Source organism: Caulobacter sp. AVps16 (assembly GCF_058681455.1).
Genome location: NZ_CM178739.1, coordinates 2481245 through 2595196, shown reverse-complemented (window position 1 = coordinate 2595196; position 113952 = coordinate 2481245). Strand labels below are relative to the sequence as shown.

Here is a 113952-nt window from a genome sequence, read left to right as displayed (position 1 = left end):
ATGCGGGGGTCACGCGGCTGGATCCGGACGGCATGGCGGAGGCTGCCCGGACGGCCGGCGGACAGGCCTTTGGCCTGATCATGACCCATGACCATAGCCTGGACTATGCCCTGGCCTCGGCCGGACTGGCGGGCGGCGGCTTTGCCTATCTGGGCCTGATCGGCTCACGGACCAAGCGCGCACGGTTCCTCAACCGCTTGCGTGCGGACGGCTTTTCGGACGCCGCGCTGACCCGTCTGACCTGTCCGATCGGCCTGCCGCACCTGAAGAGCAAGGCCCCGGAGGTGATCGCGGTTTCGGTGGCCGCCGACCTGCTGATGCGCCTGGAGGCAGCCCGCGTTTCCAATGACGAGGACCTGCCCCGTGCAAGCGTTTAGGGCGTCGATCCTGCATCTGCTGGACGATCCGACGACCAGTGACGAGGCGGTCGCCTTCCATGCCGACGGCCTGCTGCTGGTCGAGGACGGCCATGTGGTGGCCTGCGGTGACCATGACGCCCTGCGCGACCTGCTCGGCGATACGCCGGTCGAGGACTTGAGCGGCAAGCTGATTACGCCTGGCTTCATCGACACCCATATCCATTTCCCGCAGGTCGACATCATCGCCGCCCATGGGGCCCAGCTGCTGGACTGGCTGGAACAGCACACCTTTCCGGCCGAGGCCGCCTTCGCAGATCCGGCCCACGCCGCCGAAACGGCCGAGTTCTTCGTGCGCGAGCTGCTGCGCAACGGCACGACCACAGCCCTGGTGTTCGGCTCGGTCCACAAGGGTTCGGTCGAGGCCCTGTTCCGCGTAGCCCTGGCGCGCGACATGCGGCTGATCGCCGGCAAGTCCCTGATGGATCGCCATGCGCCCGAGGGTCTGACCGACACGGTCGAGTCCAGCCGCGCCGACATGGAAAGCCTGATCGCCGACTGGCACGGCAAGGGGCGGCTTGGCTATGCGGTCACGCCGCGCTTCGCCATCAGCTGCAGCGAGGCCCAGCTGACCATGGCCGGCGAGGTTCTCGCCGCCCATCCGGGGGTCTGGATGCAGACCCATCTCTCCGAAAACCCGCGTGAGATCGAGGAGACGGCGGCCCTGTTTCCCGAGGCCGCAGACTATCTTGATGTCTATGACCGTTTCGGCCTGCTGGGCCCGCGTTCGGTCTTCGCCCACTGCGTCCATCTGCAGGGCGAGGCGTTCCAGAGACTGGCGGCCAGGGGCGGGGCGGTGGCCTTCTGTCCGACCTCGAACCTGTTCCTCGGCTCGGGCCTGTTTCCGCTGGAGACTGCCTGCGCCCATGGGGTCAAGGTCGGAATCGGCACCGATGTCGGGGCCGGCACCTCCTTCTCGATCCTCCACACCCTGGGCGAGGCCTACAAGGTCGGCCAGTTGCGGGGCACTGCCCTGGATCCGTTCCAGGCCCTTTATCTGGCGACCCTGGGCGGGGCGCGGGCCCTGGATCTGGGCGACCGGATCGGCAATCTGGCGCCGGGCAAGGAGGCCGACTTCCTGGTGCTGGACCTTGCGGCGACCCCGCTGCTGGCGCGGCGTCTCGCGGGCGACCGCAGCCTTGAGAACCGGTTGTTCGCCCTGACCGTGCTCGGCGATGACCGGGTGGTGGAGCGAACCTATCTGGCCGGCGTCGAGCAGCATCGACGGTAGGGGCGGGAAGGCCTATCCCCCTGACTTGCCCCCTACGGGCTGCTTCGCAGCCGTCTTCCCCCGGAGGGGGAAGATGAAGGTCGCGGATTCCATCTTCCCCCTCTGGGGGAGGACGACCTGCGAGGCAGGTCAGAAGGGGGGCTGCGGCACTGGCCGAGGTTAGGCCCGCATCGTCTCGGCATAGAGCTTCAGCAGCCCAGCCTCGTCCACCGCCACGGTGACGGCCTGGATCGGCAGGTCGTCCCAGGCTGACGGCCCGAACAGTTCGCCTTCGGCCTTCTGGCAGGTCTGGCCGAGGGCGATGCCCTCGGTGACCACGCGCACCGAGCCGCGCCGTACCGAAAACAGCGACGGATCGATCACATAGGCCGCCGCCGCCGCGTCGTGCACGCAACAGCCGACCACTCCGTCCCGCTCGCCATAGAAGGCGGCATAGGGCTTGGAGATGGCGTTCAGGAACTGGCCCGCCGGGCCGGCCGAAGCCTCAAGGGCATCCATATAGGTCGGCGACATTACCACCTGGGTCGTGACGTCCAGGCTGACCGCGGTCAGGGGCCAGGGGGCGGTGAACACCTGGTCGGCGGCCTCGGGATCGTTCCAGATATTGGCTTCGGCGACGGGTGTGACATTGCCGGGCTTGCCGGCCAGGCCGAACGCCCCGCCCATGATCACCACGGCCTTCAGCAGACCGGTGATTTCGGGCTCGGCCTGCAGGGCCAGGGCCAGGTTGGTCAGGGGACCGACAGCGACCAGGGTCACTTCGCCGGGATACTGCCGCGCGATATCGATGATGGCCTGATAGGCCGGCTTGGCCTCAGGCTGGGCCGGAACAAGACCTGTCAGCTCCACGTCGCCCAGACCGTTCTCGCCGTGCACGAAGGTGGGCGAGGGGTTGCGGGGGCGAACCAACGGCTTGTCGGTGCCCTTGTAGATCGGTGCCGTCAGGCCGAAACGCTGCTTCAGATAGAGCGCGTTGCGGGTCGTGGTCTCGATGTCGGCATTGCCGTAGATCGTGGTGATGGCCAGCAGGTCGAGGTCGGGGCTTGCCTCGATGAACAGCAGGGCCATGGCATCGTCGATGCCGGGATCAGTGTCGAAAATGATCTTGTGCGTCATGGGCAGGCTCTAGCGGTTTTCGGGCAGGGAGGCGAGGCGCTGGTCGGCCCCGGCCCGCAGGATGGAGACGTGGGCGGAGGCGATCTTCCAGCCCTCGGCGGTGCGGATCCAGGTCTGGCTTTGGCGGCCGATGGTCTCGGCCCCCTCGCGCCGGAACTCGACATGGGCGATGGCGAGGTCGGACCCGAAGGTGGTGATCTCGGTGCGGAGCCGGGTCCGCAGGGGAGAACCGCCGGCGCGCCCCTGGCGGAAAGCGGCAATGGCTTCAAAGCCATAGAGGTTTTCAGCGACCCCCAGCCGGACCGTGTGCGGCGAATTCCAGAAGGCCCCGTCGAGGGCTTCGAGGTCATTGCCCATCAGCGCGGTCTCATAGGCGTCGACCGCCGCCGTCACGGCCGCCAGGGCCACAGGGTCGTTGAGGATCACGGCAGGTCTCCCGGCGGATGGGCGGCCACGACGCCCAGGCGTTGCAGGCGCAGACCCGCAGCCAGGGCCAGATCCTCGCGCCAGGCCGGTGCGATGATCTGGACGCCGATCGGCAGCTGGCCCGGACGGTTTACCGGTGCGGCCAGCACCGGCAGGCCGGCATAGCTGATCGGCTGGGTAAAGACGCCGAGGTTCTTGCGCACCGAAACCCTCTGGCCGCCCATCTCCATCTCGGTCTGGCCGATCGGCGGAGCCGGGCACACCGAGGACGGGGCCAGCAGAATGTCAAACTGCGCGAAGGCGCGGCGGACTTCGTCGCGGAAGAGGATGCGATAGCGGCGGGCGGCGTCCGCGAGGCTGGCCGGCAGCAGGGCCCCGGCCAGGAGCCGGTCACGGACCGCCGGATCATAGTCCATCGCCGCAGAGCGGAGGTCGGCCAGGTGCAGGTGCGCAGCCTCGACCGGGGTCAGGCAGAAGGCGGCCGCCCGGGCTGCCTGGGCCCCCGGCAGGATCACGCGATCCCGGGCGTCCAGCGCCCTGGCGACGATGTCGAGTGCTTCCAGCACCTCGGGAAAGGCCCCTTGGGCAAACCAGCCGCCCAGTACCCCGACCCGCAAGGGGCCGTCGGCCAGGGCCGCGATTCTGTCCGACACCAGCTCGGCGGCGCGCGTGCAGATTGCGTCACCTTCCACGTCGGGCCCCTGCATCAGGTCATAGGCCAGGGCCAGATCCTCGACCGAGCGGGCGAAGGCTCCGGCATGGTCCAGGCTCTCGACGAACGGGAAGACGCCCTGGCGCGACAGCCGGCCATAGGTGGGCTTGAGGCCAAACACCCCGCACAGGCTGGCGGGGATGCGGACCGAGCCATTGGTGTCCGAGCCCAGGGTCAGGGGCACCAGGCCTGCCGCCACGGCCGCCGCCGAACCGCCCGATGATCCGCCGGCAATCCGGGTCAGGTCATGGGGATTGCGGGTCGGGCCGTCATGGGCGTTCTCGGTGACGAAGCCATAGGCGAACTCGTCCATGTTCAGCGCGCCGACCAGTATGGCCCCGGCAGCCTCCAGCCGCTGGACTAGGGTGGCGTCATGGGCGGGCGGGGCGGCCTGGCGGCGAATCTTAGAGCCCGCCAGGGTCGGCAGACCCTCGATGTCGAACAGGTTCTTTACCGCGAAGGGCACCCCGGCCATGGGCCCGACCGGATCGCCGGCGGCAAGGGCGGCGTCAATCCTGTCCGCCCGGGCGAGGGCCCGGGCGGCGAGCACCGCCGTAAAGGCATTGATCGCGGCCTGGCTTTGGTCAATGCCGGCCAGGGTCGCCTCGGTCACGGCGCGCGCCGTGCGGCGACCGCTGCGGACCTGGCCGGCGATCTCGACGAGGCTGGCAAAGGTCATGGCAAGAAGGTCTCGGGAGGCTCGCCGCCCGCCTCACCCAGGGCGGTGACGAAGACTGCGGCCTGCAGGCGCAGCAGGGACAGGTTCTCGCCGATGGCCTGTAGCGTCGGCTCCGGCAGGGTCAGGTCCAGCTCCGCCGCCCGGGTCAGGGCAAAGGCGGCGACCTCGTCGTCCCTGAGGTTCAGAAAGGCATTGAGCGCCACATCGATCGCCATGGAGGGGCGCTCTCCCAAGTAAGAAAATTCTTCATATACCGGCGGCGCGCGCCGACGCTAGTCTTGCCGCAAGCCCACGCCCCGGTGCGCCGGGACGCCCACGCGCAAGACAGTTCGGCCAGCCATCGCCTGCCAGACAGGCACTGCGCCCCCCATGGTCCGCAAGCCGACACCCAGGCCTTGGCACCCGATCACATTCCGGTGCGAGATGGCCGGGTGTAATAAAGGGCTTACTTGATGCACCACCGGCTTGCTTCCACCCCCGAGACCATCCGCTTCGGCATGTTCGATGCGGCCTTCGACCCGGTCCTGACCATCGGCTCGGGCGACAGTGTCACCTTTGAGTGCGTGTCCGGCGGGGTCGAGGTAATGCCGGCACCGGGCAGCGGCCTGAGCATTCCGCCGGCCCTGCAGGCCATCCACGACGCCAGGCCCGAGCGGATCGGACCCCATATCCTGACGGGCCCGGTCGCGATTTCCGGGGCCGAGCCGGGCGACACCCTGGAGGTGAGGATCGAGGCGGTGGAGCCCAATAATGACTGGGGCTATTGCGCCGTGCGGCCCCTGGCCGGCACCCTGCCGGAGGACTTCCCCGAGCGCTATGTCAGCCATATCGCGGTCGATCGCGCGGCGGGCACCTGCAAGCCCGACTGGGGACCGACCCTGCCGCTGAAGCCGTTTTTCGGCACCATGGGTGTGGCCCCGCCGGCCCGCTATGGCCGCCTGTCCAGCCGGGAGCCGCGCGAGCACGGCGGCAATATGGACAACAAGGAGCTTGGGGCCGGGGCGACCCTGTTCCTGCCGGTCTGGGTTCCGGGGGCCAATTTCTCGGTCGGCGACGGCCACGGACGTCAGGGCGATGGCGAGGTCTGCGTCAATGCGCTGGAGATGGGCCTGACCGGGACCTTCACCTTCGTCCTGCACAAGGCGGTCGATCTGGGCGTGGCGACCTGGCCGCGCGCGGAGACCCCGACCCATTACATCATCATGGGCTTCCACGAGGATCTCGACCTGGCGATGAAGCAGGCCCTGCGCGGCATGATCGACTTCATCACCGCCCGTTCGGTCCTGACCCGCATCCAGGCCTACCAGTTCTGCTCTCTGGCCGTAGACTTTCGCGTCACCCAGACGGTGAATGGCGAAAAGGGCGTGCACGGTATGCTGGAGAAGGGTGTGCTATTCTAGAACAGTTCTGTGGATAGACTTGACCAATAAATTTAACATGGCGACTGTTTACCCTTAATATACCCTCGTTGGGGGAATAGCATTACGCTGTTATTTTTGAGAAACTAAACCTTTCCGCGTGCCCGTTTGGGGCGAGTGGGGATAGGCATATGTTGCTCAACGGTAGTGAAAAGTCCGACACCCTGACGGGTGGCCCCGACTCGGACACGCTGTATGGCTATGGCGGTAACGACAAGCTGACGGGCGGCGCAGGCGACGACGTCCTGGCCGGCATGGCGGGCAATGACACCCTGCTGGGCGGCGACGGCAACGACTACCTGATGGGCGGCGCGGGCAGCGACGCCCTGGACGGCGGCAGCGGCGTCGACTGGGCGGCCTATGAGGACGCGACGTCGGGCGTGAAGGTCAGCCTGGCCATCACCACGGCCCAGAGCACTGGCGGCGGCGGAAGCGACAAGCTGACCTCGATCGAGAACCTCCACGGTTCGCAGTTCAATGACGCGCTGACAGGCAATGCCGGCACCAATACGCTGGTGGGCGGCGCGGGTGCAGACACCCTCTCGGGCGGGGCGGGCGACGACTTTTTGCAGGGCGGCACCGGCAACGACACCCTGGATGGCGGCGCGGGCGATGACATCGCCAGCTACGCGGACCTCGATTCCGGCGTGTTGGTCGAATTGCTGGGCCCCCAGGGGGCTTTCGCTGAAGGGCTCTCTGGCCTGGACAGGCTTGTGTCGATCGAGAGCGTGATCGGCACGCGTTTCGACGACACCATTTTCGGCAACTATGGCGACAACTACATCGACGGCGGGGCCGGCAACGATAGTCTCATGGGTCGTGGGGGTGCCGACTACATCGATGGCGGTGAGGGCGACGATATCGTGGGTTCGTACGCTAACTTCGGTACGGATTTCAGTGTCGGAGCCATGCTGTTGGGCGGGGCCGGCAACGACCGGATCCAGAGCGGCAGCGTCGGTGATACAATGCTCGGTGGCGAAGGTGACGACACCTTTGAGCTGTTTCCCGGCGGGGGCCATGACGCCGTTGACGGGGGCGCGGGCCGAGACGTTCTGGCCTTCATCAATGCACAGGCCGGTGTTGGTGTGACAGTGGACCTGTCCAATACCGGCGTCCAGGAAGTGACGTCCGGCTACTTCATGACCATCCAGTCTGTTGAGGGGGTGGTTGGCGACTATTTCAACGACCGCATCACCGGCGACGCTAACGCCAACAGCCTTTCTGGTGCGGTGGGCGACGACACGCTGGTCGGCGGCGGCGGGCAGGATACGCTCAACGGCGGGATGGGACTGGACCGGCTCACCGGTGGGGATGACATGGACGTCTTCGCGTTCGGGATCGGCGACTCCATGCCCACCGATGCGACCGGCGCAGGCGTCGACGTGATTACCGACTTCACGGCCGAAGATCGGTTGAACTTCCCTAATTCGCCCTTGAGCATCAGCTATTTCGAGAGCAGCGCAGGCAGCTTTGCGTCGGCGCTGGCCAATGTGAACGCCCTGCTGCTCTATCCGAGCACCGCGCACGAATACATGGCCTACCAGGTCGGCGCGGACGTCTATGTATTCAGCGGCCATAGCGACCCAAACGGCCGGGGTTTGGAGAACGTCATCATGCTGGCGAACGTCAATCTTGATGCCGTGAGCTACGACAGTTTCGTCTGACACCAGATGCGCCGGGCCGTCTCAGAGGGTCCGGCGGGCCATCTTTCTCCCGACCCTTGTCGGCGAGCCGCTGTCGCCAGCGTTTTTGGCTTATCGACCGACTGAAAATGCGCGACCCTTGGTTCTTGCCAATGGAAACGCCATGCAAAAGATCCTTGTCGCTACGCTCCTAGTGGCCTTGGCCGCCTGTTCGCCAAAGCCGGCCCCTGACAAGGCCGCGGTACCTGCCGCCGCCAAGCCCGCGCCGGTCAGTGTCCCGGCCGGGGCCTACACGCTGGACAAGAGCCATGCGAGCCTGGTGTTCAAGCTCAGCCATCTGGGGTTTTCGAACTACACGGCCAGCTTTGGCGATTTCGATGCCAAGCTGACCTTTGATCCGGCCAGGCCCGAGACCAGCACGCTGGAGGCCACGATCGATCCGCGCTCCCTGACCCTGCCGACGCCGCCGGCCGGGTTCAAGGACGAACTGCTCGGACCGCAATGGCTGAACGCCAGGCAGCATCCGGCCATCACCTTCAAATCGACCAAGGTCGAGGTGACCGGCGCTGACACAGCCAAGATAACCGGCGACTTTGCCCTGAACGGAGTCACCAGGCCGGTGGTGCTGGAGGCGAAATTCAACGGCGGCTATGCCGGCCACCCGATGGAACCGAACGCCCGCATCGGCTTCTCGGCCTCGGGCACCTTCAAGCGTTCGGACTTCGGCATCGCCTATGGAGTGCCCGCGCCCGGCACGACCATGGGTGTCGGTGATGAGGTGGCAGTTGCCATCGAAACCGAGTTCAGCGGCCCGCCGCTAGCGGCGGCGGCGAAGTAGGGCAAAAGATCCTCCCCTTTCGGGGGAGGTGGCCCAGAGGGCCGGAGGGGGCTTGCTAGGCTAAGCTCCAGAAAGCCCCCTCAGTCGCTATGCGACAGCTCCCCCAGAGGGGGAGCATCGTTCCGTTCCTAGCGCTGTCCCGCCGTCAGATAGCCCTCGAGCACGGCCAGGGCGTGGGCCAGCCTGGCCTTACGCCACTCGGCGGTACTCATGTCGGTGTCCAAGGTGGCCGACAGGGAATAGCCGTTGGCGAGGTGGAAGCGGCTCATGGCGGCGATGGTCACATAGATCTGGACGGGGTCGAGATCGGGGCGGAACAGGCCCTGTTTCTGGCCACTGTCGATCAGACGCTCGATGGTCCGGCGCAGCGGGAAGGCGGTCTCGGTGACGACCCGCGACTGGGCCGCGAACTTGCCGTGCATCAGGTTTTCATTGCGCAGCAGACCCTCGAACTTCGGGTTCTTCTCGAAGTAGTTGAAGGTGAAACGCTGCAGCGCCAGCAGGCCGTCGAGGGGCTTGTCGAAGTCGATCTTCAGCTCGGCCTCGCGGGCCCGCAGGTCGACATAGGCGGCCTCGAGAACGGCCAGGTACAGGCCCTTCTTGTCGCCGAAATAGTGGTAGAGCATGCGGATATTGCACTTGGCCGCCTTGACGATCCGCTCGATCCGGGCCCCGGCAAAGCCGGCCTGGGAGAACTCCTTGAGGGCCGCAGCGAGGATGGCCTTGCGGGTGCGCTCGGCATCGCGCTTGCGCGGGACGCGATGGCTTTCCACGAGGTCAGGCGTGTCGAGCACGGCGGCTTCGGTCACTGAATCTTGGCTCCCTGCTTGATCCAGGCGCCCAGCTGGGCACGCTCGACGTCAGTCATGCCGGTCTCGTTGCCGAGCGGCATGCTGTTTGTGGCTACCGCACGTTCGTGAATTTTCGACGCATAGGTCCGGATGTGTTCGGGGGTGTCGAACACGGCGCCGCTGGGCGGGGCGGGGAAGCCCTTGTGGGTGGGCGTTGCGGCGTGACAGGTCGTGCAGTGCTTCTGGACAATGGCCTCGGCGGTCGCGAACGGCACGGGCGACATCGCCGCGGCCTCTGCCTTTGGCTTGCCGCTGGCGATCACGCTGACGGCGAAGATCAGCATGGCTCCGTAGAACAGGTACTCGTGCCGGATCTGGCCCGAGTGTTTCAGGATGAAGAAGTAGCGGATCGACACCCCGCCCGCGCTGATCAGGGCCAGCAGCAGCCAGGCCAGGGGATGGCCCGTCACGGCGGGATAGTGGTTGCTGATCATGATGAAGATGACCGGCAGCGTCATGTGGGTGTTGTGCACCGAGCGCTGCTTGCCCATCGCCCCCAGGCGCGGATCGACCGGGCGGCCGGCCAGCATGTCGGCGACGATCCGGCGCTGGTTGGGGATGATGATCAGGAAGACATTTCCGACCATGCAGGTGCCGATGATCGCGCCCACATGGATGAAGGCCCCGCGGTCGGTGAAGATCTGGGTCAGGGCCCAGGTCGCCGCCGTAAGGGTCAGGAACCAGACCAGGCCGAACAGGCGCGGACGGTTGCCCAGGGGCGAGCGGCACAGGGCCTCATAGACCAGCAGTCCGCCGAAGATGAAGGCCAGGCCGGTGGCGATCGCGCCGCCCGGGCTGAAGGCGTGTTTGGCCGTGTCGATCAGGTAGACCGGGGCCCCGATATAGTAGAGCACGATCAGCAGGGCGAAGCCCGACAGCCAGGTGGTGTAGGCCTCCCATTTGAACCAGTGCAGGTGGTCGGGCATGTGCGGCGGGGCCGTCATGTACTTCTGCGAATGGTAGAAGCCGCCGCCGTGGACGGCCCACAGCTCGCCCTTCACCCCGTCCTTGGCCGGGACAGGGTCACGCAGATTGTTGTCCAGCCAGACGAAATAGAACGAGGCCCCGATCCAGGCGACGCCGGCGATCACATGCAGCCAGCGCAGGCAAAGGCTGGCCCAGGCAGCGAAATCATAGTCCATCAGGACCTCACCGCGTCGGTCAGGCGGAGTCTTGAGATATGGCCGATCTGGCGGATCGCCTCGGCGATTTCCTGGTCCTGATCATTGGCCAGCCGCGCCTGCATGGCGGCCAGGATCGAGGTCTTGTCGTTCAGCCGGACGGCGATGATGAACGGAAAACCGAAGCGGGTGGCATAGGCGGCGTTCAGGGTGTGGAAGCGCTCGAACTCCTCCGGGGTCAGGCGGTCCAGGCCGGCGCTGGCCTGTTCGGCGTTGCTCTCGGCGGTCAGCGCCTTGGCGATCGCGGCCTTGCCGGCCAGCTCCGGGTGAGCGCGGATCAGGGCCAGCTTGTCGGCGGTGGAGGCGGCGTCCAGCACGGCCATCATGCCGGCATGCATGCCCTCCAGGCTCTCGAAAGGCCGTTCGTCCCAGGCGCGCTCGACCACCCAGGGGGATAGCTCGAACGCAAAGCCCAGGGCGGTGGTGAAGCCGGTCCGGTTCATGCTGTTGAGCAGATTCAACGAAAGGGGAGGGGCTGAGCTCATGCTGTGAGCTCCCCAAATCCCGTCATCCCGCGCCTCGTGCGCGGGACACATGGTTCAGCTTCCACGTGAGAGCGTGATCTTCCCCGCACCTGCGACGGACAAATGGTTCCCGCGCACGAGGCGCGGGATGACGGGGGAATGTTGGAAGCGCTCATTTGGAGGCCACCTCATACGGATGCGTATTCAGCCAGTGCCGGGCGATATCGATCCGCCGCGCCACCCAGACCCTGTCGTGGGCCATCACATGCTCGAGGAAGCGCCTGAGACCCAGGATCCGTCCGGGCTTGCCGACCACGCGGCAGTGCAGTCCGATGCTCATCATCTTCGGCGCGGTCTCGCCCTCGGCGTAGAGAGCGTCGAAGGCGTCGCGCAGATAGGTGAAGAAGTGCTCGCCGGTGTTGAAGCCCTGCGCCGCTGTGAAGCGCATGTCGTTGGCTTCCAGCGTGTAGGGCACGATCAGCTGCGGACGGCCATGCTGGGCGTCGTAATAGGGCAGGTCGTCGGCATAGCTGTCGGCGTCATAGACGAAGCCGCCTTCCTGGGCGATCAGCCGGGCGGTGTTGGGGCTGGTGCGACCCTGATACCAGCCCAGCGGCCGCTCGCCGGTCAGGCGGGTCTGCACCTCGATGGCCTTCTGGATGTGTTCCAGTTCCTGGTCGGGCGTGAAGTGCTGGTAGTCGATCCAGCGATAGCCGTGGCTGGCGATCTCCCAGCCGGACTGCATCATCGCCTCGACCGCCTCGGGATGGCGTTCCATGGCCTGGGCGACGCCGAACACGGTCAGCGGTAGGGCCAGCTCGACGAAGAGGCGACGGATGCGCCAAAACCCGGCGCGCGAGCCGTATTCGTAAAGGCTCTCCATCGACATGTTGCGCATGCCCTCGATGGGCTGGGCACCGACCATTTCCGACAGGAAGAACTCGCTGACCGGGTCGCCATGCAGGATCGACCGCTCGGCGCCTTCCTCGTAGTTGAGGACGAACTGAACGGCGATGCGCGCGCCGTTGGGCCAGGCGGCGTGCGGCGGGGTGGCGCCGTAGCCGATGAGGTCGCGGGGGTAGGTCATCGTGATTTCATCTGCCCCCTACGGGGGCGGACGACCGCGCAGCGGTCAGGTGGGGGCGAGTGGTCGCCACGACTGGCCCCCTCCGCGCCTTCGGCGCTCCTCCCCCGGAGGGGGAAGATGAACCTTGCCCTATCCATCACGAATACACCTTCGCCGCCGCATCGACTCCAGCCCCCGGCGTCGCCGAGAAGCCCTCCCACCGCAGCACCGCCTCCAGGGCTGCCAGGGTGGTCAGCACCGCGTGTTTGCGGGCATTGACCCCCATCGCCCCGATCCGCCAGATCCTGCCGGTCAGCGGCCCGAACGCCGTGCCGATCTCGATTTCGAACTCGGTGCGCATGCGGGCCCGGACGCGGTCGCCGTCGACGCCGTCGGGGATCCAGATGCCGGTGACATTGGTCATCTTGTGGGCCGGGTCGCCGTAGACGCTCAGGCCCATCGCCTCGACCCCGGCGACCACGGCCGCGCCGGCTGAGGCGTGGCGGGCGAAGCGGGCGTCCAGGCCTTCCTCCAGCGCCACGCGGGCGCATTCGCGGGCGGCGTACAGCATGCTGGCCGCCTCGGTGTGGTGGTTCAGGCGCTTGTCGGACCAGTAGTCCATGATCATCGCCAGGTCGAAATAGTTGGAGGCGATCCGGCGGCCGTTGCCGCTGACCGCGCCTGCCGTGGCGATGCCGCGCTCGACGTGCTTTCGGCCGGCGATGTGCTCGGCGGCGCGGTCGCTGATCGTGATCGGGGCCGAGCCGGAGGGCCCGCCCAGGCACTTCTGCAGGCCGGCGGTGACGATGTCGGCCTGCCACTGGTCGACCGGGCAGCTCATCCCGGCCAGGGTGGCGGTGGCGTCGACATAGAGCAGGGCGTCGTGGCGGCGGCAGATCTCGCCGATGGCCTCGATCGGCTGGGCCATGGTGGTGGAGGTGTCGCCGTGCACGCAGGCGACCAGGCGCGGCTTGACCCGGGCCACGGCGTCCTCGACGGCCTGCGGGTCGATGACCTTGCCCCACTCGCCCTCGACCAGGGTGACCCTGGCGTCGCAGCGCTCGGCGATCTCGGACAGCAGCAGCCCGAAGCGCCCGGCATTGACCACCACCACGTCGTCGCCCGGCGCCAGTACCGAGACCAGGGCCGCCTCGATCCCGGCGCGCGAGGTGCCGTCGACCAGGAAGGTCCAGCGGTTCTGGGTCTGGAAGACCTGGCGGTAGAGCGCCATGGTCTCGTTCATGTAGCCGGTGAATTCCGGATCGAACTGGCCCAGCAGCTGCACCGACATGGCCCTTAGCACGCGCGGATGCACATTGATCGGGCCGGGGCCCATCAGCAGGCGGGGCGGGTGGTCGAGTTCGCCGAAGGTGGTGGTCATCTTGTCACTCAAGAATTGTCATCCCGCCCGAAGCGGAGCGTAGAGCCGGGACCGCCGGAAGCGCCGAGCTCAGGCGTCGGTCCCGGATCTTCGCGCTGCGCCCCCGGCTCAAGGCCGGGGCGGGATGATAGGAGAAATTGATCGGAAAGCTTCTCCACGAACCCCAGCATCGCCCGCGCCGCCAGGGCGCAATCGGCCTCTGTCACCGACTCGGCCGGGTTGTGGCTGATCCCACCTTCGCAGCGGATGAACAGCATGGCGGTGGGGCAGAGGTCGGCCATCACCATGGCGTCGTGACCGGCCCCGCTGGGCAGGCGGCGTGGCGGCAGACCCAGGTCAGAGACGGCCTGTTCTAGCAGGGCGGTGAGGCCCGGGTCGCAGGGGCTTTCGGAAAGCGCCTGTAGCAGGGTGACGGACGCCGTCAGACCGCGCCGGGCGGCGATGGCCTGGATCTCTGCGCTGACGGCCTCGACCGCCGCGTCGCGGGTCGCCGAGGTCTCGGCGCGGATGTCCATCGAGAATTCGACCGCGCCGGGGATGACGTTGAAGGCCCCAGGCAGAGCGGTCATGCGGCCGACCGTGCCGACCAGGTTGTCGGTCCCGGCCCGACAGATTCGCTCCAGGGCCAGGATGCACTCGGCGGCGGCGGGGCCGGGGTCCTTGCGCAGATGCATGGGCGTGGTGCCAGCATGACCGGCCATGCCGGAGATCCGCACCATCAGCCGCTTCTGGGCCGCGATGGCGGTGACGACACCCAGGGCCAGGCCCTCGGCCTCCAGAACCGGGCCCTGCTCGATATGGGCTTCCAGAAAGGCGATGACGTCCGACGGCTTGCGGGCCGCCTCGGTGATCCGGGCCGGGTCGAGTCCGAAGGCGGTGAAGGCCTGGGCCAGGGTCACCCCCTCGGCGTCGGTCATGCCCAGCACGGCGGCCGGATCCAGCGTGCCGGCCACGGCGCGGCTGCAGCTCATCGAGGCGGCGAAGCGCGAGCCCTCCTCGTCGCCGAACGCGAGCACTTCAAGGGCGAAGGGCAGGCGGCGGCCGGCACCGTGCAGGGCCTCGATCAGGTCGATACCCAGCAGGATTCCCAGCGGCCCGTCATAGCGTCCGCCGTTGCGGACGCTGTCGATGTGCGAGCCGATCAGCAGGGCCGGAGCGTCGGGACTGGCACCCTCATAGCGGCCGATCAGATTGCCGGCGGCGTCGCGGCGCACCGTCATGCCGGCTTCAGTGATCCACAGGCTGAGGGTGTCGAGGGCGGCGTCATGGGCGGGGCTCAGAAAGCGGCGCGTCAGCTGGCCGTCGACCTCACTATAGGGCGGGACGCCCAGCAGGTCGCAACGCGCCTTGGCCCTGCCGCCCATGTCGAACGCCCGCGTCACGCCGGTTTGACTCCGCTCCACAGCCCCGCTTGCCGTGGCGACCTTGGTAGCGCAGGCTGGGGTCAGCCGCGCGGCCCAGGGCAGGCGCAGGGCTGCATGGCCCGGCAATGCCTCGACAGGCACCAGACCTTGCGGCCGGTGCCTGCGAATAAGTCATAAACCACTTACTTAGCGGGGCCTAGGCCTTGACGAACTTGCCGATCGCGCGGACCGAGCCGGTGGCCACGCCGGTCGGGGCACCGCCGGGGGGTTCGTCCGTCACCGCCAGGGTCGCCGTATAGGTCCCGCCGCCGCGCAGGCCGGCGGGCAGGGCGATCTGGATCGGAGCGTCGGTCGGGATCATGCCCAGGGAGATGGCCTTCTGGCCCTCGGGGATGATCCACAGTTCCGGTGCTCGGCCCTCGGGCATGTCCATCGCCACCGGCGTCAGGATCAGCTTGTCGGTCGCATGGTCGAGGGTGGCGATCAGGGCCGGCTGGTTCGAGGCCGGATCATTGATCAGGGCGACCTCGGCCGCCGCCGGGGTAGCGGGCGCTATGGCCGGAACGGGGGCTGTGCGCGGGGTCATGACCAGGGCCGCGACGCTGGCCGCTGCCAGGGCCAGGGCTCCGACCGAGACGCCACGCCAGACACTGACATTGTTCCAGAGGGGCGGCTTGCTGCGTTCGCCGACCAGGCTGGCGATCCGCGGCCACAGGCCGGCGGACGGTTCCACCGCCTGGATATCGGCGGCGAGCGGGCTCAGGCGGGCTTCCCACCATTGCACGGCGCGCGCGAAGGCGGGCTCGGCGGCGATCTTGCGCCGGGCCTCGGCCCGTTCCTCGGCATCGAGCACGCCCAGGACATATTCGCCGGCCAGGGGGCGTTCGTCTTCAAGTTCGGTGACGGGGGTGTCGGTCATGCTTCGAGACACGCGCGAAGGCTGATCAGGCTGCGCCGGATCCAGCTTTTCATCGTGCCCAGGGGAACGCCGATCATCTGGGCCAGGGCATCATAGGTGACGCCTTCGAAGAAGGCGGTGCGGACGGCGCCGGCATGCTTGGGGTCCAACTGGTCCAGACAGCCGTTGAGGCGCAGGCGGTCCTCGTCGGTCTCGACCAGGGTCGAGGCGAGGGGGGCTGTATCGGGCAGGGCTTCGGCTTCCTCGACGCCCGCCATCACCCGGCCGCCGCGGGCCCGCAGCTTGTCGATCGAGCGGTTGCGGGCCATCGACACCAGCCAGGTGATCGGGCTGGCCTTTTCGGGATCAAAGCGGTCGGCCTTGTTCCAGACGGAAAGATACACATCCTGCAGCACGTCTTCCGCCTCCTCGCGGTCATTCAAGATACGGAGGCAGACGCCAAACAGTTTCGCCGAGGTGTGGCGGTAGACGTACTTCAGGGCATCGGAATCACGATTGGCGACGCGGGCGATGGCCCGGGAAAGCAAGGCTCTACTGGTATCGGCATCCATCGATCGGTCGTTCCTGCGGTCCTATGTCGCACGACGGTGGCATGGCACCGGAACGCGCGCAATCGTTGTCGAGGTCAGCGTGTCGCGCGCAGGGCCAGGAAGCCGACCGAGGCGGCGACGGTGGTGACAAATGTCCCCCAGCTCAGGTCGATCAGGGTGATGGTCGTGGACCAAACCTTGAGGGTCGCCTGGTTGGTCAGGTCATAGGTGGCATAGGCGCAGAAGCCGAACACGGCGGCATGGACCAGCAGCCGCTTCCAGCTGTTGTTCTCGGCAGCCGGCAGGATGGCCAGCACGAAAACGCCGGTCAGATAGATCAGATAGAAGGCCACGGCGGCCGGCAGGTTGACCGTGTCGGCCATGATCTCGCCGATCACGGGGCGATAGAGCCGCGAGGCCGACAGGGTCAGCCAGATCATGTCCAGCACCAGAAAAGCGGCGCCGGTGGCGAGGTATCCGTAAACGTAGCGCTTCATCTCAGTGCCCCTGGCTCACTGGCCGCAATCGGTAGTGGCTGACGCCCCATTCCTCGCCGCCCCGATGACCAAACAGGCCCGAGGTTGCCAGAAAGAACAAGCGCCAGCGCCGACGCCAGACGGTGGCGTGCTGTCCATAAACGCGTTCGAGCACCGGATCGATGCGCGCGCGGTTGGCGTCGAAGTTCTCCAGCCACTGCTCGGCGGTACGGGCATAGTGCGCGCCGCTCCACCGCCAGTCCTGCTCGATCGTGAACAGGTCCGGAAACTGGCCGGGCAGATCATGGCTGGGCATGACGCCGCCGGTGAAGAAGTACTGGGCGATCCAGTCGGCCGGATCGTCGACATCAAAGCGGTAGGGCGCGTTCCGGTGCGTGAAGATGTGCAGGAACAGCAGGCCGTCCGGCTTCAGCCAGCCGTTCACGCGGGTCAGCAGGGCGCGCCAGTTGGACATGTGCTCGAACATCTCCACCGACACCACGCGGTCGAAGCGCTGCTCAGTGGTGAAGTCGTTCATGTCGGCGGTGATCACCGTCAGGTTGCCAAGACCCAGGGCGGCGGCGCGGGCCTCGATGAAGGCGCGCTGCGAGGCGGAATTGGAGACGGAGGTGATCTGAGAGCGGGGGAAGCGGCGGGCCATCCAGAGGGACAGCGATCCCCAGCCGCAGCCCAATTCCAGCACCGCCTGACCGTCCTGCAGATCGGCATGGGCCTCGGTTTCCAGGAGGGCGTTGGTCTCGCCCGCGGCCAGGTCACCCTTCAGGTCCGGATAGAGCCCGCTGGAGTATTTCAGGTTCGGACCCAGCACGACCTCGAAGAACGCGGCCGGCAGCTCATAGTGCTGGGCATTGGCCGCGTCGGTGTGGGTGGCGATCGGATGCTGGTCCATGGTCGCGGCAAAGGCGGTGCCGGCGTCGGCGGGGGCCTTGGCCAGCCGGCGGCGGGCGTCGCCGACCAGGAACTGGATCGCGGCCCGGGAGATCACGTCCGGCACGGGCGTGTCCTCAAAGGCATGGATGGCGGCCTTGACCAGGCTCATGCGGGGTCCTCGCGCGGAATCAACCTGGCTGAGCTACGTGAAGCCCGCTTCGCCGGATGCGTCCGCGTCCAAATCTTCCCCGGCTCCGTAACTGAAGGACCAAACCGTCAAGTCCGTTCCAGGGATCCTCCAATTGTCCGCGTCCCCTTCGACCCCGCGCCTGAAGATCGCCGTGATCGGTTCCGGTATTTCCGGCCTGTCCTCCGCATGGCTGCTGTCCAAACGCCATGACGTGACCCTGTACGAGGCTGACAGCCGCCTGGGCGGCCACGCCAATACGGTGACGGTCGGGGATGTCGCGGTGGATACCGGCTTCATTGTCTATAACGAGCCCAACTATCCCAACCTGGTGGCGCTGTTCGACCATCTGGACGTGCCCACCGTCGCCAGCGACATGTCGTTTGGCGTGTCCCTGGATCAGGGCGCGCTGGAATACAGCAGCAACAATCTGCTGGCGCAGAAGCGCAACGCTCTGAACCCGCGCTATCTGAAGATGCTGCTGGACGTCACCCGCTTCTACAAGAACGGCGTGCGGGACCTCGCGGCGCTGGAGAAGGACGGATCCTGCCGGCTGGACGACTATCTTCGTCAGCAGGGCTTTGGCCGGGCCTTTGCAGAGGACCATCTCCTGCCGCAGGCGGCGGCCATCTGGTCGGCCTCGATGACCGACATCCGCGAGTTTCCGGCCTCGGCCCTGCTGCGCTTCTTCGATAATCACGGGCTGATGCTGCCGATCGACAAGCGGCCCATCTGGCGCACGGTCGTGGGCGGTAGCCAGGCCTATGTCGCGCGCCTGGCCGGAGCCTTTCAGGGCCAGATCCTGCTGGGGCGTCCCGTGCGCAGGATCGTGCGGGGCGACGATCATGTGGCGGTTCAGGACGAGGCCGGCGACACCCGCCGCTTCGACCAGGTGGTGATCGGGGCCCATGCCGACCAGGCCCTGGGCATGCTGGACGCGCCGACCGTGGACGAGACGGAAGTGCTGGGGGCCTTCCGCTACAGCCGCAACCGCGCTGTCCTGCACCGGGATGCCGGCCTGATGCCGCGCCGCAAGGCCGCCTGGGCCAGCTGGAACCATGTCGGACGCCGGGCGGGCCTGGGCGCGGGCGGGGTGACCTACTGGATGAACCAGCTGCAGCCCCTGGGCGTTACGGACCCGTTCTTCCTGTCGCTGAATCCCGAGCAAACCCCGCGCGAGGATGTTGTCTTGCACGACCAGATCTATGAGCACCCCCTGTTCGACGGACCGGCCATGCAGGCCCAGCGCCGGCTCTGGTCGTTGCAGGGACGTGACCGGGTCTGGTTCTGCGGGGCCTATTTCGGCTCGGGCTTCCATGAGGATGGCCTGCAGGCGGGCTTGGCCGTGGCCGAACAGCTGGGGGGCGGTGCGCGGCCCTGGACCGTCCGGGAGCCTTCAGGCCGCATCCATGTCGACCCTGCGACGGGCGAGGCCGAGCGAGAGCTGGTGGCGTGACCCAGACCTCCAGGCTTTATGTCGGTGAAGTGAAGCACGAGCGGGTGCGGCCCCGGCGTCACCGGCTGAGCTATCGGGTCTTCATGCTGCTGCTGGATCTCGATGATCTGGAGGCCCTGGACCGGCGGTTGAAGCTGTTCTCGCTGGAACGCTTCAACCTGATGTCCTTCCATGCCGACGATCATGCTGCCACGCCGGGTGTCGGCGTGAAGGCAAGCGTGCTGGCCAGCCTGGCCGAGCAGGGCATCGACCTGCCGGACGGGCGGGTGTCCCTGCTGTGCATGCCGCGGGTTCTGGGCCACGGGTTCAATCCGCTCAGCGTCTATTTCTGCCGCGACGCCCAGGGTCGGCTGGTGGCCATCGTCCATGCGGTGCGCAACACCTTTGGCCAGAGGCACGACTATGTCCTGCCGGTGCATGGCGAGCGCGGCGGCTGGGTGCGTCAGGCCAGCGACAAGATCTTCCACGTCTCGCCGTTCATGCCGATGGACCTGCGCTACGTCTTCGAGATCGCGGTGCCGGCCGAGACCACCCATGTGGGCATCGACGTGTTCGACGCCGACGGCCTGATGCTGTCGGCCAGCTTTGACGGCCGGCGGGTCGCCCTGACAGACAAGACCCTGCTGCTCGCCCTGGTCAGTCACCCGTTGCAGGTGCTGGGCATCCTGGCCGGCATTCACTGGGAGGCCCTGAAAATGCTGCTGAAGGGGTTTGGCCTGTTCCCGTCGCCCTCGCCCTCGGGGCTCGCCAGGCCCAGGGCCGGCGAGGACGCCGCCTGAACCGCCGAGGCCCGGAGGGCAGGATTAGGCCTGCCGCCAGGCGTCGAGATCGGCCAGGGCCCTCAGGCTCATCAGACGCTTCTTGGCCCGACCGCGCTCCTTGAGCGGGATCTTCACACCGTCTTCGCCGGTCTTCGGTGCCTCCATGGGCGGCAGAAGGCCATAGTTGATGTTCATCGGCTGGAAGCTGGTCTTGCCCCCCTCAACCTCGCCCGGGATATGTCCGCCGGTCACATGCTCGACCAGGGCCCCGAGGGCGGTGGTGGCCGGCGGGGCCTCCAGGGTCTGGCCCAGACGATCAGCGGCGGCGAAGCGTCCGGCCAGCAGGCCCGTGGCGGCGCTTTCGACATAGCCCTCGACCCCGGTCATCTGGCCGGCGAAGCGCAGGCGCGGAGCCCGCTTCATCCGCAGGGACCGGTCCAGCAGGCGCGGACTGTTGATGAAGGTGTTGCGGTGCAGGCCGCCCAGGCGCGCGAACTGGGCGTCCTTCAGGCCCGGGATCATCCGGAACACCTCGGCCTGGGCCCCGTGCTTCAGCTTGGTCTGGAAGCCGACCATGTTCCACAGGGTGCCCAGGGCATTGTCCTGGCGTAGCTGCACGATGGCATAGGACTTGACCAGCGGATCTCGCGGATTGGTCAGGCCGACAGGCTTCATTGGGCCATGGCGCAGGGTCTCTCGACCGCGCTCGGCCATGACCTCGATCGGCAGGCAGCCGTCGAAATAGGGCACATGCTCCCAGTCCTTGAACTCGGCCTTGGGGCCGGCGATCAGGGCATCGATGAAGGCCTCATACTCGGCCTTGTTCATGGGCAGGTTGATATAGGCGGCGGCGTCGCCGCCGGGACCTTCCTTGTCATAGCGCGACTGGCGCCAGGCGACGTCCATGTCGATCGAGTCGAGATGGATGATCGGGGCGATGGCGTCGAAGAAGGACAGCTGCCCCTCTCCGGACAGGTCGAGGATGGCGTCGGCCAGGGCCGGCGAGGTCAGGGGGCCGGTGGCGACCACGACATTGTCCCAGTCCTCCGGCGGCAGGCCGGCAATTTCCTCGCGCTGGATCGTGACCAGGGGGTGGGCTTGAAGGCGACGGGTAACCTCGGCCGAGAAGCCGTCGCGGTCGACGGCCAGGGCCCCACCGGCGGGAACCTGATGCTGGTCGGCGGCCGACAGGATCAGGGAGTCCAGCCTGCGCATCTCGGCGTGCAGCAGGCCGACAGCGTTGAACTGCCAGTCATCGGAGCGGAACGAGTTGGAGCAGACCATCTCGGCCAGGCCGTCGGTGTGGTGGGCCTCTGTGCGGACAGGGCCCGACGGCTCATCACGCCGCATTTCGTGCAGGACCACGGGCACGCCCGCGCTGGCGATCTGCCAGGCCGCTTCGGAACCGGCGAGGCCGCCGCCGATGACGTGAACCGGCTTTAGGGGGGAGGTCTGAGTGCTCATGGGCGACCTCATACCTCCGGCTGTCGCCAAGTGAAACCTGGGTGTAGGCTCTCATGAAAACCCACGTATGGCGCGTGCGGCGGACAGGGGGGAACTACAGATGGCCAAGATCTCGGTGACGGGTTCGGCATTGGCAGGGTTTGGCGTCATTGCCCGGCAGCCTGGGGCGGTTCTGATCTGGGGCGTGGTCATGCTGATCCTGTCCCTGGCCCCGATCCTGGCCCTGATCCCCCTCATGGGCCCCGAGCTCATGAAGACGATCGCCGCCCTGATGCAGACCCGGTCGGGGGAGCTCGATCCGGACTCGATCAGCCAGATGATGCAGTTGCAGTCCGGCCTGATGCTGATCCAGGTCGGCGGCTGGCTGTGGGGCACCTTCATCAAGGCCCTGATCTGCTCGGCCATCTTCCGCGCAGTGCTTGAGCCGGCTCAGTCGCGCGGTGCCTTTCTGCGACTGGGGCCCCAGGAGCTGTGGCTCGCCCTGCTGTTCCTGGTGGTGAGTGTCCTGGCCTATATCGTGGCGGTGCTTGCCTCCATCGGCGTGCTGGTGCCGGCCCTGGTCGTCGGCCTGAGCAGCGGGCCGCAGGGGCAGGGCGCGGCGGCCGGCGTGCTGACGGGCTTTGGTCTGGCCTTTGTGGCCGTCCTACTTCTGATCTGGCTGGCGCTGCGGCTTTCGCTGGCCGCGCCCATGACCTTCGCGGACCGCCAGTTCCGGCTGTTTGAATCCTGGGCCCTGACGCGCGGCTCGACCTGGCGCCTGCTGGGCGTGGCGGTGCTGAGCCTGCTGATCCTGTTGGTTCTCGAACTGATCCTCGCCGGTGTGGTGCTGAGCGCGCTCTTTATGGCGGGCGGTCCGCCGGTCTGGCTGTCGGATCCCCAGGCCGTGCAGGCCTTCCTCGCCCGGCCGCCGCTGGATCTTCTGCGCTCGACCTGGCCCTGGCTGGCCGTGATCGGCCTGGTCTGGTCGGTGATCGGGCCGGGACTGTTCGCCATCGTCTGCGCGCCCTGGGCCGCAGCCTATCGGGACCTGACCCGCCAGCCGGGGACCTGACGCGGCGCCGGCGCCACTTAGATCGCAAAATCGCATCCTGATCGCCGGCACGCGTCGCAACCTGGCGCGACGCGTCGTAAACAGACGGCTCCGCGCGACTCGGGCGGAGCGGTTCGAAAGGGCGTGCCATGACGGATGGATCGGTCGCGATCGGGGCGACCGTTCGGGCGGGGGTCGCAGGGCTCGGGCCGTCGGTCCGCGCCTGCTGGGGGGCCTTGCTGGTCGCCGTTGTGCTCAGCGTCGTGAGTCGCCAGTTGCCGCCGGGCCTTGGCCTTGTCGCCCTGCTGGGCGAGATCGCCGCCGTGGCCCTGGCCTGTGGCGCACTCTACCGCAACGCCTTTGGCCGGGCTTCGGGACTGGCCGGCCTGCGCTGGGGACAGGACGAGTGGCGCTTGCTCGGCGTTCAGGCCCTGGTCGGGGTCTTCCTGTTCGTGGTGGCGACCGTCCTCCTGCTTGTGGTCGGGGCCATAGCCCTGGGCGTGGCGCGGGCCAATGCGCCGGGTTTCGATGCCACCTCATCCCAGGCCTGGCAGGACGCCCTGGCCGGATCGGGACCGGGAACCCTGGTGGCCGGGGCGGCACCACTGGTGGGCCTTGGCCTGCTGATCTGGCTGGGCCTGCGCCTGTCCCTGGCGGCGGCGGCCTCGGTGGATCAGTCGGGCGTGCGGGTGCTGAGCGCCTTTCCCCTGACGCGCGGTGCCAGCCTGCAGGTTTTTGTCGCCGGCCTGGTGCTGGCGGCACCGATCGCCGGCCTGATGGCGGTGCTCAACCTGCTCGGACGCTGGACCGGACCGGGCCTTGACGGCGGGCTTGCCGCCTTCTGCGCGATCTTCGGCTATGTCTATCTGGCGCCGGTCTGGACCAGCGCGCTCGTCCATGTGTACCGCCAGCGCCAGCCCGCGGCCCCCCTGCAGGAAGTCTAGATGACCGCCCTTTCGCCGATCAATGCTGCCCTGGAGGGTGTGCGAACCATGCGTCGGCATCCGGTTGTGGTGCTGGCCTGGGCCGGATTCTCGCTGGTCATGCTGCCCTTGCTGGGCCTGCTGGCCAAGATCGTCCTCAGCGAGCAGGATCGCATGAACCTGGCCCTGCGGCCGTCATCGGCCGACCCGCGCGAGATCCTCGACTTCGTTTCGCGCCTCGGCGGCGTCATGGTCCTGCTGATCCTGCTGGCCCTGGTGCTCGGCGCGATCCTGTCGGCGGCGATCATGCGATCGGTGCTGCATCCCGAGGATCGGCGCTTTGCCTATCTCCGCCTGGGTCGCGAGGAGCTGCGCCTGCTGGGCGTGTCAGTGATCACCTGGGCTGCGGCCCTGATGGTGACCATCATTCCGGGCGGGGTCCTGGCCCTCGGGACGGCGCTGCTGGCGGAAACGCCGATCGGCGGCTGGTTCACCTTTCTCGGCGGACTGACGGTGATCGGCCTGTCCACCTGGGTGGCGGTACGACTGTCCCTGCTGGCCCCGCATGCCTTTCTGAGCGGCCATATCGATCCGCGCGCCGCCTGGCTGGTCACCCATGGCCAGTTCTGGCGGCTGCTGGCCACCATTGCCGTGGTCATCGTGCTCTGCGTGCTGATGTCGATCCTGGGGGCCACGGTCTCCAGCCTGGTCGGGGCCCTGATCGCCGGCGGGCTGGAAGACCCGATCGCCGGCGGCGCGGCAGCCAGCCATCCGCGCCTGATCCTGGCCCTGCTGGCCAATCTGCTGCTGGCCCCGGTGTTCCTGACCCTTCAGGCCGTCCTCGTCACCTCTGCGCCGGCCGCGGCCCTTCGCCAGCTGATGGCAGCCAAGGCCTAGGCTTCACCCATACTCCGCTCTCCCTGGCTTTCGCCGGGAAGTGCGGAAAATTTCACGCAGCAGCGCTGGGTCGCGATCCCACGCGCTCGCGCCACGCGCTCAGATGCGGTGTGCCCTCCGGCACCTCCAGGCCGATGAAGCTGGCGAAGTCGAGCGTGGTCTGGGCCACGATGTCGGCGATGGAATAGGACTCTCCGGCGATGAAGGCACGGCCGTCGGCCAGTTCGCGATCCAGCCACTTCATGGCCCGGGCCACGGTTTCGCGGTTGGACTCGCCGAAGTCCTTGTTCTGCGTCAGCAGGGCGGCCGTGAGCGGATGGGCGTGACGCCAGAACATGCCGACCGGGATCAGCAGCTGGAATTCGATTCGCCGCACCCACATGTCGATCTGGGCCTGCTCCAGGGCGGTGGTTCCAAACAGCGGCGGCTGCGGATGCAGGGCTTCGAGATAGCGGCAGATCGCGACGCTCTCGCTGATCATGGTGCCGTCATCGAGTTCGAGGGTCGGAACCTGTCCCAGGCTGTTGCGGGCCTTGTGCTCGGGTGACTTGTGGCCGCCCTGGCGCATGCCGATCCGGATCTCCGGCAGGTCGATGCCCTTCTCGGCCAGGAAGATCCGCACCCTGCGGGGATTGGGCGCGGGGTTGGCTTCGCCATAGAGCTTCACAGAGACCTCCCGGGTGAGCGACGCTGACGGCCGCCTTTCAAACAGATGTTAGAGTTGCCGCGCCATGCGGGGCAAGCCGCATTCGCTTCAGGGTCGAATTCGGTGCCCGGGCCCTGTTGAAGCGCCGCGAACCTTGTTACGCCTAGGCGCGAACCATCCCGTTCTGCCGAGGGTACCATGTCCAAGTTCTCCGCCTCCGACGCCGCCTTTGTCGGCTTCCGGCTCGTGAGGGAGCACCCGCGCGTCGTGGCGGTGTGGGCCGTGCTGATGACCGTGCTGTCCCTGATGACCAGCACCCTGACGATCCAGCTGGCCGGTCCGCAGCTGAACGAGTTCATGGCGCTCAGCGCTGACAACTCGGCCGCGCCGGAGGAGATGCTGCGGATCATGGGCGGCCTGGCCCCGCTGATGGTTTTCTCCGTGCTCTACAGCCTGGCGCTCTATGCGGTGACCCTGGCGGCGGTGAATCGCATCGTGCTGCGCCCTGATGACAGCCGCTCGGCCTTTCTGCGGTTCGGCGCGGACGAACTGCGCCAGGCCGGTACGCTGATCCTGGTCAACCTGATCTTCCTGGCGGTCTATATCCTGGGCATCCTGATCTCGGCGGTCCTGATCGGGGTCGGGGTGGCCGCCGGCGGCGGTCCCATTGCCGGACTGACGGGCCTGGTCAGCTTTGTCGGCGTGGCCCTCCTGATGATCTTTGTCGCCGTCCGGCTGTCCTTCGCCTCGACCCTGACCTTTGATACCGGCCGGATCGCCATCCGGGCGTCCTGGGCGATGACCAAGGGCCATGTCGGAGCCCTGCTCGGGGCCTATCTCCTGGCGGTCGTGATGGCCGTGATCGTCTATCTGCTGGTCATGACCATCGTCGCCGCCATCGGGGTGATCGCCTCGGGGGGCATTACCGGTCTTGGCGGTCTGTTCGAGCCGGACATGAGCTCGCTGGAGACCTTCTTTACCCCGATCGGCATCACCCGGGCCCTGTTTGCTGGCGTGATCTCGGTGCTGACCTCGCTGATCGTCTTCTCGCCGGCTCCGGAAATCTACCGGATCCTCAAGGCGGGGGGCGTGGAGCCGGTGGCGACGAACGTCTAGCCACCCCGCTCCCCCCGGCGACAGCCGGGGAGGGCAGGGCTTCTGATGATCGCTCCAGAGAAGCGATCATCAGGATCAGGCGCTCTTCTTGCTCGTCTTCAGCGCCGCCACCCGCGCCTTGCGACGCTCTTCGTGGCGGTCCAGCACGTCCTTCAGATAGCGTCCGGTCCAGGAGGCCTCGACCCTGGCCACGTCCTGGGGCGAGCCCACGGCGACGATCTCGCCGCCGCCGTCGCCGCCTTCGGGGCCGAAGTCCAGCAGCCAGTCAGCGGTCTTCACCACGTCGAGATTGTGCTCGATGACGACCACGGTATTGCCCTGGTCGACCAGCTCGTGGAGCACTTCCAGCAGCTTCTTGGTGTCCTCGAAGTGCAGGCCGGTGGTCGGCTCGTCGAGGATGTAAAGCGTGCGGCCGGTGGCGCGCTTGGAGAGCTCCTTGGACAGCTTGACCCGCTGGGCCTCGCCGCCTGACAGGGTCGTGGCCTGCTGGCCGACCTTTATGTAGGTCAGGCCCACCCGCTTCAGCGTCTCCATTTTGTCGCGGATCGGCGGCACGGCCTTGAAGAAGTCGGCGGCCTCTTCGACCGTCATGTCCAGCACGTCGGCGATGGTCTTGCCCTTGAACAGGATGTCGAGGGTCTCGCGGTTGTAGCGTTTGCCCTTGCAGATATCGCAGGTGACGTAGACGTCGGGCAGGAAGTGCATCTCGATCTTGATCAGGCCGTCGCCCTGGCAGGCCTCGCAGCGGCCGCCCTTGACGTTGAAGCTGAAGCGGCCGGGGCCATAGCCCCGCGCCTTGCTCTCCGGCAGTTGGGCGAACCAGTCGCGGATCGGCCCGAAGGCCCCGGTATAGGTGGCCGGGTTCGAACGCGGGGTGCGGCCGATCGGGCTCTGGTCGATGTCGATGACCTTGTCGAAGTTCTCCAGGCCCTCGATGCGCTCGTGCGGGGCCGGGGCGTCGCTGGCATTGTTCAGGCGCCGGGCGGCGGCCTTGTAGAGGGTCTCGATCGTGAAGGTCGACTTGCCGCCGCCGGACACGCCGGTGATGCAGGTAAAGGTGCCGACCGGGATCTCGCCGGTCACGCCCTTGAGATTGTTGCCGGTGGCGCCGACGACCCGCAGCATCTTTTTCTTGCTGATCGGCCGGCGGTCTTCCGGGACCTCGATCTCGCGCGTCCCGGTCAGGTACTGGCCGGTGACGCTGGCGGGATTGGCCATGATGTCGGCCGGCTTGCCCTGGGCCACGATCTCGCCGCCATGCACGCCTGCGGCCGGACCCATGTCGATGACATAGTCGGCGGTGAGGATGGCCTCTTCGTCATGCTCGACGACCAGCACCGAATTGCCCAGGTCGCGCAGGCCCTGCAGCGACTGCAGAAGGCGGGTATTGTCGCGCTGGTGCAGGCCGATCGACGGCTCGTCCAGCACATAGAGGACCCCCGTGAGGCCCGAGCCGATCTGGCTGGCCAGACGGATGCGCTGGCTCTCGCCGCCCGACAGCGTGCCCGAGCCGCGCGACAGGTTCAGATAGTCCAGGCCGACATCGACCAGGAACCGCAGGCGATCATTGATCTCCTTCAGGATCCGCCGGGCGATCTCCATCTGCTTGTCGCTGAACTGGGACTCCAGGCCGGCAAACCAGTCCTTGGCCGGACGGATGGCCAGCTGGGAGACCTGGGCGATATCCATGCCGGCGATCTTCACCGCCAGGGCTTCGGGCTTCAGGCGCTTGCCGTGGCAGACCTCGCAGGGCGTGTCGGACTGGTAGCGGCCCAGCTCTTCGCGGACCCAGCTGCTGTCGGTCTCGCGCCAGCGGCGTTCGAGGTTTGGCAGGACGCCCTCGAAGGGCTTGTCGACCTCGTATTTGCGGGCGTTGTCGTCATAGACGAACTTGATCTTCTGACCCTTGGAGCCGAACAGGACCACGTCGCGGGCGCTGGCGGGCAGCTTGTGCCAGGCTTCGTCCATCGAGAAGCCATAGTGGCGGGCCAGGGCCTGCAGGGTCTGGGTGTAGAGCGGCGAAGGCCCCTTGGCCCAGGGCGCGACGGCCCCCTTGTGCAGGCTCTTGTCCTTGTCGGGGATCACCATGTCGGCGTCGAAGGCCAGCTTGGCGCCCAGGCCGTCGCAGGCCGGGCAGGCCCCCGCCGGATTGTTGAACGAGAACAGCCGCGGCTCGATCTCGGCGATGGTGAAGCCGCTGACCGGGCAGGCGAAGCGTTCCGAGAACAGCAGCCGCTTGGGCTCTTTTTCGCCCTCGTCGATCGTCGCCCATTCGGCCACGGCCAGACCGTCGGCCAGACGCAGGGCCTGTTCGATGGAGTCGGCGAGGCGCTGCTCCATGTCCGGCTTGGTGACGATGCGGTCCACGACCACGTCGATGTCGTGCTTGAACTTCTTGTCGAGGGCAGGGGCGTCCTCGATCGGATAGTACTGGCCGTCGATCTTCAGCCGCTGGAAGCCGGCCTTCTGCCACTCGGCGATTTCCTTGCGGTACTCGCCCTTGCGGTCGCGGACCACCGGGGCCAGCAGATAGAGACGCGTGCCTTCGGGAAGGGCGGTGATCTTGTCGACCATCTGGCTGATGGTCTGGCTCTCGATCGGCAGGCCAGTGGCCGGCGAATAGGGCGTGCCGACCCGGGCCCAGAGCAGGCGCATATAGTCGTGGATCTCGGTGACCGTACCGACCGTCGAACGCGGATTGCGCGAGGTCGTTTTCTGCTCGATCGAAATGGCGGGTGACAGGCCCTCGATCAGGTCGACATCGGGCTTGCTCATCAGTTCCAGGAACTGGCGGGCATAGGCCGACAGGCTCTCGACATAGCGCCGCTGGCCCTCGGCATAGATGGTGTCGAAGGCGAGCGAGCTCTTGCCCGAACCCGACAGGCCGGTCAGCACCACCAGTTCGCCCCGCGGAATATCGACGCTGACATTCTTCAGATTGTGTTCGCGGGCACCGCGGACGCGGATGAAGTTCAGTTGTTCGGCCATGTGTTCCGGAACGCAGGGGCTGGCATGAGGGTGCCGCGCAGCGGCTATATGTAGGGCTCGGAGCCGGCAGTTAACACAAGAACAAGGTGGGAACAAACGCCCGGAGGTCGTCCTGTGACAGCCTGCTGCCAGAAGGTGTCAGCAGGCTGGCGCCATGAGGGGCGTGGTTTCCGGGCCTTAACCGCCTTTGAAAGCGTGATCTTCAACAGTGTACGGTTCAATGCGCTCAAACGGAGCGCGACATGAGCAAGGCTGCCAAGCCCGCCAAGGCTGACAAACAGGAAAAGGGCAAGCAGGCGATCCGCGACGCCAGCGGGAACCTTCAGACTGGCAAGCCCCGCTCAGTCTTTGTCGATTTCATGGTGTTCATCGGCGGCGTCGGGTCTCTGATCTACGTGTTCAATACCATCGCGCCTAACTAGGGTCGCCAGCGACCCGGGCGGCTTCGGCTTGCCCAAGGCCGCCGGTCGCCTTAAAGAGCCCGGCCAGATCCCCTGAAGGAGACTCCCATGATCAGAGCAACGGAAGACCGCTTCGTCCGTCCCGTTTCCCTGACCCTGGATCGTCATGTCTGCCTTCATCACGCTGGATTCCGTCGCCGCCGTCACGCCTGACGGCCGCCCTCTTTTCGAAAACCTTGATCTCGCCGTCGGTGTCGAGCGCATCGGCCTCGTCGGCCGCAATGGCGTCGGCAAGTCGACCCTGCTGGACATCATGGCAGGGGACCGCGTCCCGGCGGCCGGCACCGTAACCCGCACCGGCAGCCTGGCCCGGCTCGACCAGAGCCCGGCGCGCTCGTGCGACGATCGGCTCGTGGACCTGCTGGGCGCGGGTCCGGACTGGGACCGGCTGGCCCGGATTGAAGCCGGTCAGGCGGATGACGCCGACCTGTCGGATGCCGACTGGGACCTGCCGGGCCGCATCGCCCAGGCCCTGGCCGAAGCCGGGCTGCCGGATCTGGACCCGGAGCGTCCGGCCCTGTCCCTGTCGGGCGGCCAGGCCACGCGGGCGGCCCTGGCCCGGCTTCTGCTGGCCCGGCCAGACGTTCTGCTTCTGGATGAACCGACCAACAATCTCGATGCCGCCGCCCGCGAGGGTGTGATCAGGGTCATTGATCGCTGGAAGGGCGGGGTGGTGGTGGTCAGCCACGACCGGGCCCTGCTGCGCGGGCTCGACCGGATCGTCGAGCTGTCGTCCCTGGGCGCGCGCACCTATGGCGGTGGATACGACCTCTATGTCGAACGGCGGGACGAGGAGGCCGCTGCAGCCTCGCGCGACCTTGACCGCGCGGATCAGGAGGCTCAACGCGTGGCCCGGGACGCCCAGGCCGCCCGCGAACGCAAGGCGCGACGCGACGCCGCCGGCAAACGATCCGCCGCCAAGGGCGGCGCGCCGAAAATTGTCCTCGGGGCCATGGCCGAGCGGGCGGAGCTGTCGGGTGCGCGCGAGGGTCGCCTGGCCCAGCGCCTGGCCGCCGAGGCCGCCGAGGCGAGATCAGAGGCTGTGGCCCGGGTCGAACGCCACAGGACCCTGTCCTTCGACCTGCCATCCACCCAGCTGTCACCGGGAAAGGCGGTGCTGGCGTTCGAGGCGGTTGCCTTTGGCTGGCCGGGCGGCCCTCCACTGATATCCGGCCTGTCCTTCCAGATCGTCGGACCGGAGCGTGTGGCGATCCCGGGCAGCAATGGTACCGGCAAGACCACCCTGATCCGGCTGGCGGCCGGTGATCTGGAGCCTGCGCGCGGTACTATCCGCTGCAGCGTCCCGATGGCCGTGCTGGATCAGCGGGCCGCCGTTCTGGATGACGGTCAGACGATCCTCGAGAACTTCCGGCGACTGAATTCGCGCGCCTCGGCCAATGAGGCCCATGCCGCCCTGGCCCGGTTCCTGTTTCGCAATGCTGCGGCCCACCAGCGGGTCGGAACCCTCAGTGGCGGCGAACGCCTGCGTGCGGCCCTGGCCTGCGTCCTGTCCGCCGAGGTGCCACCGCAGCTGCTGATCCTGGACGAGCCGACCAACCACCTGGACATCGCCTCGATCGAGGCGGTTGAGGCGGCCCTGATGAGCTTTGACGGGGCCTTGCTGGTGGTCAGCCATGACGCCGATTTTCTGACCGCCATCGGGATCGAGCGCGAGATCGCCCTGGGGCGGTGATTTCTGGCACCATCTTTGTGGGTCCTGATCCTCGCCGCTGGGCCCAAAGCTGAGGCTTGCGCAAGGCCGTGCGGGCGCTTTTGTTGGGGGCAGGATCAGGCCCACGGGCCTGGAGCGGCTTTGCCTGCGGTTTTCACCTGGCGAAAGGTCCCTGGATCGATGTGCAACCTCTACGCCATGCGGCGCACCCAGACCGAGATCGTCGCCCTGACCCGGGTCCTGTTGCAGAAGGTCAATCAGGCGGAGCTGCCGGGCATCTTTCCGGACTATGCGGCCCCCATCGTGCGCCAGTCCGCCGACGGCGAGCGCGAGCTGGTCCAGGCCCGCTGGGGCATGCCCTCGCCGCAGTTTGCCCTCGAGGGCAAGAAGACCGATCCGGGCGTGACCAATATCCGCAACGCCAAGAGCCCGCACTGGCGGCGCTGGCTGGGCACGGACCATCGCTGCCTGGTGCCCTTCACCAGTTTCAGCGAGTTCAACAAGGCCGAGGGCGGCGACATCTGGTTCGCCCTGGCGGAGGATCGTCCCCTGGCGGTGTTTGCCGGGATCTGGACCGCGTGGACGAGCGTCCGCAAGCTCAAGGAAGGCGAGGTCACCGCCGATCTGTTTGGCTTCCTGACCACGGAGCCCAATGCCGAGGTCGGTGCCATTCACCCCAAGGCCATGCCGGTGATCCTGACCACCGAGGCCGAACGCGAGACCTGGCTGAACGCGCCCTGGCCCGAGGCTTCGGCGCTGCAGAAGCCTCTGCCAGACGGGGCGCTGAGGATCGTGGCGCGCGGCGGCAAGCGGGATGACGGCTGAGGGGCGGCCACGGCCATCCGGACCCAGCCTTCAACGATGATCACGGGGTGTCTCCCATGGGGGAAGGTTTGCCGGCCGCCAGGGCCGTAACTCGGACCAGAAGCCGGATGGCCGCCAGATAGTCCGCCTCGGTGCGGGTTTCATACTTCACGCCGGCGGCGGTGACGGAGAGGAAGCTGGCAAAGGCCCCCGGTCCGCCGAAGGCGTCGATCCGGGCTCCTTCTTTCGCCGCCGCTTCGGCGCGCTGGATCAGGATGGCACTGAACCCGGCATCGAGCCGGGTTGCGGCGGCCCTGGCCAGGTCGGCATCGAGGTCGAACAGTTCGGCCCCGTGCGGCGTTGTCCGCATCAGCCGGAAGAAGCGCAGATCCTTGGCCAGGATGGTCGCTTCCAGGTTTTCGGCTAAGGTGAAGTCGTCGCGCCAGGCGGCCTCGGCCCCGGCCAGGGCGTCGTCGATCACCGAAGCCGCCAGGGCTTCGAACACGGCCCGCTTGTCGGCGAAACGCAGATAGAGGGTCGCCCGCGCCACGCCGGCCTCGCGGGCGATGTCGGCCATGCTGGTGCGCTTGAAGCTGTGACGTCCGAACAGGGTCAGGGCCGCATCGAGAATACGTCTTACGTTGTTGTCAGACACTATAGACATCATTTGTCCAATATGATCGGATTGGCTCTCGACACAAGGGGTGCTGTGATGACCGACAAGGGCGTGGTGCTGGTAACCGGAGGGTCTGGCTATATCGCGGGCTTCTGCATTGGCCAGCTTCTGAATGAGGGCTGGACCGTCCGGACGACGGTTCGCAATCTCGCGCGGGAAGCCGAGGTCCGGGCGAGCATCGCCAAGCTGAGCCCGCACGGGAACCGGCTGAGCGTCTTCGCCGCCGACCTCAATGCCGACGGCGGCTGGCGCGAGGCGGCTGAAGGCTGCGTCGGCGTGCTGCATGTTGCCTCGCCCTTGCCATCGGCCAATCCCAAGGATGATGACGAACTGATCCGCCCTGCCCGCGACGGGGCCCTTCGGGTGCTGAAGGCGTCGCGCGACGCCGGTGTCAAGCGCGTGGTCATGACCTCGTCCACCGCAGCCGTCTGCTATGGCTTTGGCGGGCGGACCGAGCCCTTCACCGAGGCTGACTGGTCAGATCCCACCGACCGCAGCGACTCCTCGGCCTATGAGCGGTCGAAGATGATCGCCGAGCGGGCCGCCTGGGCCTGGCTCGAGGCCGAAGGGGGTGCGCTGGAACTGGTCACCATCTGTCCGGGTGCCGTCCTTGGGCCGGTGCTCGGCCGTGACTTCTCGGCCTCGATCGACATCGTCAAGAAGCTGCTGGACGGTTCCGTCCCCGGCCTGCCGCGCTTTGGCTGGCCGCTGGTCGATGTCCGCGACATTGCCGACCTGCATGTGCGGGCCCTGGCGGCCCCGCATGCTGCGGGCCGGCGTTATATCGGGGCAGGTGATTTCAGCTGGATGGCGGAGATCGCCGAGGTGCTGCGTCGCGATCTGCCCGGAGCCGGTGCCCGGGCCCCGAAGATGAAACTGGCCGACGGCCTTGTCCGCCTGACCGCCATTTTTGATCCGGTCATCCGCGAGCGGCTGTTCGAGCTGGGCAAGCAGAGGCCGGTCTCGGCGCAGAGGGCCAAGGACGAGCTCGGCTGGAAGCCAAGGTCGAACCGCGAGATGATCCTGGACACGGCCAAAAGCCTGATCGCCGAAGGCCTGATCAAGGCCTAGGGCGGCCCCTGCCTCAGGCCGCCGATGGAGCGGGGTCGATGCGGGCCACGAAGCAGCCGTGGCCGGCATTGTGGGCATGGACATAGGCCGCGCCGGCTGTCGCCAGCTGACGCTCTATCGCGGTTTCCAGGCCATCGCCCATGGCCACTTCGGCGCTCAGGAGCAGGCCGTCTGCGCTGAAGGCCCGCAGGGCGATCGGACGGTCGCGCATGGCCGATGGGAGGGTGTCGCGGCCGCTCCAGGTCTCTGAGGCGGACTGGCTGACATAGATGGCATAGGCCGATCTATAGGGCGTGTCGGCCGGCTGATGTTCGTAGTTCAGCAGCAGCACGGTCTCGCCGGGCTCGGCATCGCGCAGGCCGATGCGGCAGGGAAAGCCCGGCTTGGCGGTGGCGACCCGTCGCAGGATGCCCCGTGCCGCGAGGGCTTCGGTGTCGAGATCGAACAGGGGGCGGAAGTCTTCGACCGGCAGGCCGGAAATCGTGAAGGGCATGGGGCGGTTCCATGGGGGGTGAATGACTTCCCCCTGATGCCCCGCCGCCCTGCCGGATCTCCACCCGATCCTTGCGGCGATAGACCTGCTAGGCCTTCTTGTTCAGGGTGATGGCGGTGCCGCTGGAGACCGGATTGTTCATCCGCGCACCGGCACCATAGCCCGCCGCCGGGGCGCGCTGGTTGGCGATTTCCTCGGCCACGGCCTTGACCAGACCTTCAGTAACCGTGCGGGCGGCGTTCAGGGCGCGAGCCTGGCGGGCCAGGACGGCGTCGAAGGCTTCGGTGGCGCGCACCAGGCGCTGGCGAAGTCCCGCATCCGCACCGGAGATCAGGGCGATATTGGCGCGCACCCGCGCCGACTCGTGCCGGTAGAGATTGGCCAGCTTGGCCGTCTCCTCGACATACTGCGCCGCGTCCTGGGGCCGGCGGGCTTCGAAGGCCGTGGCCTCCTTGGCGATCAGGTCGGTCAGGCGTTCGGTCAGCAGGACCAGTTGGTCGACACGGTCGTTGGGATCGGTGGCGGCGAGGGCCATGACTAATCTTTCAACCCTTGAAGCTTGAGCATTTCACGCTGGACGGTGCTGGCCAGACCGATGCCGCCGGCCTTGGAGACTTCCTTGGCCATGGACTCGGTGAGCAGCGACTTGAACATTTCCTCGGCCTGTCCGCCGCCGAAGGGCTCGGAGGTTTTCACGCCGGCAAACATCGACTGCATCATCACCGACAGGAACGAGGCCTCGAAGGTCTGGGCCGTTTCCTGGATCTTGCCGCGCTTGGCCAGCTCTGCGGCCGACGGCGGCGGGGCGATGGTGTCGATCGGCGAGGCGATGGCGGTGAGGGGGCTCATCACATCACCTCGATATCAGCTTGCAGCGCGCCGGCGGCCTTCACCGCCTGCAGGATCGAGATCATGTCGCGCGGGGTGACGCCCAGGGCGTTGAGACCGCCGACCAGGCTCTTCAGCGAGGCTCCGGCGTTCAGGGTGAGCAGCTGCTTGCCCTTTTCCTCTTCGACACTGACCGTCGATTGCGGAACCACGGCGGTCTGGCCCTGGCTAAAAGGGGCGGGCTGGCTGACCGCCGGGCTTTCCTGCACCGAGATGGTCAGATTGCCCTGGGCGATGGCCACCTGGCTGATCCGCACGTCGTCGCCCATGACGATGACGCCGGCCACTTCGTCGATGATCACCTTGGCCGGGCCGTCGGGCTCGACCTCGAGGTTCTCGATCGCAGTGATGAAGCTGATCATGTCCATGTTCGCCGGAGGCCGCACGGCGACGATGGTCGGGTTCTGGGCCTGGGCGCTGTAGGGGAAGCGGCCGTTGATGACGTCGGAGATCCGGCGCGAAGTGGTGAAGTCGGGGTTGCGCAGGGTCATGCGCAACTCTTCCATGTTCACCATCTGGAAGCCGGTTTCCTTTTCGATGATGCCGCCGGCGGCGATCCGGCCGGCGGTGGGCACGCCCTTGCTGATCGAGCTGCCCGAGGCTCCGCCCGCCGAGACCGAGCCGGTCTGGACGCTGCCCTGGGCCACGGCATAGGTCTGGCCGTCCGCGCCCTGCAGGCTGGTGACCAGAAGGGTGCCGCCCAGCAGGCTCTTGGCGTCGCCCAGGGTGGAGACGCTGACGTCCATCTTCGCGCCGGGCGCGGCGAAGGCCGGCAGATTGGCTGTGACCATCACCGAGGCGACGTTCTTGGTGTTCAGATTGGCGTTGCGAACATTGACGCCCTGGCGCTCGAGCATGGCCTCGAGGCTCTGCTTGGTCATGGGCGCATTGCGCAGGCTGTCGCCCGAGCCGTTCAGGCCGACCACGATGCCATAGCCGATCAACTGGTTGTCGCGCACGCCTTCGAACGAGACGATGTCCTTGATCCGTGACTTGGCGAACGACGGCCCGGCCGCCAGGGCAAAGGCGGTGGCGGCGAGCAAGAAAACGGTGCGCAAACGTGAACGCGACATGGCTATCCTGACGTGGGGAGATGTCCCCACCCGCTCCCATGCCAAAAGCGGGCCAATCTCAAAGGCTTGAGTCGTAAGGCTTTGTGCGTTTTGCCGCAGGCCCCTCGGTGCCCTTCGGCAGATTCTGCCCGGCATTAACCATACTTCAAGCGGCCGGACCGACTATGGTGCGACGGTGGGACTTCTGACTCGTCCCGGGTGCTGTGGAGTTGCGGTCGCCATGAAGGTTTCGAGCACGGGGGGCGTGGGCGCGAGCGGCGCATCGCGGGCCAAAGCTTCGGGCAGCGGTGCCAGCTTTTCGCTGCCTTCGGTCGGGGCGGCCAGCAGCGCGGCCGGCGTGGTCCAGGCGGGCGGCGTCGCGGGGCTGGGTTCGCTCGACGCCCTTCTGGCCCTGCAGGCCATGGGCGATCCTCTGGAGCGCCGCAAGCGGGCGGTCCGACGGGCCGACGGCATTCTCGACATCCTGGGCGAGGTGAAGCTCGCCCTGCTTGATGGCGATGTGTCCGCCGCCACGCTCGACCGACTGACCCGCGCCATCCGCGAGCAGCGCGATTCGACCGATGATCCCCGGCTCGAGGGCGTCCTCAACGAGATCGAGACCCGGGCAGCTGTCGAAAAAGCCAAGCTGGAACAGGCCCGGCGTGCCTGATGCAACGGGCGACGACCACGGACGATGGCCGGGTTCATGCCACCAGCGAATTCAAGGTCTTGCCCCAGGCCGGTTCGCCTGAATCTGCAACGCCAGTCGGGGGCTTCTGGCGCGAACGAGGCGAGTTTTCCGGAACTGAACGCGCCACTCACGCGAGGTTCATTGAACACGGCTATTCTTTTGGTATAAGCACCCGGCCTGTTCAGGGCGGAGTTCATTGGGGCGTGAGGCGTTAATGCAAACGGCCACTGTTCTAGTTGGTAAAAGCAACTATCGGCCTTCCGAGGGCGAAGAGTTTATGAATGCGCGGCAGCTTGAGTACTTCAAGCAAAAGCTGCTGGACTGGAAGGACGAGATCCTCCGCGAATCCCGCGAGACGGTGGCCCATCTCCAGAAAGAAACCGAAAATCACGCCGATCTGGCCGATCGCGCGTCTTCGGAAACCGACCGGGCGCTGGAACTGCGCACCCGCGATCGTCAACGGAAGCTGATCTCCAAGATCGACCAGGCCCTGCGCCGCGTCGAGGACGGCTCCTATGGCTATTGCGAGGAAACCGGCGAACCGATCGGCCTTGCCCGGCTTGAGGCTCGCCCTACGGCGACCCTGAGCCTGGAAGCCCAGGAGCGTCACGAGCGCCGCGAACGCGTGCACCGCGACGACTGATCGGCCTCAGGGCCTCTGTGTTTCAAGACGGCCCCGGGGGAAGCCCCGGGGCCGTCTTTGGTTCTGGACGCCCCCTAACCCCACCTGCGCTCGCGGGCTGCAAACGGCACGGGCAGGCCAGGGCTTCACGACAGGCACCGCGCGCCCGGCCTTTACCTGGCGCGAGGAGTCGGGTGCACTGCCCCCGCCGTCGTGGGGACCCCTGATGATCAAACACCTGATTTGCGCTCTGGCGCTGTCCTGGACTGTGGCGGCTTCCGCCCAGGCCCAGACTGTCGATCTGGATAAGGCGACGATCGCCCAGCTGCGGGCAGCCATGGACGCGGGGCAGCTGACCAGCGAGCGGCTGGTCCGGCTCAGCCTGGCCCGGATGGACGCCTATGACGACAAGGGGCCGCAGATCAATGCGGTGATCATCCGCAATCCCCGCGCCCTGGCCGAGGCGCGAGCCCTGGATGCAGAGCTGAAGAGCAAGGGCCGGCGCTCGCCCCTGCATGGCATTCCGGTGGTGCTGAAGGACAATTTCGACACCGCAGACCTCGCCACCACGGGCGGCTCGATCTTTCTGGAGGGTTCGATTCCGCCGGATGATGCCTTTCTGGTCAAAAAGCTGCGCGAGGCGGGGGCCGTGATCCTGGCCAAGGTCAATCTGTCCGAATTCGCCTCGGGCGGAGCCTTTAGCTCGCTGGGCGGCCAGACCCGCAACCCGCATGATCTGCTGCGCTCGCCCCTGGGATCGTCCGGGGGCACGGGGGCGGCCATAGCGGCAGGCTATGCGCCGCTGGGGCTGGGTACCGATACGGGGGGCTCAGTGCGCTGGCCGGCGGCGGCCAACGGCATCGTCGGGCTGCGACCCACCCACGGGTTGCTGAGCCGTGACGGTATTATTCCCCTGTCGCTCAGTTTCGATACTGCCGGTCCACTGGCGCGCAATGTCTCGGACGTCGCGGTCGCCCTGGGCCTGCTCGCCGGCGTGGATCCGGCCGACCCGGCAACGGCGAAGAGCCAGGGCAGGGCCCAGGCGGACTACACGCCCTATCTGAAGGCCGACGCCCTGAAGGGGGTGAGGATCGGCGTGGCGCGCGACTTCATGGGCCAGGACGCTGAGTTTGACTGGGTCATGGAGGCCTCCATCGCCGTCATGAAGGCGGCCGGGGCGACTGTCGTCGATGTCCGCCTGCCCAGATGGCTGATCGAGTCCAAGGGCGAGTTCTATTCTGCGGTCCGGATGTCAGAGTTCCCGGTCCAGCTGCAGACCTATCTGGCGACCCTGAAGCCCGGCTATCCCAGGACCCTGGACGAGATGATCGAGCGGTCCTATCGCCTGCCGGCCCCCCGCCCGGATGGGGCTGGACCCAATGCGACGCGGTGGTCGCTGCTGCGGCGGGAGCAGGCCTCCGTCGCCCTGACCGACCCTGCCTATACCGCCGTCCGCGACCAGGCCCTGCCGCTGGTTGTCGCCGCCCTAGACGGCGTGTTCACGGCCAACAGGCTCGACGCCATCATCTATCCGCCTCTAGCGGAGCGTCCCGAACTGATCAGCCGCACCGGTGGGACGCGAGCGGCGACGCCCGGCGGCGGGGCCACCAGCGGCACCAATCTCGCCAGCCTGTCGGGCTTCCCCGAACTGGTTGTCCCGGCCGGTTTCACCACTGATCAACTGCCCGTCGGCCTGTCGTTCATCGGCCGCGCCTTCGACGAGGGCAAGATCCTGGGGATCGGCTATGCGTTCGAACAGGCTACCCAGGCGCGACGACAGCCGGTGCATACGCCGCCGCTTAAAGGGGAAGTTCTGTCCGTCGGTCCAAGGAAACCCTGAGCCCTGCTGGCCTCGCCCGACGCCCGCAAACCCCTTGGGTCGGGCCAGGCCAGCAAATGCCCCTGCCGAAAACGGGGCCAGGTTCTGTTCACCACAGGGTCTTTGCGGCGCGCTCGGGCCAGTCGCGGTCATAGGCCTCGCCCCCGACCTCACCGGCCGTGACCGCCGCCAGCATGGCCCCCGGTGAGGGCAGGGTGGCCGGATCGACCTGGCTTTCGGCCTTCCACAGCCCGGACCGCACGATGGCCCGGGCACACTGGAAATAGGCCTCCTGCACGGTGATCACCATGGCACTGCGCGGGGCCTGGCCGTCGACGGCGAAACTGGCCAGCAGGGCGGGGTCAGCACTGATCACCGCCCGGCCATTGACCCGGAAGGTCGTGCCCGAGCCCGGGATCAGGAACAGCAGGGCGACCCGCGGATCCCGCACCACATTGCGCAGGCTGTCGAGGCGGTTGTTGCCGCGACGGTCGGGCAGGATCAGGGTCTGTGGATCAGCGACGCGCACAAAGCCCGGCCTGTCGCCGCGCGGGCTGCAATCCAGGCCCTCGGGGCCGAGTGTCGCCAGGGCGACAAAGGGCGAGGCCTCGATCAGGGTCCGATAATGTGGGGTAATGGTCGTTGACACCTTGACCAGGGCCGCGCTGACGGGCGGGGTGTCATAGAGCGCGTCCAGCGCCTCGAGGCTGTCGATCACGCTCATGGTGCCCTCCCGCTTCCGGAGAGAAGCCTAGAGGTCCGGCGCGCCCGGCGAAAGCGTCAGGCGGTAAAGACTCGCGCGCAAGCCTCGGCGAGGTGGCGCGGCGAGATCGGCTTGCCGACCACGGGCGGCTCGCGGCCCCGCACCAGTTCGGCATTGCCGGTTACATAGACGACGGGGATATCGCCGAGCTGTTGCTGGATGGCTTCGACCGCCTCGACCCCGGTGCCGCCGACGATGCGATAATCCGCTGTGATCAGGTCCGGACGCCGGGCCACGGCCTTCTTCAGGGCGTCCTGCGGGCTTTCGGCGATGTCGAAGCTGGTAAAGCCCTGTTCAGCCAGCAGGGCTTCCATCTCGAAGGCGATCAAAATCTCGTCCTCGATGATCAGGGCATGTCGGGCTTTCATGTGCACGGTCATTTGCCGCCGCCTTCATTAACGTCCCGTCTTAACTTCAACGCCCGGCCAAGCTTGCGCGCCAGTCTCATTTTCGTGATCTGACGAATTATTGCCTCAATCAGTGGCCCTGTCCCAGATTCTGCGGGCTGCTTCCCCAGTCTGGGTAGGCGACGCGGTGGGGCGATCCGCGCTATGCAGGTGAAAAGTCCGAAGCAGGACGGCGGGAGATGGCGATTGTCCGTCGCTGCCGTCATGCTTGCGGCCCAGTTCAGCGCAGGAATCGCCCAGTCATGTCTCAAGACGCCCCCCTGATCCTGACCGAAAAGCGCGGTCACATCGCCATCCTCACCCTGAACCGTCCGGAGGCGATGAACGCCCTGGGTGCGCCCGGCGACGGCGACCAGGTGGCGGCCGCCTGCGAGGCGATCAATGATGACCAGGATATCCGCTGCGTGATTCTGACCGGCGCGGGCCGGGCCTTCTCGGCCGGCGGCGACGTCAAGGCGATGAAGGCCCGCGAGGGCGCGTTCGGCGGCAATGGCGTCAAGGTCCGCGACGGCTATCGCAAGAACATCCACCGCATCGTCCGCGCCATCTATGGCCTGGAGGTTCCCTCGATCGCCGCCGTCAATGGCGCGGCCATCGGCCTGGGCTGTGACGTGGCCTGCATGACCGACATCCGCATCGGGGCCGACACCGCCAAGTTCGGCGTCACCTTCCTGAAGCTGGGCCTGATTCCCGGAGATGGCGGAGCCTGGCTGATGCCGCGCACCATCGGCATGAGCCGCGCCGCGGAGCTGCTGTTCACCGGCGACGTCATTGACGCGGCCAAGGCGGCCGAATGGGGCCTGATCAGCAAGGCCGTGCCGGCCGACACCCTGATGGATGAAGCCATGGCCCTGGCCACGCGGATTGCGGCCCAGCCGCCGCACGCCCTGCGCATGGCCAAGAGCCTGCTCAAGCACGGCACGACCGCCAGCTACGACACCCTGATGGAGATGAGCGCGGCCGCCCAGGCCATCGCCCACCACACCGAGGACCACATGGAAGGCGTCGACGCGATCCTCGAAAAGCGCGCGCCGGTGTTCAAGGGCGCCTGAGGTCATGGGCAAGGAAGCGCGGGGCGTCTGGGGCCATCTGTCGGACGGGGACTGCGAGGGCAAGCTCCTGTGGGAGTTTCCCAAACTGATCTTCCGCGGAGCCCATCGCGGCATCTATCAGGGCCACGCCCTGCGCTACATCAAGGTCGAGGGCAATGACCTCGTCCTGAACGACGGCACCCGGTTCGAGCTGGAGCCGGGCGAAGCCGACAAGTGGCTGCACGCCATCCTCAACCCGCCGGGGCGGCTGGACAAGCTGGGCGTCAAGCCCGGCCAGACGGTCGTGGTGCTGGCGCTTGAGGATGAAGAGTTCCTGGAAGAGCTCTCCACCCGGGTCGAGCCCGTCGAGGCCGAGGAGGACATCGACCTGCTGTTCCTCGGCGTCGAGGACCTGGCCGATTTCGATCAGCTGGAAGACCTGATCGGCGGGCTGGGTCCCAAGGGCGCGATCTGGATCGTGGCCCAGAAGGGCAAGGGCGCGCCGCTGAAGGACACTGAGATCCTGGCCGCCGCGCGCGGTCAGGGTCTGGTCGACACCAAGGTCTGCAGCTTCTCCAAGACCCATTCGGCCCTGCGCTTCGTCAAGCGCAAGGCCGGTCCGCCGGCAGCGAGCAAGCCGGTCGAGGATGACGCCGGCTTCGACGACGAGATCTGAGGGCAGGGAAGGGCGATGTTTCCAGTCCGGCGCATTCGTCCTTCCCGGCTTCTCGCCCCCTATGTGAAGGCGTTCGAGGAGCGCAGCCGCAGACTGGACGCCACGGTGGTGCTGCGCCCGCTGCCGGCACGGACCGAGCAGTTCCTCGAATTCTATCTCGCCGACCGCTATCGGGTGCGTGACATCGCGTCCGGGGCGGTAGAGGCCGCGCCAGACATCGTTCTGGTCGGGCTGCAGACCTATCGCCGGGTCGATGTGCTGCTCGGCGGGGACCTCAACCTGTTCACGATCCAGTTCACGCCGACCGGCTTTTCCAGTCTGTTTGGTCAGGCTGCGGCCTCGCTCACCGACAGGGCCCATGACGGCCGGGATGTCCTGGGTCCGGAGATCGCCCTGATCGCCGGACAGCTGGAGGCGGCACCGGATCTCGCGGCCCGGGCGGCCATTGCCGAGGCTTGGCTGGGCGGCAAGGCGATCCCTCTGACACCCGACCCCATAGCCTGGGCGGCGCGCCGCATGACGGCCCTGCACGGCGGCGTCCGGGTGGCAGACCTGGCCGAGGCCGTGGACCTGGGCGAGCGCCAGTTCGAGCGGCGGTTCACCCGGGCGGTTGGGGTCTCGCCCAAGCGCTATGCCCGGGTCCTGCGGTTCCGCGAGGCCCTGCGGCTGAAGGCTGAAGGGGCCGAACCGAGCTGGGCGGCGGTGGCCCAGGCGGCGGGCTATGTCGATCAGGCCCACATGATCCACGAGTTCCAGGCCCTGGCCGGCGCCACGCCCGAGCGTCTGCTGGCGACCATGGCCCCGGCGCTGGAAACCGTTCTGCCGGGTGTCGGAAATCTACAATCGGGCCGAAACGTGACCGCCTAGTCTGCCCGCCATCGAGGATGGCTGGAGCTGGACGGATGATCGAACGACGCGCCTTGCTGACGATGGGGGGATTGGCGATGACGGGATTGGCCGGCACGGCCCAGGCGGCCGGAGACGGGGTGGCGGAGATCGAGGCCCTGGTGAAGTCGCTGCTGGCGGCCTGGAACGCCACGGACGCCGACGCCTATGCCGATCACTTCTGGCCCGACGCCAGCTGGGTCAATGTCGTGGGCATGCACTGGCGCGGCCGCGATCAGGTGGCCTTCGCCCACCGGCTGTTCCTGTCGACCATCTTCAAGGACTGCAAGCAGACCCTGGTCTCGATCGAGGCACGGGCCGTAGCGCCGGGCGTGGCCCTGGCGGTGGTGACCATGATCCAGGACGCCTACACCACGCCGGACGGCAACAGGATGCCCGAGGCCCATGACCGCCTCAGCCTGACGGCGGTGCAGCGGGAGGGGCGCTGGCTGCTGATCCATGGCCACAACACCATCATCAACCCCCAGGCGGCCAATAACGACCCGGTCCTGCGGATGCCGCGCTGACCTTGTCGGCCCGCGCCGGGCCCTGGCGGTGCGTCTGATCAGGGCCTAATCCAGGCCCCCACAGGCCGCGCAGAAGGCGTCCAGATCGGCCTCGTCGTGATAGATCGACAGGCCGATGCGCAGCACGTCGTCGCGAACGTCAACCACCACGCCCCGGGCCGCGAGGGCTGTTTTCCAGGTCTGGGCATGGGGGTGGCGCAGGGCCAGGAAGCGGGCCTGCGGCCCGTTCCCGGGCGGGTTCACGATGACGGCGTCCTTCAGAGGTCCGGCTGTGCAGGCGGCGATACGGGTCAGCAGGCTCCGCTGAAGGCCCGCCACATGTTCGGCCACGGCGGCCGTGGTCAGGCCCTCGGTCTCCAGCATCTGTCCCGCCGCCACGAAGCGGTAGAGACCCGACGGATCGAAGGTCGCGCCCAGGAATCGGCTGGCGTCGCGTGCATAGCCCACCCCGCCAGGCGGGCCTTCGAGGTCGCCGAACTCGGCGTACCAGCCGGTCAGGGCCGGGCGCGGACCAAAGCCGGGCGGGGCGTGCAGGAAGGCCGCGCCTTCCCCCGCCATGGCGTATTTGTAGCCGCCGGCGACATAGAAGATCCGGTCGGCCACGCCCGACAGGTCGGTCGGTACGGCCCGGTAGCCGTGATAGCCGTCGACCACCACCCATGGCCCCTCGGGCCGGGCCAGATCGGCCAGGTCCCAGACGCGATCGAAGACATAGCCACTCTTGAAGAACACGTGGCTGACGAAGATCAGGTCGAAATCACCCTCGCGCGCGGTCGCCAGGAAACGCTCTGCGAAGTCCCCCTCCTGGCTGTTTGGCCCATCGGCCTCCACCAGGGTCAGCGCGATCTCGCCGGCCTCGACCCAGCGCTGGGCCTGGCGGCGGAACGAGTGGAACTCGCCGTCGGTCGACAGCACCCGGACGGGCCGCCTGTCGATCGCCGACAGAAGCACGGTCAGCAGGGCGTGAGTATTGGGCGCGAAGACGACGCTGTCGGGCGAGGGCAGGGCGAGCTCGCGTGCGACCAGGCCTTGCGCGGCCGGATAGACCTCGCCCAGCGCCTTGTCCCACTTGTGGTCGGCCAGGGCAGCGGCGTCCTCCCAGGCCTCGATCTGGGCAGCCAGGGTGACGTCGGGCCACAGGTGATGGCTGTGGGCCGCCATGTGCAGCCGGCCCCCTTCCGAAGCAACGGGCGCGGTCAGGGCCCGCGAGAAAAGGTCCTTGCGCGCGCCGTTCACAGCTTGGTTCTCAGCGACCACAGCTCGGGGAAGGCGCGGCGGCGCAGGGTGCTGGCCAGATAGCCGATGCCGTCCGTGCCCCCCGTACCCGGCCGGCCGCCGATGATCCGCTCGACGGTCAGGACGTGCTTGTGGCGCCAGGTGACCAGGGCGTCGTCCAGGTCGACCAGCTTCTCGGCCAGTTGGTACAGCTCCCAATAGCGCTGGGTGTCGCGATAGACCTCCAGCCAGGCCGCCTCCACCTCGGGCGAAGGGGCGTAGGTCTCGGCAAAGTCGCGATTGAGCACCGCATCCGGCACGGCCAGGCCGGCCTTGGCCAGCTGGGCGATGGCCACATCATAGAGGCTGGGTGCATTCAGGGCCGCTTCCAGTTGCGCCAGGCCGTCAGAGCCCTCGGCGTGGAACTTGAGGAAGCTCTGGTCCTTCAGGCCCAGCAGGTATTCCAGGGTGCGGAACTGATGCGACTGGAAGCCCGAGCTTGAGCCCAGGTCGTTGCGGAAGCTCAGATAGTCGGCCGGGGTCATCGTCGCCAGAACGTCCCAGGACAGGGTCATCACCGTCTGGATCCGCGACACCCGGGCCAGGGCCTTGTAGGCGGGCTCGACATCGCCGTCCGCGATCAGCTGCTTGGCCAGGAGCACCTCGTGGATGATCTCCTTGAGCCACAGCTCTTTAACCTGGTGGATGACGATGAAAAGCATCTCGTCATGACGGTCGCTCCGCGGCTGCTGGGCTGCGAGCAGTTGGTCCAGCGCCAGGTAGTGCGCATAGGTCATGTTCTGGGTCATGACGCGATCCTAGGTCGTTCAGGGGGGCACATTTGTCCTTGTTTGCGGGCGGATTTTCCCCCGTCGCGGAATGATGTTTCGCCGCATCCACGGAAAGCGGAACAAGTGGTCTCGGCCCTCGCCAAGCACCGCCGAATGCGGCAGGAAGCGGCCATGAACCGCTTTGCCATTCTCGCCCTGGTCCTGGCCGGGCTTTCCTGGGGGCTGGGCTTTCCGCTGGGCAAGCTGGTCCTGCGCGAAACCGACGCCGCCCACATGGTGCTGCTGCGGTTCGCCGTCGCCGCCGTGGCGGCGGCCCCCTTCGCCCTGTGGACGGCCGAGGCGCGGGCCCTGTTCCGCTCGCCCGTCGTGCTGCTGGCCGGCGGGCTCTATGGCCTGGCCTTCATGGTGCAGTTCGAAGGCCTGGCCCATGTCAGCGTGACCCTGGCGGCGCTTCTGGTCGGGGCAATGCCGGCCCTGATCGCCGTCAGCGCCCGCTTTTTCGGGGAGCGGGTCAGCCGTGCCTCGTGGGCGGGGGTGGTCGCCGCGACGCTCGGCGCGTCCCTGATCGCCGGCAAGCCCGACGGTGCCGGCTCGCCGCTGGGGGTGGCGCTATCGGTCGCCTCGCTGTTCGTCTTCCTGGCCTGGCTGATCGTCATGCGCCGCGCGCCCAAGGTCCAGGCCCCCCTGGCCATACCGGCGGTGACCATGATCGTGGCCACAGCCGCCATCCTGCCGGTCGCCTGGCTGATGCACGGTCCGCCCAAGCTGGACCTCAGCCCCGTGGCCTGGTCCTGCATCATCGGCCAGGGCGTGGTGGCGACCCTGCTGGCCACGGCCGCCTGGCAATATGGCTCGGCCCGGGTCGGAGCCGCCACTGCCGGGGTCTTCATCAATATCGAGCCGCTGATGGGCGCGGTGATCGGGGTGATGCTGTTCGGCGACCACCTGACCCTGGCCCTCTTCGCCGGCGGCTTGCTGATCCTTCTCGGCAGCTTCGTCGTCGTGTTGGGCGAGGGGAAGGCGGACAAGGTTGAGGCTGTGTAGCCACACTCAAAATCCGCTCTCCCCGGCTTTCGCCGGGGAGAGCGGGGAAGGGGGAGGCGCTAAGCCGCTTCCTTCGCCTTCTTCTTCTCAAACCGCATCGCCCCGTCATCGACCCGGCCCATCTTCAGGGCCATCAGGTCGAGTGCATAGTTCTGATAGGCCTTCCAGGGCTTCTTGACGCCCTGCTTGGGGAACTTGGCCATGGCCCGCTGGACGTAGCCGGACGAGAAGTCCAGCCAGGGTTCGACGTCCATGCCGGCCTCGTCCTGGCGGGCCACGCAGGTGTCCAGACCATTGCGGGCCATGTGGTTGATCAGCTTGCAGACATACTCGCTGGTCAGGTCAGCCTTCAGGGTCCAGGAGGCGTTGGTATAGCCGAAGGCCGAGGCCAGGTTCGGCACGTCGCTGAACATCATGCCCTTGTAGCTCATTGACTGGGACAGGTCGGCGACCTTGCCGTCAACCACCAGTTCCATGCCGCTGAGCAGTTGCATCTGCAGGCCCGTGGCGGTGACCACCACATCGGCGTCGAGGGTCTTGCCGGACTTCAGTTTCAGGCCGGTCGGGGTGAAGGTCTCGATATGGTCCGTGACCACCGAGGCCTTGCCGCCCTTGAGGGCGTCGAACAGGTCGGCGTCGGGCACCAGGCACAGGCGCTGGTCCCAGGGATTGTAGCGGGGCGTGAAGTGGGTGGCGACGTCGTAGTCGGGCCCCAGATGCTCGCGCACCAGACCAATAAGCCTCTCCTTGGTCTTTTCCGGCTTGTTGCGGGCGATGTTGAAGAACAGCATCTGCATCAGCACGTTCTTCCAGCGCGTGATGCCATAGGCGGTCATGGCCGGCAGCTTGGACCGCAGCCAGTTGGCGATGCCGTCCTCGGCCGGGCGCGAGACCACATAGGTCGGCGAGCGCTGCAGCATGGTGACGTGGCTGGCGGTCCTGGCCATTTCCGGCACCAGGGTGACGGCCGTGGCACCGCTGCCGATCACCACCACCTGCTTGCCGGCATAATCGAGGTCCGAGGGCCAGTGCTGCGGATGCACGATCCGGCCGCCGAAGCTTTCGACCCCGGCAAACTCGGGCGTATAGCCGGCGGCATAGTCGTAATAGCCGGCGCACATATAGAGGAAGCTGCAGCTGACGCTGACGCTCGTGCCCTGATGCTCGGCCTCGACGGTCCAGGTGGCGGTCTCCGACGACCAGCTGGCCCGTTTGACGTGATGGCCGTAGCGGATCTTCTTGTCGATGCCGTACTCGGACGCCGTTTCACGCACATAGTTCAGGATCGAGGGGCCGTCGGCGATGGCCTTGGCCTCGCGCCAGGGCTTGAAGGAGTAGCCGAGGGTGTACATGTCGCTGTCAGAGCGGATGCCCGGATAGCGGAACAGGTCCCAGGTGCCGCCGATCGCCTCGCGGCCTTCGAGAATGGCGTAGGTCTTGCCCGGGCAGTTGGCCTGCAGGTGATAGCCCGCGCCGATACCGGACAGGCCCGCGCCCACAATCAGTACGTCGAAGTGCTCGGTCGCCATGCCGTGTCCCGTCCCTGGTGCATCGGTCCGGCTGTCCCGGACGCCTTGTTATCTGATCAGCGTTCACCAACAAACGACCGTTTTGACTCAGCGTCAACCGCGACACGCCTGCGCCCTGTCGGTTTTCATTGCGCACGGTCATCGGTCGCGCGTATTGCGGGGCATGTCCCTGCGCGATTTCGGTGTCCTGATCCTGATCTGCCTGGTCTGGGCGGGCAACAACATCATCTCGAAGATCGTGGTCGCTCACTGGGGCGTGCCGCCCCTGGCCTATGCCGCCGTGCGGTTCGGACTGGTGGCCCTGGTCACCCTGCCATGGCTGCTGCCGGCCCCGCGCCCGGTGTGGCGGCTGGTGCTGGTGGCCCTGCTGATGGGGGCAGGCAATTTCGCCCTGCTGTTCATGGGCTTCAAGACCGCCTCGCCCTCGGCGGCCTCGGTGATCATCCAGCTGGGCGTGCCGTTCACGACGATCCTGTCGGTCATCATTCTGGGCGAGCGCATCCGCTGGAAGCGCGGCCTCGGCATTGCGCTCACCCTATCGGGCGCGGTGGTGGTGATGTGGAGCCCGCACGGGCTGGAGCTGTCGGCCGGCCTGTGGCTGATCGCGGCGGCGGCCTTCACGGGCTCACTGGGCGCTGTGATGATGAAGCAGATGGAAGGCGTGCGGCCCCTGCAGTTCCAGGCCTGGGTCGGCTTCTCGTCGGTCTGGCCGCTGCTGGCCCTGAGCGGCCTGACCGAGCCTGGCGCGGCCGGTGCGGCCCTCAATGCCGGCTGGCCCTTCGTGGCGGCGGTGGTGTTCTCGGCCCTGGTGGTCTCGGTGGTGGGCCACACGGCCTATTACGGCCTGATCCAGAAGTACGAAGCCAATCTGATTGCACCCTTGACCCTGATGACACCGCTGATGACCATTGGCCTCGGCGTGCTGATCACACATGACCATTTCGACCTGCGCATGGGCATAGGCACGGCCCTGGCCCTGTTTGGCGTGCTGATCATCGCCCTGCGCAAGAACCAGGTGATGCCGTTATTGATGCTGATGAGGAACCGCATCCAATGAGCCTGCCCCTCATCGAGGCCCCGTCGCCCAATTTCGACGCCCGCAAGGCCGTGCCCGACTGTGTGATCCTGCACTATACGGGCATGGAGACCGGCGAGGCCGCGATCGAGCGCCTGCGGGATCCCGAAGCCAAGGTCTCGGCGCACTACTGTGTCGAGGAAGACGGCCGCATCTTCCGCCTGGTGGCCGAGGAGCGCCGCGCCTGGCACGCCGGGGCGGCCTTCTGGAAGGGCGTCAAGGACATCAACTCGGCCTCGATCGGCATCGAGATCGTAAATCCCGGCCACGAGTTCGGCTATCGGCCGTTCCCGGACGCCCAGATCGCCGCGGTGATCAACCTGCTGGCCGATGTGCGGTCGCGCTGGATGATCCCGGACTCGCGGATTCTCGGCCATTCCGACATCGCTCCGGCCCGCAAGATCGACCCGGGCGAGCTCTTCCCCTGGAAGCGCCTTGCCGAAAGCGGTCACGGCCTGTGGATCGAGCCGCCCCCGTCGCCCGGCGCGCCCCTGGGCGAGGGCGAGGAGGGCACCGGCGTTTTTGCGCTGCAGGCCGGCCTGACCCGCCTGGGCTATGACTGTGCCCCGACCGGCAAGTATGACGCCTGGACCACCACTGTGGTGAGCGCCTTCCAGCGCCACTGGCTGCAGACCCGCTTTGACGGCATCGCCGACGGCGAGACCCGGGCGCGGCTCGTGGGGCTTCTGAGGGCCGGGGACTGATGCATCCGGCCAGGCTGTTCAGGGTCGAGGACAGGGCACCGCTGCTCGCCTTCCTGCGCGCCCATCCCTTCGTGACCCTGGCCGCCAGCGTCGGCGGCCGCCCGATGATCGCCCAGGCCCCGGTCGTGGTGCGCGAGATCCACGACGAACTGGTCGTCGACTTCCACCTGTCACGGGCCAATGCCCTGGCCCCGCACCTCGTCCAGGGGTTCCGGGCCGTGATGCTGGCCACCGGCGAAGACGCCTATGTCAGCCCCGACTGGTACGAGAGCGCCGACCAGGTGCCGACCTGGAACTATCTCTCGGTCGAGGCCGAGGGCTCGGTGGCCGTGCTCGACGAGGCCGAACTGATCGCCCAGCTCGACACCCTGTCCGAGCAGGAAGAGGCGCGCCTCGCCCCCAAGCCCCTGTGGACCCGCCACAAGATGGCCCCGGGCAAGTTCGAGGCCATGCTGCGGGGCATCATCGGCGGGCGACTGTTCGTCGACCGGCTGGAAGGCACCTTCAAGCTGTCGCAAAACAAGTCCGAAGCCGACCGTCTCGGGGCGGCCAGGGGGTTGGGCAAGCACCCCCTGGCGAAGATCATGCGTCAGGCTGGGTCCTGAGGCGCAGCGCCCGGCCGGGGGCGGCTCAGGGCCGAGCCGGGTTCGCCTCGCAGAAGCGCACAATGGCGTCGAAGACACGCTGCGGATCTTCCAGCTCGGGCGTGTGACCCAGGTCCTCAAAGGTCACGCAGGCCGCATCCGGCCGCAGGCGCTGGATGGAATGCGCATTGCCGGCGGGGTGGGAGCGATCGGCGGCCCCCCAGATCGACAGCAGGGGCTGGTCAGGGCAGGGCAGCTCGACCTCGGGGTCCATGTAGCACTGGTAGGCGCTGGCCAGAGACCATTGGGCGCCGTGCTGGAAGGACCGCTCGGCACACCGGCAGAGCTCGCCGATCATCGCCGTCTTGCCCACGGAGAGTGCGTACCAGTCAGGCATGCGTTTCGGGGCCATGCGGCGCATGGCGACATGGCCCAGGATCGGCGTCGCCAGAATGCCCTTGGGATCCCGGGCGGCCTTCCAGACCCTGAAGGCCGCGACATCGCCGGCCTGCAGCAGGGTCAGGCGGGAGACGAGCTCGGGATGGCGCGCGGCAATGTCGACGGCGGCATGACCGGCGACGCAGGAAAAGGCCAGGATGGCGTCGGGCCCGGCCACGGCCTGCAGGAAGATCGCCAGGTCATCATGGGTTTCGCGGAACCCGAAGCGATAGTCCCCGGCCGCGGCCGAGAAGCCCATCGCCGGCAGTTCAAACGCAATCACGCGGAAGCGCTGGGCGAAGGTCGCGATCAGGGCGTCATAGACTTCCAGCGTCATCGGCGGATCGACGCTGAAGACGATCGTCGGGCCCTGGCCGGCCTCGCGATAGCGGTACTGCACCTTGGGCGACCGGAAGAACCGGATGCCGTCCGAGGCGCTGGCCGGCCAGCCTTCGCGATGTCGGCGCATGCGGTCGGCGGCACTCGCCGTATCCAGGCGCGTGGCCAGGCGATTGAGCGTCCCGGTCATGGCTGGCGCGCCGCGTTGCGGTTGGCGATGAACAGCGCGACGCAGGTCAGGACCAGATAGCCCTCGATCGCCAGATGGCGCGCCACGATCGAGGCTGCGGCCCCGGTCTGGTGGGTCAGCCAGGCATCGCCCAGGGGCAGGATGAGGGCCGCGACCGCCGTCCAGAACAGGGCGCGCAGATCCCGCCGGACCAGGAAGATCGCCACCAGCGCCGCGACGAAAGCGGTGCGCAGGGCATAGACCTGCACCCAGGCTACAGCGTCGGCGCCGCTGACCGGTACGCCGTAATAGGTGGCAAAGCCGGTCGGATCAGACAGGGCCCGGGCCACATTGACCGCCTGCAGGAGCGCCAGCGGAACGGACAGCCAGAAGCCGAAGGTCCGCAGGACGGATCGGCGGGATGAGGATGGGTTTGCGGTCATGGTGTCTCCCTATGGACGGGAAGACTAGCGGGGCGATCACCACCTGGACGCTTGAGTTTCTGCCCATATAGGTGAATGAATTTCACTCATGAAACGTGATGGTCCCAGCTTTGCCGCACTGCGGATCTTCGCCGTGGCGGCGCAGCGGCAGAGTTTCCGCGATGCCGGCCAGGAGCTGGGCCTGACGCCCTCGGCGGTCAGCCACCAGGTGCGGGCCGTGGAGGACTGGGTCGGCGCGCCCCTGTTTCTGCGCCAGGTCCGGCAGGTGCGGCTGACACCGCTCGGCGAGACCCTGAGCGAGCGACTGTCGCAGGCCTTCTTCGACATCGACACCGCGCTCGGCCAGGCCAGGCGCCAGTCCGTCGCGACGCGGCTGCGCATCGCGGCCCTGCCCCTGTTCACCAATGTCTGGCTGGTGCCCCGGCTGGCGCGGTTTGAAGCGCTGCACCCGGACCTTTCCCTGTCGATCGACACCGATGCGCGGGTGGTCGATCTCGAGAAGGGCGAAGCCGATATCGCCATCCGCAATGTTGCGGCCGTGACCACCGGCCTGTTCGGGCACAAGCTGCTGGACCTGCGGGCCACGCCGCTGTGCACGCCCGGGATGGCCGAGACGGTGCAGGTGCCCCAGGACCTCGCCCGGGCCACCCTGATCGACCTGAGCGTCGGCCGCGCCGGCTGGCCGGAATGGTTCGAGGGGGTCGGTTGCCCGGGCCTGAAGCCCGCCCGCACCCTGACCTTCGACAATGTCCCTTCCGCGATCGACGCCGCAGCCCAGGGACGCGGCGTGCTTCTGGGCCTGCTGCCCCTGGTGCTCGATGCGCCGAACGCCAGCCAGCTGGTCGCGCCCCTGAAGCATCCCCCGGTGGATGCGGGGGCCTATTTCGTTGTCTGCCGCAAGGCCGACCGCGCCAGCGCCACCGTCCAGGCCTTCATGACCTGGCTGATCCGGGAGATGAAGGCGGATGCCGTCCGCCTGCGGCGACTGGAGCGCGAGCGGCTGACGTGAACGCCCTCACCGCGGCCCCGGAAATCAGATGAAAAGTTGACCTCCGCCCCGTCCCCCGTCAAACACCCTCCCGGACCAGACGGTCGGGCGGTCGCGGTCCTCGCAAGAGGGTCGAGGAAAGTCCGGGCTCCACGGTGACAAGGCGGTGGGTAACGCCCACCGGGAGCGATCCCAGGGATAGCGCCACAGAAAGCAAACCTCCTCCCTTTCGAGGGCGGGAAGGGTGAAAGGGTGGGGTAAGAGCCCACCGCGGACCTGGCGACAGGGACGGCATGGCAAGCCCCGCCTGGAGCAAGACCGAATAGGGACCCCGCGTCGACCTCGCGTCGACTAGGCCGTCACTGGCTGAGTAGGGTTCGGGTAGGTCGCGAGAACCGTCCAGCAATGGACGGTCCAGAGGAATGATCGTCGCAGTCTCGTCCTTCGGGGCGAGGGTGGCACAGAACCCGGCTTATAGACCGTCTGGTCCGTCTCTTCCGTCCCCGGAAGAGACGGGTCGTCCACACCCTCACCGTTTCCGAGTCCTGAGGCCTTGCCGCGCCCGGACCTGACGGCCTCCAACACTTAATAGTTCTCTGTATGTTCTGTTGATGGCTTGTGATTTCCTGTCACGAGGTGGTGCGACATCTTTGTTTTCGCGGCAAAATGCCCGTCGGTGTCATTGTTTCCCAATTCATCCCATGTTAACCCAGTTGCATCGGGCAGCCTTGGGAAGGCGCGCCCGATCCGGGGTTTTAGAGGGGTTGGGCGAGGTGTTCCTCTCGACGTTCGAGAAGCAGGTGGACAGCAAGCGGCGCATCGTTGTGCCGCAGGACTTCCGCTCGGCGATCTCGGGCCCCTTTGACGGCGTGTTCTGCTTCCCCTCGATCGAGGCCGATTGCCTGGAAGGGGGCGGAAAGGCCCTGTTCGACCGCTATCTGGGCGTGATCGAGGAGCTGGAGTTCGGCGACCCGGTCCGCACCGCCCTGGAGACCAGCGTCCTGGGCGGCATGGCCAGGCTGTCATTTGATACAGCTGGTCGCATTACGCTTCCCGATCACCTGTGCGAGATGTTCGGCCTGAGTGATTGGGTGACTGTCGTCGGTATGGGTGAGCGTTTTCAGATCTGGTCGCGGGAGGCCTTCCAGGCCCATCGCGCCGCGCAGCGCGAGCTGGCCCGCGAGGGTCTGGCCGCCCTGCGGGTCCAGCAGCGCACGTCCCGCCTGGGTGGCGCATGACCGAAGCGGCACCCCACATCTCTGTCCTGCTGGACGAAGTGGTCGAGGCCCTGGCGGCCGGGCCCGGTGACACCATCATCGACGGCACCTTCGGGGCCGGCGGCTATACCCGCGCCATCCTGGCCACCGGGGCCAGTGTCGTGGGCTTCGACCGTGACCCGGCCGTGCAGCGCTTCACCGAAGGCCTGCCGACCGACCGCTTCCGCCTGATCCAGGACCGCTTCTCGCGGATGGCCGAGCATTTCGAGCCGCAGTCGGTGGACGGCGTGGTGCTGGATATCGGCGTCTCGTCCATGCAGCTGGACGAGGCCGAGCGCGGCTTTTCGTTCATGCGCGACGGTCCGCTGGACATGCGGATGAGCGATACGGGCCCGACCGCCGCCGATCTGGTCAATGGCCTGGACCAGGTGGAACTGGCCCGCATCCTCTATGTCTATGGCGAGGAGCACGCCTCGCGGCGCATCGCCAGCTTCATCGTGCGCCGGCGCGAGGAGCGCCCGTTCGAGCGCACCCTGGACCTGGCCCATGTCATCGAGCGCGCTCTCGGCGGCCGCAAGGGGGCCAAGGTCCATCCGGCCACCCGCTCGTTCCAGGGACTGCGGATCGCGGTCAATGAAGAGCTGGCCGAGCTGGAGGCGGGTCTTGCCGCTGCAGAGCGGATCCTCAAGCCCGGCGGCCGGCTGGCGGTGGTGAGCTTCCATTCCCTGGAAGACCGCATCGTCAAGAATTACCTGGCCGAACGGGCCGGGCGCACGCCCGGCGGCTCGCGCCATCTGCCCCAGGCCCCGGCCGGAGCCCCGTCCAGCTTCCAGCTGATCGCCAACAAGGCCATTGCGCCCAGCGAGGCCGAACTGGCCGTCAATCCGCGCGCCCGCTCATCCAAACTCCGCGCCGCCCGCCGCACGGACGCGCCGATCTGGGTCGCGGCCTCATGAGCGTCGCGGGCCTGTTCAATCGTCGGGTTCGCGGGTTTCGGGTGGTCGAGGTGGTCGGCATGGGTGTGCTGCTGACCCTGGTCACCGGCGTCTATCTGGCCAAGACCGTCGCGGGTCGCGAGCGCAACGAGATCGCCCGCATCGAACGGGAGATCGAGGATGAGCAGGCCCGCAAGCGTCTGCTCGAGGCCGAGGTGGCTCACCTGGAACAGCCGCGCCGCATCGAGGCCCTGGCCATCGCCATGGGCCTGCAGCACATTCCGGCCCCCCGCGAGACCACCGAAGACGCCCTGGTCGACGTGGCCCGCCATCATGCCGCGCCGGCCCCGGTCGACCTGTCGCCGGCGACCGTGGCCCCGGACGCCCTGGCGGCCGATGCGCCGGAGCCGGTTCCCGCTGATCCCCCAGTTGCGGGGCCGACGCGATGAGCCTGGCCAATCTGGGACCTTCTGGCTTTCAGCCCGGCGCCTGGCGCTGGCTGATCGAGCGCGTCTGGCGGCTGGAGCATGCCTTTGAGCGTTCGCGTGCCGCCGCCAAGCCCGAAGACGACACCCGCATCCGCATCTTCTTCGTCATGGCCTTTTTCGGCCTGTGCTTTGTCGGTCTGGGCCTGGGAGCGAGCTTCTCGGCCCTGTTCGCCCATGTCGGCCGCGGCAATGGATTCCTGGCCTCGACCGAGGGCGCGCGCGGCGACCTGGTCGATCGCGACGGCCGCCTGCTGGCCGTCGACCTGACCCACTACGCCCTCTATGTCGATCCGCGCGAGGTCTGGGACAAGGCCGAAGCCCGTCGCGCCCTGGGCAAGGCCCTGCCGGAAGTGCCGGCCAAGCGCCTGGACAAGGTGGTCTTCGGTGACCGCCGCACCTTCCTGCTCGGCGGCCTGACCCCGGAGCAGAAGGCCAACATCTTCGATCTGGGCCTGCCGGGCATCTCGTTTGAGGAACAGGGCCGGCGCATGTATCCGCTGGGGGCCACGGCGGCCCATCTGGTCGGTTTTGTCGACAGCGGCGGACGGGGTCTGGCCGGGGCCGAGCGGGCCCTCGACAAGCCGATCCGGCTGGCAGCCGGCGGTGGAGGCCCCACGGCCCTGTCCATCGACATCCGCGTCCAGGCGGCCCTGGAAGACGAGCTGCGCAAGGCCGCGATCGAGTTCCAGCCGCGCGGCGCGGTTGGTCTGGTGACCAATGTCCACACCGGAGAAATCCTCGGCCTGGCCAGCTATCCCGACTTTGATCCCAACAAGGCCGGGACCGCCACCGACGACCAGAAGCTGAACCGGGCGGCCGGGTCGGTCTATGAGATGGGCTCGACCTTCAAGGCCTTCACCGTGGCCATCGGTCTCGACACCGGCGTGGCCACCCCGACCTCGACCTTCGATGCCCGCGAGCCCTACAAGCTGGGCTATCGCACCATCCATGACTATCACGCCGCCAAGGCGATCCTGAACCTGGTCGAGGTGTTCAAGCACTCGTCCAATATCGGTACGGCCAAGCTGGCGGTGGGGGTCGGGGCCCAGCGCCTGAGCCAGTACTTCAACAATCTGGGCCTGACCAAGCCGGCCAAGGTCGAGCTGCTGGAGTCGGCCCGGCCCCTGACGCCGCGCAAGTGGAACGAGGATGCGGTGGCCTCGACCTCGTTCGGCCACGGCATGAACGTCACGCCCCTGGCCCTGGCCGAGGCCATGGGACCCCTGCTGAACGGCGGCACCCGTCCGCCCCTGACGATCCGCAAGCTGCCCCAGGGGGTCCGCCCCGAGGGGCCGCGGGTGCTCAGCGAGGAAACCTCGCAGCAGATGCTGCGGATCATGCGCGCCAATGTCATTCCGGGCGAGGGCGGCAGCGGCGGCAAGGCCGACGTGGCCGGCCTTTCGGTCGGCGGCAAGACCGGCACCGGCGAGAAATATGACCCGGCCCTCAAGGCCTATAACCACCAGCGTCAGGTCTCGTCCTTCGCGGCTGTGTTCCCGACCGAGGGCCCGCTGGAGGCTGACCGCTATTTCGTGCTGATCCTGCTGGACGAGCCCAAGGGCAATGCCCGCACCTTCGGTTTCTCGACCGGCGGCTGGGTGGCGGCCCCGGCGGCCGGCCGGGTGATCGAGCGCATCGCGCCGTTCGTGGGGATCCGCCGCAAGGCCGAGATCGTGAGCGTCGCCAATTCGACAACTGCCAACCCGGGGACGGGCCTGTGACCAAGACGCTTTCCGACCTTCTGCAGCGCGACCTGGCTGATAATCCGGTGATCACCGGCGTCACGGCCGACAGTCGCAAGGTCGGGCCCGGAACCCTGTTTGCGGCCCTGCCCGGAACCAAGGTCGACGGGGCCAGCTTCGCCCCCGGGGCCATTGCCGCCGGTGCGGCCGCCGTCCTCGGCCCTGTGGGCATGGAGACCTTCTCGGTCCCGACCGTGAAGGTCGAGGATCCGCGCCGGGCCTATGCCCTGGCCTCCGCCGCCTTCTGGGGCCGCCAGCCGCCGGTCTGCATCGCCGTGACCGGGACCAACGGTAAGACCTCGGTGGCCGGCTTCTGTCGCCAGATCTTCGCCAGGCTCGGCCACAAGGCCGCCAGCATGGGGACCCTGGGCGTGGTGGTCAGCGGCCCCGGCGTCGCGGACCAGCAACTGACCCCGCCCGGCCTGACCACCCCCGATGCGGCCGACGTCGCCGAGATGATGGCCCGTCTGGCCGCCGACGGCGTCACCCACCTGGCGGTCGAGGCCTCGTCGCACGGTGTCGATCAGCGCCGGCTGGACGGCGTCACCCTGTCGGCCGCCGGCTTTACCAACTTCACCCAGGATCACCTCGACTATCACGGCTCGATGGAGGCCTATCGCGAGGCCAAGCTGCGCCTGTTCGACACCCTGCTGCCGCGGGGCTCCACGGCCGTGCTCAACAGTGACAGCGAGGCCTTCGGGGTCTTTGCCGCCAGTGCCGTGACCTCCGGCCAGAGCGTGTTCTCGGTCGGCGATGACGGGCAGGGGCTGAAGCTGGTCTCGCGCGCCCTGGCGCCGCACGGCCAGATCCTGACGGTCGAAGCGGCGGGCCAGACCTATACCATCGACCTACCCCTGGCCGGGGGCTTCCAGGCCAGCAATGTGCTGATCGCTGCCGGCCTGTGCATCGCGACCGGCGAAGATACCGCCGCTGTCCTCAAGGCGCTGGAGAGCCTGGAAGGTGCGGCCGGGCGGCTGCAGCGGGTCGGGCGCGGAGCGCGGGGCGGCGAGGCCTATGTCGACTATGCCCACACCCCGGACGGATTGGAGACCGTCCTGGACGCCCTGCGGCCGCACACCACCGGCAAGCTGATCGTGGTGTTCGGGGCCGGCGGTGACCGCGACCGCGGCAAGCGGCCGCTGATGGGCGAGATCGCCGCGCGCCTCGCCGATGTGGCCATCGTCACCGACGACAATCCGCGTTCGGAGGACCCTGCCACGATCCGCGCCGCCATCCTCGAGGCCGCGCCCGGCGCGACCGAGATCGGCGACCGCCGCGCCGCCATCCGCGCCGCCGCCGCGCAGATGGCCGAGGGCGACGTGCTGGTGGTTGCCGGCAAGGGCCACGAGCAGGGCCAGCTGGTCGCCGGGATCAACCATCCGTTCGATGACGTCACCGAAACCCTCGCCGCTCTGGAGGCCGCCGATGTCTGAGCCTCTCTGGACCGCAGACGAGATCGCCGCGGCCACCGGCGGCCGGGTCGCCGGGGACTTCGTCGCCACCGGCGTCTCGATCGACAGTCGCAGCCTCTCGCCCGGCGACCTGTTCGTGGCCCTGACCGGTGCCCGCGACGGCCATGAGTTTGTCGTCCAGACGGCCGACAAGGGCGCGGCCGGCGCTCTGGTCTCAAGGCCGGTGCCGGTGCCGGCCGTTCTGGTCGAGGATACCTTCCGGGGCCTGGAACGCCTGGGCGAGGCGGCCCGGCTGCGCGCCCCCCAGACCCGTCGCGGGGCCGTGACCGGCTCGGTCGGCAAGACCAGCGTCACCCGCGCCATCGAGGCCGGCCTGCGCCTGGCCGGCAAGGCCCATGCCTCGGTTAAGTCGTACAACAATCATCTCGGCGTGCCCCTGACCCTGGCCCGCATGCCGCGCGACACCGAACGCGCCGTGTTCGAGGTCGGCATGAACCACGCCGACGAGATCACCCCGCTGTCGCGCTTCATTCGTCCGCACGCCGTGGCCATCACCACGGTCGGCCCGGTGCATCTGGAAAACTTCGCCGACGGCGAGGCAGGCGTCGCCCGGGCCAAGGCCGAGATCTTTGCGGGCCTTGAGCCCGAGGGCATTGCGGTCCTGAACGCCGACAATCCCTGGTTCGACCTGCTCAAGGCCGAGGCCGAAAAGGCCGGGGCGGCGATCTGGAGCTTCGGCACGGGCGAAGGTGTCACGGCGCGCCTCACCGGCTTTGAGGCCCATGCGACCGGCGCGGTCGTGTCCATGGTGCTGCGCGGCGAGGCCATCGACTTCCCGATCCTGCAGACTGGTGTCCACTGGGGCCCCAACAGCCTGTGTGTGCTGCTGATGCTGGAGGCCCTGGGCGTTTCGCGCGAGGTCGCGCTGCAGGCCCTGGCCGCCTTCGAGCCGATCGAGGGGCGCGGGGCCGAGGCCGTGGTCCGGATCGACGGGGGTTCCTTCACCCTGGTCGACGAGAGCTACAACGCCAATCCGGTCTCGATGCAGGCGGCCCTGAAGACCCTCGGAGCCCGCAAGGTCGAGGGACGGCGCATCGCCGTCCTGACCGATATGCTCGAACTGGGCGAGGGCAGTGCCGAGTTTCACGCCGGGCTTGCAGAGCCCCTGGAGGCCGCCGGGGTCGATCTCGCCTTTCTTGCAGGCGTCCACATGAAATCACTGTGGGAGGCGCTTCCGCCGACTCGGCGAGGCGGCTACGCGGAGGTTACCGAAAAGTTAACGACGACGCTGACGGCTGCGATCCGGCCGGGCGACGTGGTGGTGGTGAAGGGGTCGAATGGCTCCAGGGCCGGCGATCTTGCCAGGGCCCTGGCGGCGCTTGATCTCGGGGGACGGGGCTGATGCTGTATTTTCTCTATGAATGGCTGGCGCGCGGGCAGGAGCACGTGCCGCTGCTGAACCTGCTGAAGTACCTGACCTTCAGGACCGGCATGGCGATGCTGACCGCCTATATCGTCGCCGTGGCCATGGGCTCGCGCTTCATCCGCTGGATGAAGGCCAAGCAGGGCAAGGGCCAGCCGATCCGCACCGACGGCATTGCCCGCCACGTCACCGAAAAGGCCGGCACCCCGACCATGGGCGGGTTCATGATCCTGGCCGGCCTGTTCGTCGGGGCCATTCTGTGGGCCGATCTGAGCAATATCCATGTCTGGGTCGTGCTGCTGATCACCGGCAGCTATGGCGTTCTGGGCTTCATGGACGACTATGCTAAGGTCACCAAGCAGACCACGGCCGGCCTCTCCAGCGTCCAGAAGCTGATCGCCCAGTTCGCCGTGGCCATCATCGCCGCCGTCCTGCTGATCCTGTTCGCTCCGCGTTCGGAGATGGCCCCCGGCATGGAGACCAGCCTGGTCTTCCCGTTCTTCAAGACCCTGGTGATCAATCTCGGCTGGTTCTATGTGGCCTTCGCCGCTGTCACCATCGCCGGCTTCTCCAATGCCGTGAACCTGACCGACGGCCTCGACGGCCTGGCCATCGTGCCGGTGATGATCGCCGCCGCGACCTTCGGCCTGATCACCTACCTGGTCGGCAACTACAAGTTCGCCGACTATCTGAACCTGCACTTCGCGCCCGGCGTCGGCGAGCTGGCCGTGCTGTGCGGCGCGATCATCGGCGGGGGCATGGGCTTCCTCTGGTACAATGCCCCGCCGGCGAAGATCTTCATGGGCGACACCGGCTCCCTGGCCCTGGGCGGCGCCCTGGGCGCGATCGCCGTCTGCTCCAAGCATGAACTGGTGCTGGGCATTGTCGGCGGCCTGTTCGTGGCCGAGGCGCTCAGCGTCATCATCCAGGTCGGCTACTTCAAGAAGACCGGCAAGCGCGTCTTCCTGATGGCCCCGATCCACCACCATTTCGAAAAGCTGGGCTGGGCCGAATCCACCGTCGTGATCCGCTTCTGGATCGTGGCGATGATGCTGTCCTTCATCGGCCTCGCCACCCTGAAGCTGCGGTAGGGAGACCTGTCATGATCCCCGTCCGTGGTTTCGAGGGCAAGACCGTCGCGGTGTTCGGCCTGGGCCGCACCGGCCTGACGGCGGCGCGCGCCCTTGTCGCCGGCGGCGCCCATGTGGCGCTGTGGGACGAAAACCCCGCCAGCCAGGACGCCGCCCGGGCGGAAGGCTTCAAGGTGGTGGATCTACGCTCGGCCGACTGGAGCCATTTCGCGGCTCTGATGCTGTCGCCCGGCGTGCCCCTGACCCATCCCCAGCCGCACTGGACGGTGAAGATGGCCCGCGACGCCGGGGTCGAGATCCTCGGCGACATCGAGCTGTTCGCTCGCACGGTCAATGCCGCCCCGCCGCACAAGCGGCCCAAGATCATCGCCATCACCGGCACCAACGGCAAGTCGACGACCACGGCCCTGATCGGCCACCTGTGCGCCTCGGCCGGTCGCGACACCCGGGTCGGCGGCAATATCGGCACCGGCGTGCTGGGCCTGGACGACATGCACGGCGGCGCGGTCTATGTGCTGGAACTGTCGTCCTACCAGCTGGATCTGACCAGCAGCCTCAAGGCCGACGCCACGGTGCTGCTCAACATCTCGCCCGACCACCTGGACCGGCACGGCGGCATGGACGGCTATATCGCCGCCAAGCGCCGGATCTTCCTCAACCAGGGCAAGGGCGACACCGCCATCATCGGCGTCGATGATCCCTGGTGCCAGCAGATCTGCACCGAGATCACCGCCGCCAACCGCCGCACCATCTGGCCGATCAGCGCCGGCAAGGCCATGGGCCGGGGCGTCTATGCCCTGCAGGGCGTGCTCTATGACGCCACCGGCGACCGGGTCACCGAAATGGCTGACCTGCTGCGGGCCCGCAGCCTGCCGGGCCGCCACAACTGGCAGAACGCCTGCGCCGCCTACGCCGCCGCGACCGCGATCGGCATTCCGGCCCAGGACGCCGTCGAGGGGCTCCTGACCTTCCCGGGCCTGGCCCACCGCATGGAGACGGTCGGCACGCTGGGCCGGGTGCGCTTTGTCAATGACAGCAAGGCCACCAATGCCGACGCCGCCCGCCAGGCGATGAGCAGCTATCCCAAGTTCTACTGGATCGCCGGCGGCGTGGCCAAGGCCGGCGGCATCAGCGAACTGGCTGACCTGTTCCCGCGCGTGGCCAAGGCCTATCTGATCGGCGAGGCCTCCCTGGCCTTCGGCCAGACCCTCGAGGGCAAGGCCCCGATCCGCCACTGCGCCTCCCTGGAGATCGCCACGGCGGCCGCCTATTCCGACGCCCTGGACAGTGGCGAGGACGCCATTGTCCTGCTCTCGCCAGCCTGCGCCTCGTTCGACCAGTTCAGCGACTTCGAAGCCCGCGGCGAGGCGTTCCGCTCGGCGGTCGAGGGGCTGGGGAAGATCGGGGCCAAGGCGGGGTAGGGGGCGTCCTTGACCTGTCTTTCGAAGCTAAACCTATTCTCCCGTCATTCCCGCCCTTGTGGCGGGAACCCCTGATTCAGCTGAACCGTGAAGCGCCGGCGAAGTGCGCGCGCACTTCGCCCCTCCCGCACCTGCGGCGGATAGAGGGGTTCCCGCCACAAGGGCGGGAATGACGGTGAGTTATGGCGTTGGCGGGGCGTGACTAGACGACCCGCCTGACCCCCACGATCGCCACCGGCGGGTTGATCATCTGGCCCTTCATGCTCGGGTTCTGCGGCACGCCGTCGGTCTTGGAGGCGAGGATCTTCTTCACCACGTCCATGCCCTTGACCACCGTGCCGAAGGCCGCGAAGCCTTCGTTGTCGCCCTTGCCGCCGGGCTTGGCGTCGAGATAGGCCATCGGGCTGGCGCAGATGAAGAAGTCGGCCGTGGCGCTGCCGGGCTCGTTGCGGGCCATCGAAATGGTGCCGGTCTTGTGTTTGATCCCCGTCATCCGGGTGCTCTCGTGGGCGATGGGCGCGAAGCGGCGGGTGCGGATCGAGGGGCCGGCCTGGATCGAGCCATTGGCCGGTGCCCCCTTGGACCGCGAGGCGCGATAGAAGCTGCCGCCGTCGAACTTCTTCTTGTCGACATAGCGCAGGAAGTTGGCGCTGGTGATCGGCGCCTTCTGGTCTTCCAGCTCGACCACGATGACGCCGAGGCTGGTCTCGATGGCGACGCGGGGTTTCGGGGCCCGGGCCAGGGCGCGCAGGGGCGTGGCGAGCAGCAGGCCGGCCCCGAGCAGCAGGCCCCGGCGGGCGATCCAGGCGGTATTCATCGGTGTCCCCGGTCAGAATGCGATGGCGTCACCCTTAGCGCGCCGCCGCCGCGCCATCCACCGGCGAAAAGCCCGCAACCATTCGCCGCATATCCCCGGACAACAGGGGCGGCAGCAATGTTCCATTAACCCTGCGCGCCGACTCTCCGGCCATGGCCACCCAGACCACCCACGCTTTTGCCAGAACCGACCGCACTGCGATCGGCATCTGGTGGTGGACGACGGACCGCTGGCTGCTGGGGGCCACGGCGATCCTGGTCACCCTGGGCGTGCTGCTGTCCTTCGCCTCCAGCCCGGCGGCGGCCCAGAGGATCGGCATCGACGACCAGTTCCATTTCGCCCTGCGCATGTGCGTCTTCGCCAGCGCCTCGGCGGTGATCCTGCTGGGCACCTCGATGCTGTCGCCCAAGGGCGTGCGGCGGGTGGCCTTCTTCATCTATGTGGCGTCCATCGCCGTGATGATCGCCCTGCCGTTCATCGGTCACAACGCCAAGGGCGCGACCCGCTGGGTGCAGTTCGCCGGCTTTACCCTGCAGCCCTCGGAGTTCATGAAGCCGGCCCTGATCGTCCTGGTCTCGTGGATGTTCGCCGAGGGCCAGAAGGGCGAGGGCGTGCCGGGGGTCTCGATCGCCTTCCTGCTCTATGCCATCGCCGTCGCCCTGCTGCTGATCCAGCCCGATGTCGGCCAGACCGTGCTGATCACCGTCGCCTTCGGGGCCGCCTTCTGGATGGCCGGGGTGCCGATCTCCTGGATCATGGGCCTGGGCGGGGTGGCGGTGGCCGGCCTGTTCTCGACCTATTTCCTGTTCGACCACGTCCATGCCCGGGTGCAGAAGTTCCTCAGCCCCGATCAGGCCGACACCCACCAGATCACCCGCGCCGCCGAGGCCATCCATGCCGGCGGCCTGTTCGGTCGCGGGCCGGGCGAGGGGGTGATGAAGCGCCACGTGCCCGACCTGCACACCGACTTCATCTATTCGGTGGCGGCCGAGGAATATGGCCTGGTCTTTTCCCTGGCCCTGATCAGCCTGTTCGCCTTCGTGGTGGTTCGCGGCATGCTGAAGGCGATGAAGCTTTCCGACACCTTCGAGCAGGTGGCGGCGGCCGGTTTGTTCGTTCTGTTGGGCCAGCAGGCGATGATCAATATCGCCGTGAACTTGAACATGATCCCGACCAAGGGCATGACGCTTCCGTTCATCAGCTACGGGGGATCGTCGATGCTGGCTATGGGACTGACTCTGGGCCTGGCCCTGGCCCTGCTGCGCAAGCGCCCCGGCGCCTATGGCCCCTCCAGCGACTTCATGCAGGGCGGCGCGTTCCACTAAGATGAGCAAGCTTGCCGTTGTCGCCGCCGGAGGAACTGGCGGCCATATGTTCCCTGCCCAGGCCCTGGCCGAGGCCCTCAGCGCCCGGGGCTGGCGCGTGGTGCTGGCCACTGATGATCGCGGCGCGATCTATGCCGACAAGTTCCCGGCCGAGGAACGTCTCGCCCTTTCGGCCGCCACGGCCAAGGCCGGCGATCCGATCGGCATGCTCAAGGCCGGCTTCGTGGTCGCCCAGGGCGTGCTGCAGGCGAGAGCCGCCTTCAAGCGCCTGGACCCGGCCGTTGTCGTCGGCTTCGGCGGCTATCCCGCCCTGCCGGCCCTGCTCGGAGCCCTGAGCCAGGGCCGTCCGACCGTGATCCACGAGCAGAATGCGGTGCTGGGCCGGGTCAACCGCTTCCTGGCCCCCCGCGTCAACGAAGTGGCCTGCGCCTTCCCGATCCTGGAAAAGGCCACCCCCGCCGTCCAGGCCCGCGCCCATGTGGTCGGCAATCCCGTGCGGCCCCCCGTGCGCGCCCTCTATGAGGTGCCCTATCTCGCGCCGGAGGTGCAGCTGCGCATCCTGGTCACCGGCGGCAGCCAGGGCGCGCGCCTGCTGTCGGAACTGATCCCCGAGGCCGTCGCCAAGCTGCCCGAAGAGATGCGCGGCCGCCTGAAGGTCTTCCAGCAGGCCCGGGCCGAGAGCCTGGAACAGGCCCGCAAGGTCTATCGCAATGCCATGGTCGACTGCGAGGTCGCGCCCTTCTTCCGCGACATGGCCGGCTATCTGCGCCAGTCGCACCTGGTGATCGGCCGCTCCGGCGCCTCGACCTGCACCGAACTGGCTGTCGCCGGCCGACCCTCGATCCTGGTGCCCCTGAAGATCGCCGCCGACGACCACCAGCGCTTCAATGCCCGCCTGCTGGAAGAGGCCGGCGGCGCGGCCGTCTGCTTCGAGGACGAACTGACCGTCGACGCCATGGCCGGGGCCCTCAAGGCCCTGCTCAAGAACCCCGAGCGCCTGGCGCGGATGGCTGACGGCGCCCGCAGCGTGGCCAGGCCGAATGCGGCCGAGGACCTGGCGGATCTGGTGGAGAAGACGGCGCGGTGAAGAAGCTGCGCCGACGGTTGCTGGATCAGTTCGGGCTCGAAGACCTAAACGCGCTTTTCTATAGCTCGCGCTGGGCCCTTCGCTTTGATCTGGGGGGCGAATGGCCCGTCGAGGGCGGGCAGGTGCCGCGCATGCTTCAGGCGCTTGAGCGGGCTCGCGTCGTGACAGAAGCCGTCTTCGCGACGTCAGAGGTCGTCGATGCCCTGATCATCCAGTGGGGTGTTCGACGTCCGGGCGCTCGCAACCCCGCATTCAGGCGCTTGGCTTCGATGGGGTTCGGCCCCGTTCTTCGATACGAAGGTGCGTATCGCGATCCTGAGCACGACGACCAAGAGCCAAAGTTGCGCGACTATTACTTTCTTGGCGGACCAACTGATCCAAATGACCGCGCGGTGCTGATCTGGGATTCTTGCGGAAGCGAGATCGGCGTCGGGCCTTCCTCACCTATCATGAGCCTCGATGGGGCTGACCAGTTCAGGAGCTATCTGGTCGACTTCGAGCGGGGGATATTGGTCAATGTCTACGATGATCGGGGCATGGACGTGGTGGCGCTTGATCGGGAAACGCTTCAACCGTTTTACGCCCGGTTTGGCGAATGGCTGCTGGACTATGATCGAGCGCAAATGGCGAAGACCTTTGGCGGCGGCGCTTAGGCATTAGGGCATGTGGCAGGTCCGCGCTAAGGGCGCGGACGGTCGAGTGTCAGTTCAAGGCCATCGAGCTCCGCCCAGCGTCGCAAAGCGACCATTCCGGTCGGTGCGATCCTTACATCTCCTGGAGGCTGTAGCGTGCCGGTCTGACCAGGTTGGTCAAGGACTGGCCTGCGGCCAGCCGCTCTGCGGCGGCGCGGAGCGCCGTCCTTGAGCAACCTGGTCAGACCGGCGATCGTCTCGCCGTGAGATTTAAGGCTGGCCCCGCCCGAGGGGCGGCGGCTTCCCAACTCAGAACTCACAATCCTCCGTCATCCCGGGACTTGTTCCCGGGACCCATTTGTCCGCTGTACGGACGGTAAAGGGATGGTCGATGGCGGGGCAACTGAACCATGGGTCCCGGGGACAAGCCCCGGGATAACGGGGTTTGGGGGTTCCGTGCGGCGGGTCCATCCCCGTTCCCGCACGGGGATAACCGCCCCTCCACCCCAGCAAGTTCAACGCCCTAACCGCCCCACCCTGCGTCACGATCCAGAATCGACGCAGCCCCCTGTGAAACGGCCGCATACTTCTCCTCGCTTCATCGCAAGGGGAGGGCGTCCAACTGGCGGCCTGACGGGCGGTGGGGGCGGTTGTGCGGGTGCAAGAGGACAGGGGACGTAAACCTGTCCATCGGAGGAAGGCCAAGCCTCCGCCCGTCCGAAGGTTCGCTCCGGATCCCTCCGGAATCGGCGTGGCTTGCAGCTCCCAGGCTCAAGTCCGTCGCGAGGAGGACAGGATCCGGGTGGGGTGAAGGGTTGAACCAGACCCGCGCGCTCCGGCCAGAGGGATAACGACCGCGCGGAGCGCTTCGGCCACGGCCGAAACGGTACTCCAATCACACTCCTCCGGACCTGGCCCGGACGCTCCGCCGCCTCCCCAACTCGCCGGTGAAAGCCGGCGTGGACGCAAACCTGTGCGCCTATTGCGGGTGCCATACTCCCAGCGGAGAGGACGATGACGTCTGATGACTTTGAAGGCGCTTTAGGGAAGTTCAGGAGTGACCTGGCGGCCGAGACTCTACGGCAGGCGATCCGGGACCTCGAAACGAAGTTTGACCCTAACCAGCCGCGGGCGCCGGTCGGTACTTCCGACGGCGGGCGGTGGGTTGATGCGGGGCGGGGTGGCGACGGCGCGAAGGTCCGCAAGCTGTCCGGGACCAACCCGACACGTAAAGTGCGGCGGCTGGTGCAGGCCGCCCGTGTGCTGGCCAGCCATCCTCAAGCCGGCCCCGTGGTCCAGGCGGTGGGGCTTCCCGCCCTTGCAGGAGGCGTTGCGCTTACCCGCGCGATCGGTGATTTCGACAGCCGGACAACCGGGCGGGAGAAGACGCCGTTTCTGAAATTGCCGACGGAGAAACTAAATCTAACAGGGCCTGAGCCTCTGGCAATGTCCCGAAATCCGCGAAGGCCCGGCTCGCTCTATCCTTATCACCCTTTTCCCGACTACGGCGAACCCGAAGACTGCGAAGAGGCGGTGAAACCCGACTACATCAAATGCAAAACTTTTGCTTCAATGTACGGAAGAAACCCTGCGGAGCGGCGTGAAATTCAGGGGATATGTCTAAAAACCATAGGTCAAAGATATGCGGAATGTATAGCTGGCGGCGTGGGGGCTATACGAACCCCCTTGTATCAGGGGAGGTGGTGAAAATGGTAGGTGATACTTTGGGGCCTCGTGCCATTCCTTACGTCGATTCTGACGGAAGGAAAGGCAATGGGAGTATTACTATAACATTTGGAGAAACAAAATCTGAAGAATTCGAGGACGGGGACCGTCTGGAGTGGAAAACTGGCTGGATCGATGTCGATTTTGATGGCGAGAGCCATCGCTTCACAGCCGAGGGTGCCGACGATATTCAGCTCGTGTATTTTCTGATGGAACGAGTTGGCCTGTGGCTGACAACTGTGGCGCAGCGACGCGGGATCGCGCTGTTTGATTATAGACCTGAGCCAGTCAAAGTTCCGATGGACATCTTCGACTGCTAAGTTCTCCGAAATAGCCCCTCAAGGCTCCGCCCCCGTCTCGATCAGCGGCCTTGCCAGTCCTACCGCCTGCTCGAGGGTCCCGGCCAGCGGCACGTCGGTGAAGGGCTTCCAGCCGTCGCAGACGACCCGGGCCGCCGCTTCGTCGGCGCTGCCGGCCGGGATGGCGACGGGCGGACGCGGGTCGCCGGTGACGGGGCCTTCGCGACCGCCGGTCCGGATGCTGGCAAAGCCGGCATGGCTGATGGTGCGGGCCTCGCAGTCGATGGCCTCGTGCCGCCAGCCGCCCCAGTATTCATCGGCCCCCGCCTTGAAGCCGCCCTCGGTGACCTGCAGCAGGCGAAGTCTGGCGGTGCGGCCGGTCCACTGGATGCTGGTCATGTCGACGAAGACGGCGAAGCGGGCGACATCGGCCAGGCGCAGCTCGAGCGCGGCGGGGGTGGCGGTCTGGGCTTGGGCGGCGGATGTGATCAGCGCCGCGACGAGCGCGGCCGATAAAGCGAGGGGGCGACCTCGTCCTTCGACAGGCTCAGGATGAGGTCTAGCGACAGGCTCGGGGTGAGGTCCAAGGTCGGCTCGGTGCGTCAATCGAAAATCCTCATCCTGAGCCCGTCGAAGGACGAGGATTTCGCGCACTGACCGTTCCGTCGCCGTTTCAAATGGTCTAATCGGCTTTGCATGATCCAGCGTCGACGCCCCGTACCCTTCGAACTCGGCCCCGTGCACTTCATCGGCATAGGCGGTATTGGCATGTCCGGCATAGCCGAGATCATGCTGCGCATCGGCTACACCGTTCAGGGCAGCGACGCCAAGGCCAGTGCCAATACCGAGCGGCTGGAAAAGCTGGGGGCGCGGATCTTCATCGGCCATGACGCGGCCCATGTCGAAGGTGCCTCGGCCATCGTCTATTCGACCGCCGTCAAGGCCGACAATCCGGAGATGGTCGCCGGCCGCGACAAGCGCCTGCCGCTGGTGCGGCGCGCCGAGATGCTGGCCGAGCTGATGCGGCTGCAGTTCTCGATCGCCGTGGGCGGCACCCACGGCAAGACCACGACGACCTCGATGGTCGCGGCCCTGCTCGACGCCGGCGACCTGGACCCGACCGTGGTCAATGGCGGCATCATCAATGCCTATGGCACCAATGCCAAGGTCGGCGAGGGCGACTGGATCGTCGTCGAGGCCGACGAGAGCGACGGCTCGTTCCTGAAGCTGAAATCGACCGTGGCCATCGTCACCAATATCGACGCCGAGCACCTGGACCACTGGGGCACCTTTGACGCGGTCAAGAAGGGCTTCCAGGACTTCATCGAGAACATCCCCTTCTATGGCTTTGCGGCCGTGTGCACCGACCATCCGGAAGTCCAGGCCCTGACCGCCCGGATCGAGAACCGCCGGCTGGTCACCTATGGCACCAACCCCCAGGCCGAGGTGCGGGTCTCCAACATCCAGATGGGCCCGGACGGCTCGAGCTTCGACATCATCGTCTCGCCTCTGAACGGCGAGCCGGTGCGCTATGACGGTCTGAAGATGCCGATGGCCGGGCACCACAATGTGCTCAACGCCACCGCCGCCGTGGCCGTGGCCCGCGAGCTCAGCATCGGCCCCGACGCCATCCGCGCCGGTCTGGCCAGCTTCGGCGGGGTCAAGCGCCGCTTCACCACCACCGGCGTGGCTAATGGCATCCGTGTGGTCGACGACTATGGCCACCACCCCGTCGAGATCGCCGCCGTGCTGAAGGCTGCCCGCGCCGTGACGACCGGCAAGGTCATCGCCGTGGTCCAGCCGCACCGCTTCACCCGGCTGCGCGACCTGATGACCGAGTTCAGCTCGTGCTTCAATGACGCCGACACCGTGATCGTCGCCGATGTCTATACGGCGGGCGAAAGCCCGATCGAGGGCATCGACCGCGACGGTCTGGTCGAGGGCCTCAAGAAGTTTGGCCACCGCCGGGCCCTGCCGCTGGAAAACCCCACCGCTCTGCCGCGCCTCGTGGCCGCCGAGGCCACCAGCGGTGACCTCGTGGTTCTGCTGGGCGCCGGCGACATCACCACCTGGGCCTATGCGCTGCCCGGCCAGCTGGAAGCCTTGGCGAAGTGAGCTGGAAGGCTGTGCTTCCCGCCGTGCGCGGCAAGCTGCTGGTCGACGAGCCTCTGGCGCCGTTCACCTGGTTCCGTGTGGGCGGCCCGGCCGATGTCGTCTTCCTGCCGGCCGACGAGCAGGATCTGGCCGATTTCCTCAAGGCCCTGGACCCGGCCGTGCCGGTGCTGGCCATCGGGGTGGGCTCCAACCTGCTGGTCCGCGACGGCGGGGTCGAGGGCGTGGTCATCCGCCTGGGCAAGGGCTTCAACGGGGTCGAGCCCCTGGGTGACAACCGCATCCGGGCCGGCAGCGCCGTGCCTGACGCCATCCTGGCCCGCAAGGCGGCCGAGGCCGGTATCGCCGGTCTGGAATTCTATGCCGGCATCCCCGGCACGGTCGGCGGGGCGGTGATCATGAACGCCGGCTGTTATGGCTCCGAGACGGTCAATGTCGTCCGGTCGGTGCGGGTCATGGACCGGGCCGGTCAGGTACGCGAGCTGGCGGTCGAGGACCTGCACTATACCTACCGTCATAGCGCCCTGCAGGATGGCGAGACGGTGATCGTGCTCGACGCGGTCTATCAGGGCACTGCCGATGATCCGGCCGCGATCAAGGCCCGCATGGCCGAGATCACCGCCCGCCGCGAGACCACCCAGCCGATCCGCGACAAGACCGGCGGCTCGACCTTCAAGAACCCGCCGGGCCACTCGTCATGGAAGCTGGTCGACGAGGCCGGCTGGCGGGGCAAACCGTTCGGCGGGGCGATGTTCAGTCCGCTGCACTCCAACTTCCTGATCAATACCGGCGAGGCCACCGCCGCCGATCTGGAAGGCCTGGGCGATAAGGTCCGCGCCGACGTCCTGGCCAGGACCGGGATCCAGCTGGACTGGGAAATCAAGCGGATCGGGCGGGCTTAGGTCGCAAGATGCCCCCCCCTCTGGGGGAGCTGTCGCGGAGCGACTGAGGGGGTTCGCTGGGTCCGGGCCGCGTTGGCCCCCTCCGGCCCTGCGGGCCACCTCCCCCAGAGGGGGAGGATCATTCAACGCATTGCTGACTTCTCCCGGTCGGCCGCGATGCTATGACAGGTCAAACTCCGGAGATTCCCTGCGCATGTTCCGCACCCTGCTGACCGCCGCCGCCGTGTCCGCCCTCCTGGTCGGTGGGGCCCAGGCCCAGACCGCCCCCCGGGCAAAGTCGGGGCTCAAGGCCCTGTTCGCCGGCAAGCCTGCTGCCCCCGCCGCGCCGGCGGCCGTGCCGGTCTCGCCCGAGGCCGTTGCTGTCGGCCTGCGCGACAAGGCTTTGCGCGATCATCTGGCCTGGGACATCACCGAGGACCTGACCACCAATATCGGCCCGCGCCTGGTCGGCTCGCCGGCCATGGAAAAGGCCAAGGACTGGGGCGTCGCCCAGTTCAAGGCCCTGGGCTTTACCAACATCAAGGTCGATGAGTTCGCCAAGGTGTCCTGGACGCGCGGCGAGGAGAGCGCCTGGCTGATGGCGCCCTATGCCATGAACCTCAATCCCGTGGGCCTGGGGCGCACCGTCTCGACCCCGCCGGAGGGCGTCGAGGCCGAGGTGGCCCTGTTCAGGACCTATGCCGAGATGATCGCTGCACCGGAAGGTGCGCTGAAGGGCAAGATCGTGGTCATCACCCAGCCGATGGTCAGGGCCCAGGACGGGGCCGGCTATGGCGTGGCCGGCATCTCGCGTCGGGCCGGTCCGGTGGAGGCCGCCAAGCGTGGTGCCTTGGCCCTGCTGATCCGCTCGATCTCGACCTCGGACTCGTCGGTGCCCCATACCGGCAGCACCGCCAATGGCGACGGCGTGGTGACCATCCCCGCCGCGGCGATCGGCGTGCCGGAAGCCGAGCAACTGGAGCGTCTGTCCGCCAAGGGGCCGCTGCGCATCAAGCTGAAGCTGCAGTCGAGCTTCGATCCCAAGGATGTGGCCTGGAACATTTCGGGCGACATCCAGGGCTCGGAAAAGCCTGACGAGGTCATCGTCATCGGCGGCCACCTCGACAGCTGGGACGTCGGCACCGGCGCTCTGGATGACGCCACCGGTATCGCCATCACCACGGCCGCCGCCAAGCTGATCGGCGACCTGCCCAAGCATCCCAAGCGCACGATCCGCGTCGTGATGTGGGGCTCCGAAGAAAGCGGTGGCTCGTCCGACGCCTATCTGGCCGCCAACAAGGATGGGCTGGCCAAGCTCGTTCTGGCCGGCGAGAGCGACACCGGCGCGGACCGTATCTACAGCCTGCAGGTTCCGGCCGGGTCGCTGGACCATCCGGTGATCAAGACCGCGACCCGCGTGCTGATGCCGCTGAAGATCTATCTGGACCGGGCTCCGGCGGCCGGCGGCGGTGCCGACATCAGCGGTATCGAAGGGGCCGGCGTGCCGGTGATCAACCTCAACCAGGATGCCAGCCGCTATTTCGACTACCACCACACGGCCGATGACACCCTCAACAAGGTCGATCCGGTCCAGCTGGCCCAGAACGTGGCGGCCTGGGCGAGCTTCCTCTATCTGGTGGCCGACAGCGACATCGACTTCCGGGCCCTGAAGCCGGCGTCCCCCGCGGCGCGCTGATTGATTTCAGGCGGTTGTCCCCGAGGGCCTGGCCGATCTGCGGCCCCGGGGGGGTGAGTCAAATGGTCCCATCGTGCCTCGAGATGAACCTTATTTGCTCATCCACAGGTTTTGATGGCGGTCATTTCAGGGGCGAGAGGGGCGGCGAGAGTCACGGCCCGTCCCTGTAGATCCTTGCTGTGGCAAGGGGTTGCGCCACGGCGAGGGGCACGTTTGGCCTCACAGCCCTTGGTTGCCAAGGCGTAACCGGGTCGGGTGCCTGTTATGACGACATTAACGACCTTCTGGTCCTTCTAGAGGTCCATACGCAGCCTGGCATGACACCGACTTCGCTTCCTCCTGAGCAAGCCGCCCGTGTCGGGATTTCGTTTGATCAACTGTTGTACTGGATCGTGGAGGACGCTTATGCCCGCTGTAGTGCGGGGGGGACCGCCTAAGCCTAGGCGCCCTCGGGCCGAAGTGCCCGCAAGTCCGAATAAGGCTCGTTCGGCTCCGCCCAAGGGCGCGCAGCCGGCCGCCAAACTGCGCGCCGCCAAGGGCGTGGGCTTGTCGCCCGCGTTCGCCTTGAGCGTCGCCGGCGCGGCTCTGGGGCTTGGACTTGTTGTGATGCTCGCGACCGGCCATCGGGCCGAGCGCCTGGTCACGGCTGCCCGCCAGGGCGTCGACGGCGAGTTCGCCACGGCTGGTTTCAAGCTGAAGACCCTGCACGTCCAGGGCGCGTCCGCTCAGGCCGACGCCGACATCCGCCGCGCCTCGGGCCTCTATCTCGATCAGCCGACCCTGGGCCTGGACCTGGCGGAGATCCGCCAGCGCGTCGAGACCGTGGGCTGGGTCAAGGAGGCCCGGGTCGTGCGCCTCCTGCCCGACACCGTGGTGATCGCCGTCGAGGAGCGTCCCGCCCTTGCCGTCTGGCAGAGCGGTGGCCGCATGCGCGTGATTGACGGCGAAGGCCGGGTGATCAGCGAGGCCGATGCCGCACGCTTCCCGCAACTGCCGCTGGTGGTGGGGCAGGGGGCCGACCAGGCCGCCGGAACCATCCTGCCGGCCGTCGCCGCCCGGCCGCGCCTGCGCGATCGGCTCGAGGCTCTGGTCCGGGTCGATGATCGGCGCTGGGACCTGCGCCTGAAGGATGGGTCTCTGATCCAGCTACCGGCGATCGACGAAGAATCCGCCCTGATCCAGCTGGATCAGTTGGACCAGAGACAACGAATCCTGGATCTGGGGTTTGCGCGCATTGATCTGCGCGATCCCGAGATGGTGGCTGTGAGACCCCGCGATGCGGCTCTGCCCGGGCAGACCGTGGCCGGAGGGGCGTAGGGATATGGTGTTGGGGTGCCGATAGCGATGTCGCGACTGGAAGATCGGAAACAGGCCCGCGATGGCCTGAAGGCGACGCTGGTGCGTCAGCCTGCGGTCGCGGCTGTCGATCTGGGGGCCTCCAAGGTCACATGCTTCATCATGAAGGCCGACGGCATTCATCGTGACAACCGCACCCTGACCACGGCCGGGGTCGGCTATGTGCAGTCGCGCGGTGTGCGCGGCGGGGCGATCGTCAATCTGGACGAAGCAGCCCAGGCCATCGCCCAGGCCGTCGAGCGGGCCGAAACCGTGGCCGGCCTCAATGTTCAGGGCGTCAGCGTCTGCACCGCCGGCGGCCAGTTGGCCAGCAACCGCGTCCATACCCAGGTCTCGCTCGGGGCCCGGCCGATCGCCGACGGCGACCTGTCGCGCGCCATCGCCTCGGCCCTGGCCCAGGTCAAGATTCCCGGTCGCAAGCCGATCCACCTTCTGCCCATCGCCTGGTCCGTTGACGGCCAGCGCGGCATTCGCGATCCGCGGGCCATGTTCGGACGCTCGCTGGGCCTGGAACTGCTGGTCGTCTCGATCAACGAAAACGTCTTCCACACCCTCGCCCACTGCGTCGAGCGGGCTCACCTGTCCTTCGAGGGCGTGGTCGCCGCTCCCTTTGCCTCGGCCCTGGCGGCCCTGGAGGAGGACGAGATGGACCTCGGTGCCGTCTGCATCGACATGGGCGGCGGTTCGACCTCGGTGGCGGTGTTCAACAATGGCGCGCTCTGCCATGTCGACAGCCTCGCCGTCGGCGGCGGGCACGTGACCCAGGACATCGCCCGGGGCCTGCAGACCTCGGTCGCCGGGGCCGAGCGCATCAAGACCCTGCACGGCAGCGCCATCGCCTCGGCCAATGAAGACCGCGAGATGATCGAGGCCCCGCCACGCGGTGACGATCCGGGCGCCGGTCCGGTCATCGCGCCGCGCAGCCTGCTGAAGGGCATCATCCAGCCCCGCGTCGAAGAGACCCTGGAACTGTTGCGTGAGCGCCTCCGGGCCTCGGGTGCCCCGGTTGAACCGGGTGCCGGCATTGTCCTGACCGGCGGTGCCAGCCAGCTGGCCGGTGTCCGCGAAGTCGCCGTCCGGGTCTTTGATCGTCCGGTTCGCCTGGGCCGCCCGCGCCGGGTGCCGCACCTGGCCGATGCGGCCTCGGGTCCGGCCTTCTGCGCGGCGGCCGGCGTGCTGCACCGCTCGGCCTTCGGACCGCGCGAAGTGGTCTCGCCCAAGGCCCTGGCTGCGGCCGCCCTGCGCAAGCGTCCGATGGATCCCAATGCCAGCCCGATGGCCAAGGCCGCCGCCTGGCTGCGCGACAATCTGTGACGACCGACTCGCGCCATCAGGCCCGAAAGTCCGGTCAAGCTCTCGGGCCGGCCTGAATTAGGAAATCGCGGCGTTCCGTCGCATCAAGTCTCCAGAACCCTTTGCGCGCCAAGAGATTCTGCCGAGCCAGGACAAATTGTTCTCAGGCGGCGCTCGACCTGTCCCCGACTCATATTATGCAGTTAACCGCCGATTAACGATGGTGGTTGTTCTGTTAACCCAATCGTCGAGGCGTTCCCGACGGTTGAATCGCCGGGGTCCTGTTTGACGATTTCGGCGTAAGGTCGCGAGGGTTCCATGGCTATTTCTCTTTCAGCGCCGCGCACCACTGAACTGAAGCCCCGTATCGTCGTGTTCGGCGTCGGTGGCGCGGGCGGCAATGCCGTCAACAACATGATCGAGGCGGGCCTCGAAGGTGTTGAGTTCGTGGTCGCCAATACTGACGCGCAGCAACTGCAGTTCGCCAAGACCGACCGTCGCATCCAGCTCGGGGTTCAGGTGACCCAGGGGCTGGGCGCAGGTGCGCACCCCGAGGTCGGCATGAGCGCCGCCGAGGAAAGCTTCCCCGAGATCGGCGAGCACCTGGACGGTGCCCACATGGTCTTCATCACCGCCGGCATGGGCGGCGGCACCGGCACCGGTGCAGCCCCGATCATCGCCAAGTGCGCCCGCGAGCGCGGCATCCTGACCGTCGGCGTCGTCACCAAGCCTTTCCACTTCGAAGGCCGTCACCGCATGCGTCTGGCCGATGCCGGCATCGGTGAGCTGCAGCGCTATGTCGACACCCTGATCGTCATTCCGAATCAGAACCTGTTCCGCGTCGCCAATGAGCGCACGACCTTCGCCGAAGCCTTCGGCATGGCTGACCAGGTCCTGCACTCGGGCGTTCGCTCGATCACCGACCTGATGGTCCTGCCGGGCCTGATCAACCTCGACTTCGCCGACGTCCGCACGGTCATGACCGAGATGGGCAAGGCGATGATGGGCACCGGCGAGGGCACCGGTGAAGACCGCGCCCTGATGGCCGCCCAGAACGCCATCGCCAACCCGCTGCTGGACGAAGTCTCGCTCAAGGGTGCCAAGGCCGTGCTGGTCAATGTGACCGGTGGCATGGACATGACCCTGCTGGAAGTCGACGAGGCCGCCAACGCGATCTCGGACCAGGTCGATCCGGAAGCCAACATCATCTTCGGCGCGGCCTTCGATCCGTCGCTGGAAGGCGTGATCCGCGTGTCGGTGGTCGCCACCGGCATGGACGGAGCCTCCATCGCTCAGATCGAACCCAAGCCGGTCGCCCGCAATACCTCGGCCGCCCCGCTGATCGCCGAGACCTCGCGTCCCGCGCCGCAGCCGGAGCCGGCCCGCCCGACCTCGCGCTACGAGGCCCGTCCCGCCGAGCGCCCGACCGCCTATGCGCCGGAGCCGGCCTATGAGCCCGAGCCGGAACTGGTGGAGGAAGCGCCCCAGGCCGATCTTTATTTCCAGGAGCCCGTCGTGTCCGAGGCCGCCCCCGAGCCTCGTATCACCACGCCGGCCCCGCGGACTGTGACCCGGATCGTCGATCCGCTGGTCGAGGACGTTGATGATGCGCCGCTCTATACCGAGCAGCACTACGCCGATCGCCAACCCGCCAAGTCCGGCGGCTGGATGAGCCTCTTCGGTGGCGGTCGCCAGCGCTATGACCAGCAGCCTGCGCCGCCGCAACAGCCCCAGGCCCGCACGGCCTCCGGGGGGCGGACGGCGGCCCAGCCGCTGGAAGCCCAGCAGCTCGATGAAGGCGAGGATCTCGAAATCCCGTCGTTCCTGCGTCGCCTGGCCAACTGATCGACCTGGTCAGATCTAGCTTCTGAAACGCCCGGGGTGAAAGCCCCGGGCGTTTTGCTGTCTGATCTTCACCCTGAAGTGGCGAAGAGGTCTGTCATCCCGGACGAGCGCGTAGCGCGAAGATCCGGGACCGTCGCGTGAACTCGGAGCTTCCGGCGGTCCCGGATCTGCGTCCGGCTTTCGCCGGGCGTGTCCGGCATGACATTTTTCGTTGCCCGAGCGTCGGGGAAGTCACTGCGCGATCGGGCGAGGATCTGCTAAGGCTTGGCACATCCTGCCAACTTCTCATCGAAATCGGTCACATGAAGCTCAGTCGCGCCGATCGCAAGATCCTTCAGATCCTTCAGCAGGACGGCAAGATTTCGAATGTCGATCTGGCCGAGCAGGTCGGCCTGTCGCCCAGTCCCTGCCTGCGCCGGGTCAAGCAACTGGAGGCCAGCGGCCTGATCGCCGGCTATGTGGCGCTTCTGGACCGGCGCAAGGCCAGACTGGACGTGCTGGCCTATGTGGAAGTCCAGGTTGACCGGCATACGGAAACCGCCGCCGAGGCCTTCCGCGAAGCGGTCCTGCGCGAGCCTGAAGTGGTCGGCTGCTATGTGATGACCGGCGGCTACGACTACCTTCTGAAGGTGGCCGTGCCCAATCTCGACGCCTATGCGGATTTCACCATGAAGCGTCTTCTGAAGATGCCGGCGGTCAAGGATATCCGCTCCAGCTTCGTGCTGGACACCATCAAGGACTCCACGGCCCTGCCACTCGACTATCTCGACTAGCCTGTTGTTCGGCGGATCGTGCCATTCCAGGGCTCAAGTCTAGCATTTAATGACCTATAAGGCCGTTTTCATGGTCATGATCGACAGGTTCTGACTTCGATTTTCCGCTACTCAGACCGCTGTTCATTCGAGGAGCGGTAGTCATGCTGGTTGTCGACCAGAAGCCCCTGGCTTCGGCCGTCCCGTCGCCCGTCCGTGCGGCGCTGGAAACCGTTCAGCCCTACAAGTCCGGCATGACCCTGGCCGAGGCCGGTCGGCGCGCCGGGCGCAGCGACTTTTCCAAGCTGGCCAGCAACGAAAACCTGCTGGGCCCGAGCCCCAAGGTGGCCGAAGCCGTGATGGCGGCCATGGCCCATCCGGAAATCTATCCTGACCCCTATTCCGAGACCCTGCGCCATGCCCTGGCCACCAGCCTGGCCGTCGATCCGGCCCGCATCGTGGTGTCGCCGGGCTCAGAGGGCCTGATCGACTATCTGTTCCGGGCCGTGATCGCACCGGGCGAAACCATCCTGCTGTCGACCCCGACCTTCCCGGCCTATGAGATCTTCGGCCGTTGCGCCGAGGCGACGATCATCGACGTGCCGCGCCTGGCCAATTTCGATCTCGATGTTGAGGCCTTCAAGGTCGAGGCGGCCAAGGGCCCCAAGCTGCTGGTCCTGTGCACGCCCAATAATCCGACCGGCAATGCCCTGACCGGCGTCGATATCGGCGAGATCCTGGCCGTGACGCCGCGCTCGACCGTGGTCTTCGTCGACGAGGCCTATCGCGAGTATCACGAGGCCTTCAATACCTTCGCCCTGCTGGAGGCCTGGGGCGGCCCCTGGGTGTCGGCCCGGACCTTCTCGAAGGCCTATGGCCTGGCCGGCCTGCGCGTCGGCTATGGCATCGCCTCCTCGGCTGAACTGGTCGGCTATCTCGACCGCCTGCGTCCGCCCTTCAATGTCACCGCCGCCAGCCAGGCCGCCGCCCTGGCGGCCCTGGCCGATGTCGAGCACCTGGAGCGCACGGTCGCCCTGACCATCGCCGAGCGCGGCCGGGTCGAGACGGCGCTCACGGCCCTGGGTATCGAGCATACCCGGAGCCACGCCAATTTCGTCTTCCTGAAGACGCCCGCGGGTCCCGAAGCAACGACCGAGCGTTTGTTGCAGGAAGGGCTTATCATCCGTCCCACCCCGGTCGCCGGTGGCTGGGTTCGCATCACCATCGGCCGTCCGGCCGACAATGACCGCCTGATCGCCGCCCTGCCGGCCGCACTGGCGCACTGAGTTTCTGGAGGTTGACCATGGCCATGACCGCTGAAAACCCGCTCGGCCTCGACGGCTTCGCGTTTGTCGAGTTCACCAGCCCCGATCCGGCCGCCATGAAGGCGCTGTTCGAGCAACTGGGCTTCGTTGCCGCCAGCACCCATCCGACCAAGGCTGTGACCCGCTACAAGCAGGGCCGCATCAACCTGCTGGTCAATGACGAGCCGACCGGCCAGGTCGCCGAATTCCGCGCCGCCCATGGCCCTTCGGCCAATGGCATGGCCTTCGGCGTCGCCGACATCGAGGCGGCCTATGCCGAGGCCCTGAAGCGCGGGGCCGTCGCCGCCGACGCTTCGGTCACGGTGCTGGGCGAAGGCGCGCGGGTGCTGGAAGGCATCGGCGGCTCGATGCTGTACCTGGTCGAGGGCGCTGATGCCGTGTTCGCCTCGTGGACGCCGGTACCCGGTGCCGCCGAGGCCGAGGTCCGCAACAATGTCGGCCTCGATCTGCTCGACCACCTGACCCACAACGTCAAGCGCGGCCAAATGCGCACCTGGTCGACCTTCTATCGCGATGTCTTCGGCTTCGAGGAGCAGAAGTATTTCGACATCAAGGGCCAGGCGACCGGCCTTTTCAGCCAGGCGATGATCGCGCCCGACAAGGCGATCCGCATCCCGCTGAACGAGAGCCAGGACGACAAGAGCCAGATCGAGGAGTTCATCCGCCAGTACAATGGCGAAGGCATCCAGCACCTGGCCCTGACCACCCCCGACATCTACGACACGGTCGAGAGGCTGCGCGCCCGGGGCGTCAAGCTGCAGGACACCATCGAGACCTATTACGAACTGGTCGACAAGCGCGTGCCCGGCCACGGCGAGGACCTCGAGCGCCTGCGCAAGAACCGCATCCTGCTGGACGGCAATGTCGGCGAGGAAGGCCTGCTGCTGCAGATCTTCACTGAAAACCTGTTTGGCCCGATCTTCTTCGAGGTCATCCAGCGCAAGGGCAATGAAGGCTTCGGCAACGGCAACTTCCAGGCCCTGTTCGAGAGCATCGAGCTGGACCAGATCCGCCGCGGCGTGATCACGGTCGAGGCGTAGGGGCTTTACCCGGTGCGCGTCATGGCGTGTGATCGCGCTATGACGCTTCCAATAGAGATCCGCGATACCGAGCATGGCGTGGTGCTTTCCAGCACCGACTTCGAACTCATTGATCACTTGGACGATTTCCTGACAGAGGAATGTTACGTCCACTTCGATCTAAGAGACAAACCCGAGCCCGCGATCCTTTTTGGACAGGCGAGTTCGGTGGAGAAGGTGGAAGCTCTCTACGGGCGTTTCCTCGCATTCAAGGCCGCGGAGCCAACATAGTTCCGTTCTCCCCGGCGAAGGCCGGGGCCCAGGTGAAGCCCACGAACCGCTCCGGATGAATCTGGGTCCCGGCCTTCGCCGGGAAGAGCGGAGGTGGGGGAGGATGCACGTGACTGAAATAAACGCGTTCAAATACCAATTCGGTTTCGGCAATCACTTCGCCACCGAGGCCGTGCCCGGTGCTCTGCCGGTCGGCCAGAACTCGCCGCAGAAGGTGCCCTTCGGGCTCTATGCCGAACAGCTGTCGGGGACGGCCTTTACCGCACCCCGGGCCGAGAACCGCCGCAGCTGGCTCTATCGCCTGCGCCCCAGTGCCGGCCATGGCCGCTATGAGCCCTATGCTCAGCCGGGCCTGTGCGACGGGACGTTCGAGGGGCCCGTGACACCCAACCGCCTGCGCTGGGACCCGATCGCGATCCCCGAGGCACCGACCGATTTCGTCGATGGTCTGAGGGCCCTGGCCGGCAATGGCGATGTGGCCACCCAGGCCGGGATCGGTGTGCAGCTCTATCTCGCCAACCGGTCGATGACGGATCGCGTCTTCCAGAACGCCGACGGCGAGTTGCTGATCGTGCCGCAGCAGGGGGTCCTGACCCTGGTCACCGAGATGGGCGTGATGACGGCGGGGCCGGGCCATATCGCCGTGATCCCCCGTGGCATCCGCTTCCGGGTCGAGGTCGCGGGGCCCTCGCGGGGCTATGTCTGCGAGAGCTATGGCGCGGCCTTCAAGTTGCCGGACCTTGGGCCCATCGGGGCCAATGGCCTGGCCAATCCGCGGGACTTCGAAACCCCCGTCGCGGCCTTCGAGGATGTCGAGGCCTCGACTCAGGTGATCCAGAAGTTCCAGGGCCGGCTCTGGACCTCGCAATGGGACCACAGTCCGCTGGATGTGGTGGCCTGGCACGGCAATTTCGCGCCGTACCGCTATGATCTGGCCCGTTTCAACACGATCAATACGGTCAGCTACGACCATCCAGATCCGTCGATCTTCACGGTCCTGACCTCGCCCAGCGAGATCCCGGGCACGGCCAACTGCGACTTCGTGATCTTCCCGCCGCGCTGGATGGTGGCCGAGCAGACCTTCCGGCCGCCCTGGTTCCACCGCAACGTGATGAGCGAATTCATGGGCCTGGTGCACGGGGCCTATGACGCCAAGGCGGGCGGCTTCTCGCCGGGCGGCGCGTCGCTGCACAACCCGATGAGCGATCACGGGCCCGATCTTGCCAGCTGGCAGGGGGCGGTGGCGGCCGATCTTGCACCGCACAAGATCGAAAATACCCTGGCCTTCATGTTTGAAAGCCGCTGGACGCTGCGTCCGACGCGATTTGCTCTGGAGCATTCGTCGCTTCAGGCGGACTATGACGCCTGCTGGTCGGGCTTCCCCAAGGCCGTCCTGCCTTAACGATAACGATAACGAGGAAGCGCCTATGAAGCTTGCGTCTCTCAAGGACGGCCGCGACGGCCGTCTGGTGGTGGTCTCCAACGACCTGGCCTGGTTCACTGACGCGGCGACGATCGCCCCGACCCTGCAGGCCGCGATGGATGACTGGGGACGGTGCGAGGCTCTGCTGCGCGGTCTGGCCGAGAGCCTTGAGCACGGCGCGGTGCCCAAGGAGCGCTTCCACGAGCACGACGCTGCCAGTCCCCTGCCGCGGGCCTATCAGTGGCTCGACGGCAGCGCCTATGTGAACCACGTGCAGTTGGTGCGTAAGGCCCGCGGCGCGTCCATGCCGGAGACCTTCTGGACCGATCCCCTGATGTACCAGGGGGCGTCTGACGGCTTCCTCGGTCCGCGCGACGACATCCCCCTGGCCGATGCGGCCTGGGGCTGCGATCTCGAGGGCGAGGTGGCGGTGATCGTCGGTGACGTTCCGCTGGGCGCGACGCGCGAGGAAGCCCTGGCGGCGATCCGTCTGGTCATGCTGTGCAACGATGTCTCCCTGCGCAACCTGATCCCCGACGAACTGGCCAAGGGCTTCGGCTTCGTGCAGTCCAAGCCGGCCAGCGCCTTTTCGCCGGTTGCGGTGACGCCGGCCCTGCTTGGTGACGCGTGGAAGGACGGCAAGCTGCACGGCGCCCTGCTGGTCTCGCTGAACGGCAAGGATTTCGGCAAGGCCGACGCCGGCGTCGACATGACATTCGACTTCGGGACCCTGGTGGCCCATGCCGCCAAGACCCGGGCCCTGTCGGCGGGGACCATTGTGGGTTCGGGCACGGTCAGCAATCGCGGGGCCGACGAGGGTCCGGGCCGGCCGGTGGCCGAGGGCGGGCTTGGCTATTCGTGCCTTGCCGAGGTGCGCACCGTCGAGACCCTGCTGCATGGCAAGGCCGTGACGCCGTTCCTGCTGGGTGGTGATACCGTCAGGATCGAGATGAAAGACGCGCGTGGCCACTCGATCTTCGGGGCCATCGAGCAGTCGGTCGAGCGGGTTTGAGTCCAGAGAGCGAACAGGTCGAGCCGGCCGGTCGGGTCTTCAAGACACCGGCCGGCGTCGGTCTTGGTCCGGTCGAGCTGATCGCCGACGGCGGTGCCCGCAACTTTGTCCTGCAGATCGGGGCCAACCGCTTCCACGGCTTTGTGGTGCGGCGGGGCGGGGACGTGTTTGGCTATGTCGACCGCTGCCCTCATGCCGGCCTGCCCCTGGCCCAGCAGCTTGACCAGTATCTGACCCCCGATGGCGGGCTGATTGCCTGCTCCTGGCACGGGGCGGTGTTCAAGGTGGAGACCGGGGCCTGCGTCGGTGGCCCCTGCGTGGGGGCGAGCCTGTCACCGTGGCCGGTCGAGGTTCGCGAGGGGCGGATCTTTACGGCCTGAACCAACACCGCTCTCCCGGGCTTTCGCCGGGGAGAGCGGTCGAGAGGTGGCGCTAGACGCCCTAGGCCTGGGCCACCGCCCTTTCCTTCATGTGCTTGACCATGCCGATGGCGGCCAGGGCGTAGTGCAGTCCGGCCCAGGCATAGAAGCACAGCGAGACAATGATGCCCTGCTGGCTGGAATGGGCCAGGGTGGTCCGGCACAGATCGACCAGCTCCGCAGGCGAACCCTTGGGGGCGACGCCGCCGGGGCAGCTGGTGGAGAAGCTGGCGGCACCGTCCGGTCCGAACGAACCGATCAGCGACGAGATCAGCCCGCCGGCATTCGGCGTGTTGAAATTGTACTGCGCCAGATGGTCGATCAGCCAGCCGGTGAAGACCGGTCCGCCGCCGAGGGCGATCAGGTTCAGGAAGAAGAACAGGATGGCCGTCGCCGTGGCCCGGCGACGCGGATCGACGGAGTTCTGCACAACGCCGAAGGTCGGGGCCAGATAGACATAGTGGAAAATGCCCGGGATCAGCAGGATCAGGGCCGTGGCCTCCCAGCTGGTCTGCAGATAGGCGAGAATATAGATCGGGGTGCAGATCGTCAGGCCGATGGCCGGGGTCAGGGCGTACCACTTGGCGCTCTTCTTGCCGGCCCAGTCGCTGAGGAAGCCGCCCATCAGCGTGCCGACCCCGGCCGAGAAGCCGCCGATCAGGCCGGTGATCAGGCCCACCTGCGCCAGGTCCAGGCCAAAGGCTCGCACGAAGTAGGACGGCACGAAGGCACCGGAGCCATAGGAGCCGAACGAGGCGATGGTCACGCCCAGCACCATGTGCAGTACCGGCCATTTGGCGAACAGCACCTTGGTGACGGCCCACATCTCGCTGAACTCGGAGCGCATGGAGAAGGCCGGCTTGGGGGGCTCGACCACCAGGTCTTCGGCCTCCAGGGGGTGTTCCTTGGCCTCGGAATGGCCGCGCGGCGGTTCCTTGACCACCAGCTTGACGATCACGGCCAGCAGGATGCCGGGCAGGCCGACGATCACGAAGGCCACGCGCCAGCTGAACTCCTGGGCCAGCCAGCCACCGGCCACCGCGCCGAACATGGTGCCCAGCGGAATGCCGAACGAATAGATCGACAGGGCCGTGGCCCGCTGCTTGGGGGCATAATAGTCGCTGATCAGCGAGTGGCTGGGCGGCGAGCAGCCGGCCTCGCCGATGCCGACCCCGAAGCGATAGGCCGCCAGCTGGGCGAAATTGGCGGCGCTGCCGCACAGGGCGGTAAAGCCCGACCAGATGACCAGCGAGACCGAGATGATCGTCACCCGGTTCCAGCGTTCGGCGAGGCGGGCGATCGGGATGCCCAGGATCGTATAGAGCAGGGCGAAGTACAGCCCGCCGAGCAGGCCCAGCTGGGTGTCGGTCAGCTTCAGGTCGACCTTGATGGCCTGACCGATGGTGGCGATGATCGTCCGGTCGATGAAGTTGAAGGTGTAGGTGGCGAGCAGCAGCCCCAGCACCGTGGCCTTGTAGCCGTTGGAATACAGCGGTTTGATCCCGCTGGACGCGATCGCGTCTGCCATGCTGGCGCTCTCCCTTCAAACATTTGTTCTAATTATTGAGGGGACTGTAGACTTAACGGAACGCGCAGCGCCAGCAGGGAATTTCGGAGTGAACGGAGCGGCTCATTTGCCCCCTCCGAGCCCATGGCGATCTTCCCCCTTTCGGAGGAAGACGGCCGCGGAGCGACCCGAAGGGGGCAGGTCTTGCGGGTGTCAGCCCCTAGGCCACCATGTCCTCGCGGATGGTCTTGCGGGCCTGCCAGAACAGGGCGAACGAAATCAGCCCCAGCAGGGACGAGATGATCAGGGCCCACTGCACGCCCTTGGCTGCGCCCATGCCGAGCGGCCCGGCGAAGATGTCACTGATCGCCCCCACCAGCAGCGGTCCGAAGCCCAGGCCGATCAGGTTGATGATCAGCAGCAGCACCGCAGCCGAGGTCGCGCGCATGGCCGGATCGACGATGCTCTGGGCGGTGGCATAGACGGGTCCGTACCATAGTGTGCCGAGCAGGGTCGGCACTGTCAGCATCAACAGGGCGGGCAGGGCGGTCGGCATGCAGACCGCCAGGATATAGAGCGGGATCCCGGCCAGGGAGGCGATGGCCGGCACGATCACATAGGCCCGCAGGTCCTTCGCCCCGAGGCGATCGGCCAGGACTCCGCCCAGCCAGGCCCCGATGACCCCGGCCGAGCCGCCCATCAGGCCGAGGGCCAGACCGAGGAAGCCCGCCGACTTCAGGCCGAAGATACTGGCCAGGCTGGCCAGTTCCGCCGCGTGGTTGCGGAAGAAGTACGAGGCGACGAACGGGGCCTGGCCGTAGCCGATGAAGGCCTTGACCGCCGCCGCCAGGGCCACCAGCCAGAAGGTTTTCTTGGTCGCCAGAACCGCCAGGGCGGCGCCGAAGCTGATCTGCTGGGCGGCACGGGCGGCGATGTCGGCGGCCAACTGGCGGCGCGGCTCGATCAGGGTGAAGGCCGCGACCAGGGCAAACAGCACACCCGGCGCACCGGCGACCATGAAGGCGACCCGCCAGCCATAGGCATCGGCCACCAGTCCGCCCATGGCCATGCCGACCAGGGTCCCCAGGGGTGTGCCGATCGAATAGAAGGCGATGGCGCTGGCCCGCTTTTCCTTGGGCACATAGTCACTGATCAGCGAATGGGCTGCCGGGGTGCAGCCGGCCTCGCCGACGCCCACCCCGATGCGGGCCAGGATCAGATGCCAGAAGTTCTGGGCGAAGCCGCAAAGCACGGTGAAGCCGCTCCAGACGGCCACCGAGGTCGCAATGATCATCGGCCGGTTCTTGCGCTCGGCGATGCGGGCGATCGGAATGCCCAGCACGGTATAGAAGACGGCGAAGGCCAGGCCGGTCATCATGCCCAGCTGCCAGTCCGCCAGGCCCAGCTCCTGCTTGATCGGCTCGGCCAGAATATTGACCACCTGCCGATCGAGGAAGTTCAAGGTGTAGATGATCAACAGCACCCAGAGGGCGTAGCGGCGATAGCCGGTCGAGACGGGGTTGATAACCGGCGACGGTGTGGCCGTGTCTGCCATGGGCGTCTGCTCCCTCGAACACTTGTTCTAATCGTTGTGGCGACTTTAGACGCAGGTTAAGCGACCTGACTACCCGCCATTTTTCGCAGGACTGCGCTCATGGAACTCGTCATCGGCACCAAGAAATGGTCGACCTGGTCGCTGCGTCCGTGGCTGGTGCTCAAGCGTCTGGGCGTGCCGTTCACCGAGACCCTGGTCGCGCTGCGCCAGGCCGAGGCCACGGCGGCGGCCCTGGCCCAGAGCTCGCCCAGCGCCCTGGCCCCGGCGCTGAAGGACGGCGACCTGGTGATCTGGGACTCGCTGGCGATCTGCGAGTATCTGGCCGAAAAATATCCCGATGCCGGGCTGTGGCCGGCCGATGCGGCACTGCGGGCCCTGGGACGGGCGGCGACTGCAGAGATGCATTCGGGCTTCACGGCCCTGCGCAGCGAATGCCCGATGGCCCTGGACGAGACGCCGCGCACGGTTGAGCTCTCAGAGGCCACCCGGAAGAACGTGCGCCGCATCACCGCCCTGTGGAACGACCTGCTGGCCCGCTCGGGCGGTCCGTTCCTGCTGGGCGACTGGTCGATCGCCGACGCCTTCTACACCCCCGTGGCGACGCGGTTCCGGACCTATGGCATCGCGCTGTCGGCATATGGCGATGCCGGGGCCGCTCAGGCCTATTGTGATCGGTTGCTGCAGACGCCGGAGTATCTGGCCTGGGAGCGGGACGCGATGGCGGAGTAGGCGCGCGCCTTCCGGCCGACGCCGCAGGCCCCCTCCTGACCTGCTCCGCAGGTCGTCCTCCCCCCTGCGGGGGGAAGATGAACCGCGCGAACCCATCTTCCCCCTCCGGGGGAAGACGGTCGCGAAGCGACCCGTAGGGGGCAAGTACGGGGATTGAGCCCGATCTGTCCCCGGCGTTTCCAAAACAAAGCCCAGCCCAATCAATGCCCTGCAAAAAGTCTGATCGCGCCAATCCGACGCGCTGAATCCGCCCGCATAATGGTCTCACCTGACAGCACGGGAAGGGCGTCCGGCCGGCGACCAGAGACGGCTGTCAGGGGTGATCGCGCGGGGCCACCGGTCAGACGAATGTCCGTGCCGGCGTGCTTAAAGTGAGGGCGGGGGACGTAAACCTGCCCATCGGGGGTCTGCCAGGGCCTCCGCCCGTCCGAAGGTTCGCTCCGGGTCCCTCCGGAATCGGCGTGGCTGCAGCCCAAGGCTCAAGTCCGTCGCGAGAAGGACAAGATCCGGGTGGGGTGAAGGGTTGAACCAGACCCGCGCGCCCCGGCCAGAGGGATAACGGTCACGCGGAGCGTTCGTCTTCGTCGAAACGGTACTACTCAAACTCACATCCGGGCGAGGCCCGGGCGCTCCGCAGCCCTTCCCACACCTTCAGCGGTCATCCGCGTGAAGCGGCGAAGCCGTGTCCGGGACTCGCCGCGACTGAAGGGCTCCGATTCACAATTAACCGCGATTCACCATGTCTGGCGCCCCAGCCTTAACCAAGCGCCGCCATTCTGGCCTTGAAACGGGATGGGAAGAGTCATGGCGCAGCACGTCGAAACCCTGGTGATCGGAGCGGGCCCCGCAGGCCTCACCACCGCTTACACCCTGGCCAAGGCCGGACGGGGCGTGACCGTGCTCGAGATGGACCCGGTCTATGTCGGCGGCATCAGCCGTACGGTCGACTACAAGGGCTTCAAGTTCGACATCGGCGGCCACCGGTTCTTCTCGAAGTCCAAGGAGGTGGTCGACCTCTGGAACGAGATCCTGCCCGACGACTTCATCGACCGGCCGCGCCTGTCGCGCATCTATTATCGCGAGAAGTTCTACGCCTATCCGCTGAAGGCCTTCGAGGCCCTGGCCAATCTGGGCATCTGGACGGCGACCCAGTGCATGGCCTCGTTCGGCTGGGCCAAGGCGCGTCCGATCAAGGATCCGACCACCTTCCACCAGTGGGTACGCAACCAGTTCGGCGAGAAGCTGTTCTCGATCTTCTTCAAGACCTACACCGAGAAGGTGTGGGGCATGAGCTGCGACGAGATCTCGGCCGACTGGGCCAGCCAGCGTATCAAGGGCCTGGATCTGGCCGCCGCCATCATCGACGGCGTCAAGCGCTCGCTGGGCGTCCGCGCCAAGGTTACGGCCGAGGGCGCGCCCAAGACCCTGATCGAAAGCTTCCGCTATCCCCGCAAAGGCCCCGGCATGATGTGGGAGGCCTGCGCCGACAAGATCCTGGCCCTGGGCGGCCAGCTGCGCATGGGCCGCAAGGTCGAGGGCCTGCACTATGACAAGGCCACTCGTCTCTGGACCGTTGACGTGACCCGCGCCGACGGCACGAAGGAGACCTATACGGCCGATGACGTGGTCTCCTCGGCCCCGCTGCGCGAGCTGATGCAGGCCGTGTCGCCCACGCCGATCAGCCTGTTCCATGCCGGTGAGCTGATGTACCGCGACTTCATCACCGTGGTCCTGATCGGCAAGCCGCAAAAGGAACTGCCCGACAACTGGATCTATATCCACGACCCGTCGGTGAAGGTCGGCCGGGTCCAGAACTTCCGCTCCTGGTCGCCGGAAATGATCCCCGACGGTGTCTCGACCTGCCTGGGCCTGGAATATTTCTGCTTCGAGGGCGACGGCCTGTGGATCAGCAAGGACGAAGACCTGGTCGCCCAGGCCAAGCGCGAGATCGCCAAGATCGGCCTGATGAACCCCGATGAGGTCTATGACGCCTGCGTGGTGCGCCAGCACAAGGCCTACCCGGTCTATGACGACAGCTATGCCGAACACATCAGGATGATCCGCCTTGATCTGAAGATGCACTTCCCGGGCCTGCATCTGGTCGGCCGCAACGGCATGCACAAGTACAACAACCAGGACCACGCCATGATGACCGGCCTGCTGACGGCCGAGAACATCATTGCCGGCGAGACGATCCACGACGTCTGGGACGTCAACGAAGACGCCGAGTATGGCGAGGCCGGTGTCTCGGGGGCTCGCGAGGCCCTGTCCAGCGTCCGCGCGGTGCCGCAAAAGGTTGCCGCCTGAGCATGAGCCTGGTCCGCGAGCTCTGGCTTCGGCTGCCGGTCGGCCTGCGGGAACTGGGCCTTTACGGCCTGGCCAGCGCCGCGGCCCTGGCGGTGGACTGGGGCCTGCTGCTGGTTCTGCACGGGGCGGGCCTGAACTATCTGGCGGCTGCAGCCATCGGCTTTTCCGTCGGCATCGGGGTCACCTACGGGCTCAGCGTGTCGGTCGTTTTCCGCCATCGTCCGATTGCTGATCGCCGACGCGAGTTTGCCGGCTTCCTGGGCGTCGGCCTGGCGGGCCTGATCCTGACCCAGCTGCTGATGGCCCTCTGGGTCGAGCAGCTGCATCTCGCCCCGGGCCTGGCCAAGATCCCGACGGCGGGGCTGGTCTTCGTGTTCAACTTCATCGTCCGGCGGGCGCTGCTGTTCCGCGCCCCACGCTCCGCGGCGTGAGCGGGCAGGGCGTCACCCGGATCGGCCGCTGGGCGTTCCTGGCGGTCGCGGCGTCCCTGTTGGCCCTCAGCCGGGTGCATCTGGGCCTGCGCCATGATGCCAGGCTCTATTTCGGCGACGCCCTGGCGCGGCTGGACCCACAGGGTGTCGGCCGCGATGTGATCTTCGCCCATGACGGCCAGTTCGGCTTCAGCCTCTACACCCCGGTCCTGGCCTGGCTGGTCAAGGGCCTGGGCCTGAATGCCGCCGTGGCCCTGGTCAGCGGGCTGGGTCTCGTCGTCTGGCTGGCAGCCCTGCTGCTGCTGGTCTCCCGGCTGCTGGCCGACCTGCCAGTGGCCTGGCGACGGGCCGCAACGATCCTCGTCATTGTCGTCGCCCCCTATTACGGGGCGCATGAGGTCTTCGCCTATGGCGAGGCCTTTGCCACCCCGCGCATCCTGGTCGAGGCCATGGCCCTGGCGGCCCTGGCCGCCTGGCTCTCCGACCGGCGCTGGCTGGCGGGGGGGCTGCTGGTTGCGGCCCTGGCCCTGCATCCGATCATGGCCCTGTGCGGCCTGGCGGTGCTGTTCGTCGCCCTGTGCCTTGAAGACCGCCGCTGGCTGCTGGCCGGTGTGGCGGGGGGAGGGCTGCTGGTGATCGCCGCGAGCCTTCATCTGCCCGTGGTCGACCGCCTGCTGCGGGTTATGGATCCGGCCTGGCGGGCGATCAGCGAGGCCCGCAGCCCTACCGTATTCGTCTCTCTTTGGCCCGCCGAGGCCTGGGGCCGGATCGCGGTCCAGGCCGTGACTCTCGGCCTTGCCGCAAGTCTGAGCCGGGGCCCTGTCCGCCGACTGATGACCGCTGTCCTTATTGCCGGTCTTCTGGGGGTCGGCTTCGGCTGGCTGGCCGACCGTCTGTCCCTGATCCTGCCGATCCAGATCCAGGCTTGGCGGACCCAGGCCCTGATGGCGATCCTGGCCGCTGCCGGGCTAGCGGTCTGTCTCCGGGCCCTGGCGGGGCGGGGGCCGACCGGGCTGATCGCGGTTTGCGCGCTCGGCCTGGGCTGGACCCTGATCGGCTGGGGTGCGATCGCCCTGATCACCGCCGCGATCGCCCTGGCGGCGGTCCTGATCGGCGAGCGCGCCACCTGGAGCGCGCCGGGCCTGGTTCGGCGCGGTGTGTTCGGCCTGACGGTCCTGCTGATGGCGGCCTGGGCCGTCCTGAGGTTCAGCGCCCTGCAACAGGGCCTGCTGGCCCTGCCGGACGGGCAGGGGCTGGGGCCCGGCCTGATCTGGAACAGCGGCCTGCCGGGCTGGATTGCCGCCGTCACCGCCCTGGCCCTGGCGGCGCGTCCGGACTGGCTGAAGCCGCGGGGTGCCCTTTTAGGGGCCGTGGTTCTGTCTGCCCTGGCCCTGCTACTCTGGGACAACCGCTCGGGCTTCGCGGTCGAACGGGAGTCCGGAGCGGATCCTGAGCTGCAGGCCCTGCTGTCGGACCGGGCGGGAGAGGTCCTGTGGCTGGTGGGGGATGTCGAGCCCTGGACCCTGGCGGGCCGGGCCGGCTGGGCCAGCAAGTTTCAGGGTGCCGGCGTGGTGCTGTCTCGGCCCCTCGCCCTGGTCCTGAACGACCGAATCGACCGGCTGATTTCGCTCGGCCTGGTCGGCCCGGACTGGAAGAGCCCCTTCGGTGCCGCGCCCACGACCCCGAAGGTCCCGACCCTGCCGCAGATCAGGGAGCTCTGCGCGGCCAGAGATGCACCGGCCTTTGTCGTGGCGGCGCTGCCGTCCGGCGCGCAGCTTGATCCAGCCCTCGGGGCTAGGCTCTGGAACGCCCGCGAGCCTTATGAACTGGAGCTCGCCGGCCAATGGTTCAGCACCCGGACCTATGGCATCATCCCCTGCGGCGGGGGGTGAGGCGTCGCTTCCTGCGGTCAAGGCAGGACCCAGCGCCGGGCATTTCTTGCGACTGTTAGCGCTCTCAAATGGATGCTGCGGCGCACTCTCTATTGACAACGTTGTCACGTCTGGACGGAATGCCGCGTCCCGCGAAGACGGACAGGGGAGTGAAACATGACAGGCTTGGGTTGCGGCGCGCCGATGCGCGCCACGGTGAATGGATCGGCGAAGTGCCGGTCGTCGCGGAACGAGGTCTGATCGATGGCTAGCTCCGCAACCGCCCAGAAGGGCAAGGGCGTCGCCCTGGCCGTCGTCTATGTCACCTGCCTGTTCTTCATCTGGGCCCTGGTCACCAACCTGCTGGATCCCCTGCTGAAGACCATGAAGACGGTCTTCACCCTGAGCCCGGTCCAGGCCAACCTGACGGGCTTTGCCTTCTTCATCGCCTACGGCCTGATGTCGCTGCCCTCGGCGGCGTTCCTCTCGAAATTCGGCTATGCCAGATCGGTGATGGTCGGCCTTGGCGGTATCGTCGCCGGCTGCTTCATCGCCATCGCGGCGGCCAAGCTTCACACCTACAGTCTGGTGCTGACCGCCCTGTTTGTGATGGCCTCGGGCATCACCCTGCTGCAGGTGGCCGCCAATCCGCTGATCGCCTCGCTGGGCAAGCCCGAGGACTCCTCGTTCCGGCTGAACCTGTCCCAGGCCTTCAACTCGCTGGGCGCGGCCTGCGGCCTGTGGTTCGGTGCCAACTTCCTGCTCAAGGGCGAGATCTTCGAGAAGGACATCGTCGTCACCCAGGCCATGCGCGAGCAGGCCCTGGGCTTTGTCTCGAACGTCTATCTGGCCATCGGCGTGGGCCTGGCCCTGTTCATCCTGGCCATCTTCCTGGTGCGCCAGCGGATCACCGACGCCGCCCCCAAGACCGGCAAGCTGGTCAGCCCCTTTGCCGCCCTGACGTCCAAATGGGCCAATCTGGGTGCCCTGGGCATCTTCGTCTATGTCGGCGCCGAAGTGGCGATCTCGCTGAACCTGCTGCTGTTCCTCGAGCAGACCAACATCCTCAACATCTCGGCCGAGCAGGCCGGCAAGCTGACGACCTTCTACATGGTGTTCGCCATGATCGGCCGTTTCGGTGGCTCGGCCCTGCTCAAGGTCGTGAAGGACTATGTGCTGCTGACCGGCGTGGCCCTGGGGGCGATCGCTCTCTGCCTGGTCGTGATCGTCACCAAGGACATGGTCCCCAGCGCCCATACCGGTGTGCTGAACCTGTTCCTGGCCCAGGCTCCGCTGACCAGCGGCCTGATCCCGGCTGGCGCGGCCCTGCTGATCGGCCTGTTCAACTCGATCATGTTCCCGACCATCTTCACCCTGACCCTGCAACGGTCCTCGGCGCCGACCTCGGCGACCTCGGGCCTGCTGTGCATGGCCATCGTGGGCGGCGCGGTCCTGCCGCTGGTGTTCGCCTCGATCGAGCAGGCGACCGGATCCAAGGCCCTGGGCTTCATCGCGCCGCTGGTCTGCTACGTCTATGTCCTGTGGTTCGCACTGGCCGCCAAAAAGGCCCCCGTGCATGAAATCACCGAGGACGTCGTCGGTGGCGGTCACTAATCGTTGAAGCCTGATCGACACAGACGCCCGTCGGTGCCCTGAAAAGGGGCACCGGCGGGCGTGCTGCGTTTGGAGCCAACCTTCCAGCTTTCCTAAGGTCGATCTCGGAAAACCGGGCTGGTAAATCCGCCCCATCCGCACGAGATAGGGCGCGCGTTATTTTTCAGGATCGATCATGGCTGCCGCGACTTCCAAATCCCGCTTCATCAGCGGCTTCGGCTTCCAGGTGCTGGTGGCCATGGTCATTGGCCTGGGCCTGGGACTGCTGGCTCGCGAACTGGGTCCGGCGAAAGGTGAGGCGGGCTTTGCCCTGGCCGAGACCCTCCGTCAGATCGGGTCGATCTTCGTCCAGCTGCTGCGGGTTCTGGTTCCGCCCCTGGTCTTCACCGCCATTGTCGCCAGCATTGCCAATCTGGCCGAGCTTCAGAATGCCGCCCGTCTGGTCTGGCGGACCCTGTTCTGGTTTGCCGTCACCGCCCTGATCGCCGTGCTGATCGGGATTGCCCTGGGCCTGATCCTGCAGCCGGGCCTGCATACGACGGTCGCAGCCACCGAGGCCCATGTCCCCAAGACCCATGGCTCCTGGCTGGACTTCCTGACCGGCCTGGTGCCCGCCAACATCCTTGGCCTGACGGCCTCAACCACCATCAGTGACGCGGGGGTGGCCAAGACCGCCCTGTCGTTCAACGTGCTGCAGATCCTGGTGATCTCGCTGGTCACCGGCGTCGCGGCGCTGAAGGCCGGCGAAGCGGGCAAGGGCTTCCTGGCCTTCAACGCCTCGGCCCTGGTCGTGGTCCGCAAGGTCCTGTCCTGGGTGATCCGTCTGACGCCGATCGGCACCATCGGCCTGCTGGGCAATGCCGTCGCGCAGTATGGCTGGACCACCCTGGGCCAGCTGGGCGCCTTCACCGGGGCGATCTATGTCGGCCTGGCCCTGGTCCTGTTCGTCGTCTATCCGACCCTGCTGGCCGCCAACGGTCTCAATCCCTTGAAGTTCTTTTCCGGTGCCTGGCCTGCGATCCAGCTGGGCTTCGTCTCTCGGTCCTCGGTCGGCACCCTGCCGGTGACCGAGGCTGTGACCGAAGGCCGTCTGGGCGTCCCGCGCGCCTATTCGGCCTTCGCCGTGCCCCTCGGGGCCACCACCAAGATGGACGGCTGTGCGGCCATCTACCCGGCCATTTCGGCGATCTTTGTGGCCCAGTTCTTCGGCCTGCATCTGGACCTGACCGACTATTTCCTGATCGTCTTCGTCTCGGTGATCGGTTCGGCCGCTACGGCGGGGCTGACGGGGGCGACCGTGATGCTGACCCTGACCCTGTCGACCCTGGGCCTGCCGCTGGAAGGCGCGGGTCTGCTTCTGGCCATCGATCCGATCCTCGACATGGGCCGGACGGCGGTCAATGTCGCCGGCCAGGCCCTGATCCCGACCCTCGTGGCCAAGCGGGAAGGGATCCTGGATCTGGAGATCTACAATGCCGCCCGCTCACCGGACGATGCCGTGCAGGCCGCCGAATAGGCGAGCCCGGTTGCGCCCCTCGACGTTAGCGGCGAGTTTGCCTTTCCAGGTACGTTGAGGGAATCGATGGTGTCGAAGGCGAGTGAAGGCGGCCGATCCGGGCCGAGCCGTCGGACCATGCTGGCCGGTGCGGCGGCCCTTGCTGGCTATGCCGTCTCGGCTCCTGCCCATGCCGCCAGCAAGGCCTCTGATCGGATCGAGGCGCTTCTCGCCCGGATGACCATCGAGGAAAAGGCGGGGCAGCTGTCGTGCTTCGCCGACATGATCCGCCCGCCGATCGGCGACATCAATCCCCTGGTCAATCTTCGCAACGCCCAGACCCTGCTGGCCGAGACCCGGGCCGGCCGCATCGGCGTCTTGATGAACGGCATGGGCACCCAGGGGGCGCTGGACGCGCAGAAGGCGGCGGTCGAGGGCTCGCGTCTGAAGATCCCGCTGCTGTTCGCGGCCGATGTCATCCATGGATTCCGCACGGTCTTCCCGATCCCCCTGGCCGAGTCCGGCAGCTTTGATCCACATCTCTGCGAGCGCACGGCCCGGGCTGCGGCGTCCGAAGCCACGGCTTCGGGTCTGCACTGGACCTTTGCGCCGATGGTCGATGTGGCGCGCGATCAGCGCTGGGGCAGGGTGGCGGAAGGGGCCGGCGAGGATGTCTATCTGGGTGAGGTCCTTGGGGCAGCACGGGTTCGGGGCTTCCAGGGCAAGGACCTGAAGGCCGAAGACAGCATGCTGGCCACGCCCAAGCACTTTGCCGCCTATGGGGCGGTGACGGCAGGGCTGGAATACAACGCCGTCGAACTGTCCGAGGCCACCTTGCGCGAGGTGCATCTGCCGCCCTTCCAGGCCGCCTTTGACGCGGGTGCCCTGAGCACCATGTCGGCCTTCAACGACATCAACGGTGTGCCCTCGACCGCCAACAAGCGCCTGCTGACCGATGTCTTGCGCGGCGAGTGGGGCTTCAAGGGGGTGGTGATCTCCGACTATACCGCCGACCAGGAACTGGTGGCTCATGGCTTTGCCGTTGATGATCGTGACGCCGCACGCCAGGCGATCCTCGCCGGTGTCGACATCAGCATGCAGAGTGGCCTCTATCTGCGCTACCTGCCGGAACTGACCGCTTCCGGCGCAGTGCCCATGGCCGTGGTTGACGCCTCGGTACGGCGGGTGCTGGCCCTGAAAGAAGCCCTGGGCCTGTTCGACAATCCGTACCGCTCGATCAACGACAAGGTCGAGGCGATGCGCACGGCGACGCCGGCCCTGCGCCAGCTGAGCCGCGAGGCCGGCGCTCGCTCGATCGTTTTGCTACGCAATGAGGGCGGACTCCTGCCCCTGCCGCGTTCTGGCAAGCGCTTGGCCCTGATTGGTCCGTTTGCGGAAGACCGTGACAATGTCGCCGGTCCGTGGGCCTTTTTCGGCGACAAGTCCCTGAATGTCGACCTGGCCACCGGCCTGCGCGCCGCCATGGCCAGTCCGACCGATCTGATCGTCGAACGCGGCTGCGAGGTTGAAACCACGATCGCGGGCGGCTTCGAACGGGCCGTGGCGGCGGCTCAGGCGGCTGACATCGTGCTGCTGGCGGTCGGCGAGAGCCAGGACATGAGCGGTGAGGCCAAGTCCCGCACCGATATCCGCATCCCGCCCGTTCAGCAGCGTCTGGCCGAAGCCATAGCAGCGACCGGCAAGCCCGTCGTTGTCCTGCTGCGCCATGGCCGTGCCATCGCCCTGGAGGGCGTGGTGCGCGACGCCAGGGCCATCCTGGCGACCTGGTTCCTGGGAAGTGAAATGGGCAACGCCGTCGCGGACGTGGTGTTTGGAGCGGTCAATCCATCGGCTCGACTGCCTGTCAGCTTTCCGCTCGAGAGCGGACAGCAGCCCTTTTATTACAACAGTCGGACAACGGGCCGCCCGGCCCCGGCCGACCCCAATGGCCAGGAATACAAGGCCCGCTGGCGGTCGATCCGTAACGATGCGCTCTATCCGTTCGGCTTTGGCCTTGGCTACACCAGCTTTGCGCTCAGCGATCTCAAGCTCAGCGAGGCCCGTCTGCGCTGGAACAATACCCTGCATGTCACGGCCAAGGTCGCCAATACGGGACCGGTGCATGGCGAGCATGTCGTCCAGCTCTATGTCCGGGATCGGGTCGCCAGCCGGACGCGGCCGGTCCGTGAACTGAAAGGCTTTCAGCGGGTCTCGCTGGCCCCGGGAGCCAGCCGCGAGATCCGGTTCGACCTTCGACGCGACAATCTGATGTTCCTGGGTGACCAGGACCGCTGGGTGGTCGAGCCCGGCGTCTTCGACCTGTGGGTGGCCAATTCGTCGATCGATGGTCTGACCGGCAGTTTCGAATTGCTGGATAGCTAGGCGCTGTTTGCCTGATCAACCCTTCTGGCTTCGACGCCAAGAGGATCGAGGCAAAGTCTCGCCAGCGTCGAATTCTTAACAAGGGGACGAATCACCTGGTTCATCAGGACCGGTGTGAGAGGGATCGACAGGCTGATAAGCGATCCCGACGCAGGGTGCAGGCAAGCGTCTGCAGCGACCTCTGCGTGATCCTAGGTTCGGGTCAGTCAACAAATAAGATATTGATATTTATAAATGTTGCCGGGTTTCCGCGTCTCATTGGGCGCGCGCTCAGATCCTTGTCCGGGGCCGCCTGACGCTGCGTCCGCGTGTCCCGTTGAAACCTCTTGGAAAGAAAATATGGTTACCAAAACTCGACCTTAACGGGTCTGAGTCGCGGCCGGCATCTCCCGGTCTCGGTTTCTACACTGCTTAGAGTCGCGCGCGCTCCGCGCGGACCCCGGCCAGGACAGCTGAATGTCGATCTCGAGCCTCTCCGCCGCTCAAATCTCGGCCCTTCCGGCCAGCGTCATTCAGTCGCTGTCGACCACCGAGATCCAGTCGCTCAGCTCCACCCAGATCGGGGCCATCAACGCCAGCGGCATCGAGGTGCTGGCCGATACCCAGGTTGCGGCCCTCAGCTCGACCCAGATCAAGGCCCTCACCACTACCCAGATCCCGAAGTTTGCGCCGAACGTCGTCTTCGACGTCAGCCAGCTGACGACCCTCAGCGGTCAGCAGGTTTCGGCCCTGACTTCCACCCAACTGGCCGGCCTGGACACCTCGCACATCGGCGCGCTGAGTGCGACGCAGGTCAGCGTTCTGTCGGCGACGAATTTCTCGGGCCTGGTGGGTACCCAGGTGGCGGCTCTGTCGAGCACCCAGATCAAGGGCATGACGGCGACCCAGCTGAAGGGTCTGTCCACCACCGATATCGGCGAACTGGCCAATACCCAGGTACAGGCCCTGACCGTCGCCCAGCTCGGGGCCCTGTCGGGTGCCCAGGTCTCGACCCTTGATCTGACCCAGGTGGCGGCCCTGTCCACCACCCAGATTGGCAGCCTGACCGCGACCCAGCTGAAGGGGCTGAGCACCACCGATATTGCTGAACTCTCGACCACACAGGTTGGGGCCCTTTCGGCGTCGCAGGTCGGTAGCCTCGCCTCCACCCAGGTCTCCGCCCTGGCCGATACCCAGGTGGCGGCGCTGAATGCCACCCAGGTCAAGGGCCTGACGGCGGGCCAGCTGAAGGATCTGTCGACCGCCGATGTCGGCAAGTTGCTCGACACCCAGGTGGCCGCCCTGACCGCGACCCAGGTGTCGTCCCTGACCGCGACCAACCTGTCGAACCTGGACGCCACCCAGACGGCGGCGCTGAATGCCACCCAGATCAAGGCCCTGACGACCACCCAGGTCAAAGGCCTGAATGCTGCGGATATCGGCGAACTGTCGGAAACCCAGGTTTCGGCCCTGACGACCGCTCAGGTCGCCGTGCTCGACACGACCAATCTGAAGGCCCTCTCGACCACCCAGGTCGCGGCCCTGTCGGCGTCGCAGATCGGGGCCCTGAGCGTGACCAACGTCTCGGCCATGCTCGACACGCAGGTGGCGGCCCTCAACGCCACCCAGATCAAGGGTCTGACGACCTCCCAACTGGCCGGCCTGACGACCGGTGACATCGCCGAGTTGGCGGACACCCAGGTCGCGGCCCTGACGGCCACACAGGTTTCCGCCCTTAGTGCGACCGGCGTGTCGGCGCTCAACGCGACCCAAACGGCGGCGCTCAATGCCACCCAGATCAAGGCTCTGACGGCAACCCAGCTCAAGGGTCTGACGGTCGGCGACATCGGTGAACTGGCCGATACCCAGGTGGCGGCCCTGACGCCGACCCAGCTGTCCAACCTTTCGGCGACCAATATCTCGGCGCTTGACGCCACCCAGACCGCCGCCCTGAGCGCCACCCAGATCAAGGGTCTGACCAGCACCCAGATCCGTGGCCTCAGCGTCGGCGACATGGCCGAGCTCTCGACCACCCAGATCGGGGCCCTGACCGCGGATCAGGTCAAGTCCCTGACCGAAACCAACATCTCTGCCCTGGTCGACACGCAGATTGCGGCCCTGACCAATACCCAGGTCCAGGCCCTGACCACGACCCAGCTCAAGGGTCTGTCGGTCGGCGACATCACCGAGCTTTCGGCGACTCAGGTCGGTGCTCTGGGCACGGCCCAGATCAGCGCCCTGTCGGTCACCAACCTGCAGCAGCTCTCGACCACCCAGATCGGTGGCATCAACGCCACCCAGATCGCCGCCCTGTCCAATACCAGCGTCACCCTGCTGGCCGACACCCAGTTCGCGGCGCTGAGTTCCACACAGATCAAGGGCCTGACTGTCGGCCAGCTGGGCGCGCTGACCACCGCCAATGTCGGCTATCTGGCCGATACCCAGGTTGGAGCCCTGACCGCGACCCAGATCGGCGCTCTCACGGCGACCGGTGTCTCGGCGCTTAATGCGACCCAGACGGCCGCGCTCAATGCCACCCAGATCAAGGGCCTGACGGCCACCCAACTGAAGGGGCTCTCGGCCGGCGACATCGGTGACCTGGCCGACACCCAGGTTGCGGCCCTGACTGCGACCCAGATCGGTGCCCTGTCGGCCACGGGCGTCTCGGCCCTGAACCAGACCCAGACGGCGGCGCTGAATGCGACCCAGATCAAGGGCCTGACCGCCACCCAGCTGGGTGGCCTTTCGACCGGCGACATCAGTGAGCTGGTCGACACCCAGATCCAGGCCCTGACCGTCGCCCAATTGGGCGCGCTGTCGGCGACCAATGTCTCGGCACTAGACGCGACCCAGACCGCCGCCCTGACGGCGACCCAGATCAAGGGTCTGACGACGACCCAATTGAAGGGCCTGACGACCACCGACATCGGCGAACTGACGGGCGACCAGATCGGTGCCCTGACCGCCTCGCAGACGGCGGCCCTGGCCGTGACCAATCTGCAGGCCCTGTCGACGACCCAGGTCGGAGCCCTGAGCGCCGCCCAGATCGGCGCCCTGAGCACGACCGCCTTCTCGGCCCTGGTCGATACCCAGATCGCCGTCCTCAATGCGACCCAGATCAAGGGGCTGACCCCGACCCAGTTGGGGGCCCTGACCACGGGCGATATCGGCGAGTTCGCGGACACCCAGGTGGCGGCCCTGACCGCGACCCAGGTGGCGGCCCTGAGCGTCACGGGCCTGTCCGCCCTGAACCAGACCCAGACGGCGGCCCTTAACGCCACCCAGATCAAGGCCCTGACGCCGACCCAGCTGAAAGGCCTGACGGCCGGTGATGTCGGCGAACTGGCCGATACCCAGGTGGCGGCCCTGACCGCGACCCAACTGGGAAGCCTGTCGACCACGGGGGTCTCTGCCCTCAACTCGACCCAGACCGCCGCCCTGAATGCCACCCAGATCAAGGGCCTGACCGCCACCCAGATCAAGGGACTGTCGACCGCCGACATCGGTGAACTGCTCGACACCCAGGTCGCGGCCCTGACCGTCGACCAGGTCAAGGCGCTGTCGGAGACCAATATCTCGGCCCTGAGCCAGACCCAGGTCGCGGCCCTGACCGGCACCCAGGTGGCAGCCCTGACCACGACCCAGCTGAAGGGGCTGTCGACCGTCGATATCGGCGAGTTGTCGGCGACCCAGGTCGGCCAACTGGGCGCAGCCCAGATCAGCGCCCTGTCGGTGACCAACCTGCAGGAACTGACCACCACCCAGATTGGCGGCCTGACCGCCACCCAGATCGGGGCCATTTCGACGACGAACATCGTCGAGCTGCAAACGCCGCAGTTGCGGTCCCTGAACGAAACCCAGGTCAAAGGCCTGACCGCAGCGCAGCTCAAGAGCTTTGGCACTGACGAAATCTACGCCCTCGTCGACACTCAGGTCGCCGCCCTGACGGCAACCCAGGTCAGCGCCCTGTCTACAACGGCCATCAATGCGCTCGATGCGACCCAGCAGTCGACCTTGTCGACCACCCAGATCAAGGCTCTGACCGCCACCCAGATCGCCGGGTTTAACGGTAGCAACACGTACTTCCTGCTCGACACCCAGGTGGCGGCCCTCTCTGGCACGCAGCTGGCCGCGCTGAGCACCGGCAATCTTAACCAGCTCGCCAACAACGACACCCAGCAGGCCGCCCTGACCACCACCCAGGTCAAGGCGCTCACAACAACCCAGGTCTCGGGCCTGAACGGCAGCCTCGCGCAGTTCGATGTCACCCAGATCCAGGCCCTGACCGCGACCCAGGTCGGTGCGTTCCAGTCCGGATCGACCGGTTCCTTGAACGCCACCCAGGCCGCGTCACTGACCACCACCCAAGTCGGAGCCCTGAAGGGAGACGCCCTCCAGACCTTCTTTGCGGCGCAAGGCGCCAACATCCAGGCGACCCAGATCCCGGCATTGACGACCTCACAGATTGCGGGCCTCTCAGGTGGCCTGGCCATTGGGGTGCTGAACGAGACCCAGTTCGGTGAATTCAGCGCCACTCAGATCGGTGCCTTGAAGATCACCGACATCCTTGCTCTGAGCAACGAGGATATCGGCGTCCTTTCGACCACCCAGATCAAGGGCTTCACCACGTCGCAGATGGCGGCGATGAACCCCGGCGTCACAGACGCTTTGGTCGGCACCCAGATCGAAGCCTTTACCACCAGCCAGATCGCGGCTCTTTCGACCACCAGCTTTAAGTATCTGGACCCAACCCAGGCCGCGGCGCTGACCACGACCCAGATGAAGGCCCTGACGGCGACTCAGCTGAAGATGCTGGATCCGAACGACAAGGATGATTTCAGCGGGACCCAGCTGGCGGCTCTGTCGGCGGCCCAGGTCAGCAGCCTGACGGCCGATTTTGTCTCCTATCTCGACGAAACCCGCACGGCCGCCTTCACGGCGACCCAGATCAAGGGCCTGACCGCAACCCAGCTGAAGGGCCTGACCACCACCGATATCGGTGAACTGACGTCGACCCAGGTCGGTGCCCTGACGGGTGATCAGCTGAAGGCCCTGGCCGATACTGCAATCGCGGCCCTCAGTGAGACCCAGGTCGCCAGCCTCAGCAATACCCAGATCCAGGCCCTGACCACCACCCAGCTGCGAGGCCTGGCTCCGACCGACATCGGCGAGCTTTCGGCCACCCAGGTCGGTGCACTCGCCGTCGCCCAGATTGCCGCCCTGACCGCCACCGGCCTGCAGTCGCTGTCGACGACCCAGATCGGCGGGATCAGTGCGACCCAGATCGCCGCCCTCGCGGCCACCAGCATCACCCAACTGGCCGATACCCAGATCGCGGCTCTGAGCACGACCCAGATCAAGGGGCTAACGGCAGGCCAACTGACCAACCTGTCGGCCGCCAAGGCCCAGGGCCTGGCCGACACCCAGGTCGGGGCCCTGACCGCCACCCAGCTGGGCTCGCTGACCGCGACCGCCTTCTCGGCGCTTGACGCCACCCAGGTGGCCGCGCTGAACGCCACCCAGATCAAGGGCCTGACGGCGACCCAGCTGAAGGGGCTGAACACGGGCGATATCGGCGAACTGGCCGATACCCAGGTCCAGGCCCTGACCGTTACGCAGCTTGGCGCGATGACGGCGACCGGCATTTCTGACCTGAACGCCACCCAGACTGCAGCCCTGACCGCGACCCAGATCAAGGGTTTGACGGCAACCCAGCTGAAGGGCCTCTCGACCACCGACATGGCCGAACTGTCGTCCACCCAGGTGGCCGCCATGTCCGCCGACCAGCTTAAGGCTCTGTCGGAAACCAATGTCTCGGCCATGAGCGAGACCCAGATTGCGGCCCTGGCCAATACCCAGATCCAGGCACTGAGCACCACCCAGCTCAAGGGCCTCTCGGTCGGCGATATCGGTGAGCTGTCGGCCACCCAGGTCGGCGCCCTGAGCGCCGCCCAGATCGGGGCCCTGTCGATCACCAATCTGCAGGCCCTGAGCACGACCCAGATCGGCGGCATGTCGGCGACCCAGATCGGCACGCTGTCGGCCACCAATGTCAGCCTTCTGGCGGACACCCAGTTTGCCGCGCTCAGCACGACCCAGGTCAAGGGTCTGACGAGCGCCCAGTTGGCGGGCCTGACCACCGGCAATATCGGTGATCTCGCCGACACCCAGATCGGGGCCCTGACCGCCACCCAGATCGGCGCGCTCAGCGCGACCAGCGTCTCGGCTCTGGATCAGACCCAGACTGCGGCCCTGTCAGCGACCCAGATCAAGGGTCTGACGGCCACGCAGTTGAGGGGGCTCTCGGCCGGTGACGTCGGCGAACTCGCCGATACCCAGGTCGCCGCCCTGACCGCGACTCAGCTCGGCAGCCTGTCGAACACCGGGGTCTCGGCCCTGGCCGGAACCCAGGTCGCCGCGCTCAATGCCACCCAGATCAAGGGTCTGACGACCACCCAGCTCGCGGCCCTGAACACCACGGATATCGGTGAACTGGCCGACACCCAGGTCGGTGCCCTGACGGTGGTGCAGCTGGCGGCCCTCAGCGCCACCAATGTCTCGGCTCTGAACCAGACCCAGACGGCGGCGATCACGACCACGGCGATCAAGGCTCTGACGACGACCCAGATCAAGGGCCTCAACACGACCGATATGGGCGAGTTGTCTGCCGACCAGATCGGGGCCCTGACCACTTCCCAGATCGCGGCGGTGGACGTCACCAACCTGCAGGCCTTGTCGACCACCCAGGTCGGTGCCCTCAGCGCGGCCCAGATCAGCGTCCTGTCCGCCACGGCTGTCTCGGCGCTCGCCGATACTCAGGTCGCAGCCCTGAACGCCACCCAGATAAAGGGCCTGACCGCCTCGCAACTGGCCGGGCTGAAGGTCACCGACATCGCTGAGCTGGCCGACACCCAGATCGCCGCCCTGACGCCGACCCAGCTGACCAGCCTGTCGGCCACCAATCTGTCGGCGCTTGACGCTACCCAGGTCGCGGCCCTCAGCACGACCCAGATCAAGGGTCTGACGGCCACCCAGTTGAAGGGTCTGAGCACGGCCGACATCGGGCAGTTCTCCGAGACCCAGATTGGTGCACTGACGGCGGATCAGCTGAAGGCCCTGTCCGAGACCAATGTCTCGGCCCTGGCCGACACCCAGGTCGCGGCCCTGAGCTCGACCCAGGTCCAGGCCCTGACGGCAACCCAGCTCAAGGGTCTGTCGATTACGGATGTCAGCGAACTGTCGACCACCCAGGTCGGCGCTTTGACTGCTGCCCAGATCGGCGCTTTCACCGCCACCAACGTCCAGCAGCTGTCGACCGGTCAGATCGGCGCGCTGAGTGCGACCCAGATCGGCGGCCTGACCACCACGGGCGTCAAGGCGCTGTTCGACACCCAGATCGATGTGCTCAACACCACCCAGATCAAGGGTCTGACCGCCGCACAGGTCGGTGCCTTGACCGTGGATCAGGCCTACAGCCTGGTCGACACCCAGATCGCAGCCCTGACCACAAGCCAGGTCGCGGCCCTCGGCAACAATATCCGCACCTTCGACGCCACCCAGTTCGGGGCGCTGAGCGAGACCCAGGTCAAGGCCATCACCACCACCCAACTGGCGGCGATGGACGATCTGGACATCGGTTCTGACTTCACGACCACCCAGATCGCCGCCTTGTCCGCGACCCAGGTCGGGGCCTTCAATCCGAGCGTCCTGCCCGGCATGAGGGATACCCAGGTCGCCGCGCTGAGCACGACCCAGGTCAAGGGCCTGACGACGTCTCAGATGGCGGCCCTGACCACGACCCAGGCCGGGGCCCTGGCCGACACCCAGCTGGCCGCTCTGAGCCTGCTGCAACTTGCGGCCCTGAACGCTACCAACCTGTCGGCCCTGAACGAGACGCAGGTGGCCGGCCTGTCGGCAACCCAGGTCAAGGGGCTGACCAATACCCAGCTCAGGGGCCTGTCGACGACCGATATCGGCGAGCTTTCGGCGACCCAGGTCGGTGCCCTGACGACCGGCCAGATCACGGCCTTCGCCACGACGGCCCTGCAGGCCCTGTCGACCACCCAGGTCGCCGCCCTGAGCGCCTCGCAGCTTGGAGCCCTGACCTCGACCGGCTTCTCGGCCCTGGCCGGAACCCAGGTCGCCGCGCTGAACGCCACCCAGATCAAGGGTCTGACGACCTCGCAGCTGGCGGGCCTCTCGACGGGAGACGTCGGCGAGCTGCTTGATACCCAGATCGCCGCCCTGACCACGACCCAGCTGGCGTCGCTGAGCGCGACCAATGTCTCGGCCCTCGACGCCACCCAGACGGCGGCGCTGAGCACGACCCAGGTCAAGGGGCTGACCACGAGCCAGATCAAGGGTCTGTCGACCACGGATATCGGCGAGCTGTTCGACACCCAGATCGCGGCCCTGACCACCAGTCAGGTCGCGGCCCTGACCAATACGGTGATCGGCGGGCTGACGACGACCCAGGTGGGATCGCTGCTGGGCACCCAGTTGGCCAGTCTGACGACGACCCAGCTGGACAGCCTGACCACGACCAGCATCTCGGCCATGACCGCGACCCAGGCGTCGGCTCTGACGACGACCCAGGTCCAGAGCCTCTCGGATCCGCAGATCGTCGCCTATCTGGGCGTGAGCTAAGGTCCAAAGGTACGCCGGCGTCGCATCGCGGCGTCGGCGTGCGGGCCTGCCAGGCGACCGGCCGGCCCCGTCTCGCCCGGCATGAGCCGCGATTGGTGAGGTCTGCCGGGCGTGCCAACATCATGCGTCGCGAGTCGGACGCTCTCCGGCTCCGCAGGCGCGCTTGAGAAGACCATGGTTGAAACTGACGACCTCGCCGTTCTCCAGACGATCACGACGCAGGGCTTGCCGCTGGGCGACTTGATCAATGCCGCCGGGCGCTATGCCGAGGCGGGTCAGGCGGTCATGGCCGAGCAGATCTACAAGATCTGGATCCAGTTCAATCCGGACCATCCCCAGCTTTTCATTGCGCTGTTCAATTGCGCGACCCTGCAGTCCACGCTCGGTTCGAGCCCGGCAGCGATCGCCAATCTGGAGCGGGCGATCGCCCTCAATCCCGACTTCATGCCGGCCTATATCAATCTGGGCGGCTTGCAGGAGCGGGCAGGGGGGCTCGAGGCGGCCATAGCGACCTGGAACGCTGCGGCGACCCGCCCCTTGGCCGTCACCGGCTCGAACGCCCATTATGTGTTTTCGGCCTACAAGCAGATGGCTCGTGCCCTGCTTGAGGCCCAGCAGAGCGGACGGGCCGAGGCGGCCCTCTGGCGCTGCGCCGATCTCGACCCGACGCAGCTGGACGCCATCAGCCAGCTGGTCGCTGCGCGCCTGGCCCAGTGCAAGTGGCCCGTGCTCGAACCGTGGGAGCGCGTCGACCGTCGCGCCCTTCTGAAAGGGATCAACCCCCTTTCGGTGGCCGCCTATTCCGACGACCCGCTGTTGCAGCTCGGGGCGGCGGCCGCCTTTACCGAACGCGACGGCAGCTGCTTGCCGGAAGCCATCATTGCTGAACGCCGTAATGCGCCCATCGACCTGACCGGGCGTCGCCTGCGTGTGGGTTATGTCTCGTCAGACCTGCGTGACCATGCCGTCGGCTATCTGATGGCCGAGCTGTTCGAGCTACATGACCGGGAAAAGGTCGAGGTCTTTGCCTATTATTGCGGCCCGCCGGCCACGGACGCTCTCAATGCCCGGACCCGTGCCGCCGTCGAGCACTATACCGATATCCGTGGCATGACCGACGACCAGGCGGCCCGCGCCATTGCCGATGATCAGATCGACATTCTGGTCGATGTGAACGGCCACACCCGCGACGCACGAACGTCCGTCTTCGCCCGCCGTCCGGCCCCGATCCAGGTCAACTGGCTGGGCTATCCGGGCACCATGGGCAGCTCGTTCCACCACTACATCATCGCCGATCCCTGGATCATCCCGCCGGAGCTGGAAGGCTTCTATTCGGAAACCGTCCGGCGGATCCCCTGCTACCAGCCCAATGACCGCAAGCGGATCGTGTCGGAGATCAGGCCGAGCCGCGCCGAGGTCGGCCTGCCCGAGGAGGCCTTCGTCTTCTGCTGCTTCAACGGCCCGCAGAAGATCACGCCCTTCACCTTTGGGCGCTGGATGGAGATCCTGAAGCGGACGCCGGGCAGCGTGCTGTGGCTGCTGGACAGTAATCCCGAGACCAATGCCCGGCTGCGCGAGCAGGCGCGCCTGCGCGGCATCGAGAGTGAACGTCTGATTTTCGCGCCCAAGCTGGCCAATCCCTTTCACATGGCCCGTTATCCCCTGGCCGACCTCTTCCTGGACACTGCGCCCTACGGTGCCCACACGACGGCGTCGGACGCCCTGTGGATGGGCGTACCGGTCCTGACGCTGTCGGGCCGGGGCTTTGCTTCGCGGGTCTGCGGCAGTCTGGTGCGCTCGGCGGGTTTGGCGGAACTGGTCTGTGAAAGCGCCCAGGACTATGTCGAACGTGCCGTAGCCCTGGCCGGGGACCGAGCGGCGACGCGGGCGCTCAGCGAGCGACTGGACGCCAATCGCGCCTCCTGCGTGCTGTTCGATATGGACCTCTTGGTCCGCAGCGTCGAGCAGCTGTTCCTCGAGATGGCTTCCGACTACCAGTCCGGCCAGCGTCCAAAACCGGCCATGGCCAATCTCGACACCTATCTGGAGATTGGTATCGGACTGGATCGGGATGATCGCGAGATGCTCACCGAACCAGCCTTCGAGACCCTGTACAAGGCAGCTCTGGCCCGTCGGCATCAGGCCCGTCCGCTAGGACCTGACAGCCGGCTCTGGACGGCCGAGGATATAGCCGCAGCCGAGCGCCCATGAGGATCCGCCGATGAGCCGCCCGCACCTCGAAGCCTTGAGGCGCGAGGGTTATGCGCCCCGGACACTCCTGGATGTCGGCGCGCATCTTGGCGAGTTTACCCACGGCTTTCTTGAGGTGTTTCCCGGCTGCCTGCCGACCCTGATCGAGCCCAATCCCCATTGCCGTGAGGCGCTGTTGCGGCTGCCTTTCGAGCGCCATGCGGTGGCGGCCTCGGACGGGGCAGGGACGGGGGTGCTCTTTCTCAGCAAGGACTGGCTGCAATCCACAGGCAGTTCGCTCTATCGCGAGAACACCGCCTATTTCGACGACGAGACCGCGATCCGCCATGAGGTCGAGAAGGCAAGGATCGACGACCTTCTGGCCGGTCGGCAGTTCGACTTCGTCAAAATCGATACCCAGGGCTCGGAGCTGGATGTCCTGGTCGGCGGTGAGACTGTGCTGGCCAAGGCCGACTTCATCCTGATCGAGGTGGCGCTGGTCGACTACAATCTCGGTGGTGCCCAGGCCGAGGATATCTTCGCCAAGATGGCGCAGATGGGTTTCCGGTGCGCCGACGTCATGGAGTTCAGTCGCTTTCCGCAGGTGCAGGACAATGCCCTGCTGCAGATCGACGTCCTGTTCGAGCGCGCCGACCGGCTCCGTCGCCCGGAATCGCGGCCGGTCGGTGCCCGGGCAGACGAGGTCCTGGCCCTGGCTGAGCGCCTCTTCAACGAAGAGCGACCGGCTGACGCCCAGGTCCTGTTCGAGCACCTGCTGGGCGGGACCCATGACTATGCCGCCTGGGTCGGCCTGTCGCGCTGCCACCTGGCCGCCGGCCGGGGCTTGGAGGCCTTGCGGGCCCTGGTCAGGGCCAAGGCGATCACGCCTGATATCCAGGCCCTCTGGCCCCTGATCCAGCAGCAGACGGCTTACGGCTCCCAAGTGTTCAACCGGCATATCTCCCTGGGCGAGATCGCCCTGGCCGAGCCCTATGCCTCGGTGATGGCCGACCTGATGCCGGGCGGCGTCCAGATGGTCAGCGCGGCCATGGGCTGCCATCAGGCCCTTGGGCAGATGGATCAGGCCCTGGCCTTTGCCCGCCGCCTGAATGTCCTGGATCCCTCCCATGCGGGGGCCCTGACCCTGCTGGCCGACGAAGCCCGGGCCCGGGGTGATCAGGCCGCCGAAATCCGCCACCGCGCTGTCCTGGCGGTGTCACCGGACAAGGATATTCATCCGCTCGTGCGGCTGCGCGACTTCCATGAGGCGATGAGCCTGCTGGTGTGCCGGCCGCTTGCGGATTCGGACATCGCCCTGTTGGCCAGCCTGGCTGCGGAAGTGCCGAACGTAGCGGTCGGCGATCTGTTGTCCGATCCGGAATGGGCCGACTGGGTGCATCACTACCGGGCCTTGCTGGGCGCACTAGACATCGCCTCGATCGTCGAGCCAACCCCGCCACCGACGGCCGATCCCTCCGCCCAGTACCTGACCGCCACGGGACAGTCGCTCGATGCGGCGGGCCTGCAGGCCCTGGCCGACCGACTGGCTGTGAACGTGGTGTTCTTCGCCGCCGCCGACGAGAAGTATGTCGAGCAATACGGCCGCTGGTACGCCCTGTCAGTGTTGCGGCACAGCGATGTCTCCAGCCTGGTGGTGATCCATGTGATCGGCGGCGGCGAGCGGCTGGCCCAGGCCGTCAAGGCGGTCGGTGTAACGGACGAGCGGTTGATCTTTGTCGGCGACGACTTTGAGGCGTCTGCTGTCCTTACCCGCTGCTACGATGCGCCGCCCAAGGGGCTGATTGCCCTGCCGGTCGCCCATTTCCAGTCCGTGCGGTTTCAGCGCCTCGGTGGCCTGCTGCAAACCCTGGAACGGCCGATCTTCGTCTCCGACATCGATCTCCTGCTTCAGCGCGGGGTCAGCGACCTGTTGCAGACCTGGGCCCAGGCGGATGTCGTTTTCAACGAGAACGGCAAGAATCTCGCGGCGGGCTCACGGATCACGGCCAACCTGCTGCTGGTCAATCCGACCGCCAATGCGATCCGGCTGTTTGCCTATTTGCGGGCCTATCTCGACGACCGACTGGGTCGTGAGGTCGTCACCCGCTGGATCGACCAGGTCGCCCTGCTGCTGGGCCGCCATCACCTGATGCGCCATGTGCCGGATGCGGTGCTCGGCTGTTTCGACACGACCAGCGACATCAACAACATCATGTTCGAGAGCTATCAGGAGCACCCGTTCCGCTTCCTGTCGCTCTATCACGGGTTCGATACCTCGAGCCTGGAGAACGATCCGCGCGTGCTGGGCCCGGAAGCGTCCTGAGGATCAGGGTCCGGAGGCGGTCGATAAGCAGGTCGGAGGCCTCGCGGATCAGCTGACTGCCACAGGCCTGGATCTAGGGCGCGAATTCCACCTGCGCGGTCATGGCCAGCCAGCCTTCTGCCGATTGGGCCCACAGTTGTGCCCCGTCATCGATGTACCTGCCGCAGACCTCGAACGGCACGCCGTCGAACAGCGGCCGCAGGGCCCTGAATGAAAACCTCGTGACCCCGCGGCCCGGCGGGACTGCCTCCAGCAGGCAGAGCGCGATCAGCGGGCCCTGCACCACCAGACCAGGATAAGCTTCGACTTCCACGGCATAGGCCCGGTCATAGTGGATGCGATGGGCATTGAAGGTGGCGGCCGAGAACCGCATTAGCATCGTCGCGTCAGCCGTAACGGTCTTGCGCCAGTCGGCTGCATCGGGTGCGGCGGCAGGGGCGGGCAGAGCCTCGCCCGGGACCGGTGCCGGGCGATAGACGATGGTCTGGGTTTCGGCGACACAAAGAATGCCACCTTGCGAGATACGCCGTTCGACCTCGACGAAGGTCAGCACGCCGCTTTGTCCGGTCTTCTCCTTGATCGCGGCGATTCGTTCGACCCACTCGGTCTCGGCACCGGCCAGGAGAGGGGCCTCGAACCGCAGGTCGGCGGCCGCGAACATCCGGCGCGGCGCGGCGACGGGTGGCATGAACCCGCCGCGCAGGGGGTGGCCGTCCGGACCGATCTGTGACTGCCGGGGCGTCTCGACGGCGCAGGCCCAGTGCCAGGCCGGCGGGACCTGCAGCGGGACCTCAGGACGGTCGAGCACGGCCCCGAGGCGCGCCAGGTCGCCGGGTGCCAGCGCCTCGACCCTGCGCCGTTCGCGGCCGATCCAGTCCGATATCTGCGCCATCAATAGGATCTCGGCAGGCCCAGAACGTGCTCGGCGACATAGGCCAGGATCATGTTGGTGGAGATCGGGGCCACCTGGTAGAGTCGCGTTTCGCGGAACTTGCGCTCGATGTCGTACTCTTCGGCGAAACCAAAACCTCCATGGGTCTGCAGGCACATGTCAGCGGCCGCCCAGCTGGCTTCAGAGGCCAGGAGCTTGGCGATATTGGCGTGCTCGCCGCAGGGCAGGCCCGCCTCATAGCGGGCGGCCGCATCATAGACAGTCAGCCGCGCCGCATGGCCCTGGGCATAGGCCCGGGCGATTGGGAACTGGACCCCCTGGTTCTGGCCGATCGGCCGATTGAAGACCCGCCGCTCATTGGCATAGTCACGCGCCTTGCCGATCAGCCAGCTGCTGTCACCCAGGCACTCGGCGGCGATCAGGATCCGCTCGGCGTTCATGCCGTCGAGGATATACTTGAAGCCTTTGCCCTCCTCGCCGATCAGGCTGTCGGCCGGGATCACCAGGTCGTCAAAGAAGATCTCGGTGGTGGCGTGGTTGAGCATGGTGGCGATCGGCTTGATCGTCAGGCCGTGGCCCCTGGCCGCCCGCATGTCGACCAGGAAGACCGACAGGCCCTCGCTCTTCTTGGCCACCAGCTCCTTGGGCGTCGTGCGGGCCAGCAGCACCATAAGGTCGGAGTGTTCGGCCCTGCTGGTCCAGACCTTTTGCCCCTTGATCACATAGGTGTTGCCCTCGCGGCGGGCGAAGGTGCTGATCGAGGTGGTGTCGGTGCCGGCGGTGGGCTCGGTGACACCAAAGGCCTGCAGCCGGATGGAGCCGTCGGCGACGGCCGGCAGCCATTGGGCCTTCTGCGCAGCGGATCCATGCCGAAGCACCGTGCCCATGGTGTACATCTGGGCGTGAAGCGCGGCGGCATTGCCGCCATTGGCATGGACCTCTTCGAGAATGGTCGCTGCCGCGGTCAGGCCAAGGCCGCTGCCGCCATAGGCTTCAGGAATCAGGACGCCCAGCAGGCCGGCCCGGGTCATGGCCTGGACGAAGTCGGTGGGATAGGCCTTCTCGCGATCCAGGCCGCGCCAGTAGCTGCCGGGAAAGTCGCGACACAGGGCTCGGACCGTGTCGCGCAGGGCCTCCAGCAGCTGGGGGTCGGTCGCTGTCGCGGCGGGGTTGGAACTCATGATGCGGCCCTGGGCGAATCCATTCGGCGCGTCCGTATCGAACGCGCGTTTGGGATCAGCTTAGCGGCATTGGGCCAGACCGCGAGAGACTTGAGGCACCTCCCCCAAGGTCAAGGCGTCGATTGGTGGCAGGCAAGAGGCTTCAGGCTGCGGCGGCCTTGGCCGCCTCGCGGGCCTTGGCGAGAATTCGGCCAAGCCCGTTGAGGATCGACGCCTGGTCAATCTCGGAGTCCAGCCGGCGATGCAACAGCCGCAGACTGGCGATATGGACCGATATGCCCGCCTTGGTGGTTGGATCGTTCGGCAAGGCCTCGTCCAGCAGTTCGCACAGCGAACGTGCCGCGCGTTCGACCCCGCCAATCCGCTCGGCGAGCGAGAAATTGATGATGTCGCCCGAGAGTCGGTAGAGCGTCGGAATGTTGTCGACATTGAACGGGTTTGAGAGCCGTTCAAGCTCGGCGAGGGCCTCGTCGATCGAGCCCAGCAGGGGCTCGCGCAGGGTCTCAAGCGCCGCTTCGGCGCGGGCCAGAGCTTCCTGGGCATAGATGCCGCCCGGCTGGCTGATCAGCTCAGCCAGTCGCGGCTTCATCCGGGTTCGCTTTACCTCGCTCACGCGGCGGTCCTTTGCGGTTTCACCAGCTGATCCAGTTCGGTCTGGCTTAGGTTTTGGTCGGCGGCCTCACCGACCTCTGCTGCCTGGTCATCCCGGCGGCGACCATCGGGATACTCGAGCGGCGGCCCGGTGTTTCGCCAGCGGCGGTCTGGCCCGACATAGACATCGCACTCGATGAAGGCCCGATCCGAGCGTGCGACCCAGAGAATGCGCTCAAGCATGACATGAGGCGAAACCGGCTTGGTGACAATGAAGCTGGCTCCGCAGTCGCG

The 113952-nt window shown here is 66.9% G+C and carries 98 protein-coding genes, 1 other RNA gene and 4 pseudogenes (2 of these 103 only partly in view); 65 read left to right on the top strand and 38 right to left on the bottom strand.

What is annotated here, in order from left to right:
* Together xdhC and guaD are read left to right on the top strand one after the other, a co-directional pair.
* A protein-coding gene (xdhC, locus tag ACW17U_RS12450; RefSeq protein ID WP_492052796.1) for a xanthine dehydrogenase accessory protein XdhC crosses the window boundary here: on the top strand, nucleotides 1–377 show its 3' end. It extends 637 nt beyond the left edge of the window; 377 of the gene's 1014 nt are visible here — the last part of the coding sequence; its start codon lies beyond the left edge, outside the window; its stop codon occupies nucleotides 375–377.
* Nucleotides 364–1647, top strand: coding sequence for a guanine deaminase (guaD, locus tag ACW17U_RS12445; protein WP_492052795.1), 1284 nt, complete (start codon nucleotides 364–366; stop codon nucleotides 1645–1647). The genes xdhC and guaD overlap by 14 nt, the downstream gene beginning before the upstream one ends.
* 159 nt (nucleotides 1648–1806) lie before the next feature.
* Here the strand turns inward: guaD and ACW17U_RS12440 are convergent, their stop codons facing one another.
* The 4 genes from ACW17U_RS12440 to ACW17U_RS12425 are packed head-to-tail and all read right to left on the bottom strand — an operon-like array spanning nucleotide 1807 to nucleotide 4795.
* Nucleotides 1807–2763: a nucleoside hydrolase gene (locus ACW17U_RS12440; RefSeq protein WP_492052793.1), complete on the bottom strand. Its 957-nt coding sequence runs from the start codon at nucleotides 2761–2763 to the stop codon at nucleotides 1807–1809.
* A 9-nt stretch (nucleotides 2764–2772) separates the two neighbouring features.
* Complete coding sequence (gene hpxZ, locus ACW17U_RS12435; RefSeq protein ID WP_492052791.1) at nucleotides 2773–3189, bottom strand: oxalurate catabolism protein HpxZ; 417 nt, start codon at nucleotides 3187–3189, stop codon at nucleotides 2773–2775.
* Nucleotides 3186–4580, bottom strand: a complete 1395-nt coding sequence (locus ACW17U_RS12430) for an AtzE family amidohydrolase (protein WP_492052789.1) — start codon at nucleotides 4578–4580, stop codon at nucleotides 3186–3188. The genes hpxZ and ACW17U_RS12430 overlap by 4 nt, the downstream gene beginning before the upstream one ends.
* On the bottom strand, nucleotides 4577–4795 hold the full coding sequence (locus tag ACW17U_RS12425) for a hypothetical protein (RefSeq protein ID WP_492052787.1): 219 nt from the start codon (nucleotides 4793–4795) through the stop codon (nucleotides 4577–4579). The genes ACW17U_RS12430 and ACW17U_RS12425 overlap by 4 nt, the downstream gene beginning before the upstream one ends.
* Nucleotides 4796–5032: 237 nt before the next feature.
* Between ACW17U_RS12425 and ACW17U_RS12420 the strand changes: the two genes are divergently transcribed.
* The 3 genes from ACW17U_RS12420 (at nucleotide 5033) to ACW17U_RS12410 (ending at nucleotide 8479) form a co-directional block, all read left to right on the top strand.
* Nucleotides 5033–5980, top strand: a complete 948-nt coding sequence (locus ACW17U_RS12420) for an acetamidase/formamidase family protein (protein ID WP_492052785.1) — start codon at nucleotides 5033–5035, stop codon at nucleotides 5978–5980.
* Between the two features lie 149 nt (nucleotides 5981–6129).
* A complete protein-coding gene (locus ACW17U_RS12415) occupies nucleotides 6130–7662 on the top strand; it encodes a calcium-binding protein (protein ID WP_492052784.1) in 1533 nt (510 codons plus the stop codon).
* A 142-nt stretch (nucleotides 7663–7804) separates the two neighbouring features.
* A complete protein-coding gene (locus tag ACW17U_RS12410) occupies nucleotides 7805–8479 on the top strand; it encodes a YceI family protein (RefSeq protein WP_492052782.1) in 675 nt (224 codons plus the stop codon).
* 128 nt (nucleotides 8480–8607) lie between these two features.
* On the opposite strand, the gene ACW17U_RS12405 is transcribed toward ACW17U_RS12410, so the two are convergent.
* From ACW17U_RS12405 to ACW17U_RS12360, 10 genes and pseudogenes are all read right to left on the bottom strand, one after another.
* A complete protein-coding gene (locus ACW17U_RS12405) occupies nucleotides 8608–9288 on the bottom strand; it encodes a TetR/AcrR family transcriptional regulator (RefSeq protein ID WP_492052780.1) in 681 nt (226 codons plus the stop codon).
* Nucleotides 9285–10472, bottom strand: coding sequence for a urate hydroxylase PuuD (locus ACW17U_RS12400; RefSeq protein ID WP_492052778.1), 1188 nt, complete (start codon nucleotides 10470–10472; stop codon nucleotides 9285–9287). The genes ACW17U_RS12405 and ACW17U_RS12400 overlap by 4 nt, the downstream gene beginning before the upstream one ends.
* Nucleotides 10472–10996, bottom strand: a complete 525-nt coding sequence (uraD, locus tag ACW17U_RS12395; protein WP_492052776.1) for a 2-oxo-4-hydroxy-4-carboxy-5-ureidoimidazoline decarboxylase — start codon at nucleotides 10994–10996, stop codon at nucleotides 10472–10474. The genes ACW17U_RS12400 and uraD overlap by 1 nt, the downstream gene beginning before the upstream one ends.
* Nucleotides 10997–11147: 151 nt before the next feature.
* The gene (gene puuE, locus ACW17U_RS12390) at nucleotides 11148–12062 is read right to left on the bottom strand and encodes an allantoinase PuuE (protein WP_492052774.1); all 915 of its coding nucleotides are present in this window, start codon (nucleotides 12060–12062) and stop codon (nucleotides 11148–11150) included.
* A gap of 136 nt (nucleotides 12063–12198) precedes the next feature.
* A complete protein-coding gene (locus ACW17U_RS12385) occupies nucleotides 12199–13422 on the bottom strand; it encodes a pyridoxal-phosphate-dependent aminotransferase family protein (RefSeq protein WP_492055731.1) in 1224 nt (407 codons plus the stop codon).
* A 116-nt stretch (nucleotides 13423–13538) separates the two neighbouring features.
* Nucleotides 13539–14804, bottom strand: a pseudogene (locus ACW17U_RS12380) (allantoate amidohydrolase); the annotation flags it as partial.
* Nucleotides 14805–14982: 178 nt separating this feature from the next.
* Complete coding sequence (locus ACW17U_RS12375; RefSeq protein ID WP_492052772.1) at nucleotides 14983–15705, bottom strand: anti-sigma factor; 723 nt, start codon at nucleotides 15703–15705, stop codon at nucleotides 14983–14985.
* Nucleotides 15702–16256 carry a sigma-70 family RNA polymerase sigma factor gene (locus ACW17U_RS12370; RefSeq protein WP_492052770.1) on the bottom strand — a complete coding sequence of 185 codons (555 nt, stop codon included), beginning with the start codon at nucleotides 16254–16256 and terminating at the stop codon, nucleotides 15702–15704. The genes ACW17U_RS12375 and ACW17U_RS12370 overlap by 4 nt, the downstream gene beginning before the upstream one ends.
* A gap of 74 nt (nucleotides 16257–16330) precedes the next feature.
* Nucleotides 16331–16732, bottom strand: coding sequence for a DUF2177 family protein (locus ACW17U_RS12365; protein ID WP_062144857.1), 402 nt, complete (start codon nucleotides 16730–16732; stop codon nucleotides 16331–16333).
* A gap of 1 nt (nucleotide 16733) precedes the next feature.
* The gene (locus tag ACW17U_RS12360; protein WP_492052768.1) at nucleotides 16734–17771 is read right to left on the bottom strand and encodes an SAM-dependent methyltransferase; all 1038 of its coding nucleotides are present in this window, start codon (nucleotides 17769–17771) and stop codon (nucleotides 16734–16736) included.
* A 133-nt stretch (nucleotides 17772–17904) separates the two neighbouring features.
* Between ACW17U_RS12360 and ACW17U_RS12355 the strand changes: the two genes are divergently transcribed.
* Entirely contained in the window at nucleotides 17905–19245 is a 1341-nt protein-coding gene (locus tag ACW17U_RS12355; protein WP_492052767.1) for an NAD(P)/FAD-dependent oxidoreductase, read from the top strand.
* Nucleotides 19242–20024: a DUF1365 domain-containing protein gene (locus ACW17U_RS12350; RefSeq protein ID WP_492052765.1), complete on the top strand. Its 783-nt coding sequence runs from the start codon at nucleotides 19242–19244 to the stop codon at nucleotides 20022–20024. The genes ACW17U_RS12355 and ACW17U_RS12350 overlap by 4 nt, the downstream gene beginning before the upstream one ends.
* Before the next feature lie 24 nt (nucleotides 20025–20048).
* Here the strand turns inward: ACW17U_RS12350 and trmFO are convergent, their stop codons facing one another.
* Complete coding sequence (gene trmFO, locus ACW17U_RS12345; protein ID WP_492052763.1) at nucleotides 20049–21470, bottom strand: methylenetetrahydrofolate--tRNA-(uracil(54)-C(5))-methyltransferase (FADH(2)-oxidizing) TrmFO; 1422 nt, start codon at nucleotides 21468–21470, stop codon at nucleotides 20049–20051.
* 100 nt (nucleotides 21471–21570) lie between these two features.
* On the opposite strand from trmFO, the gene ACW17U_RS12340 reads away from it, so the two are divergent.
* The 3 genes from ACW17U_RS12340 to ACW17U_RS12330 all read left to right on the top strand — a co-directional run bounded on the left by ACW17U_RS12340 (nucleotide 21571) and on the right by ACW17U_RS12330 (nucleotide 24320).
* On the top strand, nucleotides 21571–22521 hold the full coding sequence (locus ACW17U_RS12340; protein WP_492052761.1) for a hypothetical protein: 951 nt from the start codon (nucleotides 21571–21573) through the stop codon (nucleotides 22519–22521).
* A 128-nt stretch (nucleotides 22522–22649) separates the two neighbouring features.
* Entirely contained in the window at nucleotides 22650–23444 is a 795-nt protein-coding gene (locus ACW17U_RS12335) for a hypothetical protein (protein WP_062144875.1), read from the top strand.
* Nucleotides 23445–24320 (top strand): hypothetical protein, encoded by an 876-nt coding sequence (locus tag ACW17U_RS12330; RefSeq protein ID WP_062144878.1) that lies wholly within the window; start codon nucleotides 23445–23447, stop codon nucleotides 24318–24320.
* Between the two features lie 52 nt (nucleotides 24321–24372).
* Here ACW17U_RS12330 and ACW17U_RS12325 read toward each other — a convergent pair whose 3' ends face one another.
* Nucleotides 24373–24987: a glutathione S-transferase family protein gene (locus ACW17U_RS12325; RefSeq protein WP_492052759.1), complete on the bottom strand. Its 615-nt coding sequence runs from the start codon at nucleotides 24985–24987 to the stop codon at nucleotides 24373–24375.
* 177 nt (nucleotides 24988–25164) lie between these two features.
* On the opposite strand from ACW17U_RS12325, the gene ACW17U_RS12320 reads away from it, so the two are divergent.
* Nucleotides 25165–26082 (top strand): hypothetical protein, encoded by a 918-nt coding sequence (locus ACW17U_RS12320; protein WP_492052757.1) that lies wholly within the window; start codon nucleotides 25165–25167, stop codon nucleotides 26080–26082.
* A gap of 75 nt (nucleotides 26083–26157) precedes the next feature.
* On the opposite strand, the gene uvrA is transcribed toward ACW17U_RS12320, so the two are convergent.
* On the bottom strand, nucleotides 26158–29070 hold the full coding sequence (gene uvrA / locus ACW17U_RS12315) for an excinuclease ABC subunit UvrA (RefSeq protein WP_492052756.1): 2913 nt from the start codon (nucleotides 29068–29070) through the stop codon (nucleotides 26158–26160).
* A 242-nt stretch (nucleotides 29071–29312) separates the two neighbouring features.
* Here uvrA and ACW17U_RS12310 point away from each other — a divergent pair, with 242 nt between their 5' ends.
* The 3 genes from ACW17U_RS12310 to ACW17U_RS12300 all read left to right on the top strand — a co-directional run bounded on the left by ACW17U_RS12310 (nucleotide 29313) and on the right by ACW17U_RS12300 (nucleotide 32028).
* Nucleotides 29313–29492, top strand: a complete 180-nt coding sequence (locus ACW17U_RS12310) for a hypothetical protein (protein WP_062144890.1) — start codon at nucleotides 29313–29315, stop codon at nucleotides 29490–29492.
* A 145-nt stretch (nucleotides 29493–29637) separates the two neighbouring features.
* Nucleotides 29638–31224 carry an ABC-F family ATP-binding cassette domain-containing protein gene (locus ACW17U_RS12305; protein WP_492052754.1) on the top strand — a complete coding sequence of 529 codons (1587 nt, stop codon included), beginning with the start codon at nucleotides 29638–29640 and terminating at the stop codon, nucleotides 31222–31224.
* A gap of 159 nt (nucleotides 31225–31383) precedes the next feature.
* A complete protein-coding gene (locus tag ACW17U_RS12300) occupies nucleotides 31384–32028 on the top strand; it encodes an SOS response-associated peptidase (protein ID WP_492052752.1) in 645 nt (214 codons plus the stop codon).
* Between the two features lie 40 nt (nucleotides 32029–32068).
* On the opposite strand, the gene ACW17U_RS12295 is transcribed toward ACW17U_RS12300, so the two are convergent.
* Nucleotides 32069–32662 (bottom strand): TetR/AcrR family transcriptional regulator, encoded by a 594-nt coding sequence (locus ACW17U_RS12295; protein ID WP_492052750.1) that lies wholly within the window; start codon nucleotides 32660–32662, stop codon nucleotides 32069–32071.
* A 57-nt stretch (nucleotides 32663–32719) separates the two neighbouring features.
* Here ACW17U_RS12295 and ACW17U_RS12290 point away from each other — a divergent pair, with 57 nt between their 5' ends.
* Nucleotides 32720–33754 carry an SDR family oxidoreductase gene (locus tag ACW17U_RS12290; protein WP_492052748.1) on the top strand — a complete coding sequence of 345 codons (1035 nt, stop codon included), beginning with the start codon at nucleotides 32720–32722 and terminating at the stop codon, nucleotides 33752–33754.
* Between the two features lie 13 nt (nucleotides 33755–33767).
* On the opposite strand, the gene ACW17U_RS12285 is transcribed toward ACW17U_RS12290, so the two are convergent.
* The 4 genes from ACW17U_RS12285 to ACW17U_RS12270 form a co-directional block, all read right to left on the bottom strand.
* On the bottom strand, nucleotides 33768–34247 hold the full coding sequence (locus ACW17U_RS12285; protein WP_492052747.1) for a DUF1203 domain-containing protein: 480 nt from the start codon (nucleotides 34245–34247) through the stop codon (nucleotides 33768–33770).
* Nucleotides 34248–34335: 88 nt separating this feature from the next.
* Nucleotides 34336–34782 carry a hypothetical protein gene (locus ACW17U_RS12280; RefSeq protein WP_062144908.1) on the bottom strand — a complete coding sequence of 149 codons (447 nt, stop codon included), beginning with the start codon at nucleotides 34780–34782 and terminating at the stop codon, nucleotides 34336–34338.
* Between the two features lie 2 nt (nucleotides 34783–34784).
* The gene (locus ACW17U_RS12275; protein ID WP_062144911.1) at nucleotides 34785–35096 is read right to left on the bottom strand and encodes a rod-binding protein; all 312 of its coding nucleotides are present in this window, start codon (nucleotides 35094–35096) and stop codon (nucleotides 34785–34787) included.
* Nucleotides 35096–36208, bottom strand: coding sequence for a flagellar basal body P-ring protein FlgI (locus ACW17U_RS12270; protein WP_062144914.1), 1113 nt, complete (start codon nucleotides 36206–36208; stop codon nucleotides 35096–35098). The genes ACW17U_RS12275 and ACW17U_RS12270 overlap by 1 nt, the downstream gene beginning before the upstream one ends.
* 220 nt (nucleotides 36209–36428) lie before the next feature.
* Here ACW17U_RS12270 and fliX point away from each other — a divergent pair, with 220 nt between their 5' ends.
* From fliX to ACW17U_RS12255, 3 genes are all read left to right on the top strand, one after another.
* Nucleotides 36429–36857 (top strand): flagellar assembly regulator FliX, encoded by a 429-nt coding sequence (gene fliX / locus ACW17U_RS12265; protein ID WP_062144917.1) that lies wholly within the window; start codon nucleotides 36429–36431, stop codon nucleotides 36855–36857.
* 235 nt (nucleotides 36858–37092) lie between these two features.
* Entirely contained in the window at nucleotides 37093–37521 is a 429-nt protein-coding gene (gene dksA, locus ACW17U_RS12260) for an RNA polymerase-binding protein DksA (RefSeq protein WP_062144920.1), read from the top strand.
* A 205-nt stretch (nucleotides 37522–37726) separates the two neighbouring features.
* Nucleotides 37727–39340 carry an amidase family protein gene (locus ACW17U_RS12255; protein ID WP_492052744.1) on the top strand — a complete coding sequence of 538 codons (1614 nt, stop codon included), beginning with the start codon at nucleotides 37727–37729 and terminating at the stop codon, nucleotides 39338–39340.
* An 88-nt stretch (nucleotides 39341–39428) separates the two neighbouring features.
* On the opposite strand, the gene ACW17U_RS12250 is transcribed toward ACW17U_RS12255, so the two are convergent.
* Both ACW17U_RS12250 and ACW17U_RS12245 read right to left on the bottom strand, forming a co-directional pair.
* On the bottom strand, nucleotides 39429–40043 hold the full coding sequence (locus ACW17U_RS12250; protein ID WP_492052742.1) for a pyridoxamine 5'-phosphate oxidase family protein: 615 nt from the start codon (nucleotides 40041–40043) through the stop codon (nucleotides 39429–39431).
* 56 nt (nucleotides 40044–40099) lie between these two features.
* Nucleotides 40100–40462, bottom strand: a complete 363-nt coding sequence (locus tag ACW17U_RS12245; RefSeq protein ID WP_492052740.1) for a response regulator — start codon at nucleotides 40460–40462, stop codon at nucleotides 40100–40102.
* Nucleotides 40463–40731: 269 nt separating this feature from the next.
* Here ACW17U_RS12245 and ACW17U_RS12240 point away from each other — a divergent pair, with 269 nt between their 5' ends.
* From ACW17U_RS12240 to ACW17U_RS12225, 4 genes are read left to right on the top strand one after another with little or no spacing between them, the layout of a single operon-like run.
* Nucleotides 40732–41541, top strand: coding sequence for a crotonase/enoyl-CoA hydratase family protein (locus ACW17U_RS12240; RefSeq protein ID WP_492052738.1), 810 nt, complete (start codon nucleotides 40732–40734; stop codon nucleotides 41539–41541).
* A gap of 4 nt (nucleotides 41542–41545) precedes the next feature.
* Complete coding sequence (locus ACW17U_RS12235) at nucleotides 41546–42196, top strand: DUF3052 family protein (protein ID WP_062144945.1); 651 nt, start codon at nucleotides 41546–41548, stop codon at nucleotides 42194–42196.
* Nucleotides 42197–42211: 15 nt separating this feature from the next.
* The gene (locus ACW17U_RS12230) at nucleotides 42212–43063 is read left to right on the top strand and encodes a helix-turn-helix domain-containing protein (RefSeq protein ID WP_492052736.1); all 852 of its coding nucleotides are present in this window, start codon (nucleotides 42212–42214) and stop codon (nucleotides 43061–43063) included.
* A 35-nt stretch (nucleotides 43064–43098) separates the two neighbouring features.
* The gene (locus tag ACW17U_RS12225; protein ID WP_492052734.1) at nucleotides 43099–43608 is read left to right on the top strand and encodes an SgcJ/EcaC family oxidoreductase; all 510 of its coding nucleotides are present in this window, start codon (nucleotides 43099–43101) and stop codon (nucleotides 43606–43608) included.
* A gap of 45 nt (nucleotides 43609–43653) precedes the next feature.
* On the opposite strand, the gene ACW17U_RS12220 is transcribed toward ACW17U_RS12225, so the two are convergent.
* Both ACW17U_RS12220 and ACW17U_RS12215 read right to left on the bottom strand, forming a co-directional pair.
* Nucleotides 43654–44865, bottom strand: a complete 1212-nt coding sequence (locus ACW17U_RS12220; protein WP_492052732.1) for a kynureninase/PvdN C-terminal domain-containing protein — start codon at nucleotides 44863–44865, stop codon at nucleotides 43654–43656.
* Complete coding sequence (locus tag ACW17U_RS12215; protein WP_492052730.1) at nucleotides 44841–45632, bottom strand: tryptophan 2,3-dioxygenase; 792 nt, start codon at nucleotides 45630–45632, stop codon at nucleotides 44841–44843. Before ACW17U_RS12215 ends, ACW17U_RS12220 begins: the two co-directional genes overlap by 25 nt.
* A 153-nt stretch (nucleotides 45633–45785) precedes the next feature.
* Between ACW17U_RS12215 and ACW17U_RS12210 the strand changes: the two genes are divergently transcribed.
* Complete coding sequence (locus ACW17U_RS12210) at nucleotides 45786–46658, top strand: DMT family transporter (protein WP_062144961.1); 873 nt, start codon at nucleotides 45786–45788, stop codon at nucleotides 46656–46658.
* A 6-nt stretch (nucleotides 46659–46664) separates the two neighbouring features.
* Here the strand turns inward: ACW17U_RS12210 and ACW17U_RS12205 are convergent.
* Nucleotides 46665–48187: pseudogene (locus tag ACW17U_RS12205) on the bottom strand (flavin-containing monooxygenase).
* 163 nt (nucleotides 48188–48350) lie between these two features.
* Between ACW17U_RS12205 and ACW17U_RS12200 the strand changes: the two are divergent.
* The 3 genes from ACW17U_RS12200 to ACW17U_RS12190 are packed head-to-tail and all read left to right on the top strand — an operon-like array spanning nucleotide 48351 to nucleotide 50571.
* Entirely contained in the window at nucleotides 48351–49244 is an 894-nt protein-coding gene (locus ACW17U_RS12200) for a DMT family transporter (RefSeq protein ID WP_062144967.1), read from the top strand.
* A complete protein-coding gene (locus ACW17U_RS12195; protein ID WP_492052727.1) occupies nucleotides 49241–49966 on the top strand; it encodes an N-acetylmuramoyl-L-alanine amidase in 726 nt (241 codons plus the stop codon). Before ACW17U_RS12200 ends, ACW17U_RS12195 begins: the two co-directional genes overlap by 4 nt.
* Nucleotides 49966–50571, top strand: a complete 606-nt coding sequence (locus ACW17U_RS12190) for an FMN-binding negative transcriptional regulator (protein ID WP_492052725.1) — start codon at nucleotides 49966–49968, stop codon at nucleotides 50569–50571. The genes ACW17U_RS12195 and ACW17U_RS12190 overlap by 1 nt, the downstream gene beginning before the upstream one ends.
* Nucleotides 50572–50596: 25 nt before the next feature.
* Here ACW17U_RS12190 and ACW17U_RS12185 read toward each other — a convergent pair whose 3' ends face one another.
* Nucleotides 50597–51517, bottom strand: coding sequence for an alpha/beta fold hydrolase (locus tag ACW17U_RS12185; protein WP_492052723.1), 921 nt, complete (start codon nucleotides 51515–51517; stop codon nucleotides 50597–50599).
* Nucleotides 51514–51939, bottom strand: coding sequence for a DUF4267 domain-containing protein (locus tag ACW17U_RS12180; protein ID WP_492052721.1), 426 nt, complete (start codon nucleotides 51937–51939; stop codon nucleotides 51514–51516). The genes ACW17U_RS12185 and ACW17U_RS12180 overlap by 4 nt, the downstream gene beginning before the upstream one ends.
* Before the next feature lie 88 nt (nucleotides 51940–52027).
* On the opposite strand from ACW17U_RS12180, the gene ACW17U_RS12175 reads away from it, so the two are divergent.
* The 10 genes from ACW17U_RS12175 (at nucleotide 52028) to murD (ending at nucleotide 62656) form a co-directional block, all read left to right on the top strand.
* On the top strand, nucleotides 52028–52948 hold the full coding sequence (locus tag ACW17U_RS12175; RefSeq protein ID WP_492052719.1) for a LysR substrate-binding domain-containing protein: 921 nt from the start codon (nucleotides 52028–52030) through the stop codon (nucleotides 52946–52948).
* Nucleotides 52949–53023: 75 nt separating this feature from the next.
* Nucleotides 53024–53418: RNase P RNA component class A (rnpB, locus tag ACW17U_RS12170), an RNA gene on the top strand.
* A gap of 282 nt (nucleotides 53419–53700) precedes the next feature.
* On the top strand, nucleotides 53701–54165 hold the full coding sequence (locus tag ACW17U_RS12165) for a division/cell wall cluster transcriptional repressor MraZ (protein WP_492052717.1): 465 nt from the start codon (nucleotides 53701–53703) through the stop codon (nucleotides 54163–54165).
* Complete coding sequence (rsmH, locus tag ACW17U_RS12160) at nucleotides 54162–55100, top strand: 16S rRNA (cytosine(1402)-N(4))-methyltransferase RsmH (RefSeq protein ID WP_492052715.1); 939 nt, start codon at nucleotides 54162–54164, stop codon at nucleotides 55098–55100. The genes ACW17U_RS12165 and rsmH overlap by 4 nt, the downstream gene beginning before the upstream one ends.
* The gene (gene ftsL, locus ACW17U_RS12155) at nucleotides 55097–55528 is read left to right on the top strand and encodes a cell division protein FtsL (RefSeq protein WP_492052713.1); all 432 of its coding nucleotides are present in this window, start codon (nucleotides 55097–55099) and stop codon (nucleotides 55526–55528) included. Before rsmH ends, ftsL begins: the two co-directional genes overlap by 4 nt.
* A complete protein-coding gene (locus tag ACW17U_RS12150) occupies nucleotides 55525–57288 on the top strand; it encodes a peptidoglycan D,D-transpeptidase FtsI family protein (protein WP_062144998.1) in 1764 nt (587 codons plus the stop codon). Before ftsL ends, ACW17U_RS12150 begins: the two co-directional genes overlap by 4 nt.
* Complete coding sequence (locus ACW17U_RS12145) at nucleotides 57285–58742, top strand: UDP-N-acetylmuramoyl-L-alanyl-D-glutamate--2,6-diaminopimelate ligase (RefSeq protein ID WP_492052711.1); 1458 nt, start codon at nucleotides 57285–57287, stop codon at nucleotides 58740–58742. Before ACW17U_RS12150 ends, ACW17U_RS12145 begins: the two co-directional genes overlap by 4 nt.
* Nucleotides 58735–60123, top strand: coding sequence for a UDP-N-acetylmuramoyl-tripeptide--D-alanyl-D-alanine ligase (locus tag ACW17U_RS12140; protein WP_492052709.1), 1389 nt, complete (start codon nucleotides 58735–58737; stop codon nucleotides 60121–60123). Before ACW17U_RS12145 ends, ACW17U_RS12140 begins: the two co-directional genes overlap by 8 nt.
* The gene (gene mraY / locus ACW17U_RS12135; RefSeq protein WP_492052707.1) at nucleotides 60123–61235 is read left to right on the top strand and encodes a phospho-N-acetylmuramoyl-pentapeptide-transferase; all 1113 of its coding nucleotides are present in this window, start codon (nucleotides 60123–60125) and stop codon (nucleotides 61233–61235) included. The genes ACW17U_RS12140 and mraY overlap by 1 nt, the downstream gene beginning before the upstream one ends.
* An 11-nt stretch (nucleotides 61236–61246) precedes the next feature.
* Nucleotides 61247–62656, top strand: coding sequence for a UDP-N-acetylmuramoyl-L-alanine--D-glutamate ligase (gene murD / locus ACW17U_RS12130; protein ID WP_492052706.1), 1410 nt, complete (start codon nucleotides 61247–61249; stop codon nucleotides 62654–62656).
* A gap of 202 nt (nucleotides 62657–62858) precedes the next feature.
* Here murD and ACW17U_RS12125 read toward each other — a convergent pair whose 3' ends face one another.
* On the bottom strand, nucleotides 62859–63473 hold the full coding sequence (locus tag ACW17U_RS12125) for a peptidylprolyl isomerase (RefSeq protein ID WP_492052704.1): 615 nt from the start codon (nucleotides 63471–63473) through the stop codon (nucleotides 62859–62861).
* A gap of 152 nt (nucleotides 63474–63625) precedes the next feature.
* Between ACW17U_RS12125 and ftsW the strand changes: the two genes are divergently transcribed.
* The 5 genes from ftsW (at nucleotide 63626) to ACW17U_RS12100 (ending at nucleotide 68562) form a co-directional block, all read left to right on the top strand.
* A complete protein-coding gene (gene ftsW / locus ACW17U_RS12120) occupies nucleotides 63626–64798 on the top strand; it encodes a putative lipid II flippase FtsW (protein WP_492052703.1) in 1173 nt (390 codons plus the stop codon).
* Between the two features lies 1 nt (nucleotide 64799).
* Nucleotides 64800–65885, top strand: coding sequence for an undecaprenyldiphospho-muramoylpentapeptide beta-N-acetylglucosaminyltransferase (murG, locus tag ACW17U_RS12115; RefSeq protein ID WP_492052701.1), 1086 nt, complete (start codon nucleotides 64800–64802; stop codon nucleotides 65883–65885).
* A complete protein-coding gene (locus ACW17U_RS12110; protein WP_492052699.1) occupies nucleotides 65882–66538 on the top strand; it encodes a DUF3885 domain-containing protein in 657 nt (218 codons plus the stop codon). The genes murG and ACW17U_RS12110 overlap by 4 nt, the downstream gene beginning before the upstream one ends.
* Before the next feature lie 993 nt (nucleotides 66539–67531).
* Nucleotides 67532–68224: a hypothetical protein gene (locus ACW17U_RS12105; protein ID WP_492052697.1), complete on the top strand. Its 693-nt coding sequence runs from the start codon at nucleotides 67532–67534 to the stop codon at nucleotides 68222–68224.
* Nucleotides 68225–68226: 2 nt separating this feature from the next.
* Nucleotides 68227–68562 carry a hypothetical protein gene (locus ACW17U_RS12100; RefSeq protein ID WP_492052696.1) on the top strand — a complete coding sequence of 112 codons (336 nt, stop codon included), beginning with the start codon at nucleotides 68227–68229 and terminating at the stop codon, nucleotides 68560–68562.
* An 18-nt stretch (nucleotides 68563–68580) separates the two neighbouring features.
* Here ACW17U_RS12100 and ACW17U_RS12095 read toward each other — a convergent pair whose 3' ends face one another.
* Both ACW17U_RS12095 and ACW17U_RS12090 read right to left on the bottom strand, forming a co-directional pair.
* Complete coding sequence (locus ACW17U_RS12095; RefSeq protein WP_492055730.1) at nucleotides 68581–69033, bottom strand: hypothetical protein; 453 nt, start codon at nucleotides 69031–69033, stop codon at nucleotides 68581–68583.
* A 27-nt stretch (nucleotides 69034–69060) separates the two neighbouring features.
* Nucleotides 69061–69195, bottom strand: a pseudogene (locus tag ACW17U_RS12090) (hypothetical protein); the annotation flags it as partial.
* 42 nt (nucleotides 69196–69237) lie between these two features.
* On the opposite strand from ACW17U_RS12090, the gene murC reads away from it, so the two are divergent.
* The 14 genes and pseudogenes from murC (at nucleotide 69238) to ACW17U_RS12020 (ending at nucleotide 83926) form a co-directional block, all read left to right on the top strand.
* Nucleotides 69238–70656, top strand: coding sequence for a UDP-N-acetylmuramate--L-alanine ligase (murC, locus tag ACW17U_RS12085; RefSeq protein ID WP_492052694.1), 1419 nt, complete (start codon nucleotides 69238–69240; stop codon nucleotides 70654–70656).
* Nucleotides 70653–71555 (top strand): UDP-N-acetylmuramate dehydrogenase, encoded by a 903-nt coding sequence (murB, locus tag ACW17U_RS12080; protein ID WP_492052692.1) that lies wholly within the window; start codon nucleotides 70653–70655, stop codon nucleotides 71553–71555. The genes murC and murB overlap by 4 nt, the downstream gene beginning before the upstream one ends.
* A gap of 193 nt (nucleotides 71556–71748) precedes the next feature.
* A complete protein-coding gene (locus tag ACW17U_RS12075) occupies nucleotides 71749–73230 on the top strand; it encodes a M20/M25/M40 family metallo-hydrolase (RefSeq protein WP_492052691.1) in 1482 nt (493 codons plus the stop codon).
* A 218-nt stretch (nucleotides 73231–73448) separates the two neighbouring features.
* Nucleotides 73449–73667: pseudogene (locus tag ACW17U_RS12070) on the top strand (D-alanine--D-alanine ligase); the annotation flags it as partial.
* Nucleotides 73636–74547 carry a cell division protein FtsQ gene (ftsQ, locus tag ACW17U_RS12065; protein WP_492052689.1) on the top strand — a complete coding sequence of 304 codons (912 nt, stop codon included), beginning with the start codon at nucleotides 73636–73638 and terminating at the stop codon, nucleotides 74545–74547. The pseudogene ACW17U_RS12070 and the gene ftsQ, both read left to right, overlap by 32 nt.
* Before the next feature lie 27 nt (nucleotides 74548–74574).
* Nucleotides 74575–75900, top strand: a complete 1326-nt coding sequence (gene ftsA, locus ACW17U_RS12060) for a cell division protein FtsA (protein ID WP_062145029.1) — start codon at nucleotides 74575–74577, stop codon at nucleotides 75898–75900.
* Nucleotides 75901–76197: 297 nt separating this feature from the next.
* Nucleotides 76198–77724 carry a cell division protein FtsZ gene (gene ftsZ, locus ACW17U_RS12055; protein ID WP_492052686.1) on the top strand — a complete coding sequence of 509 codons (1527 nt, stop codon included), beginning with the start codon at nucleotides 76198–76200 and terminating at the stop codon, nucleotides 77722–77724.
* Nucleotides 77725–78026: 302 nt separating this feature from the next.
* Complete coding sequence (locus ACW17U_RS12050; RefSeq protein ID WP_062145034.1) at nucleotides 78027–78497, top strand: Lrp/AsnC family transcriptional regulator; 471 nt, start codon at nucleotides 78027–78029, stop codon at nucleotides 78495–78497.
* Nucleotides 78498–78640: 143 nt separating this feature from the next.
* Nucleotides 78641–79762: a histidinol-phosphate transaminase gene (gene hisC / locus ACW17U_RS12045; protein WP_492052684.1), complete on the top strand. Its 1122-nt coding sequence runs from the start codon at nucleotides 78641–78643 to the stop codon at nucleotides 79760–79762.
* Between the two features lie 17 nt (nucleotides 79763–79779).
* The gene (hppD, locus tag ACW17U_RS12040) at nucleotides 79780–80841 is read left to right on the top strand and encodes a 4-hydroxyphenylpyruvate dioxygenase (RefSeq protein WP_492052682.1); all 1062 of its coding nucleotides are present in this window, start codon (nucleotides 79780–79782) and stop codon (nucleotides 80839–80841) included.
* A gap of 39 nt (nucleotides 80842–80880) precedes the next feature.
* Nucleotides 80881–81111, top strand: coding sequence for a hypothetical protein (locus ACW17U_RS12035; RefSeq protein WP_492052680.1), 231 nt, complete (start codon nucleotides 80881–80883; stop codon nucleotides 81109–81111).
* Nucleotides 81112–81214: 103 nt separating this feature from the next.
* Nucleotides 81215–82513, top strand: coding sequence for a homogentisate 1,2-dioxygenase (gene hmgA / locus ACW17U_RS12030; protein WP_492052678.1), 1299 nt, complete (start codon nucleotides 81215–81217; stop codon nucleotides 82511–82513).
* 25 nt (nucleotides 82514–82538) lie between these two features.
* A complete protein-coding gene (locus ACW17U_RS12025; protein ID WP_492052677.1) occupies nucleotides 82539–83546 on the top strand; it encodes a fumarylacetoacetate hydrolase family protein in 1008 nt (335 codons plus the stop codon).
* Entirely contained in the window at nucleotides 83543–83926 is a 384-nt protein-coding gene (locus ACW17U_RS12020; RefSeq protein WP_492052676.1) for a Rieske (2Fe-2S) protein, read from the top strand. The genes ACW17U_RS12025 and ACW17U_RS12020 overlap by 4 nt, the downstream gene beginning before the upstream one ends.
* Nucleotides 83927–83987: 61 nt before the next feature.
* On the opposite strand, the gene ACW17U_RS12015 is transcribed toward ACW17U_RS12020, so the two are convergent.
* Both ACW17U_RS12015 and ACW17U_RS12010 read right to left on the bottom strand, forming a co-directional pair.
* A complete protein-coding gene (locus ACW17U_RS12015) occupies nucleotides 83988–85493 on the bottom strand; it encodes a spinster family MFS transporter (protein ID WP_492052675.1) in 1506 nt (501 codons plus the stop codon).
* A gap of 199 nt (nucleotides 85494–85692) precedes the next feature.
* A complete protein-coding gene (locus ACW17U_RS12010; RefSeq protein ID WP_492052674.1) occupies nucleotides 85693–87027 on the bottom strand; it encodes a spinster family MFS transporter in 1335 nt (444 codons plus the stop codon).
* Nucleotides 87028–87126: 99 nt separating this feature from the next.
* On the opposite strand from ACW17U_RS12010, the gene ACW17U_RS12005 reads away from it, so the two are divergent.
* From ACW17U_RS12005 to ACW17U_RS11960, 10 genes are all read left to right on the top strand, one after another.
* The gene (locus tag ACW17U_RS12005) at nucleotides 87127–87756 is read left to right on the top strand and encodes a glutathione S-transferase family protein (RefSeq protein WP_492052672.1); all 630 of its coding nucleotides are present in this window, start codon (nucleotides 87127–87129) and stop codon (nucleotides 87754–87756) included.
* An 804-nt stretch (nucleotides 87757–88560) separates the two neighbouring features.
* The gene (locus ACW17U_RS12000) at nucleotides 88561–90063 is read left to right on the top strand and encodes an NAD(P)/FAD-dependent oxidoreductase (RefSeq protein WP_492052670.1); all 1503 of its coding nucleotides are present in this window, start codon (nucleotides 88561–88563) and stop codon (nucleotides 90061–90063) included.
* Nucleotides 90064–90065: 2 nt separating this feature from the next.
* Entirely contained in the window at nucleotides 90066–90494 is a 429-nt protein-coding gene (locus ACW17U_RS11995; RefSeq protein WP_062145061.1) for a GtrA family protein, read from the top strand.
* Entirely contained in the window at nucleotides 90491–92386 is a 1896-nt protein-coding gene (locus ACW17U_RS11990) for a hypothetical protein (protein ID WP_492052669.1), read from the top strand. Before ACW17U_RS11995 ends, ACW17U_RS11990 begins: the two co-directional genes overlap by 4 nt.
* 243 nt (nucleotides 92387–92629) lie before the next feature.
* Nucleotides 92630–93979, top strand: coding sequence for a sugar MFS transporter (locus ACW17U_RS11985; RefSeq protein ID WP_062145065.1), 1350 nt, complete (start codon nucleotides 92630–92632; stop codon nucleotides 93977–93979).
* A 172-nt stretch (nucleotides 93980–94151) separates the two neighbouring features.
* Nucleotides 94152–95495, top strand: a complete 1344-nt coding sequence (locus ACW17U_RS11980; protein ID WP_492055729.1) for a dicarboxylate/amino acid:cation symporter — start codon at nucleotides 94152–94154, stop codon at nucleotides 95493–95495.
* A 66-nt stretch (nucleotides 95496–95561) separates the two neighbouring features.
* Nucleotides 95562–97856: a glycoside hydrolase family 3 N-terminal domain-containing protein gene (locus tag ACW17U_RS11975; RefSeq protein ID WP_492052667.1), complete on the top strand. Its 2295-nt coding sequence runs from the start codon at nucleotides 95562–95564 to the stop codon at nucleotides 97854–97856.
* A 456-nt stretch (nucleotides 97857–98312) separates the two neighbouring features.
* A complete protein-coding gene (locus ACW17U_RS11970; RefSeq protein WP_492052665.1) occupies nucleotides 98313–106481 on the top strand; it encodes a beta strand repeat-containing protein in 8169 nt (2722 codons plus the stop codon).
* Nucleotides 106482–106655: 174 nt separating this feature from the next.
* Nucleotides 106656–108692 carry an O-linked N-acetylglucosamine transferase, SPINDLY family protein gene (locus ACW17U_RS11965; RefSeq protein ID WP_492052663.1) on the top strand — a complete coding sequence of 679 codons (2037 nt, stop codon included), beginning with the start codon at nucleotides 106656–106658 and terminating at the stop codon, nucleotides 108690–108692.
* Between the two features lie 10 nt (nucleotides 108693–108702).
* Nucleotides 108703–110994, top strand: coding sequence for an FkbM family methyltransferase (locus tag ACW17U_RS11960; RefSeq protein WP_492052661.1), 2292 nt, complete (start codon nucleotides 108703–108705; stop codon nucleotides 110992–110994).
* Nucleotides 110995–111067: 73 nt separating this feature from the next.
* On the opposite strand, the gene ACW17U_RS11955 is transcribed toward ACW17U_RS11960, so the two are convergent.
* The 4 genes from ACW17U_RS11955 to ACW17U_RS11940 form a co-directional block, all read right to left on the bottom strand.
* Nucleotides 111068–111886 carry an HTD2 family dehydratase gene (locus ACW17U_RS11955; protein ID WP_492052659.1) on the bottom strand — a complete coding sequence of 273 codons (819 nt, stop codon included), beginning with the start codon at nucleotides 111884–111886 and terminating at the stop codon, nucleotides 111068–111070.
* Complete coding sequence (locus tag ACW17U_RS11950; protein ID WP_492052657.1) at nucleotides 111886–113067, bottom strand: acyl-CoA dehydrogenase family protein; 1182 nt, start codon at nucleotides 113065–113067, stop codon at nucleotides 111886–111888. The genes ACW17U_RS11955 and ACW17U_RS11950 overlap by 1 nt, the downstream gene beginning before the upstream one ends.
* Before the next feature lie 142 nt (nucleotides 113068–113209).
* Nucleotides 113210–113680, bottom strand: coding sequence for a hypothetical protein (locus ACW17U_RS11945; RefSeq protein ID WP_492052655.1), 471 nt, complete (start codon nucleotides 113678–113680; stop codon nucleotides 113210–113212).
* Nucleotides 113677–113952: the 3' portion of a response regulator gene (locus tag ACW17U_RS11940; RefSeq protein ID WP_492052653.1), read on the bottom strand. The gene runs 318 nt beyond the window's last position; 276 of the gene's 594 nt are visible here — the last part of the coding sequence; its start codon lies beyond the right edge, outside the window; the stop codon is at nucleotides 113677–113679. Before ACW17U_RS11940 ends, ACW17U_RS11945 begins: the two co-directional genes overlap by 4 nt.

Bases quoted from the DNA above. Each gene is read 5' to 3' on its own strand.
- ACW17U_RS12440 (WP_492052793.1), bottom strand. From the start codon at position 2,763: ATGACGCACAAGATCATTTTCGACACTGATCCCGGCATCGACGATGCC.
- ACW17U_RS12430 (WP_492052789.1), bottom strand. From the start codon at position 4,580: ATGACCTTTGCCAGCCTCGTCGAGATCGCCGGCCAGGTCCGCAGCGGT.
- ACW17U_RS12425 (WP_492052787.1), bottom strand. From the start codon at position 4,795: ATGGCGATCGATGTGGCGCTCAATGCCTTTCTGAACCTCAGGGACGAC.
- ACW17U_RS12420 (WP_492052785.1), top strand. From the start codon at position 5,033: ATGCACCACCGGCTTGCTTCCACCCCCGAGACCATCCGCTTCGGCATG.
- ACW17U_RS12415 (WP_492052784.1), top strand. From the start codon at position 6,130: ATGTTGCTCAACGGTAGTGAAAAGTCCGACACCCTGACGGGTGGCCCC.
- ACW17U_RS12410 (WP_492052782.1), top strand. From the start codon at position 7,805: ATGCAAAAGATCCTTGTCGCTACGCTCCTAGTGGCCTTGGCCGCCTGT.
- ACW17U_RS12400 (WP_492052778.1), bottom strand. From the start codon at position 10,472: ATGGACTATGATTTCGCTGCCTGGGCCAGCCTTTGCCTGCGCTGGCTG.
- uraD (WP_492052776.1), bottom strand. From the start codon at position 10,996: ATGAGCTCAGCCCCTCCCCTTTCGTTGAATCTGCTCAACAGCATGAAC.
- puuE (WP_492052774.1), bottom strand. From the start codon at position 12,062: ATGACCTACCCCCGCGACCTCATCGGCTACGGCGCCACCCCGCCGCAC.
- ACW17U_RS12385 (WP_492055731.1), bottom strand. From the start codon at position 13,422: ATGACCACCACCTTCGGCGAACTCGACCACCCGCCCCGCCTGCTGATG.
- ACW17U_RS12375 (WP_492052772.1), bottom strand. From the start codon at position 15,705: ATGACCGACACCCCCGTCACCGAACTTGAAGACGAACGCCCCCTGGCC.
- ACW17U_RS12370 (WP_492052770.1), bottom strand. From the start codon at position 16,256: ATGGATGCCGATACCAGTAGAGCCTTGCTTTCCCGGGCCATCGCCCGC.
- ACW17U_RS12365 (WP_062144857.1), bottom strand. From the start codon at position 16,732: ATGAAGCGCTACGTTTACGGATACCTCGCCACCGGCGCCGCTTTTCTG.
- ACW17U_RS12360 (WP_492052768.1), bottom strand. From the start codon at position 17,771: ATGAGCCTGGTCAAGGCCGCCATCCATGCCTTTGAGGACACGCCCGTG.
- trmFO (WP_492052763.1), bottom strand. From the start codon at position 21,470: ATGAGCACTCAGACCTCCCCCCTAAAGCCGGTTCACGTCATCGGCGGC.
- ACW17U_RS12340 (WP_492052761.1), top strand. From the start codon at position 21,571: ATGGCCAAGATCTCGGTGACGGGTTCGGCATTGGCAGGGTTTGGCGTC.
- ACW17U_RS12335 (WP_062144875.1), top strand. From the start codon at position 22,650: ATGACGGATGGATCGGTCGCGATCGGGGCGACCGTTCGGGCGGGGGTC.
- ACW17U_RS12330 (WP_062144878.1), top strand. From the start codon at position 23,445: ATGACCGCCCTTTCGCCGATCAATGCTGCCCTGGAGGGTGTGCGAACC.
- ACW17U_RS12320 (WP_492052757.1), top strand. From the start codon at position 25,165: ATGTCCAAGTTCTCCGCCTCCGACGCCGCCTTTGTCGGCTTCCGGCTC.
- uvrA (WP_492052756.1), bottom strand. From the start codon at position 29,070: ATGGCCGAACAACTGAACTTCATCCGCGTCCGCGGTGCCCGCGAACAC.
- ACW17U_RS12310 (WP_062144890.1), top strand. From the start codon at position 29,313: ATGAGCAAGGCTGCCAAGCCCGCCAAGGCTGACAAACAGGAAAAGGGC.
- ACW17U_RS12305 (WP_492052754.1), top strand. From the start codon at position 29,638: ATGTCTGCCTTCATCACGCTGGATTCCGTCGCCGCCGTCACGCCTGAC.
- ACW17U_RS12300 (WP_492052752.1), top strand. From the start codon at position 31,384: ATGTGCAACCTCTACGCCATGCGGCGCACCCAGACCGAGATCGTCGCC.
- ACW17U_RS12290 (WP_492052748.1), top strand. From the start codon at position 32,720: ATGACCGACAAGGGCGTGGTGCTGGTAACCGGAGGGTCTGGCTATATC.
- ACW17U_RS12285 (WP_492052747.1), bottom strand. From the start codon at position 34,247: ATGCCCTTCACGATTTCCGGCCTGCCGGTCGAAGACTTCCGCCCCCTG.
- ACW17U_RS12280 (WP_062144908.1), bottom strand. From the start codon at position 34,782: ATGGCCCTCGCCGCCACCGATCCCAACGACCGTGTCGACCAACTGGTC.
- ACW17U_RS12275 (WP_062144911.1), bottom strand. From the start codon at position 35,096: ATGAGCCCCCTCACCGCCATCGCCTCGCCGATCGACACCATCGCCCCG.
- ACW17U_RS12270 (WP_062144914.1), bottom strand. From the start codon at position 36,208: ATGTCGCGTTCACGTTTGCGCACCGTTTTCTTGCTCGCCGCCACCGCC.
- fliX (WP_062144917.1), top strand. From the start codon at position 36,429: ATGAAGGTTTCGAGCACGGGGGGCGTGGGCGCGAGCGGCGCATCGCGG.
- dksA (WP_062144920.1), top strand. From the start codon at position 37,093: ATGCAAACGGCCACTGTTCTAGTTGGTAAAAGCAACTATCGGCCTTCC.
- ACW17U_RS12255 (WP_492052744.1), top strand. From the start codon at position 37,727: ATGATCAAACACCTGATTTGCGCTCTGGCGCTGTCCTGGACTGTGGCG.
- ACW17U_RS12250 (WP_492052742.1), bottom strand. From the start codon at position 40,043: ATGAGCGTGATCGACAGCCTCGAGGCGCTGGACGCGCTCTATGACACC.
- ACW17U_RS12245 (WP_492052740.1), bottom strand. From the start codon at position 40,462: ATGACCGTGCACATGAAAGCCCGACATGCCCTGATCATCGAGGACGAG.
- ACW17U_RS12240 (WP_492052738.1), top strand. From the start codon at position 40,732: ATGTCTCAAGACGCCCCCCTGATCCTGACCGAAAAGCGCGGTCACATC.
- ACW17U_RS12235 (WP_062144945.1), top strand. From the start codon at position 41,546: ATGGGCAAGGAAGCGCGGGGCGTCTGGGGCCATCTGTCGGACGGGGAC.
- ACW17U_RS12230 (WP_492052736.1), top strand. From the start codon at position 42,212: ATGTTTCCAGTCCGGCGCATTCGTCCTTCCCGGCTTCTCGCCCCCTAT.
- ACW17U_RS12225 (WP_492052734.1), top strand. From the start codon at position 43,099: ATGATCGAACGACGCGCCTTGCTGACGATGGGGGGATTGGCGATGACG.
- ACW17U_RS12215 (WP_492052730.1), bottom strand. From the start codon at position 45,632: ATGACCCAGAACATGACCTATGCGCACTACCTGGCGCTGGACCAACTG.
- ACW17U_RS12210 (WP_062144961.1), top strand. From the start codon at position 45,786: ATGAACCGCTTTGCCATTCTCGCCCTGGTCCTGGCCGGGCTTTCCTGG.
- ACW17U_RS12200 (WP_062144967.1), top strand. From the start codon at position 48,351: ATGTCCCTGCGCGATTTCGGTGTCCTGATCCTGATCTGCCTGGTCTGG.
- ACW17U_RS12195 (WP_492052727.1), top strand. From the start codon at position 49,241: ATGAGCCTGCCCCTCATCGAGGCCCCGTCGCCCAATTTCGACGCCCGC.
- ACW17U_RS12190 (WP_492052725.1), top strand. From the start codon at position 49,966: ATGCATCCGGCCAGGCTGTTCAGGGTCGAGGACAGGGCACCGCTGCTC.
- ACW17U_RS12185 (WP_492052723.1), bottom strand. From the start codon at position 51,517: ATGACCGGGACGCTCAATCGCCTGGCCACGCGCCTGGATACGGCGAGT.
- ACW17U_RS12180 (WP_492052721.1), bottom strand. From the start codon at position 51,939: ATGACCGCAAACCCATCCTCATCCCGCCGATCCGTCCTGCGGACCTTC.
- ACW17U_RS12175 (WP_492052719.1), top strand. From the start codon at position 52,028: ATGAAACGTGATGGTCCCAGCTTTGCCGCACTGCGGATCTTCGCCGTG.
- rsmH (WP_492052715.1), top strand. From the start codon at position 54,162: ATGACCGAAGCGGCACCCCACATCTCTGTCCTGCTGGACGAAGTGGTC.
- ftsL (WP_492052713.1), top strand. From the start codon at position 55,097: ATGAGCGTCGCGGGCCTGTTCAATCGTCGGGTTCGCGGGTTTCGGGTG.
- ACW17U_RS12150 (WP_062144998.1), top strand. From the start codon at position 55,525: ATGAGCCTGGCCAATCTGGGACCTTCTGGCTTTCAGCCCGGCGCCTGG.
- ACW17U_RS12140 (WP_492052709.1), top strand. From the start codon at position 58,735: ATGTCTGAGCCTCTCTGGACCGCAGACGAGATCGCCGCGGCCACCGGC.
- mraY (WP_492052707.1), top strand. From the start codon at position 60,123: ATGCTGTATTTTCTCTATGAATGGCTGGCGCGCGGGCAGGAGCACGTG.
- murD (WP_492052706.1), top strand. From the start codon at position 61,247: ATGATCCCCGTCCGTGGTTTCGAGGGCAAGACCGTCGCGGTGTTCGGC.
- ACW17U_RS12125 (WP_492052704.1), bottom strand. From the start codon at position 63,473: ATGAATACCGCCTGGATCGCCCGCCGGGGCCTGCTGCTCGGGGCCGGC.
- ftsW (WP_492052703.1), top strand. From the start codon at position 63,626: ATGGCCACCCAGACCACCCACGCTTTTGCCAGAACCGACCGCACTGCG.
- murG (WP_492052701.1), top strand. From the start codon at position 64,800: ATGAGCAAGCTTGCCGTTGTCGCCGCCGGAGGAACTGGCGGCCATATG.
- ACW17U_RS12105 (WP_492052697.1), top strand. From the start codon at position 67,532: ATGACGTCTGATGACTTTGAAGGCGCTTTAGGGAAGTTCAGGAGTGAC.
- ACW17U_RS12100 (WP_492052696.1), top strand. From the start codon at position 68,227: ATGGTAGGTGATACTTTGGGGCCTCGTGCCATTCCTTACGTCGATTCT.
- murC (WP_492052694.1), top strand. From the start codon at position 69,238: ATGATCCAGCGTCGACGCCCCGTACCCTTCGAACTCGGCCCCGTGCAC.
- ACW17U_RS12075 (WP_492052691.1), top strand. From the start codon at position 71,749: ATGTTCCGCACCCTGCTGACCGCCGCCGCCGTGTCCGCCCTCCTGGTC.
- ftsQ (WP_492052689.1), top strand. From the start codon at position 73,636: ATGCCCGCTGTAGTGCGGGGGGGACCGCCTAAGCCTAGGCGCCCTCGG.
- ftsA (WP_062145029.1), top strand. From the start codon at position 74,575: ATGTCGCGACTGGAAGATCGGAAACAGGCCCGCGATGGCCTGAAGGCG.
- ftsZ (WP_492052686.1), top strand. From the start codon at position 76,198: ATGGCTATTTCTCTTTCAGCGCCGCGCACCACTGAACTGAAGCCCCGT.
- ACW17U_RS12050 (WP_062145034.1), top strand. From the start codon at position 78,027: ATGAAGCTCAGTCGCGCCGATCGCAAGATCCTTCAGATCCTTCAGCAG.
- hisC (WP_492052684.1), top strand. From the start codon at position 78,641: ATGCTGGTTGTCGACCAGAAGCCCCTGGCTTCGGCCGTCCCGTCGCCC.
- hppD (WP_492052682.1), top strand. From the start codon at position 79,780: ATGGCCATGACCGCTGAAAACCCGCTCGGCCTCGACGGCTTCGCGTTT.
- ACW17U_RS12035 (WP_492052680.1), top strand. From the start codon at position 80,881: ATGACGCTTCCAATAGAGATCCGCGATACCGAGCATGGCGTGGTGCTT.
- hmgA (WP_492052678.1), top strand. From the start codon at position 81,215: ATGCACGTGACTGAAATAAACGCGTTCAAATACCAATTCGGTTTCGGC.
- ACW17U_RS12025 (WP_492052677.1), top strand. From the start codon at position 82,539: ATGAAGCTTGCGTCTCTCAAGGACGGCCGCGACGGCCGTCTGGTGGTG.
- ACW17U_RS12015 (WP_492052675.1), bottom strand. From the start codon at position 85,493: ATGGCAGACGCGATCGCGTCCAGCGGGATCAAACCGCTGTATTCCAAC.
- ACW17U_RS12010 (WP_492052674.1), bottom strand. From the start codon at position 87,027: ATGGCAGACACGGCCACACCGTCGCCGGTTATCAACCCCGTCTCGACC.
- ACW17U_RS12005 (WP_492052672.1), top strand. From the start codon at position 87,127: ATGGAACTCGTCATCGGCACCAAGAAATGGTCGACCTGGTCGCTGCGT.
- ACW17U_RS12000 (WP_492052670.1), top strand. From the start codon at position 88,561: ATGGCGCAGCACGTCGAAACCCTGGTGATCGGAGCGGGCCCCGCAGGC.
- ACW17U_RS11995 (WP_062145061.1), top strand. From the start codon at position 90,066: ATGAGCCTGGTCCGCGAGCTCTGGCTTCGGCTGCCGGTCGGCCTGCGG.
- ACW17U_RS11985 (WP_062145065.1), top strand. From the start codon at position 92,630: ATGGCTAGCTCCGCAACCGCCCAGAAGGGCAAGGGCGTCGCCCTGGCC.
- ACW17U_RS11975 (WP_492052667.1), top strand. From the start codon at position 95,562: ATGGTGTCGAAGGCGAGTGAAGGCGGCCGATCCGGGCCGAGCCGTCGG.
- ACW17U_RS11970 (WP_492052665.1), top strand. From the start codon at position 98,313: ATGTCGATCTCGAGCCTCTCCGCCGCTCAAATCTCGGCCCTTCCGGCC.
- ACW17U_RS11965 (WP_492052663.1), top strand. From the start codon at position 106,656: ATGGTTGAAACTGACGACCTCGCCGTTCTCCAGACGATCACGACGCAG.
- ACW17U_RS11960 (WP_492052661.1), top strand. From the start codon at position 108,703: ATGAGCCGCCCGCACCTCGAAGCCTTGAGGCGCGAGGGTTATGCGCCC.
- ACW17U_RS11955 (WP_492052659.1), bottom strand. From the start codon at position 111,886: ATGGCGCAGATATCGGACTGGATCGGCCGCGAACGGCGCAGGGTCGAG.
- ACW17U_RS11950 (WP_492052657.1), bottom strand. From the start codon at position 113,067: ATGAGTTCCAACCCCGCCGCGACAGCGACCGACCCCCAGCTGCTGGAG.